This is a genomic window from Brevundimonas sp. 2YAF1 (assembly GCF_052114745.1).
Lineage (GTDB): Bacteria > Pseudomonadota > Alphaproteobacteria > Caulobacterales > Caulobacteraceae > Brevundimonas.
Window position 1 is genome coordinate 332,442 of the sequence record NZ_JBFRFI010000002.1, and the last position, 113,429, is coordinate 445,870.

A 113,429-nucleotide genomic window follows, 5' to 3' on the forward strand; every position below is an offset into this window, starting at 1 on the left:
TGCCCCGACTGTGGCGCCGATACCTCCACTATCTCAAGACCGCGAAGCATCGGCAGGGTGTCCGCAAACCTGGCGGCCACGGACTCCAGTTCCGCCAGATTATCCGCGTCGCTCTGGATCGGCGCGCCATCTCTGAGAAGCTTCTGACCTTGACTATTCACAAGCGCCCACGCGTCCGCCGCCCATTCCTTGGGCGTGCGCCGGCCGGCGCGGATGGAGGCCAGGAAAATCTGCTCGAACCGCGCCAACGGCACGCCGCCCCCCGTCACAGGCGAAGCCAGGTAGCCGATAGCCTCGCCGGAGCGCGACTGTTCGATCAACGCCGCGTTCAACTTGCGCGCCGCAGGACGTGCAGCGGCGATCGCCTTGTCGGGTTGAGGGAAGTTGATCGAGTTGATCCCGCCCAGCAGCATGACCGCCTGGAGAACCTGAACCAGGGCGATGCCCTTCAAGGCCAGCGCCTGCTCGATCTCGCCGATCGTGTGCGGCTTGTGGTCCGCCAGGACGTCGAGGAAGGGATCATAGATCGCCTCCTGGAGGGAGACCTGGCCCAGCGTGGTGGAAATCGCCTTGGGCACGCCCTCGCGCGGGACCGACAGGATGACGCGGGTGGCGCGGATGGCCTCGAACCGCTCCGCCTGGCTCATGGTTCGCGAACCCTTGATCCAGTAATCGCGACGGAACTGCGTATTGCAAAGGTAGTCGCGGGCCATCTCGCGGAAATCTTCGTTCTCAATACCGGCCAGGAATTCGCGCTGCTCCGCCGTGAGGTGCGCCTCCTCGACGGCGTCGGACAGGCCGGCCGTACAGGCGAAATCGAGCTTGGCCTCATGCAACTGAGCCGCGATCTCCGTGAAGTACATCGGCTTCCAGTCGCGGTTCAGATATTCGTGCGCCAGATAGGCCTTTTGCATGCCTTTCAACGCCTCGAACCGCTCCATCATCCCGGCGTTGGCGCGCATGTAGACAGGGTTCAGAGCGAAGAACTGGTCGGCGAAGCCCATGGCAGCCTCAAGCTTGGTCAGGCTGGATTGACCGTTCGACCCCATGATCTGGCCATGGCGGGCCATCAGGTCGCGCAGCGGCATGGCGGCCGCCCAACCGGGCAGGACATTGTAGCTGATGTAGGCGACGCCGCCCACGCGCAGCTTGCGTCGCAGGAAGTCGACGATCAGGGCGCGGTTCTCTTCCGAGATCCAGCTCCAGATGCCGTGCAGCCCGATGAAATCGAAGTCGGGCAGGTCGTCGCGGTTGCAGAACTCCGCAAAGCTCTCGTCCGTCAGGACCGCCTTGGCGCCGGCGGCGTCGGCCATCCAGTTGGCCGCGGCGGCGTGGCTGGGATTGAAGTCATCGCCGAACCAGTTGACGCCCGGTTGCGCGGCGGCGTGCATGGCGATGGAGACGCCCTGGCCAAAGCCCAGCTCGCAGGCGTTCTCGATCTTCGGCGGCGCATAGCCGGCGTTCAGCAAGGCCAGCGGCAGGCGCGCCGGATTCAGCTCGTTGAAATAGCCGGCCGTATAGGCGACATCGGCTACGTAGCCGGAAGTCCAGTCCATTTGAGTATCCCCGAAGCGCGTTTGCATCCTAGCCGTTACCCGCTAAGGCAGCGGTTGAAAATAGCAGCGGCCCCGCCGGGGATGGAAAACCGATGAACGTGCGCGACTTCAGCAATGAGCAAGCCCTGGAACTGGCGGCGGGCGCGGGCCACTATCGCAGCTTCGTCGGGCCGGCCTATCGCTATGACCTGCTCGGCGGGTCGCAGTTCTCGCTGCTGTTCATGCTGGGGTTGCGCGAGCACCATCGGCTGCTGGACTTCGGCTGCGGCTCGCTGCGACTGGGGCGGATGGCTATTCCCTACCTGGCCGAGGGCAAATACTTCGGCATCGAGCCCGAGGCCTGGCTGATCGCCGACGGCCTGGCGCGCGAGATCGGCGGCGACATCCAGGGGATCAAGCGGCCGCGCTTCGACCACAACGCCGACTATCGCACGGACGTCTTCGGCGAGACCTTCGACTTTATCATCGCCCAGTCCATCTTCTCGCACACCGGCGAGGAGGCGACGGCGACGGCGCTGAAATCCTTCGCCGGCTCGCTGAGCGAGACCGGGCTGCTGGTCGCCAACTGGCTGATCGGCGAGGAGACGGCCGAACTGGCGCCCGAGAACTGCGGCTGGGTCTATCCGGAATGCGTGCCCTTCGCCCGCGCGCGCGTCGAACGGCTGGCGGCGGAGGCCGGGCTGGCGGTGCGGTTCTGCCCCTGGCCGCACGGCGGCGGCCTGAGCTGGTTCGTGCTGGCGCGCTCGGCCGAGATGCTGCCGACGGAAGAAGAGCTGGCGCGTCTGGCCGTGCCGCCGCTGGAACGGCCCTGAGGCCTCGAAGTCCTGAGCGGGCGGTCGCCTAGCGGCCGTCCTGCGTCAGGCCGCGCAGATAGCGGCCGTAGTCATTGCCCCCCATCGCCGCCGCCAGCCGCTCCAACTGCGCGGCGTCGATGAAGCCCATGCGCCAGGCGATCTCTTCGGGGCAGGCGATCTTGACGCCCTGGCGCTGCTCCAGGGTGCGCACGAACTGGGCCGCGTCGATCAGGCTGTCGGGCGTGCCGGTGTCCAGCCAGGCGTAGCCCCGGCCCATGCGCTCGACCGACAGCTGGCCGCGCTCCAGATAGGCGCGGTTGACGTCGGTGATCTCCAACTCGCCGCGCGCCGAGGGCGTCAGGTTGGCCGCGATGTCGACCACCTGCGCGTCATAGACATAGAGGCCCGTGACCGCCCAGTTCGAGCGCGGATGAGCCGGCTTCTCTTCGAGGGAGCGCGCCCGGCCCTCGGCGTCGAACTCGACCACGCCGTAACGACCCGGATCATTGACGTGATAGGCGAAGACGGTCGCGCCCGATGGCCGGGCGAAGGCGGCGCCGAACAGGTCGGTCGCTCCGTGGCCGTAGAAGATGTTGTCGCCCAGAATCAGCGCCGACGGCCCGCCCGCCACGAAATCGGCCCCGATGACATAGGCCTGAGCCAACCCCTCGGGGCGCGGCTGCTCGGCGTAGGCGATCGAGACGCCCCACTGGCCGCCGTCGCCCAGCAGGGTCTCGAACGCGGGCCGGTCGTGCGGCGTGACAATCACCAGGATGTCGCGCACCCCCGCCAGCATCAGCGTCGTCAGCGGATAATAGATCAGCGGCTTGTCATAGACCGGCATCAGTTGCTTCGAGACCGCGACGGTCATCGGATGCAGCCGCGAGCCCGTGCCCCCCGCCAGGATGATCCCCTTCATCGCTTAAGCCCCCGCGCTCTCGACCGCCCAGCCGGCGACCCGGTCCCGCCAGCCCGGCAGGACGACGCCAAGGTCGCGCGCGAAGGCTCCGCTATCAAGCCGCGAATCTGCGGAACGTCGCGCGGGCGACGGCCAGTCGGCGCTGGCGATAGCCGCCACCTGCGGGGCGGCGCGTCCGGCGTGACGCGCCCAGGCCTCGACCGCCGCCGCGGCGATCTCGTGCCAGGTCGCCGGCTCCGATCCCGCTAGATGATAAAGCCGTTGCGGCGCCGGCCCCCGCGCCAGACGCTCCGCCGCGACGACGATGGCCCGCGCCAGGTCGTCCACGTCGGTCGGGCTGCCGGTCTGGTCGGAGACGACCCGCAGATCCTGACCCGTGGCCGCCCGTCGCAGGATCGCGTCGATAAAGGAGTTGCCCTCCCCGCCCAGCAGCCAGGCCGTGCGCAGCACCAGGGCTTGGGGGTGGCGCTCCAGCACCAGGCGTTCGCCCGCCAGCTTGCTGGCCCCATAGAGGTTCAGCGGCGCAGTCGCGTCGCTCTCGACATAGGGCCGGCCCAAGAGGCCGTCGAACACGAAGTCGGTCGAGATATGAATCAGCGCCGAACCGGCTTCAGCCGCCGCCTGCGCCAGGTTCCCCGCCCCGGCGGCGTTGACGGCGAAACAGGCCTCCGCCTCGCGCTCCGCCAGGTCGACGCCGGTGAAGGCGGCGGCGTTGATGATCAAGGCGGGCCGGTGACGCTGAACCCAGGCCGCGACCTCGTCGGCCCGCGAGACGTCCAGTTCGGCGCGGCCGACCGCCATCGGTCGCCAGCCCTGGGGCCAGGCCGCCGCCGTCAGGGCGCGCGCCAGACGCCCCCGTCCGCCCGTGATCAGGACCGTCCGCTCGCTCGAGATCACGGCAGAGGCCTGAGCCGGGTGAAGGGACGCGCCTCGCGATCGAAGCGGGGGTTGTAGAAGGGGTCGCGATGGAAACGCTCGCCCCAGCGGGCCCAGAGCAGCCGTCCGGACGCCTCGGCGACCTCCCGCTTCTCGCCCTCGCGGCTGAAGCCCCGGGTCTTGGACTCAAGGTGATAGAGGGTGGCGTAGGGATCATAGAGGACCTTCAATCCTTCCGCCTGCGCTCTCATGCACAGGTCGACGTCATTGCCCTCGACCGGGAAGTGAGCGGCGTCGAAGCCGCCGAGGCGCTTGAACGTCTCCGTCGCGATGGCGATGCAGGCGCCGGTCACGGCCACGGTCTGACGCAACAGGGCGTAGCGGCCCATATAGCCCGCCTCGTTTCCGGGCGCGCCGACGCCGTCGTGGATCAGGAAGTTCTCGCGCCGGTCGCGGGCGACGAAGCCGCCGTGCTGGATGGTGTCGTCGCCGTACAGCAGCCGCGCGCCGACCGCGCCGACCTCCGGCCGCTCGGCCTGGCTGGTCAGCTCGTCCAGCCAGTCGGGGCTGACGACCATCGTGTCGTTGTTCAGGAAGATCAGAACCTCGCCGCGCGCCTGCTCGACGGCCATATTGTTCATCAGGGCCCAGTTGAAGGCGCCGCTGTAGGGCATGACGCGAGCGTCGCCGCGCGCGGCCAGTTCATCCAGATAGCGCCGCGTTTCCGGGTCGTCGCTTTCATGGTCGATGATCAGCAGGTCCAGCGCGACCGTATTATGCCCGACCATTCCCAGGATGCTGTCCACGCAGGGCCGGAGCAGGTCCAGACCGTTCTTGGTCGGGATGATCACCGTCGCCGTCTTCGCGCGGGGGGCGCGCTTCAGCCGGATCGCGCCGGGAACCCGGGCGCCCAGGACGTCGTCGTGCGGCGCGAGCTCCACGGCCGCGTCGGCGCCCAACACCACCCGAACGTCGGCCGCCCAGTCGCCCGTCTCGGCCGCGCCAACCGACTTCGAGAACAGGATGGAAGGGGCGTGAGCGATCCGGCCTCCGGCGATCGCCAGCCGCAACACCGCCGCCGCCGCGCGTCCATCGTACGTCGGAGCCCAGGCCGAGGTCCGGAAGGCGGCGCAATCCCCGATGTAGGGCGTCTGGCACAACAGGTCGACGTCGAGCGTCGGCTTCAGAAGCGGATCGCGACGACGCGCCCGACCGAAATCGCCGTCCACGTCCAGATGATCCTCGTCGGCATAGGCCGCAGCGATTTCGGGATCGACCAGGACGCCGGCGAATACCGCCAGAGCCTCCGGCGCCAGAACGCCGCTTGCGGGCAGATCGAGCCAGAGCTCCTCGCCCTCCAGCACCGTCCCGATGTCGTCGGGGGCGCTGACCCGCGCCGTCGCCGTTTCGCCGCGCCATTGCAGGCGGGTCAGCAGGGACTGCAGGTGCTGGCGGCCGTCGTGATCCAGGCCGACGACGGCGAGCCGCCAGTCGGTCCAGGTCTGGGCCATCACCGCCGTCACCGCGTCCTCGACCGCCTGCGCGTCGGCGCCCTCGGCGCGCAGAACGACGCAGAAGGCGGGGCGCCAACCCTGCGGCAGGACGGCGGCGTCGCCGATCCGGCCATAGGTCTCGGCGTAGCGGTCGTATTCCTCCAGCGGGAAGCCCAGGCGGCTGACCGTCGGCGGCAGCGTGCGCTCCAGACGCGTCAGCGCCTCGCGCAGGGAGCGCAACTCCTCGACCATCGCCTCATAGGGCTGGGCCGTGCGCGGGGGGGCCTGATAGCGGAGCTCCGCCAACCGCATGGCCGTTTCGCTGTCACGAATTTCGACATGGTGTTCGCCGTCAGCCAGCCGATCGCCGGCGTCGATGCGGAACCCGAACGTCCCCTCGCCGCCGAAACGATCCTGAAGTTCGCGGCGGAAGATGTCCGCCGGCGCGGCGGCTACACACTCGCCGTCGATCCAGAGCTCGACGTTCAAGGGTCGCGTCGGCGTCGCCCGGTCCGCTGCCCAGCCCGAGACGATCGCCCCCCGGACGTCCTCAATCTCGCCGCCGCGCCGCACCGCGCCCCAATAGGACAGGGCCTCCCAGGCGGCGGGCGAGAAGGGACGCGACGGGCCGACGCCGACCCCCTGCTGGAAAGCCGGGTCGGAGAACAGGGCCAGATAGAGCCCCGACCAGGTCTCGGCCTCGACCACCGCCTGACGGCCAGCGTCGTTCAGCGGCGCACGCTCGATGAGCCAAGCCTTGAGGGTTTCGGGCACGTCATCCGAAAAAGCGCCGCCTGCCGGGGGCAGGCGGCGGTCCAACCCGGACAGCACCTTGTCGCCGAACTCCGGGCTTTCAAAGAAGACACCCAGAAGGAACGGCAGCGGCTGGCCGACGAAATCCTTCATCGCAGGTTCGTCGAAGGCCCGCCCCAGCGCCAGCAGGTACAGGAACTCGACGTCGCTGCGCTCAGCCTGAACGGATTCGCTCTCGGTCATATTGTCTTCCATCGCGCCGCCGCCGAAATATCCTTCCCCAGCCTCTAGCTCCCTCTGACGAAAATGTCCCGCTACGCTCGAGGCCCCGCCCGCGTTTCACGGCATTTGACAGGCCCCTTGGCGTCACCGTAGTCGGGAAGGAGCGGCTATTCGTCTCGCCCAACATGGATCTGGTCCGGCCTATGAATCTGATGTCCATCGTCCGCACCTCCCGGAAGTCCCAAATCAAGGGGCAGGTGCGGAGCCTGATCGCGGCCGGCGACGCGGCACGGAACGAGCGCAGCTGGATGGCGGCGGCCGCCGCCTATGGCAAGGCGCTCGAACTGGATCCCGCGCGCATGGGCATCTGGGTCCAACTGGGCCACGCCCGCAAGGAATCGGGCGACCTGAACGGCGCCGAAGCCGCCTATCTGAAAGCCCTGTCCCTGTCGCCGGAGGCGGCGGACACCCACCTTCAGCTGGGCTTTCTGCGCAAACTTCAGGGCCGGCTGGATCAGGCGGCTGAAAGCTTCCTGCGCGCCGCCGAGCTTGATCCCGACCTGCCCTTCGCCTTGGACGAACTGACGTCGCTCGGCGGTCAGGGCGTCGCGTTCGACACGGCGCGCGCCTCGGCGGTCGCCCGCCGCACCGTCGCCGTGCCGGCCCTGCCCCTTCGCTCAAGCTCCGCCGGCGACCTGACCGCCCTGATGGACGATCTGCTTCGCCGGCTCGAGGCCAAGACGCGCGAAGACAACCAGGCCCTGATCGCGACGCTGCAGCGGGGCGTGGAAGCCGCCCAAACGCTGACGCGGGGCGCGGCCGAGACGACGTCCGGCGCGGGCCGGACCCATCTGGTCTTCGATATCTCCGACCTGGTCGGCTACTTCGGCGCCGCGCGGCTGCCGACCGGCATCCAGCGGGTGCAGATCGAGGTCATTTCCGCCCTGCTGGTCACGCCGCGCGACGACGTGGACGTGGCGGTCTGCAGCTTCTCGCGCGACCGCGACCACTGGGTCGGGGTGCCGCCGGAGCTGTTCTTGCATCTGTGCGACCTGTCGCTGCAGAGCGGGGACGTCACCGACGCCGCCTGGACCCGAGCGGTGCGCGACCTGAAGGTGCTCGGCGACCTTTCGCCCGCCTTCGCCTTCCCCCAGGGGGCCTGCCTGATCAATCTGGGCACGTCCTGGTGGCTGCAGAACTATTTCCTGCACGTCCGCCAGGCCAAGGACCTCTACGGCATCCAGTACGTCCCGTTCGTGCACGACATGATTCCGATCATGACGCCCGAACATTGCGTCAAGGAACTGACCCAGGACTTCATCAGCTGGGCGCTGGGCGTCTTCGCCCATGCCGATCATTTCTTCACCAACTCGGAAGCGTCCAAGAAGGACCTGCTGGCCGTGGCGGAGCGCCTGGGCCACGCGGTCGCGCCGGAAGCCGTCCATGTCGTCCGCCTAGACGCCGACTTCCGCAAGCCCGTCGCCGCCGCGCCGATGCGCCAGACCATGAGCCGCTACGGCCTGGTCGAGGGCGAATACGTCCTGTTCGTCTCGACCATCGAGTCGCGCAAGAACCACCTGAGCGTCTTCAAGGCCTGGCAGGAGCTGATCCAGAAGCACGGCGCCGCCCGCGTGCCGCGGCTGATCTGCGTCGGCAATCGCGGCTGGCTGAACGACGCCGTCTTCGCCAAGCTGGAGGCCAGCGCCGAACTGCGCGCCCGGATTTCGATCGTCTCGGGCGTTTCCGACCCCGATCTCGCCAACCTGTATCGCGGCTCGGCCTTCACCCTCTATCCCAGCACCTATGAGGGCTGGGGCCTGCCGGTCACGGAATCCTTCTGCTACGGCAAGGCGGCCCTGCTGTCGGACGCCTCCTCCCTGCCCGAGGCCGGGGGCGAGTTCGCCGTCTATTTCCGCACCGGCGATCAAGCCGACTTCGTCCAGAAGCTGGACCGGCTGATGTTCGACCTGCCCTATCGACAGGCGCTGGAGGCCCGCATCGCCAGCGACTTCGCCCCTCGCCCCTGGCGCGACCTGGGCGAGGAGATGACCCGCCAGCTCATCGCGTGGTTCCCAGCCGACCGCGCCGAAGCCGCCTTCGTCGCCCCGGCCCCGACGCTGGGACGCTACTACTGGCTGCGGCGCGTCAACGAAACGGCCATCCATCGCGGCATGGAGGCCAACGAGCGCTTCCGCAGCGGCGACGGCTGGTGGCAACCGGACGACTGGGGCAACTGGACCAAGCTCAAGGGCGCCCAACTCAAGCTGAACCTTGGCCAGGCCGATGGAACGCTGAAATTCTACATCGGCCTGCAGGGGCTCAGCCAGGCCGAGCAGACCTATCAGATCACCTTCGGCGGCGTGGTCGTCCGTCGGGGCGTCCTGCGCGCCAAGGAGGAGCGCTGGCTCTCCATCGACATCCGCACTGACCAGTATGCGGCAGGCGAGATCGTCATTGGCCTGAAGGGCCAGGCCAAGGAGGACTTCGCCCTCAATACCAACGGGGTCGACCGCCGGGTCGCCGGCCTGGGCGTCTTCGGCTTCATGATCTGCCAAGCAGACGACCTGAAGTCCCGCGCGGACTTCATGGAGGCCCTGACCCTGCAACAGCTGCCTGAGCTGGCGGAGGCGTCCGGCGCGGCCTGACGACGGCGGGCGGCGAGCGCCGCCCTCGCCGCCTCAGTCCGGACGCTTCTCGGCGACGTAGACGGTGGCGTAGTGGAAGCCCGGCAGTTCGTGCTTGCTCACGTCGAAGCCCGCCTCGGCGAACACCTTCAGCAGATAGTCCTCGCGGAAGCCCAGCTCCATCCAGCCTCTCTGGCGCATGACGGAGACGCATTCACCGTCTAGCCGCAGTCCCCACGGATAGGGCAAGAGCGGATGATCGTGCGGCAGGACCGGCTCGCCGCCCAATAGGATGCGCCCGCCGTCCTTCAGCATGTCGCGCAGGCGCGGCAGGACCTCGCGGAACTGCAGGCAGTGGTGGAAGCTCTCGTAAAAATAGATCAGGTCGTAGCTGCCCGGCGCCCCGGCCGGATTGAAGCCGAAGGCGTCGACGTGGGCCGTCAGGTCGACCTGGAAATGCGCGGCCACCTTGTTCACCGCGCCCGAGAAATGGCGGTTGATGTCGACCGTATCGACCTTGAACCCCAGACGCGCGAAGGCCAGGGCGATCTGGCCGAAGCCAGCGCCATACTCCAGCGCCCGCCCCCCAGGCTTCAGGCCGCTGAGCTTCACCATATGGCCCAGGGCGACAAGGTGCTCGCCGGCGACCAGAGGATCCTGGGTGCTGTAAAAGGCCGGACGATAGATGGCGTCCAGAGCGCCGACCTCGGGCGTGTCCTCGTCGACCTCGGGATCATAGGCGGACCGCTGGGTGACGACGCGCCACAAGGCCAGCTGCTGAGCGGTGTACTCCGGCGAATCCGGCGACAAGGTCGCATCGAAGTCATCCGGCAGCATGAAGGCGCCGGCCGTCACGCGATCTCGGAACCCCTCGACCTGCAGGGCTGCGGTGACGGACTCGATCTCGTCGAGCGCGAACCGCAGCGGATCGCCGGGCCAGACCGAGGCCAGGGCCGCCGTCTTCGCCTCCGGCGGGCGCGCATGAAACTCGCTGCTGCCGATGAAGCGGCCCCGCAGTTCGTCGAAGGACAGGCCCTCTGCGACGGTGGACGACCAGCTCTCCAGCCCCGCGGCGTCGGGCTCGCGGCCCAGAAACCGGTTGTAGCAGTCGAAGATGTCCTTTCGGACAGCCTCGCGCCCGGCGCCGCTCGAGGCCGCCGCCGCCTCGACTTCGGCGCCCTGACGGCGGCGGGACAGGAGGTTCCGCAACATATCCGCGCCCCTAGGCCGCGCGGCGGGCGAACAGTCGCACGCCGTGGCAACCACCGTGGTTGGTGTGCTCCAGGAACATCTGCTCGACGCCGTTGGCCACCAACAGGGCGATGATCCGGTTCAGGTCGTAGTCGAACATCATCATGGTGCCCGGCCCCGCCTCCTCCTGCTTCATGACGCGCAGGGTATCGCCGTCCCAGATCGCCGCCTGAACCCCCGACAGGGCATGGGCGATGAAGGCCTGGTCCTTGAACAGGGTGAACTGCGCCGAGACGACGCCGCCAGGCTCCAGCCGCTGCAGCAGATCCTCGAACAGGCCATAGCCGCGCTGCGGCGGGATGTGCTGGAAGACGATGATGGTGTTGATCCAGTCGAAGGTCTGATCCTTCAACTCCATGACGAAGTCGACGTTGGCCAGATCATGCCGGCGCGCCTCGGCCAGCATCCCGGCGGAAATGTCCACGCCCGTCACATGCGCGGCCCGGTGCGACAGGGCCCGCGTCAGCCGACCGACGCCGCAACCGAAGTCCAGCGCCCGCTTCGAGGCGAAGGCGCCGAAATGCTGTTCCAGCACCCGCGCCAGATAGGCGATCTCCTCCTCGCCCGTGGCCCAGAACTCCTCGAGGATCTCGGGCGTCAGGTTGCGGCGCAGGAATTTCTCCTGCGACAGCACGCCGTGATAGGGCTCGTCCTCGCCCAGAACGATCCAGTCGGCGTCGGTTTCGCGCAGACTCATGACAAGCCCTCCGGCAACAGTATTCAGTATCCGCACGCGCCCGATCGGTCCGCGCGCCTAATCGATAAGTCAGACGCCGCCCTATCTGTCGAAGAATGACAGATCAAGCCGCGAGTCGCCGCGCCTTTAAGCCAGATCCAGTCGCGGTGGATGGTCCCGCTCGATCACTCCAAGACTGTCCTTCAGCTGCGAGAAGGCGGCCAGGACGTGATACATCGAGCTCGCCGGCGCGGGTTCGTCGATGAATTTTCCGTTGGGCAGCCGCTTGTCGCGCCACAGCCCTTCCGGCGTCAGATAAAGCCACAGGGCGCGCTGGGCCGCCGCCGCCTCGCGCAGCCGCGCCGCCCGCTCGCCGCCGACTTCGTGCTCCGACAGGATCAGGGCAGCCTTGAGCCATTCCGTCTGCGGCCACAGGCGGGCGCGGCGGCTGCGCCGGGTGCCGTCGTCGTTCAAGGCGTCGATCGCCACCTGGGCGCGGCTTTCCACCCCCTTCAGGCCGAAGGCGTAGAGCCGGCGCGCCGCCTGCAGGCCGGCGCCGGCGCCGCGCACGCGCGCATGACGGGCCAGAAGCCAGGCCCATTCGAACTGGTGCCCCGGTTCGACCAGGGCGCCGTCCTCCCCGGCCGCGGGCGACCAGTCGGCTCTGTAGAATTCACGAAGGCAGCCCGCCTTGGCGTCCACGAACACGTCCAGCGTCAGCTTGACCAGACAGTCCGCTGTCGTCGCCCAGCCAGCGTCCTGGCCCACCGCCGCCCAAGCCAGGCAGGCCTCCAGCAGATGCATATGAGCATTGGCCTGATGGGGATGCAGGCCCGCTTCGACCAAGGCGCCGTTGGCCTGGACCGACGCTAGCAGCGCCTCACGCAGGGCGACCGCCCGGGCCTCGAGATCGTCGCGAACGCCGGCGGCGTGGGCCGACGCCCAAGCCAGAAGCAGAAAGGCCTGATCATAGACCATCGCCGTTTCATCGAGCGGCGCGCTGTCCGCCGTCAGGATGGTGCGCATCCGGCCGTCCGGGCGAAGATAGACCGCGTCCAGACGGTCCAGTCCCCGCTCGACCGCCTGACGCCAGGGGCCCTGCCAGCCGAGCAGCCCGGCCTCGGCGAAGACATGAACCTGACGCGTCTGCACGCGGGCGCGACGCGGCGCCGCCACCGGCCGGCCATCCAGCGCCAGGGCTTCGGCGAAGCCGCCGTCCGACGCCTGACCGACCGTTCCCCACACCGGCAGAGCGCGAAGCCGCAGCCAGTCGCCCAGCCGCCGCGCGCCGGCGGCCAGACCTTCGGGTTCGGCGCCGTGGAAATCGAGATGGGCCGGCGAGGCGCCGCGCACCCGATCCACCACCCGTTTCACCTCCTGGGCGCGGCCGAGCGAGCAGACCAGGATGGCGTCCTTCTCGGCGATGATCGCCAGGTTGCGCACGCCGAGCGCCGCCACCAGCACCCCTTCAGGGGCGCGCACCAGACAGCCTTCGGCGTCTTCCAGAATATGCTGCCCGTATTCGCCTTCGCCGGTGGCGGCGATGGAATCCCAGGCACCCAGGTCAGACCAGCGGAAGTCCACCGCCAGAACCGCCGCGCGAAGGGTCTTCTCCATGACGGCATAGTCGATGGAGATCTTCGGCGCCGAAGAGAACGCCGGTCCCAGCACCTCGACCGCCGTCCCGCCGACGTCCGCCAGCGCCCGGCGCGCCGCCTGCTCCACCGCCGGCGCGAGGGCTCGGAGCTCCTCGATCAGAGTGCGCGCCGAGACGATGAAGTTGCCGCTGTTCCACAGGTAGCCCGAGCGGATGTAGGCCTCGGCGGTCCCTCGGTCCGGCTTCTCGCGGAAGGCTTCGACCGCCGACAGCCCCACGCCCGCCGGCTTGATATAACCGTAGGCCGAGGACGGTTCGTCCGGCTTGACCCCCAGGGTGACGATACGGCCGTCCGCCGCCCCGTCCGCCGCCGCCAGCACAGCCTCTCGAAAGGCCTCCTGATCGGGGATGTGATGATCGGAGGCGACAAAGGCCAGCATGCCGTCGGGATCGCGCTTCTCGGTCCAGGCGGCGGCGGCGGCCATGGCGGCCGCCGAATCGCGCGGCTCCGGCTCGAGCAGCAGTTGGGCCTCCAGGCCCGCCTCTTCCAACTGATCCAGAATCCACTCGCGATGGGCCACGCCGGCCACGATGATCAGTTGTCCGCCCTGATCCGCCAGGGGCGCCACGCGCAGGGCGGTCTCCTGAAACAGCGACCGGTTCCCGGCCAGCGGGATGAACTGTTTCGGGCGCGACGGCCTCGAGGCGGGCCAGAGCCGGGTGCCGGCGCCGCCGCACATGATCACAGGATAGAGAGCCATCGAGGCTGTCTAACGCGTCACGCGCCGTTCGCGAAGGGTATGATGATCGTGACGCGCCCGTTACAGACCGACAAGGCCGCGAGGGGATTCAGACAGATGCAAGCGAACAAGACCGCTCTGGTCGTGCTGGGGATGCACCGCAGCGGCACCTCGTCGGTGGCCGGCGCCCTCGCCCTGCTGGGCGCCAGCGCGCCGCAGACCCTGATGCGGCCCGCCGAGGACAATCCCAAGGGCTTCTGGGAGAGCGAGGTCCTGGCGGGGCTGAACGACCGTCTGCTGCAGGCCGGCGGCTCATCCTGGCATGACTGGCGCCGTTTCGACCTTGCGGCCGTCGCCAACGCCCTGCCGGCCTTCCGCGCCGAGGCGGCGGACAAGCTGGCGTCCGAGTTCGGCGGCGCCGAACTGATCGTGCTCAAGGATCCACGCATCTGCCGCCTGTTCGGTTTCTGGCGGGGCGTGCTGGAGGACAGCGGCTATCGCGTCGTTGTGGTCAGCCCGCTTCGCCCCCCGGCCGAGGTGGCGGCGTCGCTGATGGCGCGCAACGCCATGTCGCGCAGCCATGCCCTGCGGCTGTGGCTGCGCCACGTGTCCGACGCCGAGCGGGCCAGCCGCTACCAGCCGCGCCGCTTCCTGGCCTGGTCGGACTTCATCGCCGACTGGCGCGGGCAGGCGAATCGGATGAGCCGCGAGCTCGGCGTCGCCTTTGACCGCAGCCCGGAAGCCGAGGCGCGGGTCGACGACTTCCTGTCCGCCGAGCTGAAACGTCAGAACGCAGACGAGCGCGTGCCTGACCCGATCCGGCGCGCCCACCAACTGCTGCTGCTGACCGCGCGCGACGGCGATCATCCCGACCTTCAGCGCGACCTCGACGGGGTCCGGCAGGCGTTCGAGCAGGCTTGCGACCTGTTCGCCGACGCGCCGCGCTGAAATTTCAGCCTCCGCCCGTGCGGCCGACCGCCTTGCCGGTGCCTTCGCAGACCGGACAAGTCTCGCCTGAGGGCAGAACGCCGACGCCCTGACATTCGGGACAGAGGGTGGCGTCCGGGTGCTGCAGCGCAGCCGGATCGGTCGGATCGACCGGACCCAGGTCGCGGTCGTCGATCTCGGTGGGGTCAATGGAAGCGCTCATGACGGCCAAACGCCCCAGCGGCGCCCCGGTTTCGTCGTGACTCGCGCGCCCTTCGCCGCTATCGAGCGGCCATCATGAAAGAGACTGAACGGCAATCCGAGGAACGCAGCTGGGAGACGGCGAAGACGCTCGCCGAAGCGCTGCCCTATATCCAGGTTTACGATCGCGAGACCGTGGTCATCAAATACGGCGGCCACGCCATGGGCGAGAGCGCCGTGGCCAAGCAATTCGCCGCCGACGTGGTTCTGCTGAAGCTGATGGGCGTGAACCCCGTGGTGGTCCACGGCGGCGGCCCGCAGATCAGCGCCATGCTGGACAAGGCGGGCGTCAAATCGGCCTTCGTCGACGGCCTGCGCGTGACCGACAAGGACACCATGCAGGTGGCCGAGATGGTCCTGTCGGGCGCCGTCAACAAAGAGATCGCCCACTGGATCACCGTCGCCGGCAAGGAAGCCGACGTGCGCGGCGTCGGCCTGTCGGGCAAGGACGCCGGCCTGCTGACGGTCGAGAAGACCCTGCGCACCAAGCGCGATCCCGACAGCATGATCGAGCACGAGGTCGACCTGGGCTTCGTCGGCGAACCGACCAAGGTCGATCCCAAGCTGATCAAGGGGCTGATCGCCTCCGAGACCGAGGACTGGGTCCCGGTCATCGCCCCCATCGGGGTCGCGGAAGACGGCATGACCTTTAACGTCAACGCTGACACAGTCGCGGGCGCCATCGCGGGATCGCTGGGCGCCAAGCGGATGCTGCTGCTGACCGACGTGGCCGGGGTCAAGGGCGCCAACGGCGAGATCATCCGCCAGATGACGCTGGAAGAGGCGCAAGACCTGATCGACACGGGCGTCGCCACCGGCGGCATGATCCCCAAGCTGGAGACGGCCATGGCCGCCGTCCGTGCCGGCGTCGAGGCCGTGGTCATCCTGGACGGGCGCCGCCCCCACGCCATGCTGGTCGAACTGTTCACCGAGTTCGGGGCCGGCACCCTGGTGAAGGCCCAGTGATGTCAGGTGCGACGGCTTCGCCGCTGGCGGCGACGACCGAGATCGGGGCCGACCTGCGTCACGTCCGGTCCTGGGTGTTCGACCTCGACAACACCCTCTATCCGCCGGAAAGCCAGTTCCTGAAACAGGTCGAACTGCGCATCAACGCCTATGTGGTGCGCACCTCGGGCCTGCCCGCGCACGAGGCGCTGACGATGCAGAAGGGCTATCTGCACGACTACGGCACGTCCCTGGCCGGGCTGATGCAGCATTATCAGATCGACCCGCACGACTTCCTGGCCGAGGTTCACGACGTGCCGCTGGACGTGCTGACGCCCGATCCGGGCCTGCACGCCGCGCTGGAGCGGCTGAGCGGCCCGCGCCTGATATTCACCAATGGCTCGATCGGCCACGCCCGGCGGGTGATGGAACGGCTGGAGCTGACGCGCTTCTTCGACGGCGTCTTCGCCCTCGAAGACGCCGACCTGATCCCCAAGCCCGACCCGCGCACCTTCGACAGGATGCTGACCCGGTTCGGCGTCGACCCGACCACCGCCTGCTTCTTCGAGGACACGCCCAAGAACCTGGAGCCGGCCCACGCCATCGGCATGACCACAGTTCTGGTCGGCCCCAAGGCCTTCACGGCCGAGGGCGAGCACATCCACCATCGGGCCGCCACCGTCGGCCCCTTCCTGACCACCGCCTCGCTGGCCGGAGACCCGCAATGACCGACCTGACCCATCTCGAAGCCGTGATCGAAGCCGCCTGGGATGGCCGCGCCGAAATCTCGGCCGCCACGCGTGGCGAGGCGCGTGACGCCGTCGACACCGCCCTGGCCCTGCTCGACTCCGGCCAGGCCCGCGTCGCCACGCGCGGCGAGGACGGCGTCTGGACCACGCATCAGTGGCTGAAGAAGGCCGTGCTGCTGTCCTTCCGCCTCAACGACAACCAGATCATGCGTGCGGGGCACGCCCCGACCCTTCCGCTGTCGGCGGACCATCCGGCGGCCATCGGCCCCTTCTGGGACAAGGTGCCCAACAAGTTCGGCGACTGGAGCGCCGCCGACTATCAGGCCGCCGGCTTCCGCTCGGTGCCCGGCGCCGTCGTCCGCCGCGGCGCGCACATCGCCAAGAACGTGGTGCTGATGCCCTCCTTCGTGAACATCGGCGCCTTCGTCGATGAAGGCTCGATGGTCGACGCCTGGGCCACGGTCGGCTCCTGCGCTCAGATCGGCAAGAACGTCCACCTGTCGGGCGGCGCCGGCATCGGCGGCGTGCTGGAGCCGCTGCAGGCCAACCCGACCATCATCGAGGACGGCTGCTTCATCGGCGCCCGCGCCGAGGTGGCCGAGGGCGTCATCGTCCGCGAGGGCGCGGTCCTGGCCATGGGCGTCTATCTGTCGGGCTCGACCAAGATCGTCGACCGCGCCACCGGCGAGATTTTCCGCGGCGAGGTTCCGGCCTATTCCGTCGTGGTGCCAGGCGCCCTGCCCGATCCGAACGGCGGCCCGTCGCTGTATTGCGCCGTGATCGTCAAGCGTGTGGACGCCCAGACCCGGGCCAAGACCGGCGTGAACGAACTGCTGCGCGACTAGCACCGAAAAAGGCGATTCTGCTCCAGCCAAGCTCGGAAACGGGCTCGCCAAGGCCGCGAACTATGGCCTAATGGCGCCCTCAGTGGGGGAGAGATCTGTGGCTTACCAGCGCCTGCGCAGAGTAGCGGTTTCGATCGGCGTTCTCGGCCTTCTAGCCTTCCCCCTCGCCGCCTGCGGCGGGGGCGGAGGCGGTGGAGGAACGGGGGGCGGCGTCGTGACACCACCTCCTCCCCCCCCGCCACCTCCTCCTCCCCCGCCGCCTCCGCCGCCTCCGCCGCCTCCAGCCATTCCGTCCGCGAACTCGTCGGAATATCTGCGCAACTACGGCGTGGCGAACACGGGGGCGATCGCCGCCTGGCAGACGGGCGCAACCGGCAGGGGCGTCACCGTCGGCGTGGTCGACAGCGGCATCAAACTGGATCACCAGGATCTGGCGGTGAACATCTCTCCGCGCTCCACCGACGTCGTCGGCGGGCGCAACCAGCCCCAGGGGACCGACGCCCACGGCACGCGCGTCTCCAGCGTGATCGCGGCTCCGTTCAACAATTTCGGCACGGTCGGCATCGCCTTCAACGCGACCATCCTGTCGATCCGCGCCGACATCAGTGAATGCACCAAGCCCGAAAACACCGTCTGTTTCCGGGGGGCCGATCTGGCCAATGCGCTGGATTACGCCGTCGCCAACGGCGCCCGGGTCATCAACCTGTCGCTCGGCGGCGAGGGCACGCTGGGCTTTGCCTTCGAGGCGGCGTTGCAACGCGCCATCAATGCGGGGGCCATCTTCGCCATCGCCTCGGGCAACGAGGCCGGCGCCAATCCGGAATGGCCGGGCCGCTACGCCAGCGACCCACGCTTCGCCGGCGGCATCATCGTCACGGGCGCGCATGATTCAAACAATCTGATCGCCGACTTCTCTAACCGCGCCGGCGTGTCCCAATCCTGGTTCCTGTCCGCCCCCGGCGTCGGCGTCGTCGTCGACTGCGAGGACACCGGCTGTTGGCGCGTCAACGGCACCTCCTTCGCCTCGCCGGCCGTGGCGGGGGCGCTGGCCCTGCTGCTGGAGGCCTTTCCCAATCTGAGCGGACGCCAGGCGGCCGACATCCTGCTGCGCACCGCGCTCGACGCGGGCGATGCGGGAACCGACGTGGTCTATGGCCGCGGCCTGCTGGACATCGCCAAGGCCTTCCAGCCGGTGGGCGCCACCTCTTCACCTCAGGCGGTGGGCGCGGCCGTCCGGGTCGCCATCGAACCGGGCGCCTATGTCGGCGGACCGTTCGGCGACGCCATGGGGCGCACCGGCGCCTTGAGCACCATCGCCTACGACGAGTACGAGCGGCTGTTCCGCATCGACATGGGGGCCGCCTATCGCATCGCCCCGCGGCGCAGCTATCAGCCCGAAAACCCGACGCCCATGCGCCGGTCGCAGGTGTCGATGGCTGGTCCGGGCGGGGCGCGCCTGTCGCTGGTCGCCGCCGTGCCGGCCGAGACGCCCGAGCCGATCCTGAACCGCTACACCCCCTTCGACGCCCCTTGGCTGGGCGACGAGGTGAGGCAGGAGGCGCTGTTCGACGTCACCGCCGGACGGATGTCGTTTGCCGCCTGGCAGGGCAAGGGCGGGGCGCGCTCGCCCTTCCGCACCGGTTCGGGCGACGGTTTCGCCGCCCTGGCCCAGGCCGACCACGCGGTGCGCGGCGCCATGGTCTTCGAGGGCCTCGGCTTCGGTCCGCTGACCGTCAGCGCCGAAACCGGCGCCGGCGACCGCCGCGCGCCGCTGCGCTCGATCGAGCAGGACGTGTCGTCCTACGCCCGCGCCGCTCTGGACTGGCGCGGCGAAGGTGGCGGCCTGTCGTTCAGCATGGGTTCGCTGGACGAGAAGATGGGACCTCTGGGCGCCTATATGCCAACGCGATCCGACTTCGCCCTGCCGTCGCGCACCCGGTTCGCGGCCTTCGGCGGCGACCTGCTGCTGGGTCGCGGTCTGGTGTTGAGCGGCGAGGCCGGCTTTGGCCGCACAGAAATCGAAGGTCGGTTCCTGAACCTGTCCAGCGCCGCCGTCAGCTCGACCTGGCGACTGGCGTTGCAGTCCGACTGCCCGTCCTGGGCCTTAGGATGCAGCCGCCTGACCTGGGAGATCTCCCAGCCGCTGCGGATCGAGAGCGGGACCTTCAGGGCCTTCCTGGCCGATGTGCCGCTGGAGTATTTCGACCCCGTCACCTTCTCGGAGCGCCACTTCTCGGCCAGCCCGTCGGGGCGTCAGATCGACGTCTCGGTGCGCAGCCTCCACCCCCTGCCGGGCGGGTCAGTGCTCCAGCTGGAAGCCGTGGCCAGCCGCGACGAGCAGCACCGCGCGGGCGCGCCGACCGGTTACGCCCTGCTGGGCAGCTGGCGACGCGGCTTCTGATCGGCTGATCCAGACATGAGAAAGGCCGGTGGATCGCTCCGCCGGCCTTTCCTGTTCTCAGCCCTTGAAGGGGGACGTTAGCGCTCGACGCAGAGGGCCACGCCCATGCCGCCGCCGATGCACAGGGTGGCCAGACCCTTCTTGGCGCCCGAGCGCTTCATCTCGTGTAGCAGGGTGGTCAGGATGCGCGCGCCCGAGGCGCCGATGGGGTGGCCGATGGCGATAGCGCCGCCGTTGACGTTCACCTTGGCCGTGTCGAGACCCAGTTCCTTGACCACACACAGCGACTGGGCGGCGAAGGCTTCGTTGGATTCGATCAGGTCCAGGTCAGCGACGGTCCAGCCGGCCTTCTCCAGCGCCTTCTTCGCGGCCGGGATCGGGCCAGTGCCCATGATCGACGGATCGACGCCCGCCGTGGCCCAGGACGCGATGCGGGCCAGCGGCTCCAGACCGCGCGTCTTGGCTTCATCGGCCGACATCAGCACCAGCGCGGCGGCGCCGTCGTTCAGGCCCGAGGCGTTGGCCGCCGTCACCGAACCGTCCTTGACGAAGGCGGGGCGCAGCTTCTCCATCGCCTCAATGGTGGCGCCATGGCGGATGTATTCGTCCTGATCCACGACCACGTCGCCCTTGCGGGTGGCGATGGTCACGGGCGCGATCTCATCGACGAACTTGCCGGCCTTCTGGGCGGCCTCGGCCTTGTTCTGCGAGGCGACGGCGAAGGCGTCCTGCGACGCGCGGTCGATCGACCACGTGTTGGCGATGTTCTCGGCCGTCTGGCCCATGTGGTAGCCGTGGAAGGCGTCGGTCAGGCCGTCCTTGATCATGGTGTCGACGAAGGCGAGGTCGCCCATCTTCTGACCGGCGCGCAGCTGCTGGGCGTGCGGCGCCTGGCTCATGCTTTCCTGACCGCCGGCGACGACGATCTTGGCGTCGCCCTCGCGGATCTGCTGATAGGCCAGGGCCACGGCGCGCAGGCCCGAGCCGCACAGCTGGTTCAGGCTCCAGGCCGGGGTTTCGACCGGCAGGCCGGCGCCGATGGCGGCCTGACGCGCCGGGCCCTGGCCCGCGCCCGCCTGCAGCACCTGGCCCAGGATGACTTCGTCCACGTCGGCAGGGGCCACGCCCGCGCGTTCCAGCGCCGCCTGGATAGCAATCTCGCCCAGCTTGGACGCGGGCAGGCTGGACAGGGCGCCGAGGAAAGAGCCGACCGGCGTGCGGGCGGCGGAAACGATCACTACGTCAGTCATGATATTCACTCCGGGGAGAATTCTGGGCGAGGTTGTGCCGTATTCCGCACCCCTCGTCACGTCTCGCAAGTGCGAAGTTCAGCACTTCGTCATCATCCCGGCGCAATCTGACGGGAACGATAGCCGCGACGGATGGTTTTTCAGGAGTGATGCTGGTGCGGCTGAAATCCTTGGCGAGACGGGTCTGGACGCCCGACGATCTTGATATGATCGAGCACTACCAGACGCGCGCCGAACGTCTGGCCGACCTGTGGGTCCACGCGGTGGGCCTGGGTCTGGCAGCGGTCGGCGGCGTCGTGCTGGCGGTGCTGGCCGGGCTCTACAGCGGCGTCGGGGCCGTGGTGTCCACCGCCGTCTACGCCTTGTGCCTGATCGCCATGCTGACGGCCTCGACCGTCTATAATCTGACCCACCCCTGCGCGGCGCGGCCGGTGCTTAGGCGGCTGGACGAGGCGGCCATCTTCCTGATGATCGCCGGCAGCTACACCCCCTTCACCACCCAGAGATTCGAGGGCGGCTGGTCGATCGGCTTCACGATCGGCGTCTGGGCCATGGCCTTGGCCGGCGTGGGGGTGAAGATGTTCGCCCCACGCATCTCCGACGCCTTCTGGAGCGGCGTCTATGTCCTGTTCGGCTGGGTGGCGGTCTTCGCCTTGAAGCCGATGATCGAGACGGTCCATCCGCTGGCCCTCGGCCTGCTGGTCGCGGGGGGGCTGATCTACACCTCGGGCGTCTTCGTCTTCATCAGCCAGAAGGTGAAATTTCGCCGCGCCATCTGGCACGGCTTTGTCGTCGCCGGCGCCGGCGTGCACTGGGCCGCCATCCTGGTCGGCGTGGTGCTGGCGCCGGGCGCGACCTGAGACAATTCAGGGCTCTGGCGTTCGCGCTCGCAACGCGTGATAGTGCGGCGTTGCAACAACGCGAGAACAAGCGTGGCCGACAAGAAATCCGAGGGCGGAAAAACCCGTGACGGCGTCGTCGTCATCAAGAAATACGCGAACCGACGGCTCTATAACACCGCCACCAGCGCCTATGTGACGCTGGAAGATTTGGCGCAAATGGTGCGCGAGGGCGTCGAATTCGTCGTCTATGACGCCAAGACCAATGACGAGCTGACGCGTCAGATCCTGACGCAGATCATCTTCGAGGAAGAAAGCCGGGGCGAAGCCCTGCTGCCGGTGCAGTTCCTGCGCCAGCTGATCGGCTTTTACGGCAACTCGATGCAGGCGGTCCTGCCCTCCTATCTGGAGATGTCGCTGGACAGCTTCAGCCGCCAGCAAGAGCAGCTGCGCAGCCAGTTCACCCGCACCTTCGCCGGCACGCCGGGCGGCGGGCTGATGGAGGAGGCGGTGCGCCAGAACATGGCCATGTTCGAACGCGCCATGAAAATCTTTCCCGGAATGACCGGCTATGGCCGTCCTGACGCCGAGGCGGAAACCGCAACCCCCGAGCCCTCGTCCCAGCCCGCCCATAAAGCCGCGCCCGCTGACACGGCCCTCGACGAGATGCGCCGCCAGATGGACGAGATGCGCGCCCAGATCGACCGCCTGGCCGGTTCCGGAAAATGACCGACGGCATGCGCCCGGTCGGCCCCCTTGAGGACCCGGCGCAGGAGCGCCGCGAAGGCGACCGGCGCGGGCGCGACCGGCGGGCGGCCGAAGCCCGGGCCGAAGCGGCCTCGCGCGCCCTGATTCTGACCGGCGAGCGGGTCGAACATGCCGCCTCCCCGGCAAAGCCTGCCGTGGCGCCGCCCAATCCCTTGGCGCCCCCTGCCCTGTTCGCCGCCCAGGTGATCGGCCAGACGGGCCAGAAGCGCGGGTTAAAGGGCGGCCCGCCGGTGCTGGACGCCGCCCGCTCGACCTATCTGGGCGCGGAATACTCGGGCCAGCGCGACCGGCGGCCGCGCGTGGGCAAGGCGGCGCGGACCGAGGTCTGATCCTGACGGGATGATGGCATGCGGCTTGCGATGCGTCCGGCGTCTTTCGCTGGAACCTCGTCCATGCCCGCCGTTTTCAACCTCGCCGCCCGCCTGTTCGACGTGACCGTTGTCGCCTTGGTCTTCGTCGCCTTCAGCTAAGGCCCCGGAGCCTGGGACTCTCAGCGCGGGTTCAGGTCGAAATCGCGCCGCGAGGCGATGATGGTGACGATGAAGCCCGCCAGCACGTCCAGCAGCACCATGGTCAGGATCAGGAAGAAGACCGATCCGGCAAAGCCCGGCAGCAGCAGGAACTCGACCAGGCAGACCACGAACAGCACCATCGACAGGGCGTGATTGACGATGGCGACCCGCTGGCTAGAGGTCGATTTCAGCAGCTCCACGAACAGCAGGATCAGCGACAGGAACAGGATCAGGTCGCCGACACTGACGCTCCAGACCGCACCCGAGGTCATCGGCACGCGGAACAGTTCTTCGCTCAGCACCGAGGCCGGGCCCAGAACAGACTCCGCGCCGCCCCCGCCGAGTAGAATGACCAGATTGTAGATCACGACCGGCACGATCAGCAGCGGTATGGCGATCAGCATGGGCGGCCCCTCCAGATGCCCCTGCTTAACCCCGTTTCCGGTACACCGCCATATGGGCGCAACCGCCTCAGAACTCGCTGATCGGGCCTGGACGGCGTGAACGCGACTTCAGCCACATCACGCCCAGCAGGTCCGAGAAGGACGCCCGCAGCCGGCCCCAGTTGGTGTATTTCGAGCGGCCCGTCTCGCGGTGACGGTGATCCACCTCGAGGTAGCGGTTCTCGTAGCCCTCGCGGATCGTCAGCGCCGGCAGATAGCGGTGGATGTGATCGAAGTAGGGCAGACGCAGGAAGACGTCGCGACGGAAGGCCTTGAGCCCGCAGCCGGTGTCGTCGGCGTCGTCGGACAGCAGTTTGCGGCGGATGCGGTTGGCCCAGATCGAGGCCTGGCGCTTGGCCTCGCTGTCCTGACGCTTGGCGCGAACGCCGCCGACAAGGGCGACGCTGGGCGGCGCGGCCATCAGGGCGTCGGCCAGACGCGGGGCGTCGGCGGGCGGGTTCTGGCCATCGCCGTCCAGGGTCACGACGACGCCGCCGCGCGCGGCCAGGACGCCGGTGCGCACGGCCCGGCTCTGGCCCGCATTGGTCGCATGGGCCAGCACCCGCAGGGTCGGCAGTTCGGCCATGGCGGCCTTCAACTCGGCCAGGGTCGAATCGCGGCTGGCGTCGTCGACGAAGATCATTTCATAGGACCGACCGGCGAAGGCCTCGGCGATCTCACGCGCCAGAGGCACGGCGGCGCCGGATTCGTCGTGAACGGGCACGACGACGGAGATGTCGGGAACGGAAGCAAGGCTGTCGGTCATCCGTCGCTCTGTAGCGCATCGTCGGGTCCGAGGAAAACGGGCGCCGCGCCGTCGGTGAAAGCTGAAGCTTCCGGGGGGCGTCGTCGGCGTGATACGACAGCCTCATGAACCGCCCGAACCTGGATCATTTCATCGTCGGCTGGCGCGGCCCCGTTCTGGCGGCCCTGCTCACCCTACTCGCCGGCCTGCCCAGTCTCCTACTGCTGCCGCCGCTGGACCGCGACGAGAGCCGCTTCGCCCAGGCGACGGCGCAGATGCTGGAAAGCGGCGACTATGTCGATATCCGCTTCCAGGACGAACCGCGCTGGAAAAAGCCGGTCGGCATCTACTGGATGCAAGCCGCCGCCGTGGCGCTGACCTCGGATGTCGAGGACCGTAGTATCCAGCCCTATCGCCTGCCGTCGCTGTTCGGCGCCATGCTGGCCGCCTGGGCCGTGGCCTGGGCCGGCGCCGCCCTGTTCGGCAACCGAGCGGGCTTCCTGGCGGGCGCCATGCTGGGCGCGACCTTCCTGTTGTCGACCGAGGCAGGCATCGCCAAGACCGACGCCATGCTGTGCGGCCTGACGACCTTGGCGATGGCGGCCCTGGCGCGGATCTACATGGCGACACGGGCGGGCGATAAGCCGGTGCGATGGCACAAGCTGCTGTTCTGGCTCGGCATCGGCCTGTCGATCCTGATCAAGGGACCGATCGGCCTGCTGGTCGTCGCGCTGTCGATCATCGCCCTGTCGGCCTGGGATCGAAACATCAAGTGGCTGGGCAAGCTCGGCTGGGGCTGGGGCCTGCCTCTGGTGGCCCTGCTGGTCGGGCCCTGGGCCATCGCCATCACCATCGCCACCGACGGCGGCTTCTGGCGTGAAGCCATCGGCGGCGATCTAGCCCCGAAACTAGCGGGCGCCCATGAAAGCCACGGCGGCTTCATCGGCATGTACGCCCTGTTGTCGCCCCTGCTGCTCTTCCCCGTCACCCTGATGCTGCCCGCCGCCCTGTCGACGGGCTGGCATCGTCGCGCCGAGCCGGCCATCCGCTTCGCCGTCTGCTGGCTGGTCCCGGCCTGGCTGATGTTCGAGATCGCCCCAACCAAGCTGTGGCACTACACCCTGCCCACCTTCGGCGCGATCGCGCTGCTGGCGGCGGCCGCCCTGACCCAGCCGATCGGCAAGGTCTCGCGCATTTCGGGTGCCCTGCTGGGCCTCTTCGCCGCCGTCGTCATCTGCGCCATCACCGTCTACGGCCTGACCGAATATGGCCGCTCGACCGCCCAGACCTGGGCCACCGTCACCATCGTCTTCGCCGTCATGGCGGCGGCGGTCGGCGGCTTCCTGCTGCTCAACCGGGCGGCGATCACCGGGGTCCTGGCCGCCATCCTCTGCGGCGTCATCGCCCATGCAGGCCTGGCCGGGACCATCCGCCAGCTGCGCCCCCTGTCCATCGCCCCGCGCCTGGTGAAGACGCTGGAATCGGCCGAACTGAGCCCGCGTCAGGGCCGCTATCCGGGACCGGTGGCCATCACCACCTATCATGAGCCCAGCTTCGTCTTCCTGACCGGGCGCGACACCCAATTGACCGACGGTCCCGGCGCCGCCCGCGCCCTGGCCGAGGGCCGTCCCGCCATCGTCGAGGCCCATGACGACGAGGCCTTCCGCCGCGCCCTGGCCGACCTGGGCGCCGCTGGACGCGCCGTGGGCGTGGTCAGCGGCCACAACTACTCCTCGGGCGACGACGTGCGCCTGACCGTCTATGCGCCCGCTGGCGCAGGCGAGCGGAGCGCGCGCTGATGGGCCGGTTCATCCAGATCGTCGAGGTCGGGCCGCGCGACGGCCTGCAGAACGAAAAGGCGGTGCTGGCGCCCGCCGTCCGCGCCGACTTCGTGCGCCGCCTCGAAGCCGCCGGGGCCAAGCGGATCGAGGCCGTCAGCTTCGTCCATCCCAAATACGTGCCGCAGATGGCCGGCGCCGAAGAGGTCATGGCCGCCCTGCCCCATGAGCCGGGCCGCAGCCGCATCGGCCTGGCGCTGAACGACAAGGGCTATGACCGGGCGCTCGGCACGGCGGTGGACGAGGTCAACGTCGCCATGTCCGCCACCGACGGCTTCGGCCTGAAGAACCAGGGGCTAAACGTCGACCAGCAGGTGCAGATGCTGTCCGACATCATGGCGGGCCGCGCCAATGCCCCAAGCGGCGTAGAGGGCGCGCCGGGCGCGACGCCGAAGCTGTCGGCCACCCTGTCCTGCGTCTGGGGCTGCCCCTTCGACGGCGAAGTCTCGGTCGAACAGGTCAGCGATCTGGTCGCCCGCATCGCCGCCCTGGGCGTCGAGGAGATCGCCCTGGCCGACACCATCGGCGTCGGCGACCCGTGGAGCGTGACGAAGAAGGTCGAGGCCGCCCGCAAGGCCGCGCCCGACGCGACCCTGCGCCTGCATTTCCACGACACCCGCAACACCGGCCTGGCCAACGCCTATGCCGGGGTCGAGGCCGGGGTCAATATTCTGGACGCCTCGGCCGGCGGCATCGGCGGCTGCCCCTTCGCGCCCGGCGCGACGGGCAACGTCGCTACCGAAGATCTGGTCTACATGCTGGAACGCGCCGGCTTCTCGACAGGCTACGACCTCGACGCCCTCATCAACGCCGCCCGCTGGATCGGCGAAAAGATCGACAAGCCTCGCCTCAGCGCCTTGAGCCGGGCCGGCGGGTGGCCGAAAATCGGCCTGAACGGCTAATTTTCTTCAACCGCTTTCCCGGCATCCTGCATTTCCTATAGGACCGTGGTCGACGAGGCTCCGGCCTTTCCCGACGTATTGACGCGAGACCGCCTTGGCCAAACCGTTCAAGACCTGGATCAAAGACCTGCAGCGGGCCCAACTGCTGCTGGAGCGGCTGCAAAAGGCGCCTTCGCAACTCGATCAGCTGAGCAAGGCGCTTGAGGAGCATCGCCGCGAGGTGCGGCTGCTGCACAGCGTCCAGACCCTGCCGGAGCGCCGCCTGTGGGACGGCCAGCCGCCGATGATTCCGGGCCGCCCCGGCGGCCACGTCTTCCCTCATGGAACGGTCTGCCGTCAGGACAGCTTCGAGACTCCGTGGTTCTCCTACTGGACCAAGCGGCTGAACGAAGGTCTACGCTATCACCGCAAGCTGTGGGAGTTTGTCTTCATCTGTCAGGCCCTGTGGGAACGCGGGGCGATTGTGTCGGGCGCACGCGGCCTCGGCTTCGGCGTGGGTTCAGAACCGCTCAGCGCCTTCTTCGCTTCGCAGAACTGCCGGATCACCGCGACCGACATGGACCTGAGCAGCGCCGAGGAAATGGGCTGGACCCTGACCAACCAACACGCCACCGGCAAGGAGGCGCTGCGCAAATCCATCGTCTGCCCGGATGCCCTGTTTAACGAGAACGTCTCGTTCCAGACCTGCGACATGAACCACATCCCCGACGATCTGGCCGGCTTCGACTTCTGCTGGTCGGCCTGCGCGCTTGAGCATCTGGGCTCCATCGAAAAGGGCCTCGCCTTCGTCGAACGCTCGGTGCAATGCCTCAAGCCCGGCGGCTGGGCGGTGCACACGACGGAATACAACTACGGCTCCAACGTCGAGACGATCGACAACATGGACACCGTCCTGTTCCGCCGACAGGATCTGGAGCGGCTGGCGCAGCGCCTAACCGAGCAGGGCCACAAGGTCGCGACCTTCGATCTGGAAATGGGCGACGGCCCCATCGACCAGTATCTCGACGTCATGCCCTATCGCGAACAGCCCCATCTGCGGATGGCGCTATGGGGCTACGCAACCACCTCGGTCGGCATCATCGTCCAACGCGGCTAACGCGGATATCCATCAGCGAACCTTCTAGATGACTATCCGCAGGACGATCGCTCGAACCGTTCGAAGGCTGACGGGACGCCCCGCCTCAGGGGTCGCTCACGTCTTGTCGCCCGGCGCCTAGCGAGCCCGTCGTCGCGATCGGGCCGTCGCGAGCGGACCGTCGACCGCGATGCGGCGGCGGACAAAGCGCAGGATCCGCGCCAGCTTTCTGACTTCGACGGTCGGCTCGAGGTTGGTGCGGCAGGTGTCCAGCAGTTCCCGGTAGGACGGTGGGTGCGGGTCGAGAAGCACCGCCATCTCCAGCGCCGCGACCGCCGCCTCTGTCTTCCCGGCGCGCCAGAGGATCAAGCCGTGCCAGTAGCGCAGGTGCGCGGCGGTCGGCAGCTTGTCCACCGCCTCCTCGACCAGAGGCAGAGCCTCCTCAACCCGACCGGCGGCGATCAGGCCGTTGGCGTGCGGCACCAGATGGTTGGCCGCGCGCAGGCCCAGTTCGGTGGCGCGTTCGTGCAGGGCGACGGCCTCGTCGTGTTCGCCAGCGAGGCCGAGGCAGGCCGCCAGCGCCGTCAACGCCATCGGACTGTGCGGCGCGCGTTCCACCGCGAGGGTCGCCAGCGCCCGGGCGGTGCGGGCCCGGCAGACGGGCTGAAGCTCGGCGAGCCGGCTGAGATAGATCGAACTGTCGCGACGGCGCGCCTTGGCCTCGGCCCGAAACGCCTCCACGTCCAGATCGCCCGCGAGGACGTCGAACACCAACGGCCCCAGCAGCGCCATCTCCTGCAGAAACGTCGTCGCCGGATGGTGAATGTAGCGCAGGCCGATCAGATCAGCCTTGATCTCGGCGGCGATCAGCCGGACCTGGCGTTCATCGTCGCCGGTCGCGTCATAGACGATCACCGGACGGCAGGCACAGCTCAGGCGCCCCTCTATCTCGGGCCGGAAGGCGATGCTGCGGCCGTCCTGAAGCCAGCGCGTCTCGAACGGGACCTTGGCCGGGTCGACCGAATACTGAGGCGAGATGGCCAGCACGGCGTCCGCCCCCGCCGCATCCGCGAAGCGCAGCGCCGCATAGGCGCCCATGCTGGAGCCATAGGTCATGACCCGGTCGGCGCCCGCTGTCGCCCGGCGCACGGCGGCCATGGCCTCGGCCATCTCGGGATACTGATACCAGTCCTCGCGACGCCCCATGACATGGATGGCCGAAACGCCGGACTGACGCAGGAAGGCCTCGCCGAACCCGGGACGATTGAAGCCCGGCCCCAGGCCGTAGTTGTCGAAGGTCACGACCCAGCGGCCAGCATCCCCGACGGGGACGCTGCGCACGACGACGTTGTTGCTGCGGAAGAGTTCGATCATCACTTAGCCGCTCGCCTTAGACCGATTTGCGGCGGGACGCGAAGCCTTCGGCGCATCGACCAGGGTCGCATCGATGCGCCTCCCGGGCCTCGTTCAGAGGTTCAGCAGGGCCGGATCGCCGCCTTGCGCCGCGATGTTGACGCTGATGGCCTTTTCCGCGGCGTAGCGGATGAGGCTGTTGGGGCCGCCGGCCTTGGGGCCGGTGCCGGAGAGGCCTTCGCCGCCGAAGGGCTGGACGCCGACGACGGCGCCGATGATTGAGCGGTTCACATAGACGTTGCCCGCCGGGACCAGACGCACGACCTCGTCGGCGAAGGCTTCGATGCGGCTGTGGACGCCGAGCGTCAGGCCGTAGCCGCGCGCGGCCAGCTTGGCGGCGACCGATTTCAGGTCCTTCGAGTCATAGCGATAGACGTGCAGGATGGGGCCGAAGACTTCGCGCTCCAGGAAGTCGGGCGTGGGGATTTCGGCGATGGTCGGGGCGAACAGGTCGCCCTTGCCAGAACCTTGGGCGTAGCCGGCCGGCAGTTCGGCGCGGGCGACGATCTTGGCGTCTTTCGACAGGCGCTCGACGTGGGCTTCCAGGTTCTTGCGGCTCTCTGCGTCGATGACCGGGCCGATGTCGCTCTTGGGATCGGTCGGATCGCCCAGCACCTGGGTCGCCAGCGCGCCCTTCAGGCCCTCGATCAGGGCGTCGGCGGCTTCCCTAGGCGCATAGAGAATGCGCAGGGCCGAGCAGCGCTGCCCGGCCGAACCGAAGGTCGACAGGATAACGTCGTCGATGACCTGTTCCTTCAGCGCCGTGGTGTCGACGAACATGGCGTTCAGGCCGCCGGTCTCGGCGATGAAGGGGATGATGGCGCCGGGGCGCGCGGCCAGGCCGCGGTTGATGGCGGATGCGGTGTCGGTGCCGCCGGTGAAGGCCACGCCGTCGATGCCCGGATGGGCCGTCAGGGCCGCGCCGACAATCTCGCCGCGACCGGGGACCAAGGCCAGCAGGTCGGGGTTCAGGCCAGCCTTGTAGAAGAGGCGGACGGCCTCGGCGGCGATCAGCGGGGTCTGTTCGGCGGGCTTGGCCACCACGGCGTTGCCGGCGGCCAAAGCCGCGGCGATCTGGCCGGCGAAGATGGCCAGGGGGAAGTTCCACGGGCTGATGGCGGCGAAGACGCCGCGGCCGTGCAGCACCAGTTGGTTGGTCTCGCCGGTCGGCCCCTTCAGCGTCTGGGCGCCGCCGAAGTCGCGCTCGGCCAGCAGGGCGTAGTAGCGGCAGAAGTCGGCGGCTTCGCGCACCTCGGCCACGCCGTCGTTCAGCGTCTTGCCCGCTTCACGCGACAGCAGGGCGACCAGACGGTCCATCTCGGCTTCCAGGCCGTCGGCCATGGCGCGCAGGACCGGGGCGCGGCCCGCGCCGCCGATGCGGTCCCAGGCGACCTGGGCGTTCCCGGCGGCGATCACGGCGGCGTCCACGTCGTCAGCCGAGGCTTCCGAGACGTGGCCCAGCACCTGCGAACGGTCGAAGGGATTGGTCACGTCCTGGGCGTTGACCCCGGCGCGCAGCTTGCCGCCGATGATGGGGCCGGACGTCAGCTTCTCGCTGTCGACGCGCTCCAGAGCCTGGGCGTGGCGGTCACGGTCGGCGGCCTGCGAATAGTCGCGGCCGAGGGAGTTCTGGCGATCGCCGTAGATGTTCATGGGAACCGGAATCCTGGGGTGACGGTCGGGCTGGGCCTCGACGGCGGTGATGGGGTCGGCGGCGACGGCGGCCGCCGGAACGCGTTCGTCCAGCAGGGCGTGGACGAAGGAGGAGTTGGCGCCGTTTTCCAGCAGGCGGCGCACCAGATAAGGCAGCAGTTCTTCGTGGCCGCCGACGGGGGCGTAGGCGCGGACGATGACGTCCTCGTCGGCCCAGGCCTCGTGCGCGGCGTCATAGAGGGCCTCGCCCATGCCGTGCAGGCGCTGATGTTCGATGACCACGTCGCGGTCACGCGCCATACGACGCACGGCGGCCAGCGTATGGGCGTTGTGGGTGGCGAACTGGGCGTAGATGTGGGGCGAGGCTTCGATCAGGGCCTTGGCGCAGACCAGATAGTTCAGATCGGTCGCCGGCTTGGTGGTGAAGACCGGATAGTCGGTGCGGCCCATGACCTGGGCGCGCTTGATCTCGGTGTCCCAGTAGGCGCCCTTGACCAGACGCACCATCAGGCGACGGCCCGAGGACCTGGCCAGGTCGGCCAGCTTTTGCACCGTCTCGGTCGTGCGCTTCTGATAGGCCTGAACGGCCAGGCCGAGGCCCTGCCAGTCGCCCAGCGCCGGTTCGCGTGCCAGCCGCTCCAGCAGCTTCAGCGACAGGGCCAGACGGTCGGCCTCTTCGGCGTCGATGGTGTAGTTGATGTCGTATTTGGCGGCGATCAGGGCCAGACGCAGGATGCGGGGATAGAGCTCCTCCCACACGCGATCTTCCTGCGTCGCCTCATAGCGGGGCGACAGGGCCGACAGCTTGACCGAGACGCCGTGGCCGGCCTCGGGTCCCTGCCCCTTGTTGGTCTTGCCCACCGCCTCGATGGCGTCGGCATAAATCTTTTCATAGCGCTCGGCGTCGGCGACGGTGCGGGCGCCCTCGCCCAGCATGTCGAAGCTGCACAGCCAGCCTTCGCGGTCCGACCGTTTAAGCGCGCCCTCGATGGTGCGGCCGACGACGAACTGCTCGCCCATGATCTTGACCGCCGTGGCCACGGCCTGACGGATGACCGGCTCGCCCAGACGCCCGGCGATGCGCTTGAGGAAGCCCGACAGGTCGGTCCTGGCCTCTTCGTCCACATCGACCAGCTTGCCGGTCAGCATCAGACCCCAGGTGGAGGCGTTGACGAACAGGCTGTCGGACTGGCCCATGTGCGAGGCCCAGTCGGCGGAACCGATCTTCTCGGCGATCAGACGGTCGCGGGTGCCGGCGTCGGGCGTGCGCAGCAGGGCCTCGGCCAGGCACATCAGGGCCAGACCCTCGCGGGTGCCCAAGCTGAACTCCTGCAGGAAGCTCTCGACCACGCCCTGCTTCTTCTGGCTGGCGCGGGCGTGATCGACCAGGGCCACGGCGTCGCGCAACACGTCAGCGCGCTCGTCGAGATCCATCGGCAGATGGGCCAGCAGTTCGGCCACGGTCTCGCGTTCGTCGCGGAACTTGTTCCGGTCCAGGTCGTCCCAGTGTTGGAGGTCGGTCGGCGTCATGAAACTCACCCTGGGATCAAACCCTGCGATTTCCGGCGTATATGGCGGACTTGGCCGAATGTGCATTGTATGATGACCGTCTGAACCAGCGATTCTTCGGCAAATAGGCTGATCCACCATGCAAATTCTGGACGATACCGACCGCCGACTGCTGCGCGTGCTGCAGACCGACGGCCGCATCTCCAACGCGGAACTGGCGCGAAGGTGCAATCTGTCGCCCGCCGCCTGCTTCGAGCGGGTCAAGCGGCTGAAGGACAAGAAGGTCATCACCGGCTACGCCGCCCTGATCGACCCCGCCAGCGCCGAGCGGGCGCTGCTGATCTTCATCGAGGTCTTGCTGGACCGCACCACGGGCGACGTCTTCGACGCCTTCGCCGACGTGGTGCGCCGCCAGCCCGAGGTGCTGGAGTGCCATATGGTGGCTGGCGGCTTCGACTATCTGATCAAGGCGCGGGTGGCCGACATGGACGCCTATCGCGTCTTCCTCGGCGACATCCTGGTGCGAATGCCGGGCGTGCGCGAGACGCGAACCTACGCCGTTCTCGAAGAGGTGAAGTCGACGACGGTGCTGCCGCTGTAAACCCGTCTCGCCTTCGTCATTTTAACCGTCTAGAACTTTTGGCTCAGCGAAACGGCCCGGGGCCCACTCGATTTCAATGCGTATCGTCCTGGTCACCGACGCCTGGGAGCCTCAGGTCAACGGCGTCGTCCGCACCCTGACTCGAACCGTGGCCGAATGCCGCGCCATGGGTCATGAGGTCGAGGTCATTGAACCCAGCCAGTTCAAGACCATCCCCTGCCCGACCTATCCCGAGATCCGGCTGGCCCTGGGCGCCGAAGAAGAGATTCGCGAGCGCCTGCGCGCCTTCGAGCCCGAGGCCGTCCATATCGCCACCGAAGGCCCGCTGGGCATCGCCACGCGCCGCATCTGCGTGGAATGGAAGCTGCCATTCACCACCAGCTATCACACCAAGTTCCCGGAATACGTCTCGGCCCGTTTCCCGATCCCGGTGCAGGTCGGCTACGCCTACATGAAATGGTTCCACAAGCCGTCGGGCCGGCTGATGGTGGCGACCCCGACCCTGCGCGACGAGCTGGTCGAGCACGGCTTCCGCAACGTCTCGCCGTGGACGCGCGGCGTGGACACCGACCTGTTCCGACCGGATCTGGAGCCGATCTATAAGGAAATGGGCGGCGACGCGTGGCCCCGACCCTTCTTCCTCAACGTCGGCCGCGTCGCCGTCGAGAAGAATATCGAGGCCTTCCTCGAACTGGACCTGCCCGGCACCAAGATCGTCGTCGGCGACGGCCCGGCCCGTGCCGAACTGGAAGTGAAATACCCCGAGGCGAAATTCCTCGGCGCCCGCTTCGGCGAGGAACTGGCGCGCTGCTTCGCCGACGCCGACGTCTTCGTCTTCCCCAGTTGGACCGACACCTTCGGCCTGGTGATCCTCGAGGCCATGGGCGCCGGCACGCCGGTCGCCGCCTATCCGGCGCACGGGCCCATCGACATCATCCCGGGCTCCAACGCCGGGGCTATCGACGACGACCTGAAGACCGCCTGCCTGAAGTGCCTGGAACTGGATCGCGGGGACGTGCGCGCCTACGCCGAGAAGTTCAGCTGGCGCGCCTCGGCGGAACAGTTCGTGGAAAACCTGCAGCCCTATCCCGACCCCGAGCGCGGTCGTTTCTGGCGCCGCCTGCGCCGCATCGCCCGCCTGAGGCGCAAGGCGGCGGCCTGACCGGGAGGGTGCATGGCGAGCGAAGATCACAATCCCTATCGTTCGCAACCTGACCATGCCTTCTGGTCCCGCGCCGTGGCCCGAATCGCGGCGGAAGACGTGGACCCCGTCGCGGCCCCGCGCTTCCGCATCGACCGGGAAGACCGGATCGTCACCGCCGGAAGCTGTTTCGCCCAGCACATGTCGAGGGCGCTGCAAGCCCAGGATTACCGCTACCTGGTCACGGAGCCGGGACCGGAAGATCGCAACTATGGCGTCTATCCCGCCCGGTTCGGCAACATCTACACCGCTCGCCAACTGCTGCAGTTGTTCCAACGCGCCTTCGGCCTGTTTGACCCCGCAGAGCCGGCCTGGCGTATAGGCGCGCGCTTCGTCGATCCCTTCCGGCCACAGGTCGAACCCGGCGGTTTCGACAGCGCCGAGGCCATGCTGGCTAATCGAGACCGGCATCTGGACGCCGTACGAAAAATGTTCGAGCAAGCGGACGTCCTCGTCTTCACCCTGGGGCTTACGGAAGGCTGGGTTTCGCAGGCAGACGGGGCCGTCTTTCCCCTGGCCCCAGGGGTCGCAGGCGAGGCGCCGCGGCCCGACCTGATTCAGCCTCGGCATTTCACGGTTCAGGAGGTTGTGGACGACCTCAACGCCGTCCTGAAACTGGCGCGCATCCTCAATCCCGACCTTCGGGTGCTGCTCACCGTATCGCCCGTCGCGCTGGTGGCGACGGTCAGCGACCGACACGTGCTGACAGCCACCACCTATAGCAAGGCGGTGCTGCGCGTGGCCGTGGAGGCCGTCGTCCGCGAGAACTCTGACGTCGACTACTTCCCCAGCTACGAAATCATCACCGGCCCCCACACCCGGGGGCGCTACTTCGCCGAAGACCTGCGCAGCGTGCGCCCCGAGGGGGTGGACCAGGTCATGAAAATCTTCGGCCGCCACTACTTGATCGAGACGGACGCCCGCCCCGCCTCTCCGGATAGCCCCGTTTCGCAAGCGCCGTCGGCGGCGGCCGTCGACGCCGCGCTTCAGGGCGTGATCTGCGACGAAGAAGCGATCGATCGGCCATGAAGATCGGGGTCCTGGGCAATTGTCAGGCGCAAGGGGTCGCCCGATGCATCCGCCTGCTCGCCCCCCAGGCCGAGGTGACGACGCGCAGCGTGTCCCTGGCCGACGGAGACGACCCTGAGGTCGTTGCCGCGATCGCCGCCGAGATGGCGGCCTGCGATATCGCCATGATCCAGACGCTGGAGGAGGTGCAACCTCGCCTCGCCGGGCTTTTCGCGGCCGCCCTGGCGAGCAGCGAGCGGCCCGCGCTGCGCTGGCCGCCGATCATCTTTCGCGGCTTTCACCCCGACTGCGTCTATGTGCTGCGCGAGGGTCGAGCGGCGGACGGGATCGTCGGCCCCTATCACTCCGCCCTGCTGTGCGCCGCCTGGTGCGAAGGTCTTTCCCCCGACTGCGCCGCGCGCCTGTTCAACGGCTTCAGCTACGCCGCGCTGGGCTATTTCAAAGCCTTCGAGGAAGCCGCCGCCCTGTTTGCCGCCCAAGCCGCGCAACTCGGCTTTGAATTTTCGGCCTTCCTGACGGCGCCGGCCGCGCCGTTCATGCATACCGTCAACCATCCAAGGGTGGAGATCCTGCAGTCGGTCGCGCGCCAGGCGCTCGACCTGACTGCGGTTCCCCGCAGCCCGACCGCGCCCCTGCCGCATGACGATCTCGCTTTGGGCCCCATCTGGCCCGCCTATCCCGAACTCGCGCAACGCGGCGGATGGGCGCCTCCCTCCGCCTCATGGGATCCGCGCGACATGGAGGCCGTGGCCAGGCGCGCCTATGACGCGCTCGACCGATTAGGCGACCGCTCGCTGGGTCGTCCGGACACACCGGGCGAACAGATCATCCTGCGGGCGCGCGAGTTCATCCGGACCCACGTCGTTCACGACTGAGAATTCCGCCGCACCCTCGACCGAAGAAGGCGATAATCGAGCCATCCCGCGCGCCGCCGCCGATTGGATAGAGTCACGCATCTCTGCCATAAGCGGTAGTAGATTCCGGGTGGGGAAACTCATTGGAACCCTGTCCGAACGCACCCTGTCCGCCTCCAGCGCAAAGAGTCCGATGCCCGATTCCGCCACGCCCCTCGCCGGTCACAGCCCCGCCTCATCGACCCTCGCCTCAGCCGGAAATCCTCCGACCGAGGCCATGAAGGATATCGCCTTCTGGCGCGATACCTTCCCGGAACTTTCGATCGGCGCCCTGTTCGAAGGCCAGTTCGCGCTCAACGCCCTGAGCCCGGAGGCAGGCGAGCGCGCGAGCCAGCGCCTGATCACCGAGGGCTATTTCCAGGAAGCTGATCCGGAGCTGCCCCGACTCGCCGGGCAACTGGCGGCGGGCATCGCCCGCTGCGTCGCCATGGGCATTCCGCCGGTCTTCGCCTTCGTCTTCGACGAGGCCTGGGCCGTCTTCCACCGCCAGCACCAGACCATCGCCGCCTTCCTAGGCGCCTCCTATCAGGTGTTGCCGGACTTCTGGGCCTGGCACGTCGATCCCAAGGCGGGGCAGGCGGGCTGGCGGCCCCACCGGGACAAGGGGTTCCAGGCCCTGGCGCCGGACGGCACGCCACTGTCCCTCACCGTCTGGGTGCCGCTGACGGAAGCGTCGCCGCTCAACGGCTGCATGTATATGCTGCCGGCCAGCCGCGACCCGGTTTACGGCACCTCCGAGGACCGGACCTGGCAAATTGACTACCCCTCCATTCGCGCCCTGCCCGGCAAGCCGGGCGACTGGTTCTGCTGGAATCAGGCGGTGCTGCATTGGGGCGGCCAGTCCAGCCCGTTCGCCGAAGGCCCGCGCATGAGCATGGCGCTGGAGTTCCAGCGCAGCGATATCGCGCCCTACAACACCCCGCTGCTGGGCACCCTGCCGGTCCTCAGCTTCGAGAACCGGATGAAGCTGATCGCCAAGCAGATCCTGCAATACGCGCACATGTATCCCCTGCCGCAACCGATGCAGGCTCTGGCCCAGGACCTTCTGGCCTAGGCACTCTCTCGCTGGGAATTCGGGCCGCCACGCAGACAAAGAAAAACGCCCCGGACGATCTCGTCCGGGGCGTTTCCGTTTAAGGGGCGAACCCTGCCTAGTTCGGGCGGGCCATCGCGGTCATGGCGGCGGCCTTGGCGCGTTCGGCGGCCAGTTGGTCGGCGGGCAGCGGCACCAGGCCGCGGTCCTGGAGATAGCCGCCGCGGCCAGCGGAGCCTTCGGACACGAACTCCTGGACGAACTGCTCCAGGCCCGGGGTCACGCCGATGTGGGCCTTCTTGACGTAGATGTAGAGGCTGCGGGCCAGCGGATAGCTGCCGTCGGCGATGGTTTCAGCGGAAGGGGCGACGCCGTCGATGGTCTCGGCTTTCACCGTGTCCATGTTCTGCTCCAGGAAGGAGAAGCCGAACACACCCAGCGAACCCGGGGTGCGGGTCAGGGTCTGGACGATGGCGTTGTCGTTCTCGCCCGAGTCGACCCAGGCGCCGTCCTCACGCAGGGTATGGGTCAGGGTCTCGAACTTGGTCTTGTCGTCCTTGAACGCGGCGACGGCGGGGATCAGCTTGCCGCCCGGCGCCATGCCCAGTTCCAGGAAGGCGTCGCGCGTGCCCGAGGTGGGCGGCGGGCCGTAGACCTGGATGCGCTGGTTCGGCAGGCCCTTGTTGACCTCGTTCCAGGTCTTGGCCGGGTTGGCGATGAAGGTCCCGTTCGGGCCAGGAACCTCCTTGGCCAGACCTTCATACAGGTCGTTCAGCTCGAAGTTGAAGCTATTGCCCGTGCGGGCCGTGGCGATGACGATGCCGTCGAAGCCGATCTTGATCTCGACGATGTCGGTGACGCCGTTGGCGACGCAGCGGTCGAACTCGCCCTGCTTCATCGGGCGCGAGGCGTTGGCGATGTCGGGGGTCGAGGGGCCGACGCCGGCGCAGAAGGCCTGGATTCCGCCGCCGGTGCCGAGCGATTCAACGCGCGGCGCCGAACCGCCCGAAGTGCGGGCGAAATTCTCGGCCACGCGGGTGGCGAAGGGGAAGACGGTCGAGGAGCCGGCGGCCCAGATGCCCGCGCGGGCCTTCTGGTTGCCGGGGGCGGCGCCCTCGTTATTGCCGCAAGCCGCCAGAGCGATCAGAGCGGCGGCGCAAACGCCGAACTTGGCGGTGAACTTCAGGGGACGGATCATTGGCCGGACCTCTCCAGACGTCAGTTGATGACGCTTAGAGCAGCGGAATGTGACGGTCCGGCCAGACCTTTGTGACAGTCAGAGCAAACGTTTGCGCATCGCCTGGGACAGGACGTCGATCAGGGTCACGGCGACCACGACGATGATGACGATGGCCGAGACCTGATTGTAGTTGAACGCGCCCATGCTCTCGAACAGCACCTGACCGATGCCGCCCGCGCCGATCAGGCCCAGAACAGTGGCCGAACGGCTGTTCGACTCGAAACGATAGAGGGCGAACGAGGTCCACAGCGGGGCCACCTGAGGGAAGACGCCCCAGACGATCTCGTGCAGCTTGGCCGCGCCCGTGGCGCGCACGCCCTCGACCGGACCCTTGTCGATCGATTCGACCGCTTCGGAGAACAGCTTGGCCAGAACGCCCGCAGTGTTCAGCGCAATGGCCAGGACGCCGGCCAGCGGGCCCAGGCCCACGGCGACGATGAACAGCAGGCCGATCACCAGGTCGGGGATCGAACGCAGCAGGTCCATGACGCGACGCACCGGCCAGACCAGCCAGGCGGGCGAGATGTTTCGCGCGGCCATCAGGCTGAGCGGAACCGCCAGGAAGATGGCCAGGAAGGTGCCCCACAGGGCGATCTGGATGGTCTGCCACATCTGGGCGACCAGCATCTTCCAGTTCGCGAAGTCAGGATGAAGCAGGTCCTTGGCGAAGACGCCGATGTCGCTGGACCGCGTCACCAGAAGCTTCAGGTTCGGCAGGTCGACGGCCTTGAAGCTGACCAGCAGGAGAGCCGCGATGCCGCCCCACAGGACGACGTCGAAGATCCAGGCGGACAGCGGCTTGGTCGGCGCGGCGGGAATGGCCGCCGTGGTCACGGGTGCGGTCACGGCTGGACCTCGCGCTTGGCGCGCAGAGCGGCCAGTTCACGTTCGGCCGTGGCGACGCCGACCTTGTCGTTCTTGGCGCGAGCCTCGGTCAGCTTCTGATCGGCGACCATTTCGCGCACCGGATCCAGATAGCTGTCGTCGGCGGCGCGGAACATGGAATAGTTCAGGCCCAGCAGCACCTTGCGCTGACGCTCGGCCTCGGCGCCTTCGCCCTGACCATAGGTCAGGAAGAAGCTGCGGATCTTCTCCTTCAGCGCCGGGTCCAGGTCCTCGCGGATGACGATGCCCGATTCCGGGATCGGCGGAGAGTGCCAGATTTCCTCAAGCTGGGCGGCCGTTTGCGGGCTCTCGCGCTTCATGAAGATGGTGTTGACGCTGTTCGAGGTGGCCACGTCCACGACGCCGGCGGCGACGCCGAAGGCGTTGTTCTGATGGCTGGCCGACTTCACGACCTTGAAGCACTGCGACGGGACGACGCCGCGCGGATTGAACAGGAAGGTCATGGGCGCCAGCGTGCCCGAGGTCGACTGGGCGTCGCCGATGCCGAAAGTCAGCGTCTTGTCGCAGGCCAGGACCTTGTCCAGCGTGATGCCGGAGCCCTTCTTGACGATCAGGGTCGACTGGTAGCTGTCGCGGCCTTCCGGATCGACGATGCGGGCCACGACTTCGCCGTTGGCGCGGTCGATGGCTTCCAGCGCCGGCTTGGCCGAAAACCAGCCGACCTGCGACTGGTTGAAGCGCATGGCTTCGATCAGGACATTATAGTTGGAGCCGAAGCGGGGGATGACCTTGACGCCCAGCGACTTGGACATGTCGTCCAGCAGCGGCTGCCAGATCGGGCCCGACGAGGCCTGGCCCTCGGCCGACAGGATGGAGAAGGTGATCTCGGTCGGGGCGGCGCCCGACTTGGTCTCCTCGCCCTTGCCGCAGGACGTCAGTCCCACGGCCAGGGTCGCGGCGGCGGCGACGCCCAGCAGGCGGCGAGTGATGGCGGTGCGGGTCATGCCTTGGCTTCCCAGAACGCGTCCTCATACTCAGGACCGTAAATTTCAATCAGGCGCTTGGAATCGAGACCAGTCGAGGGGCCGTCATAGACCACCTTGCCCTTTTGCAGGGCGACGACGCGGTCGCAGTAGCGAATGGCGTAGTCGACCTGGTGCAGAGTGACGATCACGCCCAGACCGTCGCGCTTGTTCAGCTCGACCAACAGTTCCATGACCTTGCGGGCCGAAACCGGGTCCAGCGAGGCGACGGGTTCGTCGGCCAGAATGGCTTGTGCGCCCTGGACGATGGCGCGGGCGATGGCGCCGCGCTGCTGCTGGCCGCCCGACAGGGTGTTGGCGCGCTGGGCGGCGTATTCCGACACGCCGACGCGGTGCAGGGCCGCCATGGCGCGATCCTGGTCGGCCTTGGGCCAGACGCCGAAGACGCCACGCCAGTCCGGCAGGCGCCCCAGGGCGCCCAGCATGACGTTGGAATAGAGCGACAGACGCCCCACCAGATTGAACTGCTGGAAGATCATGCCCATACGACCGCGCGCCTTGCGCACGGCGCCGGTGATGCGGCCGTTCTGCTGAACGGTTTCGCCGAACACCTGGATCGTCCCCTTGCCGGGGTCGATCGGGTGCAGTCCGGTGATGGAGCGCAGGAGCGTGGACTTGCCCGAACCGGACGGACCGATCAGGGCGACCATCTCGCCGGCGGCCACTTCGACGGACACGCCGTCGAGCGCCTTTCTGGCTCCGTAGGTCTTTGACACATCCCGTACGGACGCGACGGCGGCGGTTGAAGGATTCATGAACCCGTAGGTGACGGTTGCAACAGGGGGGCGCCGCATGACGCGCCACGCGCGTTTCGACAAGTCTTAATGGCACGTCTGCGTCGTTTTCGTCCAGTGCGAGGGATGAAGCCTCCCGCTTCTCCGGTGGATCGAGTCATGAAATTACCGCTTTACATGACGGTCCGCCGACCCTACATCGCGCGTTCCGGCGGACCCCGTGGTCTAACCGTTAAGCGCTGCTAACGCCGGTCTGGGTTAACAATTAGCAGGGGGTTACGTGAATTGCGCACGTACCAATTTCCCCTGGACCTGGTCCGTGAGCGGTCCCCTGAACGTCCCGTCGCCCTCGTGCGGCCGCGTTCGGTTTCCGTAGCGGCGCGCTGGTTCCAGGATAATCTAAAAGCCGACGTCTTCTATGCAGTGAAGGCCAACCCTTCCCGCTGGGTCATCGAGACCCTGGTGGAACAGGGCGTCAACGCCTTCGACGTCGCGTCTCTGGCCGAGATCGAACTGGTTCGCTCGGTCAGCCCTGACGCGCGCCTGGCCTTCATGCACCCGGTCAAGAGCCGGGGCGCGATCCGTGCGGCCTACGCCGAACACGGCGTGCGCACCTTCGTGCTCGACAGCCAGGACGAGCTGCAAAAGATCCTCGACGTCACTGACAACGCCGACGATCTGAACCTAATCGTTCGCATGTCCGTCTCGGCGGACGGTGCGGCCTATTCCCTGTCGGGCAAGTTCGGCGTTACGCCGGATGCAGCCCCTGCCCTGCTGCTGGCCGTGCGCCAGGCTGTGCAGGAAGGCCTGATGGGCGTGTCGTTCCATGTCGGGTCGCAGTGCATGCGCCCCAGCGCCTATGAAGCCGCCATGACCCAGGTCGGTCGCGCCATCAAGAAGGCGGGCGTCTTCGTCGACATCGTCGATGTCGGCGGCGGCTTCCCTTCGGTCTATCCGGGCATGGTCCCGCCGGATCTGAGCGAATACGCCGACGCCATCCACCGCGGCTTCAACGAGATGCCCGTGTCCGAAACGACCGAGCTGTGGTGCGAACCCGGCCGGGCGCTGGTGGCCGAGTCGTCGTCGGTGCTGTGCCGCGTGGACCTGCGCAAGGGCGACGCTCTCTATCTCAACGACGGGTCGTACGGCTCGCTGTTCGACGCCACCCACTCGCGCTGGCCCTTCCCGACCAAGCTGGTTCGGAACGGCGAGGCCTCGTCGGACCTGAAGCCCTTCCGCTTCTACGGCCCGACCTGCGACAGCATCGACCATATGCCGGGTCCGTTCTGGCTGCCGGCGGATGTTCAGGAAGGCGACTTCATCGAGATCGGCATGCTCGGCGCCTATGGCGTGGCCATGACGACCGGCTTCAACGGCTATGGCGAGCACGACATCGCCGTGGTCGAGGACGCCCCGATGGCCTCGATGTACGGCTTGGCGCCGCGCTCCATCCCGACCGTGCGCACCACGGCCGAAGAGACCGCCCGCAAGGTCGTCCGCCTGTCGCGCCCCAAGGGCAAGGCCGGCGTCCGCAAGCGCAAGCGCTGATCGACTGAGCGAAAATCGTCTTCGGACATTGATACAAGCAGCGGCCCGTCGCTCCGTCCGGGCCGCTGCTCTTTTTTGACGACGGGCGCTCAAATCCAAGGGAAACCTCCGAAATGAACGCTCCCGTTCAGGCCAACACCAAGGCCCAGTTGCTGCAGAACGTCGTCGAACACGTCGACATCACCAGCTTCGACGCGCGCCCGATCATCGATTCCATGCGCAAGATGTCCTTCAGCTCGCGCGACACCGCCCGCGCCGCCGACATCTTCTCCATGGCCATCGAGGACAAGGAGTGCTCGCCGTGGCTGATCCTGGCCGGTTCGACCTCGGCCGGCGGCTGCATGCACGTCTACCGCGACATGGTGAAGTTCGGCATGGTCGACGCCGTGGTCGCCACCGGCGCCTCGATCGTCGACATGGATTTCTTCGAGGCCCTGGGCTTCAAGCATTATCAGGCCGCTGGCGAGGTGGACGACAACGTCCTGCGCGAAAACTACATCGACCGGATCTACGACACCTATATCGACGAGGAAGAGCTCCAGGCCTGCGACCACACCATCCTGGAGATCGCCAACCGCCTAGAGCCGCGCGGCTATTCCAGCCGCGAGTTCATCTGGGAGATGGGCAAGTGGCTGTCGGAGGGCAACGCCAAGAAGCCCGGCTCGCTGATCCAGACCGCCTATGAAGAAGGCGTGCCGATCTTCTGCCCCGCCTTCGTCGACAGCTCGGCCGGCTTCGGCCTGGTCAAGCATCAGAAGGAGCGCGCGGCCGCTGGCCTGCCCTACCTGATGCTCGACGCCATCGCCGACTTCCGCGAACTGACCGACATCAAGATCGCCGCCGGCGTCACCGGCCTGTTCATGGTCGGCGGCGGCGTGCCCAAGAACTTCGCCCAGGACACCGTGGTCTGCGCCGAAATCCTGGGCGTGGAAGCCGAGATGCACCGCTATGCGGTCCAGATCACCGTGGCCGACGTCCGCGACGGAGCCTGTTCGTCCTCGACGCTGAAAGAGGCCGCCTCCTGGGGCAAGGTCCAGACCACGCACGAACAGATGGTTTTCGCCGAAGCCACGACCGTCGTGCCGCTGATCGGCTCGGACGCCTATCACCGCGGCGCCTGGAAGAACCGCGAGAAGCGCCGCTGGAACAAGCTGTTCGGCAAGTAAGAACTTCTTGTTGGGCCGCGGTCCAGCGCTTCAAGCAGCGCGAAGCGCGTCAGGCGCACAAGGCATTAAGGCCGGCGGAGCGATCCGCCGGCCTTTTCTTTTATGGAACCCTCTGCCCGTCCCTCTGCGTTGTCTCTGCAACAGGAGAAAAAGATGGCCGACCCCAAAACCGATGCCGAAGATGCCCGCGAAGCCGCCGTCATGGGCGAGAAGCCCGATCTAGGCCATACCGCCGACGCGCTGAAGACGGCCCTGGAAGGCACGGATTCGGGCTCCGACACGCGGGCGGGGTCGCTGCGCGGCGGCTCGGCCTCGGGCTCGGACATCGATCCGGATCAGGACGTCATCAACGCGGCCCTGGCGGCCGAAGGGCGGCGCGTCAAGGACGACGGCCCCCACCCGGCCGGGGGCCCCGCCGAAGCCCGCAAGTCGACCGGCCAGCCCGGCGACGACGTGGACGCCCCAACCGGTTGAACCGCCTTGCTGCCGCCGCACGGATAGGCCACGGTGTCATCAAGTTGAACAGTCTCAAGGACGTAGGCGGAATGAAGCGTAGCGTGGCAGCCGTCGCCGTGGCCTTCACGGTCGGTCTCACCGGATGCGACGGGCGCAGCGAGGCTGCGCCCGAGACCAGCTTGCCGCCCATCGCCGAGGCTCCGCCCGCCCAACCTGCCGCGAGCGTCGCGACGGCCGCCGCCGAGCCCGCCGCTGACGGCGCGCCGGTCTTCGCCGCCCTGTATCCCGGCGCCCAGGTCGATGCGCCCGCCACCGTCGCGGCCGGCCCGACCGGCCCCGGCGGTCTGATCACCTTCACGACCGACGCCGCGCCCGAGGCCGTCATCGCCTTCTATCGCCAGCGCGCCGAAGCCGCCGGCCTGGCTCCCATCATGGCCATGAACCAGGGCGAGGCTCGCGCCTACGGGGCCGGCGCCCGCACCGCCAACGGCGCCACGCTTCAGGTCGTCGCCTCGCCGGGCGAAGGCGGCCGAACCTCCGTCCAGTTGACCTGGAGCGCCGGGGCCTGATGCATCGCCGGGGGGCCTTCATCGTCGCCGCCGCCGCCCTGCTCTCGGCCTGTGCGGCGGGCACCCCCGCCGCACTCCGCCCCGAAGCGGCCCAGTCGTCCAAGGCCGCCGAGGCCAAGGGCTATCTGAACAGCCCCTTGATCCAGGCCCTGGCCGACGCGACCCCGCCGCCCCCCGCCGCCGGCTCAGCAACCGATCTGGCCGACAGGGCGCGCTCGGAGCGGTTCGAGGCGCTGGAGGACAGCGACCGCTGGCTGCTGGCCACCGCCCACGCCGAACTGCGCCCGCCGCTAGCGCTGCAGCATTTCGACTGCGCCCTGGGCGTACGACTGGGTTCGGCCTCGACGCCCCACCTGAACCGGCTAATGCAGCGGCTGTTCGACGATTCCGACGCCGCCGCCGAACTGGTCAAGGCGCGCGGCTTCCGCGCCCGCCCCATCGGCGACGACCCCGAGCGCCGCCCCTGCCAGCGCGTCAGCGAAGCGGGCCGGAAAAGCGCCTCCTACCCCTCCGGCAGTTCGACCGTTGCCACCGTCTATGGCGAGGCCTTCGCCGCCCTGGAGCCGCAGCGCGCCGCCGAGGCGCGCCGCATCGCCCATGAGATGGGCCTCAGCCGTCTGGTCTGCGGCATGCACTATCCGAGCGACGTCGCCGCCGGCGAGGTTCTGGGCAGGGCTGTGTTCGACGCCGCCGCCGCGACGCCCGGGTTCGACGGCGATCTGGCCGCCGCTCGTACTGAGCTAGCCGCCGCCCGCGCCACCGGCCTGACCAGTCCCGGCTGCGCGGCCGAGCGTCTGGCTCTGGCCACGCCCCTGCCCTGATGACGGCGCTGCTGGCGGCCTTGCTGCTGAGCGCCGCGCCAGACGCCTGGACCCTGCCTGCCGCCCGGCCCTGCTCTGCCGGCGAACTGCGCGACCTGACGGCCGACGCGGATACGCCCTATCGCCTGACCTGCGGCGCCGTGCTGGCGCCGGGCCAGACCATCCGCCGCCCCCTGCTGATCGAAGGCGCCGAGGCCTCGGGCGCCGGGCTGGACTGCAACGGCGGCGCGGTCGGACAGCCGGGCGTCGCGACCACCACCCAGACGCCCACGATCGCCGTCTGGTCGCGCCGCATCTCGGCCCAGCACTGGAGCCGCCCCACCGACGTCCGCATCGAGGACTGCACCGTCCACGGCGCGGTGCGCGTCTGGGGCATGGGGGCGGACGGCGGCTATGACGACCTGCGCGCCTCGTCGCGCACCGCCGACCATACAGCGACCACGCAGGGCGCGGCGCCCAGCCATGTGGAACTGGAGCGGGTGGCGATCGTCGGGACCGGCTCCATTCCCCTCTATGTCGGACCGGGCGTCACCCGCCTCAGCCTGACCAACTCGACGCTGACGGGCAGTAGCGTCGCCACCGCCGTCTATCTGGACGCCGAGAGCGCCGACAACCGGATCGAGAACAACACCATCGCCGTCACGACCAGGCGCGAGGCCATCGCGGTGGACGGTTCGGCTCGCAATCGGATCGTCGACAACCGGTTCTTGCTGGGCGGGCGCGGCGGAGTCTTCCTCTATCGCAACTGCGGCGAGCGCGGGGTGATCCGTCATCAGACGCCGTCGGACAATGCGATCACGGACAATGTCTTCAGCGGCGCGGCGCGCCTGCGCCCTCAACTGGTCGTCGTCGGTTCGCGCGAAGGCCGTCGCGCCTATTGCGGCGCCGATCGCGGCTATCCCTGGGGCAGCAGCGCCGACGACGGCGACCACGCCACGGGCAATGTGGTGGCGCGGAACCAGCGCCGCTGACAAGCTTGCCGTCATCCCGGGGCCGCGCAGCGGAACCCGGGGCCCAGGCGGCGGGTCTCACCCGGCCATTCCCTGACGGGAGCAAACGTCTGGGTCCCGGATCGGCCTGACGGCCGTCCGGGATGACAGAACGGGTTAGGCCGGACGCCCTGTCGCCAGCGCGCCGTACAGTTCCGGGCGACGGTCGCGGAAGAAGCCCCAGGCGGCGCGGTAGCGGTCGAGGAAGTCCAGGTCGAAGGTGTGGACCAGCACGCCCTCCTCGCCCGTCAGGCTCTCGACCAGATCGCCGCGATGGTCGGCGATGAAGGAGTGGCCGTAGAAGGTCTGGCCCGCCTCCGTCACCGTCTCATGGCCGATGCGGTTGGCGGCCACGACGGGCGTGACGTTGGACACGGCGTGGCCCTGCATGGCGCGCTGCCAGGGCGCTGCGGTGTCCAGGGTATCGTCATGCGGCTCCGAGCCGATGGCGGTCGGGTACATCAGGATGTCGGCGCCCTGCAGCGCCATGGCGCGGGCGGCCTCGGGGTACCACTGGTCCCAGCAGATGCCGACGCCGATGCGGCCGAAGCGGGTGCTCCAGACCTTGAAGCCGGTGTCGCCGGGACGGAAGTAGTACTTCTCCTGATAGCCGGGGCCATCGGGGATATGGCTCTTGCGATAGACGCCCAGGGCCTCCCCGTCGGCGTCCAGCATGACCATCGAGTTGAAATAGTGCGGCCCCTCCTTCTCAAAGATCGAGACGGGGATGACGACGCCCAGTTCCTTCGCCACCGGCTGCAGTTGCACCACGGCCGGATGCTCGCGCCACGGATAGGCGGTCGCGAACCAGTGCTCTTCCTGTGTCACGCAGAAGTAGGGGCCCTGGAACAGCTCCGACGGCAGGATGACCTGCGCGCCCTTGGCCGCCGCCTGACGGATCAGGGCGATGGTCTTGTCGATGTTGGCCTGCATGTCCTCGCCGTAGGAGGTCTGCAGGGCGGCGACCGTAACCGTGCGGGCCATTTACGCGGGCTCCTGTTGCGAGATGCAGTGGAAGGAACCGCCGCCGGTCAGGACGGCGTTCGACGGCGACAACACGATCTCGCGGTCGGTAAAGACCGTGGCCAGGGCCTCGCCCGCCAGACGGGCGGCGACATCATCGCCATAGGTCGGCACCACGATGGCGCCGTCGGCGATCAGGAAGTTCATGTGGCTGGCCGGGATGGGGCGCTCGTCGGCGTCCAGCACCAGACCCGGCGACGGAATGCGCAGCACCTTGAGCTTGCGGCCCATGGCGTCGGTCGTTTCCATCAGGGTGCGGGCGGTCTCGTCATAGACCTCGGCGTTCGGGTCCTTGCGGCCGAAGGCGATGGGGCAGGCCACCACGCCCGGCGCGACGAAGCGGGCCAGGTTGTCGACATGGCCGTCGGTGTGGTCGTTCAGCAGGCCGTCGCCCAGCCAGACCACGACCTTGGCGCCCACGGCCTCGGCGAGAGCCGCCTCGGCGGCCTCGGCGGTCCAGCCCTTGTTGCGGTTCTTGTTCAGCAGGCACTGGCGGGTGGTCAGGACCGTGCCCTCGCCGTCGTGGTCCAGGGCGCCGCCTTCCAGGATGAAGTCGTGACGCGCCACCGGCGCGCCCGAGAAGTCCGCGATCTGGTCGGCGACCTCGTCGTCGTGCGGATAGTCGTACTTGCCGCCCCAGCCGTTGAAGCTGAAGGCGTTGGCCACGGTCGAACCCTTGCTGAAGATCGGGCCCGTGTCGCGCAGCCAAATGTCGCCGAAGCGACCGGCCACGATCTCGACGCCCTCCACGCCGTCCAGACGCGCGCGGGCGCCGGCCAGCGACTCTTCATTGCCGACCATCAGCTTGACCTGCTCGCGGCCCGGACCGGCCAGGGCGCGGACCAGGGCCTCGACCTCGGTCTGAGCCTGTTCGAAGTCCTCGCCCCACAGCTCGGCATGGCTGGGCCAGCCGACCCACATCGCACGGTGCGGCGACCATTCGGCGGGGATGGGATGGGTCATGGGCGAAGTCGATCCGAATGGGAAGAAGGCTAGCCGCGCCAGATAGGCCGAGACGCCCCCCGGTTCAATGTTTGGGGGCAAGCCGCCGCACCCTGGCCTCAAGTAGCGCGAAGCGCGGTAGGCCCAACAAAAAAAGGGCGGCCCGTTTCCGGACCGCCCTTCCCTGTCGGTATCGAAGCTAGAGCTTAGAAGCTGTAGCGGATCGAAGCCATGACCGTGCGCGGAGCGCCGACGCCCGCGAACGAGCGGCTGTAGCCCAGTTGGCCCGGCGTGCCCGAAGCGCGGGTGCCCAGCGTGCTGTAGTACTGCTCGTCAAACAGGTTGATGACGTTCAGCTGCAGGTAGGTGTCCTTCAGACCCAGCGTCGAGAAGTCGAAGCGGGCGTCCAGATCGACGACGGTATAGGCGTCGACCTTCAGGTCGTTGACGTCGGTCACCCAACGCTCGCCGGTGTACTTGCCCTGGACGCCGGCCGAGAAGACGTCGTTGAACTTGTACGACGCGCGCAGCGAGAACATTTGTTCCGGCGTTTCGACCTGCTTCTTGCCCTTGGTGGGCAGGCGGGCGCCGGCCTTGTCATAGACGTAGTCGTCCTGCAGTTCGCTGTTGAGCAGCGAAACCGTGCCGTACAGGTTCAGCTTCTCGATCGGCTGCCAGCCCAGCGAAGCCTCGAAACCGACGCTCTTCACCGAACCCACGTTGCGATCGACGAACTGATCGAGATCGGGGTCGAAGGTGCTGACGATGCGGTTGTCGAACTGGTTCTGGAACACCGAGGCCTGAGCCACGATGGTCGAGGAGCTGAAGCGGTAGCCCAGGTCGATGTTCTTCGAGGTTTCCGGCATCACGGTCGGGTTGCCGAGCGAGCCGTCCGCCAGGCGGGTGGTGCTGTAGAGGCTGTCCGTGCGGGGAGCCGACAGGGATTCGCTGTAGCTGCCGAAGACCGACTGGCCTTCACCGAAGCGATAGGTGGCGCCGATGTTGGGCAGGATGTCGTCGAACTTCACCGTGCGCTGGAACGGCTTGATGTACGGGGTCGCGCCCTTCGAAGCGAAGGTCACGTTGCCGTTGGCCAGGGTCGCGTTCGGCGCCTCAGTGGTGCAGAGCACGTTCGACGAGGCGTTCTGCGTGTAGCAGTTCTGGTTCAGTTCACGCTCGAAGAAGGGCGCGCGAACACCCAGATTGACCGTCAGGGCTTCATGCAGGAAGCGGCCGCGGTATTCCGCCGAGAACTGGTTCAGCTGGGCGATCGACTTGCGGTCGCGCGCCTGCAGGGCATAACCGTCCAGGTTGACGACGCGGTTGCCTTCCTTGTTGCGACCGCCGAAATCATCAACGAAGTGCGGGTTGGTCGGATCCGAGAAGTCGATGAAGCCGTAGTTGCCGGTCTGACGGTGACGACCCCAGTCCAACGCATAGGCGGCGCGCAGGCGGTGGTTGTCGTTCAGCTCCCAGATCAGCGAGCTGTTCAGGCCGTAGCGGTGCGTATTGGTCACCGACGGCGTGTGCACGCGAACCTTGTCCAGGGTGTCGCCGTCGCCGTTCAGGTCGACGCCGCCCGTGGTCTTGGTGCCGCGCAGCAGCGGATCGGTTTCCGACAGGACCACCTGGCCCGTGCCGCCGTTGGCCAGGGTGTACTGGAACGACGGGTCAACGGTCAGGGTCAGGCCGTCACGCAGGGTGAAGCGCGAGTTGCCGCGGATGTTGCCCGTGTTCGACGGGTTGATGCGCAGACCCCAGTAGTTGGCGGCGTTGGAGTCGTTGTCGGCCGTGCCCTTGCGGAACGTCGGCGCGGTGTAGGTGCGGTCGAAATCGACGCCCCAGCCGAACGGGTTGGTCGGATCGCTGACCTGAGGGCCGCAGGCGATCTTCTGGGCGACGTCGCAGAAGCCGGTGGCGGTGCCCAGGTTCGGGCCGTTGTAGTTGTTGTTCTTGTTGACGTTGTAGTGACCCGACAGGGCCACGAAGTCGCCGTTGTCGCCCAGCGGCTGCCAGATGCGGCCGTTGTACTGGGTCTTCTCGAGGGTGCCGATGCCCTTGAACTTGTCGTAGTCCTGAGCCGAGACGGCGAACCAGGCCGAGGTGCCCCAGGGGCCGATCTCGCCGGTGTCGACCAGGCCCATGATGCGGCGATAGTTGAAGTCGCCCAGCGAACCTTGAACCCAGCCGCCGAAGTCCTTCGCCGGACGGCGCGTGACATAGTTGATGGTGCCGCCGGTGGCCGAGGCCGTCGGGCTGTCGACGTCGGTTGAACCGGTGTTGACCGAGGCGCGCTCGATCAGTTCCGGGTCCATCTGCTGGTTGGTGTAGGTGGCGTAGTTGCCGGTGTCGTTCAGCGGAATGCCGTCAAAGGTCAGCGAGACGCGGTTGCCATCGAAGCCGCGCAGACGGATGTTGCCGCCCGACGAACCGTAGGGATCGGCGTTGGTGAAGCTGAGGCCCGGCGTCAGGTTCAGGGTCTGCAGGATCGTTTGACCCGCGGCCTGAGTGGCGATGAATTCTTGGTTGACCGTGTTGCGGGTCTTAGCGACCGTTTCGGCGACAGCCAGACCTTCGAGATTGCGCGGGCCGCGCTGGCCGGTGACGACGACGTCGCTGACTTCGGTGGCCTCGGTGCCGGTCGACTGGGCCGAAGCGGCGCCGGCCATAATAAGGCCGCTCATCAGGGCGGTGGTGGCCCAGAACAGCTGTTTGCGGTTAGTCATCTGTCGTATCCCCAGTGATGAAGGCGTAGCGCCATGCGCGGCAGGCCGTGGCGCCTGTCGAGATGGGCTGGGGCTTAAGGCCGCTGCGGGAAGTTTGGACGACAGTCGTGTGACAGTGATATGACAGGGCTCTGGGGTGGCCATAACGCCACACCCCTGTGGACGATTCTCGTCACCCGTCGGGGCGGCCGGTCAGTCGGCGCGCAGGGCGAAGGCGTCGGCGATCAGGCCTGCGGTCGACCGCATGGCGCGCGGTTCGTGATAATTGCCGTTGATCTGGCTGCGGGCGATCACATGCGCCCGGAAGGCCGTGAACAGCGTGGGATCGGCGGCGACCGGCGCGCCCCAGAAGCCGTCCAGCGGCTGCTGGTCGGTCAGTCCCTCGAAATCGAAGAAGGCGTCGCCCAGCACCTTGACCGGGGTGCGGAACCCCAGGGCCGACAGGGCGGCGCTGGAATTGTTGACCACCATGCCCTGCGAGGCGCGGCACAGCTGAGCCAGATTGCCGCCGTCGATGAAATCGACTCGATCGGCCAGACCGCGCTCCACCGCCAGACAGCGGGTCATATGCTCCAGATCCGACAGACCCGGATCCAGCGGATGGTTCTTGACCACCAGTCGGCAATCCTTGGGCGCATGGCGGGCGAAACTGCCCATGACCTCGGCCAGGAAGGCGGTGTTGTCGGCGTAGGAGGAATAGCGCAGCAGTTGCGCGTCGCCCTCCCGCTGCAGGCAGGCGATGAAGAACGGCCCGCGCGCCCGAATCGCATCGGCGTCGCAGGACTGTTTGGGACGCGTCGCCAAGCCGAAATAGCGGCGGATGTGGCCGAAGAACTGCCGCCACGGCGAGACCGTATAAGGATGGCGATAGCGGGGGAAGGCCGCCCACCCCAGCGGTTGGACCGCGTGATAGAAGCTGATGTTGAAGACATGGTGCGGCAGGATCTTGCCGACAGGACGGGTCACCGGCAACTCGGGCCCCGGCACGGCGTAGTCGGCGGCGTTGCGGGGCAGGCCGCTGGAACCATTGACGCCGTTTCTCTCCAGCGTGATCCAGTCGGGACGGAAATAGCCGTTCTCGAGCACCCAGACGCGGGCGTTCAGGGATTCGGCCTGGGCCAGGACACCCTGATTATAGGGACCGCCCTCGCCGAAAACGACGATGTCGGTGAACTCGGCCGCCAGTTCCCTCACCCGGGCCGGCCAGCGCCGCACGTCCTCGCGGAACACGACACCGCCGCCGCGTCGCCAGGTCACCAGGTCGCCTGCGTTGAAGATCATACGCAAGGCCTCGCCGCCGCGCGCGGCGACGGCTTGGGCCAGCAGCCGCCCGAACCCGCCGAAGGGGGCCGTGACGATCAAAAACCGGCGACCGCACAAATCCGCCTGCACGAGCGGTATTGCGTTCGGTTGATCAGGATTAAATGGCGCGAGCAACCGCTGAGTATCTTTCCAAGGAACAGTCCCTTCCTAGTGCCAAGCCCCCTCCGATGACAAGGCGGGTGCAGGTCTAAGGATGCGGTTCGGCTTCGCGGCAAAGAGAAGGCCGCCGGCTCTGGGCGAGTCCGGCGGCCGGGTCTTTTGACATCTCGGGACGCCAGGCTCCGGAGCGTGACCCTGCGGTCGCTCCGGAGCCCAGGGCCTTAGAAGTTGATGTCGACGGTGGCGCGACGGTTGAGCGGTTCGCGCACGCCGTCGGCCGTCGGCTTGGCCAGGCCGGTTTCACCCTTGCCGTCGAGGGCGATGACGCCGCCGTTGACGCCTTGAGCGACCAGGGCGTCCGCGACGGTGCGCGAACGACGGTTGGACAGGCCGAGGTTATAGGCGGCCGAACCCGAGGTGTCGGTGTAGCCGACGATCAGGACGCGGGTCGGAGCGCCCGACTTGGCGTAGTTGGCGGCTTGCGTCACCACCGAGCGGGCTTCCGCCGTCAGGTCCGAGCGATCCCAGTCGAAGTAGACCACGAACTGACGCGCAGCCGGCTTGGCCGGAGGCGGCGGAGGTGGCGGCGGCGGCGGCGGCGGGGGGGGAGGCGGCGGCGGAGGCGGCGGAGGCGGCGGCGGCGGCGGGGCCGGCTCGGCGCCGAAGGCGTAGCGCAGGCCCAGGGTCACGGTGTGCGACTGATAGTTGTCGCCCGACCATTCGCCCAAGGCTGGACCGCTGCTCGTCCTCGAGTCGAACGACATGTCACTGTTAAGATAGCGATAGGTCAGATCGATGTTGGCCCGGTCGCCGACGGCCCAGGCCACCCCGGCGATCGCCTGGGCCGCGAACTTGGTCGAACTGTCTTTAGCCGTGAAGCCCACCGCCGGCGTCGCGCGCAGACGGCCGTCGGCGCGAGTCTTGACGTAGTTGGCGCCGATGCCGACCCCCACGAACGGACGCAGACGCCAATCGGGCGAGCCGATGTCGTAGATGACGTTGGCCATCAAGGTGGTGGACTCGATATCGCCGTGAGGCGAAAAGCAAGGCCCGGTCGCCGGCGTGGAGTTGCACAGACCCTGCGTGCCCGAGACCGCCCGCACCTTGCCGATATCGCCCGAGCGGTAGCCGCCCTCGAGTTCAGCGCGCCAGTTCGGATTGAAGCGGTAGCCGAGGCGGGCGAACGCGGCCCAGCCGGGGTTCACCTCCCATTTCCACTCCTCATTCGTCGTGGACGACTTCAGGTCGAATTTGTCTTTGAAATGATAGCCGGCGTCGACCGCGCCGTACCAGCCATCCGGTTCGGCCGACGCCGCGCCAGCTGCGAACAGCCCCGCGGCGGCGACACTGGCGAGAAGTTTGAGCTTCATGGTGTCCTCACAGTCAAGTTGATCTGAATGCCGACGCACGGGCGAAGGCGATCGAAGGCCGAACGACACGGGATCGCTCAGGTTCCGCCGCTTTTCGAAGGATTGCGGCGGAGTGTGGCGCCATTCCAACACAAATGGTCATTTTGCCCCTCATTCCTGCCTGCTAGGACAGTCTTGAAACAAGACGGAGACGCAGGATGAGCATCAGGTTCGACGGTCAGGTGGCGATCGTGACGGGCGCGGGCGGCGGTCTGGGTCGCTCTCACGCCCTGGCCCTGGCGGCGCGAGGCGCCAAGGTCGTGGTCAATGATCTGGGGTCAGCCCGCGACGGTTCCGGCGGGTCGGCCACGGCGGCCGAGGCCGTGGTGGCCGAAATCACAGCGGCGGGCGGCGAAGCCATAGCTAATGTGGCCTCGGTCACGGACGCCGCAGCGGTCGAATCCATGGCGGCCGAGGTCATGGCGCGCTGGGGCCGGATCGACATTCTGGTCAACAACGCCGGCATCCTGCGAGACAAGAGTTTCGCCAAGATGGACCTGGCCGATTTCAGCCTGGTCATGGACGTTCACCTGATGGGCGCGGTCCACTGCACCAAGGCGGTGTGGGAGATCATGCGGGCTCAGAACTATGGCCGCATCGTCATGACCACCTCGTCGTCGGGTCTGTTCGGCAATTTCGGCCAGGCCAACTATGGCGCGGCCAAGATGGCCCTGGTCGGCCTGATGCAGACCCTGGCGATCGAGGGGGCCAAGAACGACATTCGCGTCAACGCCCTGGCCCCGACCGCCCACACCCGCATGACCGAGGACCTCCAGGGCCTGCCGCTTGAGGCCCTGGGGCCGGAGCTGGTGACGCCGGGCCTGCTGCACCTGGTCAGCCGCGACGCCCCGACCCGCGCCATCCTGGCCGCCGGCGCCGGAGGTTTCGAACGCGCCTTTGTCACCCTGACCCAAGGCGACTTCGCTATCGGCCCCGACGCCCCGGAACAGGTCGCCGCCCGCTTCGACGCCATCTCGGACCGCACCAACGAGATCGTGCCGGACATGGGCGCAGCGCAAGGCATGATCGAACTGACCAAGGCCCAGAAGCATCATGGTTCTTAAGGGGCCCGCAGCGCTTCGCGCTGCTTGAGGGCATTTGAGGAGCCTACCGCGCTTCGCGCTACTTGAGGCCGCTCCGCCCCATGCCGAAAAGGCGCCTTGCGTTGACGTGACGTGAGGCGCCTATCCTCTCCCCGTTAGGCAGGAAACGCGCTCACGCAGCGCGCGCCCGCGTCGCGAGCGATAGCGCACCTTCACGCGCTCAAGCAGCGAGGTGCCGCGCGCCGAGCGATAGCGCACAAAACAGAGAGAACTTCTCTATGCGTGAAGCCGTCATCGTCTCCACCGCCCGCACCCCGATCGGCCGGGCCTATCGCGGTGCCTTCAACGACACCCAGGCGCAAGCCCTCGGCGCCCACGCGGTGCGCCATGCGGTGGCGCGCGCTGGCGTCGATCCGGCCGAGATCGAAGACGTCATCATGGGCGCGGCCCTGCAGCAGGGCTCGACCGGCACGAACGTGGCGCGCCAGGTGGCCCTGGCCGCCGGCCTCCCCTCTTCCGTGCCCGGCATGAGCCTGGATCGCCAGTGCGCCTCGGGCCTGATGGGCATCGCCACGGCGGCCAAGCAGGTGATCTTCGACCAGCAGAAGATGGCGGTCGGCGGCGGTCTGGAGAGCATCTCCCTGGTCCAGAACCAGCACATGAACCTCTACCGGATGAAGGACGAGGCGCTGCTGAAGCTGTCGCCCCACATCTATATGTCGATGCTGGAGACCGCCGAGGTCGTCAGCCGCCGCTATGGCATCAGCCGCGACGCCCAGGACGAGTACGCCCTGCAGTCGCAGCAGCGCACCGCCGAGGCGCAAGCCGCCGGTCGGTTCGACGCCGAGATCGTGCCGATGACCACCTCCATGCTGGTGATGGACAAGGCGACCGGGCAGACCTCCTCCAAGGAAGTCACCCTGGCCAAGGACGAAGGCAACCGCCCCGACACCACCCTGGAAGGGCTGAAGGCGCTGAAACCCGTCTTCGGCGGCGGCGAGGAGATTCAGCAGGGCGAGTTCATCACCGCCGGCAACGCGTCCCAGTTGTCGGACGGCGCCGCGGCCTGCGTCGTCATGGAAGCGGGCGAAGCGGTGAAGCGCAACCTGCAGCCGCTCGGCGCCTATCGCGGCATGGCGGTGGCGGGCTGCGAGCCGGACGAGATGGGCATCGGCCCCGTCTTCGCCGTGCCCAAGCTGCTGAAGCGCCACGGCCTGACCGTGGACGACATCGGCATCTGGGAGCTGAACGAGGCCTTCGCCGTCCAGGTGCTCTATTGCCGTGACACCCTGGGCATCCCCAACGACCGGCTGAACGTCTCGGGCGGCGCCGTCTCCATCGGCCACCCCTACGGCATGTCGGGCGCGCGGATGACCGGCCACGTCCTGATCGAGGGCAGGCGTCGCGGGGCCAAATACGGCGTCGTCACCATGTGCATCGGCGGCGGCATGGGCGCGGCGGGTCTGTTCGAAATTTACTGAGCCGGCCAGCCGCCTCCATCATCCGTGGGGGGGACGCGCTTCAGTGGGCGTGCGCGTCCGCAGGCGCCGTCGACAGCAGTGCCTTCACATAGCTGTCGCGCCAGATGGACACGTCCGAGTCGCGCACCACCTGCATCAGCGCCTTCCATTTGCGGATGCGTTCGTCCAGCGGCATGGTCAGGGCCTTCTTGATCGCCTCCGACAGTTCCTCGCGGCTGAAGGGATTGACCAGCAGAGCCTCGCCCATCTGTTCGGCGGCGCCAGCGAAGCGCGACAGGATCAGCACGCCGGGGTCTTCCGGATTCTGGGCCGCGACATATTCCTTGGCCACCAGGTTCATGCCGTCGCGCAGCGGCGTGACCAGACCGACCCTGGCGGCACGATAGATGCCCGCTAGCTGATCCCGGCGGAAGGTGCGGTTCAGGTAGCGGATCGGCTGCCAGTCCATGTCGGCATAGGCGCCGTTGATGCGCCCGGCCAGGGCGTCAAGTCGCGCCCGGATGTCCTGATAGGTGTCCACGTCGTCGCGCGAGATCGGCGTCACCTGCAACAGGAAGACCTCGCTGCGCAGGGCCGGGTTGTCCTCAAGGAACTGCTCATAGCCCAGCATCCGCTGCTCCAGCCCTTTGGAGTAGTCGAGCCGGTCGACCCCGACGATCATGGACCGGAAGGCCGCCGAGGCCGCCATCCGGTCGTAGGTCTTGCGTCCCAGCACCGAACCGCGAGCACTCAGGAAACCTTCCACGTCGATGCCGATGGGGAAGACCCCGCCCTGCACGCGGCGCCCGAAGGCCTCGATCACGTGGTCGGGCGAGACCCGGCCCCGCGCCTCGACCTCGACGTAGCGTTCGAACAGGCCGAGCCATTCATGGGTTTGGAAGCCGATCAGGTCGAAATAGAACATCGACTCCACCAGCCGCCGATGATGCGGCAAGGTGACCAGCAGCTGACGCGCCGGCCAGGGCGTGTGCAGGAAGAAGCCGATCCGGTTCTTCACCCCCAGGCGGCGCAGGTCCCGCGCCATGGGGATCATGTGATAGTCGTGGATCCAGATAATGTCCTCGGGCTGGATCAGCGGCCGCAGCACCTCGGCGAAGCGGCGATTGGTGCGCTCATAGCCCTCGCCGAACGACCGCTCATAGGCGGTCAGGTCCACCCGGTGATGGAACAGCGGCCACAGGGTCTTGTTGGCGTAGCCGTTGTAATATTCGTCGACGTCCTGCGGCTCCAGATCCACCGTGGCGACGGTGACGCCCGCCCTATCCTCGAAGTTCAGTTCGCCGGTGAACTGCTCGACCGTTTCGCCGGACCAGCCGAACCACAGGCCGTCGTATTTGCGCAGCGCCGCCGACAGGGCCATGGCCAGTCCGCCCGCCGATCCGGCGGCCGGGTCGCGCGGCGCCGAAACGCGGTTGGAAACGACGATCAGCCGGCTCATCGCGCGTCCTGCCAAGAACGACTGAGCAGCACGGCGCAGTTGATGATGCCGACCAGGGAGTAGGTCTGCGGGTAGTTGCCCCACAGTTCGCCGTCCTGAATGGCGATGTCCTCGCTGAGCAGGCCGGCATGGGTTCGGCGGCTGAGCATCTCGTCGAAGATGGCCCTCGCCTCTTCCGTCCGCCCATTCAGATGCAGGGCCTCGATAAACCAGAAGGTGCAGAAGTTGAACGCCGTCTCCGGCTCGCCGAAGTCGTCGGGATGGATATAGCGGAACAGATAGCCGCCCTTCTTGAGGTCGCGCTCGATGGCCTCGAAGGTCTTCACCTGACGCGGGTCGCGGGCGTCGAGGAAGCCCAGATCGGTCATCTGCAGCAGGGAGGCGTCCAGTTCGGTTCCGCCGAAGCTGGCGGCGAACCGGCCTTCGTCAGGCAGGTAGGCCTCGGCCTCGATCCGGGCCCGGATCAGCCGCGCCCGCTCGTCCCAGATTTCCGCCCGTTCCGGCAACCCCAGATGTCGCGCCGCCTTGGCCAGGCGGTCGCAGGCGGCCCAGCACATGACCGAGGAATAGGTGTGCACCCGGGCGATGGTGCGGAACTCCCACAGGCCGGCGTCGGTCTGGTCATGCATGGAGAAGGCGCGGTCGCCGACCTTTTCAAGGGCGTGAAAATCCTCGATCGAGCCGGGCCGCAGCAGGCGTTCGTCGAAGAAGGCCTGGACCAGGGGCAGGACGATCTGGCCATAGACGTCGTGCTGCAGATGCTCGTGCGCCTGGTTCCCGACGCGCACCGGCTTCATGCCGCGATAGCCCTCGACGCTGTCGACGATGCGTTCGCCGATACCCGCCTCCAGCCCCACGCCATAGACGGGCTGCACATGCCCCCCCTTGGACGCGTCCACCAGATTACGCAGATAGCCGAGGTAGTTCTCGAGAATGTCGACCGCGCCCAGCCGGTTCAGCGCCCGCACCGTGTAATAAGCGTCGCGCATCCAACAGAAGCGATAGTCCCAGTTACGCCCGCTCTCGGGAAATTCCGGCACCGAGGTCGTCATGGCGGCGACAATGGCGCCGGTCTCTTCATAGACGCACAGCTTCAGGGTGATGGCGGCGCGGATCACCGCCTCCTGCCAGTCCAGCGGCACATAGAGGGTCCGCGCCCACAGTTTCCAATTTAGGATGGTCAGGTCGAGGGCGGCGATGACGCCGGCCGTGACCGACTGATCATAGCCTTCGTCCGGGCCGAGGAAGAAGGCCATCTCGCTTTCCAGCCGGAAGGTCCGTTCGTCCAGCACGTGGGTGACGGGGCAGTTGGTGGTCAGCCTCAAGGTCACGTCGGTGCAGAGGTAGCGGATATGGTTGGAGCCCGACGTGCGCTCGGCCCGGCGCGCGCCCCAGTCGGCCGAGGGCCGCAGCCGGATCGTGATGCGCGGCGCGCCCGACAACGGCCGCACCACCCGCGCGAACGCGATCGGCCGATAGATGCGCGAGTGCTTCAGATGACGCGGAGCGAAGTCGATGATCTCGACCGAGGCCCCGCGCTCGTCGGTCATCACGGTGCGCAGCACGGCCGTGTTGCGGACATAGGCCTGCTCGACGAACTTCACACCCTCCAGTTCGATGGACCAAAATCCGTGCTGGGGATCGTTCCCGTCCATGAGGGCCGAGAACACCGGATCGCCGTCGACGCGCGGTGCGCAAGCCCAGACAAAGCGAGCCCGTCGGTCGACCAGGGCGCTGACCGAGCAGTTGCCGATGGGGGCGAGGTCGAGGTTAGGACGGCTCATGCAGGGACCTCCGCTATCCCGTCCAGCCAGTCCAGCACGGCGTTCACGCCCTCCAGCCGATAGCGCGCCGCCGTCGCCCGCTCGGGGCCGACCAGAACGCCGAAACCGCCCAGCCTCTCGGCCGCCTCGAACCCGTGCTCGTCGGTCAGGTCGTCGCCCACCATGACCGGCACGCCGCCCTGAAAGGGCGCCTCGGCCATGAAGGCGGAAAGCGCCGCGCCCTTGTCCGCGCCCGGCGTCTTGAGCTCCAGCACCATGGCGCCGGGTTGCAGGGCCAAGCCGGTCTCCTCGGCCAGGGACGCCGCCAGGATGAGCGCCTCCCCGGACACGTCCGGCGCCTGGCGATAATGCAGACCCGCCGACAATTCCTTATCCTCGACCAGCACGCCGGGCCGGGCGGCGGCGAAGGCGTCGAAGGCGGCGACGGCGCGGCGCACCGCGGGATCGGGCGTGCGCTGGACCAGGGAGCCGTCCTCGCGGCGGCGTTGCAGCCCGTGAACGCCGGAAGCCGCCCGCGCGGCGCCGTCGCTGATCCGGTCGATCTCGCGCAGCGTCCGGCCGCTGACGATGGCGACCCGCCCCTGCAAACGTTCGGTCAGCCGCGTCAGCACGTCCGTCCGCCGGACGTCCGGCCCCACCGCATCCGGCGTCGGGGCCAGCGGCGCCAGGACGCCGTCCAGATCCAGAAACAGGGCGGCTTTGCGAAGGGCCACGGGCGGCTTGGGCAAGCGTGGGGCGATGGCCCCGGATGCTGACGGCATAAGGTCCGAACTCGTGTTCTGCGGAGGTTGAGACTGCTGAGAACGCATGGAGTCCGGGAAGGTTGTCCCTCAAGCGACAATTCCGCGGCCGCATCGCCATTGTGCGAACAATCCAGATGGGGCAATTCGCGAGGCGCCATGAAGAACCGCGGCAGCGGTCCGGCGTTCAGGAGCCGATGCCCATGACCGATTCAGTTCACTCGTCGCCCGAGCAGATCGCCGCGATGACGGACCGGGCGCGCGAGGTGGTCCGCCTGAACATCCAGGCGCTGGACGCGCTGGAGCGGTCGATCGACGTCTCGATCGCACGCGCCTGCGACATCATCCTGTCGCGGCCGGGCTATCTGGTCGTGACCGGCATGGGCAAGTCGGGCCATATCGGCGGCAAGATCGCCGCGACCCTGGCCTCGACCGGCACCAATTCCTTCTTCGTCCACCCCGCCGAGATGAGCCACGGCGACCTGGGCATGCTGCGTCCGGACACCACCCTGCTGGCCATCTCCAACTCGGGCGAGAGCCGCGAACTGCGCGATCCCCTGATCTACTGCCAGCGCAACGACATTCCGGTCATCGGCATCACCCAGAGGGCGGGCAGCTTCCTCGGCCGTCACTCCGCCGTCTGCCTGACCATGCCCCACGTGGCCGAGGCCTGCCCCAACGGCCTGGCGCCGACCACCTCGACCCTGATGACCCTGGCCATGGGCGACGCCCTGGCCATGGTGCTGATGGACCGCCGCGGCTTCACCCGCGAGGATTTCGGCCTGCATCACCCCGGCGGCGCCCTGGGCATGAGCCTGCAGAGCGTCCGCGAATGGATGGGCGACAACGCCGCCACCCCGGCCGGCGTGCCGCTGGACGCCAGCTTCAGCGCCGTGGTCTCCGCCATCAGCGCGGGTCGCAAGGGCGCGGTCGCGGTCCTGCATTCCGACGGGACCCTGGCGGGCATGATCACCGACGGCGACATCCGCCGCGCCTTCGCCAGCGACATCTCGGTCATCCGCGCCGAAGACATCATGAGCCGCGCGCCGATCACCGTCGATCCCGACGCCCGGATGAGCGATGTGGTCGATCTGCTGAGCGCCAACAAGATCGCCAATCTGTTCGTCGTCGATGACCAGAGGCCGGTCGCCATCATTCACGTCGCCGAACTGATGCAGGCCGGCTACGTTTCCTGATGAGCCAGGACATCCTCTTCGACGCCAGCCGCCTGCTGAGCCGCACCGATCGGAGCGCCCCGACCGGCGTTGATCGCGTTTGCCTGGCCTACGCCGAATGGCTGGTCGACCATCCCGACTATCGAATGGTGCCGGTCCGGTCGCGTCACGACCAACTGGCTATGGTGGACGACGCCTGGTTCCGCGACTGCATCCTCGACCTGCGTCGTCGATGGTCCGGCGCGGCGACCAGCCGCGCGTTGAACGACGCCGAGCGCCGCCTGTTCGCCGCGCTGCAGGCCGACAAGCCGACCGCTTCGGTCATGAGCGAAGCGCCCGAGCCCGGCCAATCGAAGCGCAAGAAGGCGCGCGCCTGGAAGCAGTATTTCCGGGCCAAACGGGTCGCCGCCGCACCGCCCGCCCGCCTTTATTTCAACGTCGGGCACACCAGCCTGAACACGCCGGACATCCTTACCGGCCTGAGAGCCCAGGGGATTGATCGCGTCGTGATGCTGCACGACCTGATCCCCATCACCCATCCCGAGTTCTGCCGACCGGGCGACGGCGCCAAACATCGCCGCCGGGTGATCACGGCGCTGCGCCACGCCTCACGGATCGTGGTCAACTCGCACTATACGGCCCATGAACTGCTGGCCTTCGCCGAGCGCGAGAGGCTGCCGGCCCCGCCCGTCGACGTCGCCCACCTGGGCCTGGAGCCGATCTTCCTCAAGGCCGAGCCCAGCCCCTCGCGCCGTCCCTATTTCGTCCATGTCGGCACCATAGAGGCGCGCAAGAACCTCGCCTTCCTGCTGACAATCTGGCGCCGGCTGCAGGAACGGATGGGCGACCAGGCCCCGCGTCTGGTCCTGATCGGCCGTTACGGCTGGGAGAACGAGGCCGTGCTCGACCACCTGCAGCGCTCGCCCAATCTTCAGGGTCTGGTGCATCAGGCCGAGAACCTGCCCGACACGGCGCTGGCCGATCTGATGCAGGGCGCCCAGGCCGTCCTGGCGCCCTCCTCCGTCGAGGGGTTCGACCTGCCGGCGGTCGAGGCCTGCGCCCTCGGCGTCCCCCTGATCGCTTCCGACATTCCCGCGCACCGCGAACTGGTGCCGCAGGCGACGTTGATCGATCCACTGGATGGCCTGGGCTGGCTGACGGCCCTCGAGGCCGCGACCCGGCGACGCCCGGCGGTGACAGCCTATTCGCCGCCGACCTGGCCCCGACATTTCGCCACGGTCGAGGCGCGGCTGGGCCTCGACCGCAACGTCGACGCCCGCCTCGTCGGCTCGGCATGAGGCCGTGTCGGGGATCGGCGCCCATGCCTCTGGTCCGACGCGGCAAAGCCAAGTAATCACGGTCATGAACCGCCAGATCCCCGGAGCCGCCATGAAGCGATCCCTTCTGCCCCTGATCGCCCTCGCCCTTGTGGGCGGCTGCTCGACCCTGCCCGGAGACGGTCCGTCGGGCCGCGCCGTCGTCGACGGGGCCGCCGGCGCCCAACAGGCCGGCAACTACGCCATGGTCGATCTGGACTACGCCGTCGGCGAAACGATCAAGGCCATCGCCCCCCGCTTCGGCGGCAGTCTGGCTGCGGGCGGCGCCGACGCGCCGGTGGACGTGCTCGGCATCGGCGACACTCTGGCGGTGTCGATCTACGAACCCAGCGGCGCCCTGTTCGGCACCCGCAACATGTCGCGCGACATCCAGACTGGCAGCCAGGCCCTGCCGCCGCTGGTGGTCGACCGCACCGGCGCCGTCAACGTTCCCTTCGCCGGTCGGGTCCATGTCGACGGCCTGACCGGCCCGGAAGCGGCCGACGCCATCAAGCGCGCCCTGCGCGGCAAGGTCGGCGATCCTCAGGTCATCGCCGCCATCACGCAGAACCCCTCGAACGCGATCACGGTGCTGGGCGATGTCCGCAGCCCCGGCCGCGCCGCCCTGTCGGTCAACACCGACCGGATTCTGGACGTCATCGCCGCCGCCGGCGGCCCGAGCCGTCCGGCTGAAGACCTGATCGTCAACGTGCGTCGCGGCGACCAGACCTATTCGGCGCCCCTGACCCTGGTCGCCACCACGTTCGGCGAGAACGTGCGTCTGCGTCGCGGCGACCAGGTCAGCCTGACCTACAAGCCGCGTCGCTTCACCGCCTTCGGCGCCGTCGGCGCCGTCAGCGAGCAGGATCTGGGACAGGGAAGCCTCAGCCTGACGGCCGCGCTGGCGCGCCTGCGCGGGCTGGACACCCAGTCGGCCAACCCCCGCTCGGTCATGGTGTTCCGCTTCGAACGGCCCGAGGTCGCCCAGGCCCTGGGCCTGACCCAGGCCGCCACGCCCCGCGGCGTGCCCGTGGTCTATCGGCTGAACCTGGCCGAGGGTCAGGGCTTCTTCATCGGCAATAATTTCATGATCCAGCCGGAGGACGTGGTCTATGCGCCGCGTTCGGATTCGGCCGAGGCGCGCAAATTCTTCGAGTTCGTGCAGTCGATCACCCGCGTGATCTACGACGTCTCGGTCACGAGCGCGCTGAACGTCAACTAGGGCGATGTTCGGTCGCCTCGGACGCCGCCGTTTCGAAACCCCGTCCTCGGGGCTGAAGGGTGATCGGCCCGAGGTGCCGACGTCGACCGACGACCTGCTGTCCCTGCTGCAGGTGATCGAGACGGCGGCCGGCGAGGTCTATGGACGCCATGGCCTGCCACAGCAGCGGGGACACTACCGGCGCCCCACCGACGGCGACGTCTGGGAGCCCCTGGGCGACGCCCTGTCCCCCGCCGAGAAATGGGCGCTGGTCGACAGTTCGCCCGAGGGCGGTCGCTGGCGCTACGCCGCCTATGAGGCCCTGGGGGCGGGCTCGGACGTCCCTGCGGTCCGCCGGGCCTCGGCCCTTCTGGCCGCCTGTCAGGGCCTGCGTCAGCGCCTCGCGGATCGCGCGACCATCTCGGCTCAGGATCTGGCGGACTCCATCCGCCTGGGCGAGGCCTGGTCCCGCCTCGCCACGGACACCTCGATCCCGAAATTCCTGCCGCCGGACGAGGCGGGCTGACCTCAGCCCTGCCCGACGGCCCCCGCGAGGAGTTCCAACGACCGCACCCGTGCGGCGGGATCCCAGATCTGGCTGGTGACCATCAGTTCGTCGGCCCCGGTCTGGGCGACGAAGGCCTCCATCCGGGCGCGAACGGTCTCGGGCGATCCAACCGCCGAACAGGCCAGGGCCGCGTCGATCATGCCCCGCGCGGCGCCGTCCAGCCGCTCGTAATAGCCCTCGACCGGCGCCGGCAGCTTGCCGGGACGCCCGGTCCTCAGGTTGACGAAGGCCTGCTGGACCGAGGTGAACAACAGGCGCGCGGCCGCATCCGTCTCGGCGGCGAAGACATTGTAGCCCAGCATGGCATAGGGCTCAGCCAGGTGTTCGGACGGTCGGAAGGTCTGACGATAGACGTCCAGCGCCCGCATCATGTCGCCGGGCGCGAAATGGCTGGCGAAGGCGTAGGGCAGGCCCAGATGCGCCGCCAGCTGCGCCCCGTAGGTCGAGGAACCCAGGATCCAGATCGGCACGTCCTGACCCTCGCCGGGGTTGGCGATGATGCGCTGATCCGGCGCCGCCGGCGCGAACCACTGCATCAACTCCATCACGTCCTGCGGGAAGGCGTCCACGTCGCCCTGAAGAGTCCGCCTCAAGGCCCGCGCCGTCGCCTGATCCGAGCCGGGCGCTCGACCCAGACCCAGGTCGATGCGGCCGGGATAAAGCGCGGCCAGGGTGCCGAACTGTTCGGCGATGACCAGCGGCGCGTGGTTGGGCAGCATGACGCCGCCGGCGCCCACGCGGATGGTCTTGGTCGCCGCCGCCACCGCGCCGATGACGACCGAGGTCGCGGCGCTGGCGATGCCCGGCATATTGTGGTGCTCGGCCAGCCAGAAGCGGCGATAGCCCAGCCGCTCGGCGTGGCGAGCCAGGTCGAGGGTGTTGGCCAGCGACTGCGAGACATCCGAGCCCTCGGGCACCGGGGCGAGATCGAGAATGGAAAGCGGGGTCATCCGTCCGATATGGGGCCGCGCGTCAGCGGCGCCATATCAACCGATGCATCCGACGATGATTTACGTCAGGTCGACGCCCGTGGTGCGCATGATCTCGGCGCGCAGCTCTGGCATGCCCGTACCCTTTTCGGACGAGGTGACCAGAACTGCGGGGAAGGCGGCCGGGCGTTTGGAGATGGCCTTCAGTGTCTCCGCCTGGACCTTTTCAGCCTCGCCCTTCTTCAGCTTGTCGGCCTTGGTCAGGACGATCTGATAACTGACGGCGGCCAGGTCCAGGGCCTTCAGCGCCTCGTCGTCGACCTTCTTGAGGCCGTGGCGGGCGTCGATCAGCAGATAGACCCGCTTCAGCGTCACCCGGCCGCGCAGATAGTCGCGGCCCAGGTCCTGGAACTTCTTCACCGTCGTCTTGGACGCCTTGGCCCAGCCGTAGCCGGGCAGATCGACCAGCCGCAAACGGCCGTCCAGATCGAAGAAATTGACCTCGCGCGTGCGGCCCGGCTCGTTCGAGGCTCTAGCCAGCTTGTGCATCCCGACCAGGGCGTTGATCAGGCTGGACTTGCCGACATTGGAACGGCCGGCAAAGGCGATTTCCGGCAAGTCGGGGTCAGGAAGTTGCTCGATCTTGGCGCAGCCCAGGACGAAGGTGGCCTGGCGCGAGAACAGCACGCGCGCGGCCTCAATCTCGGTGTCCGAGTATTCTCCGACCTTGGGCTCTGCCGATGGTTCGTCCAATGAATCAGGCCTTCTTGAAGCGGGCGATAAAGCTGTCGATCGGGTTCTCGGCCTTGAAGCGATGCATGATCACATACTGCTGCAGGATCGAGAGGATGTTGTTCCACGCCCAGTAGATCAGCAGGCCGGCCGCAAACGGGGCCATGATGAAGGTGAAGACGAAGGGCAGGAAGGCGAAGATCTGACGCTGCATCGGGTCCTGGGCGGGCGGGTTCATCGACTGCTGCAGCCACATGGTCAGACCATAGATGATCGGCAGGACGCCGAGATGCAGAGGGCCGCTCAGCAGGCTGCCGACCAGGGGCAGGGTCGCCGGATCCCACGGAATGGCGCCGAACAGGTTCCAGATCGTCGACGGGTCACGCGCCGACAGGTCGCGAATCCAGCCGAAGAAGGGCGCGTGGCGCATTTCGATGGTGACGAACAGCACCTTGTACAGGGCGAAGAAGACCGGGATCTGCACCACGATGGGCAGGCAGCCCGCCAGCGGATTGATCTTCTCCCGCTGATACAGGGCCATCGTCTCCTGCTGCTGCTTCTGCGGGTCGTCCTTAAATTTCTTTTTAATCTCCTCCATCTTGGGCTGGAGGGTCCGCATCTTGGACAGGCTCTCGTAGGACTTGTTGGCCAGCGGGAACATGATCAGCTTGACCACGACGGTCAGGGCCAGGATGGCCAGGCCGAAGTTGCCGAGGACGCCGTAGAAGAACTCCACGATCATGAAGATCGGGCGCGTCAGGAAGAACAGGTGGCCCCAGTCGATGGCGTAGACGAAGCGCGGCAGGTCCAGGCTCTTCTCATAGCCGGCCAGGATCTCGTTACGCTTGACGCCGGCGAACAGACGCTGGGTCTCTTCGATCTGGCGCCCCGGCTGGATGGTGCGGGTGGCGCCCAGCATGGCGGCTTCGTGGACGTTCAGACCCTCGGCGTCGCGGACGGCGAACCGGCCCTCGATCGTTTCCTTCTGGTCCGGGATGAGGGCGGCCATCCAGTACTTGTCGGTGATGCCCAGCCAGCCGCCGGTCGATTGGTTCTCGATGCGCGGCTTCTTGGCCCAGTCCTTGTACTTGACCTGTTCCGTCGTGAACTTGCCGTCCGCGCCGAAGGTGCCGATGGCGCCCTCGTGCAGGATCATCTGCTTGCCCAGATCCGTCGGCACGCCCTGGCGCTCGACGCGGCCATAGGGGGCGATGGTGATCGGCTGGCCGCTCAGGTTGGCGACGGTGTCGGTGACGGTGAAGACGTATTGCGCGTCGATGGCGATGACGCGGGTGAAGCGCAGGCCCTGGCCGTTGTCCCAGGTCAGTTCGACCGGGGTGGTCGGGGTCAGGGTCGCGCCCTTGGTCAGTTGCCAGACCGTGTTCGGACCGGGCACGCCGCCGAGGACGTTGGGGCCGCTCCAGCCGAACTGGGCGAAATAGGCGTGCTCCATCCCCTGCGGGCGGAACAGCTCGACCGGGGGCGAATTCTTGTCCAGCGTCTCGCGGTAGCGGGTCAGATACAGGTCGTCGATGCGCGCGCCCTGCAGCGACAGCGAACCCTTCAGCGTATCCGTCTGGATCGGCACGCGGGCGGCGGCGCCCAGGGCCTGGGCGCGGTCGGTCACGAAGGCTTCAGGACGCGAGGCCGTGCTGGCCCCGGCGTCGCTGACAGCCAGCTTCTGCTCGGCGGCGACGACCTGCGCCTGACGGCGCATCTCGGCCTGCGGGCGCATCACCATGAAGTAGTACACGCCCATGATCAGGGCCGCGCACACGAAGAAGATGATGGTGTTGCGCGAATTCTCGTTCTGCATCGGGGTCAGCGGTCCTGGCCGGAGGGGCGCGAATCGTCAGAGGCGCGGGCGGGCGATTTCGCCTCGTCTCCCATATCGGGAGCCGCACGCGGGGTTGCGAGCCTTGTAAGGGCCGATTTCACATCGTCAAGCAAGCGGTCCCAGTCGCGATCCGCCGTGCCCATGCGGGCGATGAACACATAGTCGCAGCCGGGGCGCCCGTGCAGGGGCGCCAGAAGCCGTGCGGCCTCGCGCAGGCGGCGTTTGCAACGGTTGCGCACCACTGCTCCGCCGACCTTGCGGGTGGCGGTGAATCCCAGGCGGATCGCGGTCTGTCCGTCCTGACGGTCCAGTTGCTGGACCACCACGGCGCCGCGGGCCTGAGAAACACCTTTGGCGGCCGCCAGAAACTGGGGCCGCCGTGTCAGGCGATCGATTTTCATCGGATCGGTCATGCGCCCGCCCTGAAGGGTAATGGGCGCGTGACGTCAGGCCGTCAGGCGCTTACGGCCTTTGGCGCGGCGACGCATAACGATCTTCTGTCCGTTCTTGGTGGCCATCCGCGAACGGAAGCCGTGACGGCGCTTGCGCACGAGTCGCGACGGCTGATAGGTCCGCTTCACGTTCGGCTCCAGGGCTACAGGGTTTCACAACGGACAACAGTCATCCGCTGCAGGAGGCGGGCGTATAAGCGGCGGCGACGGACGAGTCAACGCCGACAAGCGATCCAGAACGTTGCACCAGCCTGAATCCTCTAGGGAAGCCGGACAGCGTCGGTTACGGAGCAGGGATGAACCGGGTCAAACGATTTCTGCCCCTCGCCATCCTGCTGGCGGCGATCGCGCTGATCTTCGGCATGGGGTGGAACCGCTACCTGTCGCTGGACACGCTGCGCGAGCACGGCGCGGCGTTTCAGGCCCTGGCGAACGAACATTACCTGCTGACGCTGCTGGCGCTGATGCTGCTGTTCGCCCTGCTGACGGCCAGCGTGGTCCCGGGCGTGGTCTTCATCACCGTGACCGCCGGCTATCTGTTCGGCCCCTGGGTCGGCGGCGTGGCCACGGCCTTCGCCGCCACCGCCGGCGCCCTGGCCATCTATTATGTCGGTCGCACCGCGCTCGGCGAATCCCTGCGTCGTCGCGCGGCCCAGGACACGGGGCTGTTGAAGAAGGTCTGCGAGGGCGTGGACCGCAATACATTTTGGTATGTGCTGGTGGCCCGCCTGGTCGTGACCGTGCCCTTCCACCTTATCAATGTCGCCGCCGGGGTCATGGCCGCGCCGCTGCGGCCCTATCTGATCGCCACCTTCATCGGTCTGTTGCCGGCCCACATCATCTATTGCTGGATCGGGTCGGGGCTGAACGAAATCCTGATCCGCGATCCGAACCCGGACCTGCAGAGCCTGTTCGCCCAATTCATGTGGCCCTTGATGGGCGTCGGTTTCCTGTCCTTGCTTCTGCCCCTCGCGCTCAAATTAGTGCAGAAATGGCGGGCTCGACACGGCATGGACGCCGCATGACGGAACGCAAGGCGATCGAGACCCGGCTGCAACCGCGCCCCCACGCTGCGACGGGCCTGATCGCGCGCCTGCAGGCCGTGCGTCTGCCCGAGGTCTGGCGCGAGCGGCTGACGCCCCGCGCGCCGGACGGCCTGTCCAGCCGCCTGCTGCTGCTGACCGTGGCCTTCACCCTGGCGGTGGCCGCCCTGATCATCGTGCCCAGCGCCGCCTCCTTCCAGGAGCGGTGGCTGATGGACCGGCTGCAGGCCGCCGAATTGGCCTCGGTCGGGGTCGAGGCCCTGCCCTACTCAGCCGTCGAGGACTCCACCGCCGAGCAACTTCTGAGCATCGGCGGGGTCCAGTCGGTCGTGGTCGGCGAGCAGGGCGTGCGACGCCTGCTGCTGCAGGCTCCCAACCTGCCCCGCGCGCCCGACCTGATCGACCTGCGCCAGCGCAACATCGGCGCCCGCCTGCTGGACCCGTGGAAGACCCTGTTCGGCCACCCTGACCGATCGATCCGGGTTCAGGCCAAGCCGCGCTATCGCTCAGGCGACTTCATCGAAATCCTGGCCCCCGCCCAGCCGCTGAAGGTCGAGCTGAAGACCTTCCTGCTCAACAGCCTGACCATGTCCCTGCTGATCGCCATGGTCGCGGGGGCCTTGCTCTACGTCTCCCTGTCCTTCCTGGTGCTGACGCCCCTGCGCCGGGTGACGCGCGCCATCGAACGGTTCGCCGCCGACCCCGAAAGCGCGGGCGAGGCGCCCTCGGACCGCCATGACGAGATCGGCCGGGTCGAACGCGAACTGGCGCGGATGCAGGAAGAGGTGCGTCAGTCGCTGCGCGCGCGCGCGCGTCTGGTGGCGCTGGGCGAAGCGGTGGCCAAGATCAACCACGACCTGCGCAACATGCTGACCTCGGCCCAGATGGCGTCGGAGCGGCTGTCCAGTTCGTCCGACCCGCTGGTGGCCAAGGCCCTGCCTCGGCTGGAGCGCGCCCTGAGCCGCGCCGCCGCCCTGGCCCGCAATGTGCTGGAATACGGCAAGTCCGAAGAAGCCCCGCCCCAGCTTCAGAAGATGCTGCTGGCCCGCGTCGTGGCCGTCGCCGCCGAGGATGCGGGCCTCGAGGAAGACGGCGTGCGTCTGGTCCGAGCCCTGCCCGCCCGCTTCACCGTCAACGCCGACGCCGACCAGTTGCATCGCATTCTGGTCAACCTGATGCGCAACGCCCGTCAGGCCATCGAGAGCGATCCCGCGCGGAACAAGAAGGGCCGGATCACCGTCCGGGCCGAAACCCGCGACGGCGTCGCCGTCATCAGCATCACCGACGACGGACCGGGCATTCCCCAACGTCTGGCCGGGCGGCTGTTCGAACCTTTCGTCAGCGGCCGCGCCTCGGAAGGCACCGGTCTGGGCCTGACCATTTCGCGCGAGTTGGCGGCCAACCACGGCGGCGAGCTGCGGCTGCTGGACACGGGGCCGCAAGGCACGACCTTCGAACTGCGCCTGCCGGCCTGAAGCGACGTGCAGCCATTTGTCCCATTCGGGCGTTGTTTCTGTCTAAAGTCGGAAAAGCCAAGCTTCGATCCGCCCCCCTTCGTTCGGCAAGGATATCCTCCATGATCTACGCCCCCCGCCCGCACCGCGCCGCCCTTCTCGCGGCGGCCGTGAGCGTCCTTCTGGCCGCGCCCGCCCTGGCCCAGACGTCGATGCCGCCCAGGCCCGCCCAGACCGCGCCCAGCGACCCCGTAGGCGACCTGCTGCGCAGCAAGGGCGAGCGCTACCACCGCGCCCCGGATTCCGCTCAGGACCCCGACGAACTGCGCCGGACCCAGGCCCTGAACGAAGAGATCGTCGCCCAGAATAATCTGGCCGAGAACGAGGACCGCGCCAACGCCGCCGCCCATGCTCAGGCGCTGGCCCGCTATCAAGCCGGAATGGAAGCCGCGGAGGCCGATCGCCAGCGTTATGACGCCGAAGCGCGCGCCGCCGCCGAAGGGCAGGCGCGCTATGAGCAACAGATGGCCGACTGGCGCGCCACGGTCGCGGCCTGCGAACGCGGCGACCGCGCGCGCTGCAACGCCGGAAGTCAGGCGCCCGGACCGTATAGGCCCTACTAGATCGAACGAGCGCGCGCTCTCGATCACGACGCCCGGCAGGCCTTCCGGCCGCCGGGCTCGGAATGGAGGGATCAGCCCTCGGCGGTCTCGCGGCGCTTCATCATGGCGTCGAAGCTGTCCCAGACGCCGTCGGCGCCGTGCCAGGCGCCCTGCGTCGCCGCCTTGGAGTATTCGGTGGCGCGCGCCTCGAAGAAGTTGGCGTGCTCCACGCCGCTGAGCAGCGACTGCAGCCAGGGCAGCGGGTTTTCGGTAACGCCATACACTTCCGGCAGCTTCAGCTGGCGCAGGCGCCAGTCGGCGATGAAGCGAATGTACGACTTGATGTCGTCCGGCGTCATGCCGTGCACCGGGCCCATTTCGAAGGCCAGGTCGATGAACTTGTCTTCCATGTCGACCACCGTCTTGCAGCAGTCGACGATGTCGTCGGCCACGGCCTTGGTGACGGCGCCCGTCTCCTTGTTGAAGGCGTGGTACAGCTTGATGATGCCTTCGCAGTGCAGGCTCTCGTCACGCACCGACCAGCTGACGATCTGACCCATGCCCTTCATCTTCGACTGGCGCGGGAAGTTCATCAGCATGGCGAAGCTGGCGAACAGCTGCAGCCCCTCGGAAAAGCCGCCGAACATGGCCAGGGTCCGACAGATGTCGGCGTCCGTCTCGACCCCGAACTGGCCCATGAAGTCATGCTTGTCGCGCATGGCCTCGTATTCCATGAAGGCGCCGAACTCGCTCTCGGGCATGCCGATGGTTTCGAGCAGCAGGGCGTAGGCCGCGATATGGATCGTCTCCATATTGGCGAACGACGCCAGCATCATCTTCACTTCGGTCGGTTTGAACACCCGGCCGTAGCGCTCCATGTAGTTGTCCTGGACCTCGATGTCGGCCTGGGTGAAGAATCGGAAGATCTGCGTCAGCAGGTTGCGCTCGCTGTCGGTCAGGTTGGCGGCCCAGTCCTTGACGTCCTCGCCCAGCGGCACCTCTTCGGGCATCCAGTGGACCTGCTGCTGCGTCTTCCACATGTCGAAAGCCCACGGATAGCGGAACGGCTTGTAGGCCGCCGAGGGCGTCAGCAGTCCGGCCGTTCCGGGGCGGATGATCGAGGTGTGGGCGTTCATCGAAATGACCTGAGGCGAATCCGGAGGAGGGACCCAACATGCGTCCGCGCCGCCTCGGCGCCAAGCTGAAACGCGCTTATTTTGCGATCACATTTTTTCGGACCGCTAGATATGGTGGTCACGGACAATCACACGGGGAGAAGCCTGGGGATGACCTATACGCTCTACGGCGCCGCCGGCTCGGGTTCGGTCCCGGTCGAGGCGGCCATGACCCTGATCGGCCTGAACTATCGCGTCATCGAGGCCCCGACCTGGGAAGGCGAGACCGAGCGCGACAAGGTCGCCGTCGCCAATCCCATGCGCCAGATCCCAGCCCTGATCACCCCGGACGGAGAGATCATCACCGAAAGCGCCGCCCTCCTGATCTGGCTGGCTGATAGCTATCCCGAAGCGCGCCTGGGTCCGAGGCTCGACGATCCACGTCGGGCGCAGTTCCTGCGCTGGATGACCTTCATCCCCGCCGCCGTCTATTCGATGTTCTGGGTGCGGGACGAACCCTCGCGGCTGGTCGGTGATGACGTGGCGGCGCAGGAACAGGTGAAGCAGCGCACTGCCGAGCGCATCGCCGAATGCTGGCGCGTCATGGACAGCCAGATCGAACCGGGCCGCTTCCTGCTGGGCGACGAGTTGAGCGTGCTCGATCTCTATGTCGCCGTCGCCAGCCGCTGGACGCCGCGTCGGACGCGTTTTTACGCCGAGGCGCCGCGCATGGCCGAGGCGGTGCGCCGGGTGGACGCCCTGCCCGCGCTGCAGGCCTTTTGGGCCGAGCGCTTCCCGTTTGAAGACGGCACGATCTAGGCCGCCGCCCGCTCCAGACGAGCCGCCGCCGCCTGCATGGCCTGATCGATCGCGGCATAGAGGCGGACATGGGTGATCGGCTTGGCCAGATGCCCGTCCATGCCCGCGTCTCGGCACCGGTCGGCGTCCTCGGGCATGGCGTCGGCGGTCACCGCCAGGATCGGCGCCGCAGCCGCAGGAGAGGCCAGGGCGCGAATCTGTCGCGTGGCGGCCAGGCCGTCCAGGCGCGGCATCCGCACATCCATAAGGATCAGATCGAACGCCCCTTCACCCGCGCGCTCGACCGCCTCCATTCCGTCGACCGCCTCGACCGTCTCGCAGTCGGCGGCGGCCAGCATCAGCCGCATCATCTCGCGGTTCACGGGATGATCGTCGACGATCAGAACGCGCAAGGCGCGATCCGCCTCGCCGACCGCAGCGACGGGCTCCTCCGACAGCCGGGGCATAGGCACGGTCAGGACGAAGGTCGCTCCCTCCCCCACCACGCTGCGCGTCTCGATCCGTCCGCCCATCCGCTGCGCCAGAGCCTGGACCAGCGGCAGCCCCACCCCAGCCCCCATGTGGCGCCGTTGCAGGGAATCATCGCCCTGAACGAAGGCCTCGAACAGATGCGGCATCAGATCCGGCGCTATGCCGACGCCCGTATCGGCCACGATGATGGAGACGGCGCCGCTGTCGTAGCCGGCCGTCACGCGCACCTCGCCGCAATCCGTGAATTTGACGGCGTTGGAGATCAGGTGATGCAGCGCCTGACGCAGCCGGCGCCGCTCGCCGAAGAAGGTCCCCTGCGCCCCGGGCTCGACAGCCAGCGTCACCGGCAGCCCCTTGGCCCGGGCGTTCGCCATGGCTGGAGCGGCGGCCTCCTGCAGCAGATCGGCCAGGCTCAGGTTCTCGGCGGAGACCTCTTCGCCCCCGCGCGAGAAGTCCAGCACGTCCTCGACCAGCATCAGCATGGCGTCGCCGGAGCGGCGGACGGCTTCCACCTGAGTCGCGGCTTCGGCAGGCAGGTCGGTTCGACGCGACAGCAGGTCGGCGTAGCCGACGACGCCGTTCAGCGGCGTGCGCATCTCGTGGCTCATCAGGGCGAGGAACCGCGACTTGGCCGCATCGGCCGCCTCTGCCGCCGCGCGCGCCTTGAGCGCGGCCGCCGTCCGCCGCTGCAGACGCGCCGTCAGCTGACGGCGCTCGCTCATCAATGTGCTGACCGGCAGGGCGGTGATCACCGTGACCAGAAGGAAGACATAATAGGCGCCCATCTGCCGCATTCGCAGCGGCACTGCCGCCAGGTCCGCAACATCGGGAACCGGCGTCAGCATCACCGGGCCGTGGCCGGTCAGCGTCGCCATTCCGCTGATCGCCGTGGTCAGGATCAGAGCCGCCGCGGTCCAAGGCGGCGACAGGCGGAAGGCGACCAGCAGCAGGGGCGGCAGAACCAGATAGGCCATGGCTTCCGGGCGGCTGAAGACCCAGGCCGTCGTCGCGGCCAGCAGCAGAAGAAGACCGACCGCCTCAGACGGACGGGCCGTCCCTTCCTCTCGGAAGCGATGAGCGCGCGCGAGCAGCAACAAGGACGGCGTCACGATCAGCAACCCCAGAAGCTCCATGCCGAACATGTGCCGCCAGACGAAGGCCGCATAGACGGGCGAATAGCCCCGCAGCCACAGGCCCGCCGCGATCGACAGGCTCGTGCTGAGCGCCACCGTCGGCGCGATGGCCATCAGGCCGAAGGCGATCAGACGCCGGGGCCGCCGCATGTCCAGGGCCGCGCCGCCGACGCGCCGCGCGAGCAAAGCCGCGACCAGCACCTGCGCCATGTTCAGCACGGCGTTGATCAACAGCAGCGGCATGGTGTCGCCACGCAGGACGTTGCTGGCCAGATTCAGCGCGAAACAGACGAGCAGGACCGCCACGGCCTTGCGTCGGTGCAGTTGCAGCAGCGCGGCGAGCATGACGCCGTTGGCGGGCCAGACGATGATGGCCTGAAAGGTCGCGGCGCTCCATTGGCCCAGCACCAGGCAGGCGACGAACAGCACGACATAGGCGAGCGGCGGGGGCCCTGCCTCTCGCCCCGCATCATGGCGAAATAACCGCCAGCGTCCGGTCATGCCTATTCCCCGCCTCACCTAAGGCCAAACTTGCGGGCGAAACGTAAAAAATTCTTGCGAACGCCTATGCGAGGTTATGCGTAGCGACGTTCGTCTATCGGCGCTCTAAATCAGCCCCATGACCCGGGCTTCATCTTCCAAGCCGTCGCGGAACTGCGGCGCGGCCAGACCGATCAGGGCGCGGGCGCGCTGATCCGTGGCCAGGCCGCGCAGATTGACCCAGCCGTGTTCGGTCACCACGAACTGGGTGTCGTTGCGCGGCGTCGTCACCGGCCCGTCCAGTCTGGCGACGATGCGCGAGGCCGTTCCCCGCGCCGCCGTCGAATGGCAGGCGATGATCGACTTGCCCCCCTCCGAGGCCGAAGCGCCGCGCACGAAGTCCAATTGCCCGCCCGAGGCCGTATATTGCCGCCCGTTCAGATACTCCGAACAACAGGCGCCGAAGAGGTCGATCTGCAGCGTGGCGTTGACCGACACCATTCGGTCGTTCCGCGCGATCACCGCCGGATCGTTGACGTAGTCGACGGGCCGCGCCTCCAGCGCCGGGTTCTCGTTCAGGAATTCATAGGTCGAACGATCGCCCATGGAGAAGGTGAAGACCGTCTTGCCCGGATGCAGGGTCTTCTTCGCATTGGTCACGACCCCGGCCCGCATCAGCTCGACCAGCCCCGGCGTCAGCATCTCGGTATGGATGCCCAGATCGACATGGTCGTGCAGGGCGGCGCAGACCGCGTCCGGCAGGGCGCCGATGCCCATCTGCAGCGTCGATCCGTTCTCGACCAGACCGGCGATGATGCCGCCGATGGCCAGGTCCTGCGGCTGCTGCGGGGCCTTGCCGGCCTCCAACAAGGGGGCTGAGTGTTCGACCAGGGCCGTGGCCCTGGACACATGAACCGTGCAGTCGCCGAAGACGCGCGGCATATGCGGATTGACCTCCAGGATCACCCGCTTGGCCGACCTGGACGCCGTCAGCGCATAGTCGGTGTTGGTGCCGAAGCTGAAGTTGCCGTCCGCGTCCATCGGCGAGACCGTGGCCAGCAGGGTGTCCACCCCGACCTCGTGCGTCAGGACGTGAGGGGCCTGCTGGAAGCCGGTGGGAATGAACCACACGGCGCGCCGCCCTTCCTCGATCCCGCGCGCCTCCAGCTTCCGCTCGATGGCGCCATGGAACAGGCTGTAGGGGCGGATGCGGTCGGTCAGTTCGTAGCGGAGCACCGTCTCGCCCGCGATGGCGGTGGACAGCAGGTAGTAGAGGTTGACGTCGCCGACCTCGTTCGCCTCGGCCCGATCGGCCAGGGCCTTCAGCAGGGCCGGCGGCTGACCGACGCCCAGGGCCATGGCCACCCTGGCCCCCGACGGGATCAGGGCGGCGGCGGCGGCGGGCGACATCAGGCGCTCGGCGTACTGGGCGCCATAAGGGGTGATGGAGTCGGTCATGGGGCGTCATCCTCGAACGGCCGTTGGGCTCTTCGGTCCGTTATCGAGCCTCCCGCCCTTTGCGACCGCTAGACATTGGTCGAAGACGCGTCCTGAAGCGGGGCCCCGTGCAACCTTTGACGCCGCTCGACCGCATAGGCGATCAGCCACAGAACCATGGCCCAGGCCGCGCCGACGCTCCACCCGGCGAAGACGTCCGAGGCCCAGTGGGCGCCGAGATAGATGCGCGTCAGCCCCGTCAGCAGGGCGATCAGCACGCCGACGCCGAGGACATAGGCCTTCAGTCTTTTGCGAGGGAAGGCGCGCGTCAGCATGACGCCGAGCGTCAGATAGAAGACGGTCGACAGCAGGGCATGGCCCGAGGGGAAGCTGGCGTTCAGCGTCTGGACCGCCTGATACTCCAGCGGCGGCCGCTCGCGCTCGAACAGGGCCTTCAACCCCTCGCTAAGGGCGACGCCGCCGGCCAGGCCGCAGACCAGCAGCAAGGCCGACAGTCGCTTGCCCTGAATCAGCAGGAAGCCCAGGGCGATCAGGGCGAACAGGGCCAAGACCGAAATTCCGCCCAGCGAGGTCAGGTCGGCCGCCGCCTCTTGCAGCCACCACGGTCCCCAGGGCCGGGCCGGATCGTCGACGTAGGGCCGGACTGCATGCAGCACCGCCACGTCGAACGCCTGGCCGCCCGGCTCGCGCAGGTCGTCGGCCAGTTCGACGAAAGTCAGCGTCCCCAAGGCCGCCACCAGCAGGGCGGCGACGGCGGCGATTTCGCTGCGGGCGACCCTCAGGGCGCGGGTCAGGAAGGCGGTCGGATGCGGAGCCATGAGCCGCTAACGGCTACGCTGTCTGCGCGTTCCCGCGCCCGCCTCATCACGCCGTCGTGATGGGCGCTGCGAGCAGGAGAGAAAAATGATCGCCCCCAATTTCCGAGGCATTTCCACAGGGTGGCGGAGGCCGCCCACCGATTCGTCGGAAAAGCGCGCGTCAAGAGCTTTACGAGCGGTTAGGGATGTGCGCCCATATATGTAGCCGAGCGCGGGAACAGAAACACCATATCTAGTGTTTCAATACGGCACGGTCTTCTAACGGATTTGATCGGGGCAGTGATCAATATGGCTGGCGGCGAAGCTTTGCAGACCACGGATTTCATGGCGGTTTCCTCCGCGCCGCCCGAAGGCAAGCCGCAGTTGAAGGTCGTCACCGGCCTGCAACTGGACCGCAGCCGCGACGCGCTGCTGACCGACTTCGGCAAGAAGACGCTGGAAGACCGCTACCTCCTGCCCGGCGAAAGCTATCAGGACATGTTCGCCCGCGTCTCGACGGCCTATGCCGACGACGCCGAACACGCCCAGCGCATCTACGACTACATGTCCAAGCTGTGGTTCATGCCGGCCACCCCGGTCCTGTCGAACGGCGGCGCCGGTCGCGGCCTGCCGATCAGCTGTTTCCTGAACGCCGTGGGCGATTCGCTGGACGGCATCCAGAGCGTGTGGAACGAGAACGTCGCCCTGGCCTCGAACGGCGGCGGCATCGGCACCTATTGGGGCGGCGTCCGCTCCATCGGCGAGAAGGTCAAGGGCGCCGGCCAGACCTCGGGCATCATCCCTTTCATCCGCGTGATGGATTCGCTGACCCTGGCGATCAGCCAAGGTTCGCTGCGTCGCGGTTCGGCCGCCGTCTATCTGGACGTTCACCACCCCGAGATCGAGGAGTTCCTCGAGATCCGCAAACCCTCGGGCGACTTCAACCGCAAGTCGCTGAACCTGCACCACGGCATCAGCATCACCGATGAGTTCATGGAGGCGGTGCGCGACGGTCGCCCCTTCCACCTGCTCTCGCCCAAGTCCGGCGAAGTGATGAAGACGGTCGACGCCCGCAACCTGTGGCAGAAGATTCTTGAGATCCGCCTGCAGACCGGCGAGCCCTACCTGATCTTCTCCGACACCGTGAACCGGTCGATGCCGCAGCACCAGAAGGACCTGGGGCTGAAGGTCAAGCAGTCGAACCTGTGCTCGGAAATCATGCTGCACACCGGCAAGGACCACCTGGGCGTGGACCGCACCGCCGTCTGCTGCCTGTCCTCGGTCAACGCCGAGGCCTTCCTGGAATGGCGCGAAGAACCCAAGTTCATCGAGGATGTCATGCGCTTCCTCGACAACGTGCTGGAAAGCTTCATCCAGACGGCGCCGGCCGACATGAAGGCCGCCGTCTATTCCGCCAAGCGCGAGCGTTCGGTGGGTCTCGGCCTGATGGGCTTCCACTCCTTCCTGCAGGCGCAGGGCGTGGCCTTTGAATCGGCCATGGCCAAGTCGTGGAACATGCGTCTGTTCAAGCACCTGCGCCGCGAGGCCGACAAGGCTTCCAAGCTTCTGGCCGAGGAAAAGGGCGCCTGCCTGGACGCCGCCGAACGCGGCGTGATGGAGCGGTTCAGCCACAAGCTGGCCATCGCCCCGACCGCCTCGATCTCGATCATTTGCGGCGGCACGTCCGCCGGCATCGAGCCGATCCCGGCCAACATCTATACGCACAAGACCCTGTCGGGCTCGTTCGCGGTCAAGAACCCCTACCTGCAGAAGCTCCTGGGCGAGAAGGGCATCGACACCGAGGCCGTGTGGAACTCGATCCTCGAACACGAAGGGTCGGTCCAGCACCTGGAGACCCTGTCGGACGACGAGAAGGGCATCTTCAAGACCGCCTTCGAACTGGACCAGCGCTGGATCGTCGAACTGTCGGCCGATCGCTCGCCGGAAATCTGCCAGGCTCAGTCGATCAACCTCTTCATCCCCGGCGACGTGAACAAGTGGGACCTGCACATGCTGCACTGGTCCGCCTGGGAACGCGGCGTGAAGTCGCTTTATTATCTGCGCTCGAAATCGGTGCAGCGCGCCGCCTTCGCCGGCGCCGACGACAAGGCCGAAGCCGAGATCGATCCGAACCAGCCGGACCTCTTCTCCGCCGCGCGCACCGACTACGACGAGTGCCTGGCCTGCCAGTAGGCTCCGCCCTCTCATCACCTTCGCCTGATCACGCCGCCCGGAGGAACCGTCCTCCGGGCGGCTTCGTTTCGTCGGGACAGGATTGTGGCGCTAAAGAGTCCGTTGCGGTTCTCCACCGTTAGTGCACAGTGGAGTCGTTGACGGATCGGGAGGGCCGTTGTGCGCGTAGAGGCTTGCCTGATTGGTCTGCTGGTTGTCGTGGCTCTGCCCGCGACGGCGGACGCACAGGCGAGCGTTGCCCGCAGTTCAACGCCGCCCGCCATCGCCGCCCGCGGAGGCGACGCCGTCCGATTCGAGGACGCCGCCGCCCTGCTGAACCGCGAAACCGCCTTCACCGCCGCAGACACGCCCTTCGGCGCCCCGATCGCCATGGTCGACGCCCTGGTTGGCGCCCTGCTCGACGCCCCCCTGGGCGGCACAGCCTTCACCGCCGCCCAGACCGAGGCCTGGTTCGCCGGTGACGGCTTCACCGACCGACTGCGCCTGACCACCATAGGCGAATTGCGCCGGGCCGACGGCGCGCCGGTGCCGCCGCGACCTCTGGACGCCCGCGCCTTTGACGCCGAGGGCTATGACGTCACCTATACGCGCGGCTGGGTCGCCGCGCGGGGCCGCACGCCTTCGGGTCTGGAGGTGTCGCTGACGCCGCACGCCGGCGTGGGCTTCGGCAGCGAAGGCACGTCGGCGGAAGCCGGCGCCACGCTCAAGATCGGCGAGGGACTCGACCGCCTCGCGCCCAATGGCGAGGAAGCCTTCGGAGAACGCGCCCGATGGTACCTTTACGCCGCCGGTTCGAAACGCGCCGTCGGCTATAATTTCGCCCGCACCCGCGACGGCGACTTCGCCCGCTCGGGCATGAGCCACGACTCCGGTTCCTATCTGGGCGACGCCTCCATCGGCGTGGCCTATCGCCGGGGCGACATGCAGAGTTCGTTCGGCATCGTCTATCGCGAGATCGAGGCCAAGGGCATCAGGGCCTACAACGGCATCAACACCGACGTGTCGGAAGGCCTGGTGGCCTTCCAACTGACGATCCGACCTCACGAATAGGGGCGAGCGCCTACTGGGTGCGCGCCACGCCTTCGCGACGGCTGTCCGCCCCGCCGTCCCAGCGCCCGTTGCGCCACAAGGCGCCGTGCAGGCCCGAGTTCTCCGACGTATGGGGCCGCAGCACGATCCCCCGCGCCGCCATGCCCGCCTGGATCTCGGCCGTAAAGCCTTCGGTGTCGGCGCCGAACCCGTCGCCCTTGGCCACCAGATTGGGCAGGTCGAAGGCCGCCTGCACCGGCAGGTCCCAGCTCAGGGTCGCGATCAGCGCCTTGGCGTTATAGGCCAGGATGGAGGATCCGCCCGGCGACCCCATGGCCCCTAGCAGCCGCCCCTGACGGTCCAGCACGATGACCGGCGACATGGACGAGCGCGGCCGCTTGCCTGCCGCCACGGCATTGGCCGCCGGCGTGCCGTCGGCCGCCGTCGGGACCATCGAGAAGTCGGTCAGTTGATTATTCAGGAAGAAGCCGCCGGCCATCCGACCCGAGCCGAACAGGCTCTCGACCGTGGTGGTCATGCTGACGGCGTTGCCCTTGGCGTCGACGACCACGAAGTGGGAGGTGCCGGCGGGCTCGCGCGTCGCGTCGGCGCCGACCTTGGGCGCGCCGGGCGGCGTGCCGAACGGCGCGGCCCCGCGCAAGGCCGGGGCCAGGGCCGCACGCTCGGCCACATAGGCGGGGTCCAGCAGGCCCGCGACCGGCACGGCCACGAAGCCCGGGTCGCCGAAATAGCGGTCGCGGTCGGCGTACATCAACCGCTGCAACTGGGCGAAGGCGGCCCAGGCCGCGGGGCTTTGCGGCCCCTTGTCGAGATCGGGCGTCCGCTCGCCCATGGCCAGCAGTTGCAGGATCGACGCCCCGCTGGACGGCGGCGGCGGCACGCAGACGACATAGACCTTGTAGGGACCGCAGACGGCCTCGCGCACGATGGGCTTATAGGCGGCGATGTCGGCGGTGGTCAGCCCGCCCGGACGCGGCCCCTCGGCCACCGCGGCGGCGATGGCCTCGGCCAGCCGCCCCTGCTGCAGGCCCGCCGCGCCCTCGCGCGCGATCGTCCGCACCGTCTCGGCGTAGGCGGGGTTCTTCAGCACGTCCCCGGCGACATAGCGGGCGCCGTCCGGCTTGGTGAAATAGGCGGTGGCCCAGCGCGTCTTGGCCTGGGGCGCGTCCGACGCGATCATCCCGGCCAGACGCGGGCTGACGACAAAGCCGTCCTGCGCCAGTTTCTCGGCGTCGCCGAACAGCTCCGACCACGCCAGCGTCCCGTGCTGCTTCTGCGCCAGGTCCAGCATGGGCACGGCGCCCGGCGCGCCGGTCGAGCGCCCGCTCAGCACCGCATCGACGAAGGCCAGCGGCCGCCCGTTCTCATAGAAGAGCTCGGGCGTGGCCGAGGCCGGCGCCGTCTCGCGCCCGTCATAGACGGTGATCGCCTCGCTCTCGGCGTCGTAGAACATCATGAAGGCGCCGCCGCCCAGGCCCGACGATTGCGGCTCGACCAGACCCAACACCGCCTGGACGGCCACGGCGGCGTCCACCGCCGACCCGCCGCGCGCCAGAACCTTCATCCCGGCCTCGACCGCCAGAGGATTGGCCGCCGACACGAAGGGCCCCCGCGCGGGCGCCTCCGCCGTCGCCGCGACCGGCCCAACCGCCGCAGCATCCACGACCGGCGCCGTGGCGCATCCCGCCAGCATAAATGCGCCGACGGCCGCTCCCGTCAGAATGAGCGAAATTTTGCGCCGACGGTTCGACGAGGGGTTGGAATAGGCGCGCACTAAACGGCTCCTGCAGGGTTCAGGGAGAGGTTCATGCCTAGTGTCACAGGCCCCAAAGTCCAAGCCTGCATTTTCTATCGAGATTTCCAGAAAAGCCGCTTGCCAGCCTCCGACCCGCCCGCTAGATACCCGGCCTGCCCGCAAGGCAGTGCGCGCCCGTAGCTCAGCTGGATAGAGCATCAGACTACGAATCTGAGGGTCGGACGTTCGAATCGTTCCGGGCGCGCCATTTACTTTCAAGGACTTAGCGGCGTTTTTCGCTGCAGCCTTGGAACTCTGTTACAGCCTTTTTACAGCTTCTGTTACAGCCGCCGTTCAGGCCTTTTCCCGCCTCACATTCTGAAGCCGCACTGCCTCGTCGATACGGTCTTGCGCGGAATCCGCCATCCGCACCCGCTCGGCCTGTCGGCGGTAGATTTTCGCCGCTCGGTCCGTCGCGTGTTCAAGCTGCGCCATGATCTCGGCATCGGACGCACCCGCGTGCGCCAATTCGATGCCCCGCGCGTGGCGCAGACCATGAATGGTCAAGTTCGGTCGAACCAGACCCGCTTCCGCCAGCTTCGCAACCAAACGATCGAACGCCTGATTCAACTGGCGCTCCTTCCACCGCTCTCCCCGCTGGTTGTAGGCGATCGTCGATGCGGGGCTAGGCGTTTTACTCAGCAACGCCGTCAGGCGGGCGTCTTCGCGCTTGTCACACTGCACTCGGCGCTTCTCCGTCATCCACTTGAGCCGCCACTGCGTCCGCCCCTCGTCAAGCGGTGAGCGCGCGCTCACAGGCAGCGCGCATATCGTGCCCCGCCGGAAACCGCCCCAGCGCCCCAAGGCGGCGGCCCTGGCCAGACCGGGCATCTTGCGCGTCATCGCCAACTCGATGAACGCCTCCACTTCCACGTTCTCCCAGGCCGGGTGCGCCTCCTCCCTACCGTGGGGCGGGGCGATTTTCTCCAGTCCCGCAAAGGGGTCCGCGCCGATCCTCTTGTCCCGCACGGCGGGCTTGAACGCATTCTTCAGCATCTGAACGCGGTCGTTGGCCGCCTTATGACCGCGCGGCGCCCACGTATCGCGGAGATCGCGTACCCAGCCCGCGTCAACGTCACGCAGCAGCACATCACCGACATCGGCCTCGATCTCATCGATGAGCCGCTCGTACTCCTTCTTGGTGGAGACCGCCCGGCTGATGAATTCGGCTGACTTCTTGTAGCGACGCATGAGCCCCCCGATCGTCCCGACTTGCGGCGTCTGCGCGGCCTCGGCCCGCGCAAGACGATTCAAGATGGCATCGACTTCCGCCTTCAGTTCGGGCGTGTCGTCGGGAGAGCGCAACGGCCCCTCACGATAATCGCCCTTGCGGAAATACAGGGCCACGCGCCCATCTGGCCGCTTCACCCTCTGAACGTAGGGAACCTTCACCGCGACCGACTCGCTCGTTTAGCGCGTGCCGCAACCCTGCTCAGCGCATCGTGACGCCGATCGCGCGTCGCCTCGTCGGTCGCCGGCTCCGTCCGCTGCAGGACGTCTTGCCGGCCATTGCCCCCCCGCGCCGGCAAGGTGGCGACCCACTCGTCGATCTGCGTACGGCTGTAACGAACCAGGTTGGCGCCCACATCGATCGGGGCCACCGGGCAGATTTTGGCGAGGGTCGATCCGGACATCCCGAGATAGCTGGCCAGTTGCTGTTTGTTCAACAGCAGAGGCCAGGCCATCGGCGTGACAGCCGCCTCGCACGGCGCCGCGGGGAAATATGAGGCCATCTCCTCCGGACGCAGCAGACGGATCGCGACCTTCTGCAGGACGCTGCCCGTCAAAACAGGCGAGGACGCATCACGCTCATAAGCATGGGCTGGTCGAGGCGTGTCGACGGAAGGAGGGCGGGAGGTGTCAAAGGGCATGAAGACGACTTGGAATCAGACACGGTCCGCCTAGGTCATCCTAGGCGAGCACCGCCGCTTCTGCTGTCGTCACTACAGAGGCGGCTGGTTAGCACGCGGACCCTAGCCGAACACAGTTCTGAATGCAAGCCGTCTTCGCTATAGGCGTTTGATTTGTAAAGGAATGTTGCGCATCGCCCGCGCGCGATCAACGCTTCCAGTCAGCCTTCACGAAGGCCTGATCCAGAAATTCGGCCACCTTCGCCCATTCCTCCGCGGCCGCACCGCCCTGAGCTGCCTTCCCGCGCACCTCCGCCAAAAGCAGTTCACGTTCCACATAGGCGGCGAGACAGATGAAATCCGTGCGGCGAGACCCGCGCGCCGTTCCGACACCGGCGTAGAGGTCAGGGAGTGCCTTCGCGCCCTTCAACCGGTTGGCCTGATCGCTGATGACCCGGATATTGCCCCGGACATACCCCAGGGCGGGCTGGATGCGGTCGAGCGATGGCGAGTGAGGCGTGCGGCCCACGCCCAAGGTGATCGGGACCCCTAGCGCCGGGCAGATCGACGGCACGACAATGTCGGACCGACGAAGGTCGAACGGCAACCCCCGTCGCGCGGCGCGCTGACGAGCCCGCTGCAGAAGGCTCATGGCCGGATCGCCGCGGCGGCGCTGTCGCAGATAGTTGCTCATATAGATGGCGTTGCATCGCTGGCACCGCGCCCGCTTGAGCTGGGCGCCATGAACAGGACAACGTCGTGTGGGCGGATCGTAAACGTTCATGTAAGACTCCTTCCTCAGAATGAGTCCACAAATTCAAACTTAGCCTTAAGAGTCAAATTTAATTGTTATGTCAGAACGCCGTCGACTGGACCAGCATCCCACGGGTGCCCAACTGAGGGCAGCGCGCGGGCTATTGAACATGTCCCTGCTGGACCTGTCCGAGCGGACAGGGCTGGCGCTCAACACCATCAAGCGCGCTGAATCGACCAACGACTTCGCTCCGATCAACAGGGCGAACGCCAAGCTGCTTCTGACCACCTTGGAAGCGGCAGGCGTGGTCTTCATTCCAGCAGACGCCGTGCTAGGCGCTGGCGCGCGGCTCGCCAGCGTCGATCAAGCCCCATTGGCGCGCCGGCGAGCACTATCTAAGCCGGCTGCCGAATAGCTGTTAACGCACGCCTCACATAACGCCGGCAGCGGACGGTCAGAGCGGCGAACTGCAAGCGCGCGTTCGCAAGTGCGCCGTGGCCGTAAACAGCGGCACAACGCCGATCTGACGCCTGATTGGTCGGTCGTCGTGCTCGACTAGCGGTCACAGTCTCAGTCGAACAAGCCGCACTGGCTTGCGAGCTTGCAGACGGTTTCAAGCCGGTCCTCTGTCGCATAGGGCCGCGCATTCCTTGAGCCCACGCGCGTCAGCCGCCAGCCGCCCTCGTCAAGCGCGACCCTCAGGCGAAGAATGGCGCTGCGCTTGGCGCGGACCTCCGCCATGCCCCGGCCGGCGGACCAGTAGGCATGCTGGGCAAAAAGCCAGGTGTGAAGCATGTGGGCGAGGAAATCGGGAGGCGTCGCCGCGCTCCAGCCCCTCGCTTCCAGGCGCGCCCGCCGCAACGGCAGGCGATCGGCCCGCTCGGGCGCGGCATCGCCTTCGGGATCCGTCTCCGTGAAGCAGAAGGCCAAGGTGCGTGCAACCTCGCCGGGCACGCGGTCGAGGTTCGACCTCAAGGCGACGCCCAGTCTCTCCTGCAGTTCGACCGGACAACGACTGCGGGGCGCCTTCAGCCAGCTGCCCGGCCGATCCGAGGCCGCCCAACCGTCGCACTTGCTCCGGAACCGCGCGACCAGCTCACTGGTCGGCAGTGGGCCGGCCTCGAGCTGACACAGACACCACCAGAACCAGGCTTCCAGCGCCAACCGGAACGCCTGCCGCACCTGCAGACGTCGCCAATCCTTTCTTGCGGGGTCATCGCCATCAAGCTCCGACATGGCGGCGCGAAGTTCACTCAGGGACCGGTCAGGCTTTGCCTCGATCAGGCTGCTGACGAGAGCCATGGTTCGGCGCCGGCTTGGTCTGGCGCCATCCCCGGCGAGCGTCTGGGCGAAGGCGGCCTGTTCGGCGGCAGTCGGATCGTCCAGTGACCAGAGCCGCCCCCAGGCCACGACGTCAGAGCGAGCGACCGTGACCGTTCCGAACCGTGAGAAGGCCGGGTGATTCAGAACCGAGGCGATGCTAGCCTCGAAAGCGTCAAGCGCCGCTTGCACTCTCGGGCTTGGGCCCCAAGCCGGAGGCCTGCTCGGCCCCGCCCAGTCCAAAGCTTTGATGGATGGGCCGTAGGTGATGGCGGCGGTGAAGGCGGTCGAGCCGGTGCGGGTCTTTCGGAATGCCTCCCACGTCTCGCCGCCGAACCTGTAAGTTTTCCGGGACAGATGGTTCTTGGAGAGCACGCGACGCCCGGGCAAACCCTCGATGGCCTCGCCGTCAGCAAGTGCGAACTGGGACCAAGCATAGAGGACCTCGATCCGATCGATGAAGTCCCGGATCATCGGCGGCGTCGCCGGCACCTTTCCCTCGTCGGACAGTTGGCCGGCTCGTCTCGCAGCCCAAGCGACCACGACATAGGGCCTGAGCAGGCGCACGACGTTGTTCACCCCGGGAAGCGCCGCGTCCATGAGTTCGAAATTGAGCTGTCGGAGTCCGAGGGGATCGACCCCGCCCGGACGCGGCAGACCATCGGCCGACGGTATTGACGGCGCGACCGCTTGGCGCGCGGCCTTGATGAGTTCGTCTAATGCCAACCCCATCAGCCTGCTCCACCGAAGATAATCACCCCGTGACCGCAATTGCCTGCGGTGGTGATCATTGTGCGCCGGAACATCTGCTTCTCGCTCAGCGACAGGGCCATGCTGCACCGGGGGCAGACCTCCTGACGCCGCGCTCCATACTGGATCCCGCTGCGCGCTCTCGGATCGGTCAGGGCCCGCTTTAGGTCCGGCCATGCCGAGGCATTGAGATCGCTGATCGGCGAGGTGGCGAGGGCCGCGAGCCGAACCGGGTCCGCCGACCGAAGGCCGTCGGCGAACTCCAGTACATCCTCCTCGATGCACCGCACGGCTGCGACCTGCGCCCAAGCCTCTGCCGGAGACAGATCAGTCGCCTCTGCGAACAGTGGAAAGGCTTCGGGATCGAGTAGGCTGGCGTCAAACGGAAGCTTCAGCCGCAGGAAGACGGCCCTGACCCGCGCGGCGCCTGCCGACTCCACTGAGGCTAGAAGGACGTTCCAGGCGAAAGCGAGTGCGTCCCCCGTGATCGAGGCCGGGGTCAGTTTCCCCGATAGCTGGGCCAAGCCCGCGGCCAAACGGCCCCTCGACCATTCCAGTCGCTGGGCCATGTGAACGAACAGGCCAAGCGCCATGACGCCGGCCCGATCCACTTCCTCCGGGCTGAGTGCCCATTCCAGATAGCGGTTCGTGGCGTACTCGACCTCGAAAAGCGCCTCTTCATGACGGTTCTGTCGCCGCTCCGCCCGTTTGGCTGCCGCTGCGTCGCCTTCATCCTCTCCGTCCGGACCGTCCGGCTTCTCGAACCCAGGCTTTCGGGATTTCAGCACAGCAAGGAACTGCTGGATCAGGCTTCGGGATGCGCCTTCTCCCCCGTCATGAGCGTCATCGGCCTCTGGTTGAAGCCAGAGAAGGTCTTCGGACCTGACCGGCGTCTGGTCATCCTCCAACAGGTCTTCGGCTCCGTCTCTACCCGTGAACTCGGCCGTGGCTTGGCCCTGCGCCGCATAGAGGTAGTCGAGCAGAAAGATCAGGTCCTCCGGCGTGTCGCAGCCTCCCAAGACGGCGAACAGGCGCGGTGCCGCATCTCCGAACCGCCGGGCGGCCGCATTCACGGCCGCGAAGGTCACATAGCCTTCCGCCGTCCCCTCAGCGCTTTCGACACGCAGCACCATCCGGCTGGACGTCCAGGCCTGCTGTTCGAGTTCGGGAATCGTCAGATCGAATCGGCCATCCGCGTCGATCTGAATGTCGTCCAGATCGCGTCGGCCGGTTGCGGTGACCTGGGCGAGCAAGGCCCGCCCCGTCATGGACGGGGAAAGCACCCAGCCTCTCAGGCGGGCGCCATCGAGCTGGGCCCTGAGCACCCCGACATCGACGTCCTCCGCCTCGACGGCGTCCGATGTCCAGGTTACGAACTCCGGAGCCTCGGTCTCGGTCCACCCCCAGATCGGGGTGCGGGACGGCTGAAGGCGCACGACGACCGCCTCCACATTTCCGGCCTGACCTAATCCTTTGCCTAGCCCCTCAAGCAGTCCGGCCCTGGTCGCATTGGCGCTGCCCGATACCAGGATGCGGCCCCTGCGGCAGACGAGCTCATAGGCCTTGGCGTGGAGCGGCCTGGGCCTGCCCTGACGTCCACCCGAATCCGCGAAGGCGTCCAGCTGTACGGCCCGGATTGGCAGTTCCCCCCCCCAGGGCCAGGGCGGTGCCGAGCCCGTGACCGTAGACCCGCTCCAGTGAAGGTGCACGGCGTCTACGCCGAGGTCGCGCGCCATTGCGGCGACCGCTGAACCGTTAGCGTCGAAGAAGGGCGAAGCCGCACTCAGTCGCGTGCAGCCGCCGAGTTCGTCGGCCAGCTCCACCACCTGCGGTCCGATCCCGCTTCCGAGACTGTGAAGGACGCGTAGTCCACCGCGATCGGCTCCTCCCCGCGCAACCGAGGACAGGTCCGAAGAGAGGTCGCCGCAGACGTCCGCCGCGGCGTGGCGGATATGGGGATGATCCGCCAGCCCTGCGAACAGACCGGCGACGTCCTCGAAGGCCCGGGACGCGAAGCCGGGATGGAGCACTTCCACGGTTTCGAGGTTAGACGCCCAGCCTCCGAAGGTCAGGTTTCCCGATCCCAAAGTGATGAGGGCCTCATCGTCCCCGATGAAGGCGCCGATCTTGGGGTGAAAGGCCAGGCCGTTCGAGACGGCGACCGGTTCCAGGCGATACTCCCTGCCGACGCCTCTCACGCCCGTCTCGGCGAGTGAGGTGCGGACGCCATGCAGATCGCAAAGAAGACTGATGTCTCGCCCGCCGGCCCGCGCCAACGCGTCCATCACCACCGTTTCGAAAAAGGCCAGGCTTAGCGCGTAGGTGGTGAAGACCACGCGCTTCCATTCCGCGCCCCCGGCGATGTCCAGCTGACTCATTCACACCCCCCGACGTCTGATTAACCGACAATCTATCCGGGTGTCGAGCGACCACGATCGTCGAAGGATCGCCCATGTACGGCAAGGTTGTGCTCAACCTGCGCGCTCTTCCGGACTGTTCACCGGACTACGCAAGACGCATCTTTAACCGCGCGCGGCCGGCCAGGCATGCGAGGGAGGCGTGCCGGACCCGGGTGTCAAACCCGAACCTCTGACGACGACGTCACCAGGCACTTCGGGCGGCGTAGCCTTCCATCCGTTTATGAGCGAGCGCGATATAGTCCGGGTCGCCAGCCGCGAACCCAACCTTCGCCAGTTCGGATTGAGTCTCCGTTGATCCGAGCCGCTCCAGCAGACGCGGCCCCATGGTGGAGCTGTAAGCGATACGGCCCATGGGCACGTAGGAAGTGCCCCCGGCCGTCTCGACGGCTGACTTCAGGCTATCCTTGTCCCATCGGTCCGTCAGGAACTCCACTCCCAAGAGCAGCTCCGTCCAGCCCCAGGCCAGTTCGAACCCGTCCGAGGTAACGAACTCGTCCGCAAGCCACTCGGCGAACATCGGCTGCAAGACATCGCAGGCCGGCAGGTAGTGACGCTCCATGCCCTCGAAGGATTCCAGAGGCTGGCGGCGGGTGATGACCATGCCTCGATGTTGAGACGCAACGCTGCCTTCGTCGGCTTTGACCGGCTGCTGTCATGCAGAGGCGTCTGGAAGAGCCGTGCCATGACCTCAGGCCGATCGGCCTTGGCGGCGCCGAGCGCATAACCCCAGGCCACAAGGATGCCGGGCAAGGTGGCGAGATCGAGCAGGACCGTGGAGCCGGATTCCAAGGGTCGCTCTAGAAGCGTGGTCGCCATGTCCCGGGCCAGTCCGTACTCCGTCCCGTCGCCCCAGCGCCCGAGGGTGAAGGCGGCCCGGACCAAAGGCTCGGGCCGCGCTTCATTGCCAGATTCCCCGCGCGGCCTCCCGTGCCTGACGCTCCTCGCGCCGGTAGGGATCGCCGTAGTTGGTTTCGGAGATCGCAAGCCCCTCACGGACGAGGGTGCCACCCAGGTCGCGCCCCCTGACGGTGCAGACGGCGACGTTGCGGCGATAGCGGTCCGTGTCGGTGATGGTGCATCGGGCGCCGTTCGCGGCGAGCTGACGGGCGCGAGCCTTTGCGGCGTCAGCGGTGGAGCGGGCGGCAGGCGAGCAGGCCCAGATATTCGGAGATTGGCGGCAGCGGGTGAACGGAGCGACCTCCCCTGCATCGATCCCGGCGAGGCGGACTCGGTGGCGTACTCCGTCATCGGTCACGCAGCGACCGGAGTCTCCGTCAGACATGACAAGGGCTGCGCAGGTGAGGACGACGCCGATCATGGCCACGCTCCGTGTTGAACCGTAGCGCAGCTAGCGCGATTCCCAGCCAGCAGGACCTCAGAAGATTCGCCTGGGCCAAGGCAGCGCGGGCGTTCAGCGATCGTTCGCAGCCCCAGGTCGCCGGGCCAGCGCGAATAGTCCAACCGCCACCAGAGCGACGCCAGCGACGATCATCATGGCTGGGCCGATGGGGTGAAGGACGACGCCGCCCGCGCCGAGGAGTACGCCAGTGACCGTTAGCGCAGCGCCCAATGTCGCACCCGCAATCGCTTTCATACTGACGGCGCATGGTAGATGCCGACGAAAGACCTCGCTGAGGGGCATCCTTTTCATCGCCGAAGCGTAGCCATGCGCGGGATAGGCGTCGAGCCCTAGGCTTCGCCATCAAGGCCCGCTGCGGCTCGCGAGGCGGGATGAACAATGGCTCGGCAAGCGCTGTCCGTACTACCGTTAGCGGAGCCCCTCACCTCGCTGGCAGGGGCTTCATTCCGGCCAGACCCGCGTGACATTGAGCTGGCCCGACGCGGAGGGCGTGAGAATCAAGGCCTCGGACGCCGACAGATCCAGCCAGTGGACGCCCGCCCCCGGCGGGAGGATGACGATCTGCCGGTCGTGATAGGGGGCAACGTCTGGCCCCGGCGCGGTCGTCAGCATGGCGAAGGCGCCGTCCCTGACGACGCCGGCGATCCAGAACCAGGGCTGGTCCGCCATGGTGAAAAGCCATTTGGTTTTCTTGCCCTGAACCTTGGGCTCAGTGAACTCGTAGAAGCCGTCAGCCGGGATCAGGCAGCGCGTCGAACCGGCGAAGGAGCGGCCGTCGGATCGGAAGTTGAAGACGGGCTTTCCGGTCGCACCCTTCCAGGCCCAGGGCGTCATAGCCAACTGGGGCACGCCGTTGACCAGGGTAACGACGGGGGCGCTGTCGCCGATGCGGTAGTCGGCGGGCGCGAGGTTCGGCAGGCCGCCGGGGAAGGTCAGGGAGCGGCCGGCGTCGCGGAACGGCGCGGCTAGTTGATTGGTCGGAACGTGCAGGCGGTAGTTGTTGCACACGGACCAAGCTCCGAGGTCAGTTTTCCAGAACGCCCTTCTCGATCAGCCCCAGAACGATGGGGTCTTCAAGAGATGCAGCCAACTCCTGGGCGTAAGCCCGTTCCGCCTCGGCCTCGTCGAGAATGAACTTGGGCGACACGCTGCGGTGCGTTGTCAGTCGAAACGAAACCGAAGCCTGCCTTTTCTCGGTCTTCTCTGTCCGAACAAGCCTTACCCCGGCCTGCGCGTGAATCACGGCGTTCCGGATGGGCATGAAGAGCTCCTGATCAGACGGATTCAGGCCGGATCAGGGGTTTTGGTTCCGGGTGGCGGCCGATCATCGAGATCGAACCGATACATGTACGTTTTCTCAGCCGCCTTGCCCGAGCGGTCAGCATTTGGCGCGAGCCCGTCGCTGGGGATTGCAGTAGTGGGATAGGTCCAAGCCGCGCTTATCGATGCGCCGCTTAGTTCAGCCCAGCAGGCTTTCAGAGTGGCGGACGCGGCCATGAGAGGGAGAATATGGTGAGAGACGGGGTTTAGGCCCGCGTGGATACTGAGGATGCGCCGATAACAATCGGCCACCTCGCGCAGATCGTTCGCGTCGACAACGCTCTTGGTGGATCTTCCTTTGTACCGGCTCATCGCGAGGACCTCCCGATGTGCGTCATGCCGGCGATCAGGCCAGCGACCAAATCCAGGGTCTGCGCCGGCATCTCCGGCTCGCTGCGTGCCTCCAGCTCCCGGTCCAGTTCGGCCAGATCGCTGACGATCGCCTCGTCCGGCCTGCAAGGTTGCGTGTCCATAGTCATCCTCCGAGTTGCGGACCCGGGGCGGACTCCTACGGCGCTGGCCGGTAAACGTGCAACCCAAATGTTCTCCTTATGTTCCGAGACCTGTGGGCGATTAATGCTGAGGCCGCCTGACTCGACTTCCGCTTCAATGGCGGGCTAGCTCCGCTGGCACCTGGGGAGGGTCGAATGAAGGGTTTGATCATCGCAGCGTCGGCCGCAATCTTGGCCATGCCGGTAGCTGCCTCAGCACATCCCGGCGGCCTGAATGCCGAAGGCTGCCACAACAATCGGAAGACGGGTGACTACCATTGCCATGGCGGAGGTCGGAGCAGTTCCTCTCCGGCACGCCCCCAGGGCCTGCTCGGGAGCGCGCCTTTAAAGCGAGACGGCGGCGCATATGCGAACTGCGCCGAGGCCAGGGCGGCGGGGGCCACACCGATCAGGCGCGGCCAGCCCGGCTATGGCCCTCACCTGGATCGTGACGGCGACGGAGTGGGGTGTGAGCGGGGATAGCCCAGCGGCCCTGCGGTGACTTCGCCAATGCGCCAAAAGCAGAAATCGGGTCACCGCCGCAAAGCAGACCTTTTTTACGATGGTGGCTCCTAAGACATGCACGACTCAGATCTCCAGGGACAGTCTGGGCTTACTCATAAAACCCCGTTATGATGTAGCGGGGCAATCATTGGGGAGGCACCCATGAAGACTAAGGCTTTGATCGCGCGTGCTTTTGGCGCAGCAATGGCTGGTGCGGCTTGCGTGAGTTCGGGGACTAACTTCTCGTTCGCTGCCGTCGATGCTCTGCAACCAGGCGTGAGTACCCGTGCCGACGCTGAGAGGACGCTGGGCCGTCCCAACAGCATAAGCAACATGCCGGACGGAACGGTCCTACTCCAATGGATTCACACGCAAGCCGTGCTGGTTAGCGCAGAGTCCAAGCATGTCGCCCTGCTCTTCGACGCTAATGGCAAGTTCATTCGCGTTCAGCACCAAACCCAAACGAGCATGTAATCGTGCGGGAGATGCTGTCGTCCTAGTCATCACTGTCGCGGCAGCATTCATCATGATGACATTTTTCATCGTGGACGACAATAATCCCAGGGCTCTTGGCAAGCCGTGAGAATGGTATCTCATCATCGCTTTGCTGCTAGGGTCCGGGCCGTTTCAACTCAGACGAGTCTTCATCACCACGACGTGGGGAGAAGACGTGACGCAGACCTGATCGATCCCCGGACGCTTGGTCGGCGAGCCGACCATCACCCAGCCTCGCAGGCCGCGGCCCGCCCGCGCGCTCTCATTCCCATGTCATGATCTGAAAGGGGTCCAGCCGATGGCGGCCCACACCTGGACCAGCGCGCGCGCGGCAAAACGCATCGCCGCACGTCTGAAAGAAGTCGAAACCGTTGAAATCAAGGACTACGTCCGCGAAACCGACCTGTCCTCCCTGCCCCGCACCAAGGCCTACCGGGTCAACGGCGTCCACATCTATGTCGACATCAAGAATCTCGACGACATGCTGGGCGCGAGCGAGGCGGAGGGCGTCCTCTGCCACAAACGGACGCTGCGATTCCTGAACCTGCACTACCGGGCGGTTCACCGAATCCTGAGGGCGGTGGGCGCGATCGAGGTCGACTTCCATAACCAGCGCCTGCACGCGGTCGTCGCCAAGCCCTACGGTGACGAGATCGGCCGCATCCACCGGGCGGTCGCCATCGCCCAGCTGATCATCGACGTCCTGGCCCAGACGGGCGAGGAAGGCGACGAGATCATTCCCGCCGCCAAGGTGCGGGTCGGGATCGACAGCGGCGTAGCTCTCGCGGTGTGCAACGGAAGACGCGGTCACGCCGAGCCGCTCTTCCTGGGCGCACCCGCCAATCTGGCGGCGAAACGGGCCGGGGGCGGAACCGTCGGGGGCATCTATCTGACCAACACCGCCCGCGGCGTCATCGGCTTGGCGGACGACATCGTTGAAGATCGCGCGCCCCTCTCGGCGGAAGAGGTGGCGTACAGCCAGGACGACGCCGGGCTCGAGATCAACGCCGATCAGATCGTGAAGGCCTGGCGGGCCGACCTGGAGGCTAATCCGATCGGGAAGTTCGGCTTCTCGGGGCACACCCCGCCGTTCTCGAACCTGGACTTCGAACTTCTGTCGCCCTCCGCGAGCCGGCGCCAGGATGCAATCTCGCTTTACGCCGACATCGATGGCTTCACGGACTTCGTTGCCGCGGGTGCCTGCGACGACGACTCCGCCCGGAACGTCGTCCGCGTCCTGCACGTGCTCCGCAGCGAAATGGACGCTGTCCTCGACAAGGACTTCGAAGGCCGGAAGGTTCGCTTCGTGGGCGACTGCGTGCACGGGGTCCTCGGCGAAGGCACGGCCCAAACCACCGACCTCGAGGAAAGCGTCAGCACCGCCGCCCTGTGCGCCGCCGCCATCCGCAGCAGCTTCGACCAGTCCATCGCGGCCCTGGAAGACGACGACATTCTCTCCGACGGGCACGGCCTCGGCTTGGCCATCGGCTTTGAGCTCGGCCCGATCGCCCTGACCCGTCTCGGGGTAAAGGGCTCCATGATCCGGTGCGCCGTCGGCCGCAACGTGCTGGCGTCCGAGGCGGAGCAGCGTCGCTGCGCCGGGGATCAGACCGCCATCGGGCAGAACGCCTACGACGAAGCGACCAGCGCGGTTCAGACGATGTTCGGTTCGAGCCGCAAGCGGTCGGGCCTCGTCTACGACACTGCGGTGGACGAGTTGGCCGGTCGCCTGGACGAAACCGCCAAGGCGTCGAAGGCTCTCGCCAAGTCCATCGCAGTTGGCGCGACGGTCGGCCTCGTCCAGACTACCGCGGCCCCGGCCGCGGACTACGCCTTCGCCAATCGTCGGACGGAACCGAGCAAGCCCGCGGGCTTTGCGTGACCATCTGGTACCTCAGCGCGCCGTATCGGCTGGCGGAAGAATATGAAGCCCTGCTCGCCCTGAAAAGCAGGACGTCCTGGCTTGAGCTCGGCGCGCTGAGGCCGGACGAAAACGGGCGCCTCTGTATCGATGTCGAGATCGCCGCGGCCGGCAGGATCTATGCCACGCGGCTGCGCTACCCACACACCTTCCCCTTCTCGCCGCCTTCGGTCGTGCCGAAGACGCCAGAAGCATGGAGCGGCCACCAATACGGTTCCGGCGGTGAGTTGTGCCTCGAATGGGGCGCGGACAACTGGACGCCCGAACTAACGGGCGCGGACATGATCGAGAGCGCGGAGCGCCTTTTGTCGGGCGAGGCGACAATCGAAGGGGAACGTCCCGGGCGGGTGCCCAGCCGACATGACACCACCCTTGGTCAGGATCTCCGCTTCAAGTCCTTCCGCTTGGTGGTGACAGAAACCTTCGCCACTCACATGCGGTCCCTTGCACCCGGTTCGACGCGAAACGCCAAACTGCTTTGGACCGACAACGACAAACAGCATGCGCTCGCGCCGGTTCACCTGACGACGGCGGATGGTGAACGATGGACGGACCCATCGACGCCCCAGGCCCTGTGGGCGAACAACACCCTGTACGGGGCCAAGGTCTGGCGCCTTCCTGACGGCGTTGTGACGCCGCCTTCGGCCGACGGTCCGCAACTGCGTGCCTTCATGGCAGCGCATGGATATTGCGCCCCGCCCGACGACGGCCAGCTCGCGCTCGACCTCTTTCTGACCTGGGACGACACCGGCGCGCGGTTGCGGATGTTCAGCAACGATTCGGATGGCGTCTACGATTTCACTGTCGTCGCGGCGCGTCCCGCCAGCCGGTTGCCGCGCGGGTATAGCGTCCTGGCCGGCAAGACGGTCGGCCTCGTCGGCTGCGGTTCGGCCGGGAGCAAGATCGCGGTGAGCCTGGCCCGTGCGGGTGCGGGTCATCTGATCCTCGTCGACGACGATATCCTCCTTCCGGAGAACCTCGTCCGCAACGATCTCGACTGGACGGTCATGGGCGAACACAAGGTGCGCGGAGTCGCCCGGCGCGCCGACCTGGCTGCGCCCGGAGTCCGGATCGACACTCACATCAAGCGCCTCGCCGCGCAGGAGGCGAGCGGTGTCGTCGATGGCGTACTGCACAGCCTGCAACAGTGCGATCTCATCATCGACGCCACCGCGGAACCCGCCGTGTTCAATCTCCTCACCGGCGTGGTAAGCGCGGCGCGGAAGCCCCTGATCTGGCTAGAAGTCTTCGCCGGCGGCATAGGCGGGCTCGTCGCCCGGTCGCGGCCTGGGCAAGACCCGTCGCCCCAAACGGCGCGCGCCAAGATCGAAGCCTGGTGCGCTTCGAGCGGCGCCAAGCCGCCGCGTGCGGATCGGCCTTATGAGGCTAATGGGGAAGCCGAGCCGATGATCGCGGACGACGCGGACGTGACGGTTATCGCGGCCCACGCAGCGCGGATGGCTCTCGACCTGCTGACGGAGACGTCGCCCTCGGCGTTCCCGCAGTCCGCATATATGATCGGCCTGCGCGAAGGATGGCTCTTCACCCAGCCGTTCGACACGCGCGCGATCGATCTCGGCGAAACCGAAGTCCCCGCCGCCTCGCCCTCCGCCGACGCGTCAGCCGGCGGCTCCGCCCTGCTGGTTCAAATAATCAAGGAGCTCCAGGGTGAAGCTGCTGATCCATCCTGACACGGTCAAACGGCTGGCTAGGGAGCTGGCCCAGGCGGGCCGCCGGGAAATCGGCGGCGTGCTGGTCGGCGAACATCTCGACCGCAACACCTTCCGCATCGCCGACATGTCGATCCAGCGTCAGGGGGGCGACACCGCCTGTTTCGTGCGCCGGCCGGGAGACCACAAAGCCTTTCTTGACCGCTTCTTCTCCAGCACGGGGGACGCCTATGACCGCTTCAACTATCTCGGCGAGTGGCACTCCCATCCGTCCTTTTCGACGGAGCCCAGCGGGACCGACCTTCTGCAGATGCACGAGATCGTCAATGATGGACCGTCGGCTCCGCCCTTCGCAGTCCTGATGATCGTCCGGCTCGACGTCGACCGTCGCCTGGCGCTGCAGGCTATGGCGTTCCGTGGAGACACGGTCGAAGAAGCGGCGCTCGTCGTATCGGATAGACCCGAAAGCGACCCCGCGCGGCCGCGTAGCTGGGCGTCCCGCTGGTTCGGCCGCCCGGCGACCAAACCCGTCATTCGCTTCATCTGATCGGAACCCTGATGTCCCTGAAATCGCGTTTTGAACAATCCGACGATCTGATTGACGCCCTGATGGGTCAGCGGATCGTCGAAGACCGGGAGATCGCCGCGTCCCTGGCGTCGGAAGGCCAGTTGGTCGAGTTCGCACCCGGAAAGATGATTATCGAACAGGGCGGATCCGATCGGGGGATCTACTTCCTGCTGGCTGGCAAGACTCACGTCGTCGTCAACCAGGTCCGGCTGTACCCGCGCGAGAAGGGCGGCACCGTCGGCGAAATGTCGGCGATCAACCCGCACATCAGCCGCTCGGCGACAATCGAAGCCACGGAGCCGACCGTGGCGTGGAAGGTCACGCACAAGCGTCTGGCGGAGGTGGGCACCGAACATCCGCTGATCTGGCGGAGCATCGCCCAGGTGCTGGCCGAGCGGCTCGAGCAACGCAATCAGTTCGTCAATCGGGTCAACGCCCGTCCCCGCGTCTTCATCATCTGCTCGGCCGAAGCTCTGGCCATCGGAAAGGCGATCCGGGTCGGCCTCGAGCACGACGCCGAGGTGGTGATCTGGAGCGACGACAAGATCTTCGCGCCTGGCTCCTATCCGATCGAGGCGCTGGAGGAGCAGGTCGGACTGGCGGATTTCGGCATCGCGCTCGCCGAACCGGACGACCTGGTGCTCTTGCGGGACCGCCTGTCGACCACGCCGCGGGACAATGTGATTTTCGAGCTCGGCTTCTTCATGTCGCGCCTGGGCCGTCACCGCACCCTGCTGCTCGTCCCCCAGGCTGAGGACGTACGACTTCCGTCGGATTTCAAGGGGCTGACGCCCCTGCCTTACCGTACCGGCCAGACGTCGCGCGAGCTTCCGATCGCGCTCGGCCCGGTTATCGACAAGATCAGCGGCCTGATCGCCGACCTCGGTGTGCGTTCGTCTCTGGCAGAAGCGAAATGACGGGTCCATGACAAAGCAGGTCACCAAACGCTGTCACTGGGTGTCACAGTCCTACCTCCGGTCCTTCGCGGCCGACGCGGCGGGGCAGAAAATTTGGCGCTTCAGTAAGAACGATGGTGATCCCGAACTGAAGCCTATCGAGAAAGTCGCCGTGAGGTTCCACCTGTACTCGCCGCAAGGCGCAGATGGCACGCGCGACGACCGAGTGGAACGCAAACTTGGTGAGCTCGAGCGATGGTTCGGTCATCCGATCTGGAAGCTGCTGTGCACCTCGGAGGCTGACCTCACCTGGGAGCCCCTACGAAAGATGCTCGCCCTGATCGTGGCGACCACCTACGTCCGAAATCCGGCACAGTTTGAAAGCTGGAAACGCATCCATCGCCGAATGGTCGATGAGGTCTCGAGGCTCGAAAGCATGCCCACGCATGTCAGGATCGCCGGTGTCGACCGTAAGTTCGATCCGTCCGACTGGCCGGAGTTCCGAGACGCCGACGAGGAACAGATGAAGGTCGCGTGGAATGACTATGTCGCCGCCGCGGGCGACATCGCTCCTAGCCTGCTCAAAATGCGGATGGTGATATTGGCAGCAAACAAGCCGGTCTTCGTCACCTCGGACAACCCCGTAACCATAACCCACCCTTCTCTGGAGTTCCGAGGCTTAGGCGATCCCGAAACGACGATCTCATTTCCGATCAGCCCGACGCGTATGTTGGTAATGGACAACCGCCACAATGAACCAAACGGCGTTTACTACTCGCTGGCCGACGATTCCGCAGCGTCGCAGAACTTGCTGGTCTGGCGCAATGCGATTGAGCACATGTTCAGCCACCGCCACACCGACGAGGTCTGCGCGGAGCTCCTCAACGCCGAGGACCGGCTGCTAGTCGAGCAATAATCACGGTTGGGTAGGCGTTCGCGTGCCCTAGCCTTCCGGCTGATGTTTCGCACCGAAAGCGGCCGGACCTCAAAGTCCGCTATGATTCAGATGCGGCGATTTAGTGATGTCAGAATGCGCCAAAACCGGACTTTGGAGAAGTGCCCCAAAGCCGACATTCAGTCCTCGAAGGTTTCGTAGGTCTTCTTATCCACTGAACTCGGCGGCTAGACGCCTTCCCGCACAATTCGCGGCGCGACCAGCCACGTTGCGACCGAACATGACGCAACGCCATGCTAGAACACACGCGGCGGTGGCAAAGCGAGACAGGCGGAACTAGGTTCACGCGAAGGGGGGCCAGAACATGAAATTGGTCTTTGGACTCGGAGCGGACGGTCGCGTCTGGCCCGAAACGTCTAGCGTCGCAGGGGACCTCGACGACGGCGTCGTGGGACCGCAAGGGCTCGCGAGCCTCATTGAGACGCAGCTTGGCCTGAGCGGTCCGACCGTGTCGCGTCCCGCCCGCGTCGCCTCCTGGGTCACCAAGCTGCGCGCCGCCGGCCCGGGACGTTTCTGGGACCGGTCGTTCGAGAAGGACGCCTGGTCCACCGCCGGAACCCTGCTGGATTGGCGGGACGCCCTCGTCGCTGGCGGATGGGCCGGACAGAGGATCGGATCGCCCCGCGTGGACGATCTGGCGGACGCCGATCAGGCCGGCGCGCCGCTTTCGTCGGGCCTGTCCGACCGGCTCGCGCTTGCGGCCCGCAGCCTCGCGACCCGGCCCGGACTTCGCATCGTCTCGATCACGCTTGTCGAGCCCCGGCCCCTGTTGCCGCCCGTCGTCGCCCGCCTGGTGGATGCGCTTGAGAGGGCCGGGGTTGAGATTAGCGCGACGCCGGATCCGGTGCCTGCCGCGAAGGGGTCGGACCTGTGGCGCGTCCAAGAGGCCCTGCGCGGCGGTGCCGGGGAGCCGCTGACTGGCGACGGCTCCCTCGTCCTGATTGAGGCCGACACTGCGCTGATGGCCGCGGAAACCGTGGCGGACTGGCTTGCGGCCGGGCCCGCGGACGCCGTGATCGTGGCCCCCGACGGAGACACCGCCCTTTTGGACCGGGCGCTGAATGCGCGCGGCCTCCCGGCGCTGGGTCTATCCGGCGCCTCCCCCTGGCGCGGGGCGCTTCAGGTCCTGCCTCTCGCCTTCGCGGCGGCTTGGCGGCCGTTCAACGCCCGCGCCCTGCTCGACCTGCTGATGCTGCCGCGCCCGCCGATCTCTCGGTGGGCAGCCCGCCGCCTAGCCCGAACGCTCGCCGAGCAGCCCGGCGTGGGGGGGGCCGCCTGGCTTCAGGCCTGGACGGACATCGAGACGAAGCTGCTCAAGCTGCACGCGGACGACGGAGATCCCCAGGGGCGGACCGACCGGACGCTGGGCGAATGGCGGCTCTGGGTCGAGGTCGGCCTTCACGACCGGTCCGCCGGTATGCCCCTTGAGGCCATCCGCGAGGTCGCAGGCCGCGTCGCCGCCTGGGCCATCCGCACCGATGCCGGCGGACAGGATCCGCTGCTGCTCGGCGTCGCCTCCGCCGCCGGGGCCCTGGTCGACGCCGCCACCCGTCTTGAGCTTCCAAGGATCCCGGCCCTGCTGCTCGAGCGCATGGTCGGACAGGTTCTGGCCGATGGCGTCTCCAATCCCGCGCACGTCGCCGAAACGGGTGCCCTTCGTGCCGTCCGGACACCTGGTGCCCTCTGGGGGCCGGCGCCGCGGGTGATCTGGTGGGGCTTCGCCGGGCCCGGTGAAAAGGTCGCGGGCGAGCGCTGGGACCGTGCCGAGCGCGAGGCGCTCGCGGCGGCCGGCGTATCGCTGGAGAGCGCCGTCGGGGCCTCGACCCGAATCGGCGCCGGCTACGTCCGCGCCATGATGAACTCCGGCGAGCAGATGCTGCTGGTGCGTCCGGCCCTCTCCGGCGGCGAACAGACGACCGCACATCCGCTGGCGCACCAGTTGCGCCCCATCCTGCAGGGCGCGGCGGAGGGCGTGTTTTTCCGGGCCGAGCGACTGCTGGCGGAGCCCGCCGTCGACCTGGCGCGGCGGACCATCCACCGCACGCCGGTCGACACCCTTGATACGCCCCAGGCCGTTGCGCAGTGGACGCTCGAGGCCGATCTCTCGGCGACCCTCGACCGCCGGGTCGAGAGCGCCACCTCTCTGGAACGGCTGTTCAACTGCCAGATGGGCTGGTTCGCCCAGGACGTCCTCGGGCTGCGCCGCGGACGTCACGCCGAACTGCCCAAGGCCAGCCAGCTGTTCGGCAGTCTTGCCCACGAGATCGCCCGCCAGCTTCTGCCGCCCGGAGCGCCTCCGCCTCTGGCCGGCGTCCGCGCCTCCGCCTCGGCCCTCTTCGACGCGCTTCTGCCGGCCATGGCGGCCCCTCTGGCCCAGCCGGAGTACGCCGGCGAACTGGCGGCCGCCCGCGAACAGGTGCCGGCCGCGATGGAAGCGCTCGTCCGCCTGCTGCACGAGCGAGGGCTTGAGGTGGTCGGAGCGGAAGTCCAGCGGGACGGGGTGTTCGGCGACTTGCCGCTTACCGGCCGCATCGACCTGCTGGTCCGGCACGGGGCCGAGGTCGCCGTCCTCGACCTGAAATGGACCCGTTCCGAAAGGCGCTACGTGTCCATGGTCGCTGAGGGCGCGGCGATCCAACTCGCGGTCTACCACGGCCTGTCCCGGGCCGACGGCGCCGTCGCGCCTGGCGGCTACTTCCTTCTGCGCCAGAGGCGGATGATCGCCGGAACGGGCTCCTTCCTCACCGCAGATCCGGTCGAGGCGGTGCGCCCGGACGGCGACACCCTGCGGCTCGTGGCCCAGGACTGGGCCGCATGGAAGGATCTCGCGGGGCGCGGCGTCCTCGTCGCGGCCGGACTCCCGGCGTCGGCGGCGGCGCGACCGGACGACCTCGGTTTCGAAACCCCCGACGAACCCTGCCGCTACTGTGATCTCACCGGCCTGTGCCGCATCAACGTGGAGGCCCTGTGATGACTAGGCTGACCGCCGTCACCGCCTCCGCAGGCGCGGGCAAGACCACCCGGATCGTCGGCGACATCGCCGGCGAGGTCGCCGCGCGACCGCCCGAGGAGATCGTCGCGACGACCTTCACCATCAAGGCCGCCGACGAGTTGGTCGAGCGCGCTAGGGCCCGCCTCTTCGGCGACGGCCAGGCCGAGGCCGCCGCCCGGCTGCTGGGCGCCCGGTTCGGGACGGTCAACGCCGTGTGCGGCCAGATCGTCTCAGAGTTCGCCCTGGACTTGGGGCGCTCGCCGTCCACCATCGTGATCGGTGCCGAGAACGAGTCCACCGTCTTTTCGATGGCCGCTGACCGGGCCATCGCCGCCCATGCGCCAGTCCTGAACGCGCTGGCCGACCGCTTCGGACATAACGATCCGCGCCCGCCCACCGGCGGTGAGGGCCCAGACTGGCGTAGGACCGTCCGCCAGATCGTGGCCCTGGCGCGTTCCAACGGTCTTGACGCCGATGGCGTGCGGACCTCCGCCGACCGGTCGATCGAGGCTTATCGGGAGCTGCCGCCGGCGGCCGCTCCGGAAGGGGCCGCGCTGGACACGGCGCTGACCGACGCCCTCGCAGCAGTGATGGCCGCGCGGCCCGCCGAGCTCAGCGCGAAGGCGAAGAAGCCCATGGAGGTTATCCGGGCGGCTCACCAGCGCGCGGGCCGCGGCGAGACCCTTTCCTGGCCGACCTGGGCCAGGCTGGCCAAGGCCGAATGCGCGCCGACCAAGGACGGTCCCGCCTTCGCCGCGGCCATCACCACCCTGGCCGCCGCAGCAGGACGGCACGCCGATCATCCCCGCCTGCGGGAGGATACGGAGACCTTCATCCGCTCGACCTTCGCCTGCGCGGCCGAGGCGCTGGCCGCCTACCAGGACTGGAAGGCCCAACGGGGCCTGCTGGATTTCACCGACCAAGAAGCTTTGGCCCTCGACGTCCTGCGCGACCCCGGGATGGCCGCACGGCTGAGGGAGCGGGTCAGCCGCGTCTTCGTCGATGAGTTCCAAGACTCCAGCCCGCTCCAGTTGGCCGTCTTCACGGCGCTTTCGGATCTGGTCGAGGAGAGCACCTGGGTCGGTGATCCCAAGCAGGCCATCTACGGCTTCCGCGGTGCCGACACAGACCTGACCCAGGCGGCCTTCGCGGGAGCTGCCGCCGGCGGGGACCCGGCCGATGTCCTCGCCATGTCCTGGCGCAGCCGGCAGGGCATCGTCGATCTGTCCAACGCACTGTTCACCCCGGCCTTCGAACGAATGGGACTGCCGGCGGCGAGCCACGCCTTCACGGGAACTCACCGATCCGACACCGGCTTCGACCGGACCGCCCTGGGGTGGTGGACCCTCACCGGCAAGGTGGACGAGCAGGCTCGGGCCCTCGCGGCCCAGATCGCCGCCTGTCTCGCGGACGGGGCAGAATGGTTGGTGGAGGACAGGAGGCCAGGAGAGCACCGGCCCCTCTCGATCGGCGACATCGCGGTGCTCTGCCGCACCAACACGGACGTGGCGCGCTTCGCCCGGGCCCTCAGCCAGGCCGGCCTACCGGTCGCGGTGGAACGCAGCGGACTGGCACAGACCCCGCATGTCGAGCTGGTCCTGGCCGCCTGCCGGTGGATCGCCGACGCCTCGGATCGCCTGGCCCTCGCCGAGCTCGTCCGGTTCTTTTCGGACGATCCGGAGTCAGACGAGTGGCTCGTCGCAGCCGCCGGGGAGAACTCCGAGGCCGCCCTGTCCGCCCTCGTGCCCGTGGCGGAGCCTTTGGCCGCCTTGCGGGCGCAGACGCTGGGTCTGACCCCCGCCGAACTCGTCGACGCCGTCCTGGCGCTCCCCGAGGTCATGGCGCGCATCGAACGGTGGGGGGACACAGCGATCCGCCTCGACGACCTCGAGGCGCTGCGCGGCTTTGCCCGGACCTATGAAGAGGAATGCGCGTCCTCTAGCGCCCCGGCCACCCTGCCTGGTCTGATCCTCGCCCTCGACGGCGCCGACCCGGAGCGGCCGCCGAGCCTCGCCACTGACGCCATTCAGGTGATGACCTATCACGGCGCCAAGGGTCTGGAGTGGCCGATGACGGTTCTCACCGGACTGGGCTGGGAGCCGAAGGCCCGCCTGTTCGAGCCCGCGACGGAGGTCGACGGGGAGATGGACTGGCGCGATCCGCTGGCCAGCCGCTGGATCCGGTTCTGGCCCTGGCCCTACGACCTCGCGGGTGGCGGCAGTGCGCTTGAGGCCGCCGCTACGAATTCCCCGTTCGGACAGGCCGCCTGGCGGCGCGCCGCGCAGGAGGACACGCGCCTGCTCTACGTCGGCGTCACCCGGGCCCGCGACTATCTCGTCTTCGCTCCACCGCCGAAGACCCCTGTCTGGTTCAAGGTTCTGGATGAGGCCGATGGAGCCTCCCACGTCGTGCCGCCAGCCGCTGACGACAATCTCATCACCGTGGGCGGCGAGACCTTTATCGCCGATGTCCGCGTCCTGGCCGCAGACGACGGAGCAACGCCCCGCTACCCGCAGCCGCCGCATGTCACTGCGCGAGCCGCCGCGACGCCGGTCGCGCCCCTGTTCGTGAAGCCGAGCAGCGCGACCGGCGACGGCTGGAGGGTGACCGAACGCGTCGATCTCGGGGCGAGGCTCAGAATCGACGGTGCCAGCGACATGGCCGCCCTTGGCGAGGCCCTGCACGCCATCCTTGCCTACGACGACCCGATGAGAAGTCCAGACCAACGGCTCGCTGACGCGGACGCCATCCTCCGCCGCTGGAACGTCCCGGCGCTGTCCGCCGCAGATGCGATCGAGGCCTCGACCCGTCTTCAGAACTGGCTGGCCGACCGTTGGCCTGACGGCGAGGTTCTGCGCGAGGTGCCGGTCCGGGCCCGGATCGGGGACCAGATTGTCCAGGGCCGTATCGACCTGCTGGTCCGGCATGCCGCCGGGGCAGCCATCTTCGATCACAAGAGCTTCCCCGGCGCCCTCGACCGATGGGACGACCAAGCGGTGGGACACGCGCCCCAAGTGGGGCTCTACGCCGAGGCCGTCGCGGCCGCGTCCGGCGCCGCCTGCGACGAGCTGTTCATCCACATGCCTGTCGTGGGCGCGATCCTCAGGGTGGCGAGGACGTCCGAACTGGCGTGAGGACGGCAGGGACGACGACCATGATCACCGTCGATCCGGAATGGTGGGAAACCGTTTCCGCGCGGGGCGGCTGTCGACGTCTTCGGCCTGGATTAATGAAGACTACCGGAGACACTTCACCCGGATACGATGCGACGGGAAAGCGATCTCGCTGGGCGGGGTCGGCCCTTTAGAATATTCGAGCAACGCTCCCCAGGCCACAAGCATGTCGCGTTCATCGAACAGGCTAAGAGCGACGCACTCCGCCAAGCACGGGACGGCGAAGCTTATGGCATACGGAATGGCCCATTCGCTTGCGCTCCAGCGCTCCAGTCGGACCGCCTCCGGTGAACGCCCAGGGGCCGCAAAGCGTTCTCCGCCGCAGCCATCAACATCTGGCCGGCGAATGAGAAAGTCGAGGAAGAGGCGCTCAGGATAAGAGCCGGCGAGTTGAACCTGCAGGGTTGGACGCAAGGTCGCCCCAAAGGGCCCTTGCGGAAAACTAGGAAGGCGCGTGTGCGGAGGGCTTAGCGGATTGCGCGGCAGGCCCGCGCGGCCGATGAGGGAGTGCATAGATTGATCGCTGCATAACAAGAAGCCTTTAACTGATCCAGTTCATCAATAAAAAAGCTGATGTCAGAAATTCTATCATTTTAATTCAAAATGTCAAGAATTTAAGCCCATCGAAAACAGATGACTCCAAGTAGTACGCCCCAATTTACCATAGTTTTGCCGCCAAAGGGGCGCCAGCACTCCGGGTAGCCGTGCCCACCGACTCGCCACAGCGACACGGCCTGGGCCTGGCCGATCTCGCTCGACTTCGAAACCGGGCGCGGAACCACTGCCACCAGCCGAAGCATTGTCGAGCTTCCGACTAGTTGCCGGAACACTTAACCAACGTGAAGTTTTGCTGAAGTTCCGGCCGATGCGCCGTGTAAAGGAACGCCTGCTCGTCAGGCGGGGCCTGGAAAAACGAGTCACGAATCCGCTGATCTGTGACTCAACGTGCGGGGCGGGATAGACGGGATTCCTGGGCTGAATTCTGCGGATTTGGTGACTCGGAGGGTTGCTTGACGGAATTCGGGGCGAGTCACGAAAAACGAAGGATTCGCGGGTCGGATTTCGTGACTCGGGCGGCGGGTGTTGATTTCATTGAGGTTTTTCCGGCGGGAAATTCGTCCCAGAACGGGATTCCGGGCGATTTGGGGGCTTTTGCGACGGATTCGCAGTCACTTTAGCCGTAAGAGGCTGAATTATATGAGGAAAAATGTGTGAGTCACGAAACCTACGAAGCGTGACTCGGTCAGGCCTCGTCGGGGGGTGCGGCTGGGGCTGGGGGGTTCACCCCCAGCCGCACCCCCCCGCGCTCTGCGCGGCGCCCTTCTTGCTTAACGAACATCGTTAGCAGAAGGGAGACGAAAATGGACTATGAGACCTGTCCCGCCGGCATCACCCTGCGGGGAATCCGCCGCGCGTTTCGCGATGAACTGAACCGAAATCCGGCGATCCGCGCGTGCTTCGACAAGGCCTGCGGCGGCGGAATGATCCAGGCCTTCGACAGCGCCGTCATGAAGAACCAAGGCGACGACTTCAGGTTCACCACGCGCACGGAGCGCGGGAGCCCCGGTCTCGTCCTCCTCAATGTACAGCTCGATCGGGTACTGGTCCGGCGCGACTTCTCACTCTACTGACCCGCGGCAGTCGGTCCGCGACTCTCGCGCCGATCAATGCCCCAGCAAAAGGCCCGACAGCGCGTCCATCTGACGAGTGGACGGCGCAAAGACAACGAAGTTGCGCTGGATCTCGATCGTTACCTGCCTGAGGCCGTCCCAGTCCTGCCGACGGATGCAGGCGCGCCCGACCTCCACCAGCTTGTCATGGAGATTCTTGTCCGACGCCACGGCGCGATCCGGCACGAGATCCTCGAACCGGCCGAGCACGAAGTCCGGAACACTCATCAAGGAGCGATACACCAGCGCACGCATTTGCTCTATCGGCGCCTCGGCGTCCTTCGGCGCGCTGGCGTCGAGCGCCTGCCGCGCGGAATGCGCCAACTGATCGAAGCGCGCGGCGTCCTCGGCGTCCATCTGTGGCCGGAGCGTCCCCTCCACCAGCTCCTCGAGTGTGGCCAGGTCTCGATTGAGAACCGCGACCCGATGCTCGTCAGCATGCGTCAGGCGGTGCAAATCCTCCCGAACCGCGTGCATTTCCTCCGCCGCCTGACGCCTCACTTCCGGATCGACACTCTGGGAGAGGCGGACTTCCTGACGTGAGACGCGGTCCTTGAGCGCGTCCACCTCGAGCCAGGCAGTGTGGCTCAGGGCCTTTTGGGCGGACTCGATCGCCCCGGAGGCGTCGGTCACGAGGGCGCTCACGTAAAGGCCGCCGTCGTCTCCGGCGAAGTTCCGATGTCCCGCGGCCGAGCTGTAAAATTTCTGGCTGTCGAACGACACGCCGATGTCCGGAAGAGCGATGGCCGCAAGGACGATGCCGTTCTCGTCGATTTGCCATTGGACTTCGATCCTCTCGCCGGTTCGGAGGACCTGGCCGGTCTCGAGATGATTGTCGGCCCGCAGCTGGAAGGCGCCGACCGATCGAGCAAGGTCGAGTTCGAGGATTCCGGGAGATGTTTCGAAGAAGCCGATGTCGATCCGGTCGTCCGCGCCACCGACCAGCGTCCGCCCGGCCCGGAAGGTCTTGATCCCGGCCAGCGGCAAGATCGCGCCTTTCTCCGCGATCGGTTCCAGACGATCGCGCCGACCGCCAGCCGCATCGTCCTCGACCGCGATCGCCAGCGTGTGCGTCAGGGGCACCCCGGCCGCCGAAGCCGCCGTTTGGGTGATCCGGAGCTCGATCGTCTCCGTGGACGAGCCCAGCCTACTGACGTGCGCGCGGAAGAGGTTCTCGCCCAGCCGGGACAGCGGCAAGGACATGCGGTGATCGTCCGCTATCTCGATCTCCCCCGAAGACCAGCCGTCGACGGCGTCCACTCGGACGCGGTGTCCCCCGCATCCCGAGATGCGTAGGCGCGCGCTGTCCTCAGATGTTCGCGCCGGGTAATCGAAGCGAACGCCGGCCCCGGCGACCTCGCTCGCCCTGGACGCCTTGCGGGTGCTGCGCGTGTCGCCCCACTCCCGGCTCTCGGCATAAACGGCCGCACCGCGCGCGACCGCGGTCATGGGGTCTGTCGAGAGATCGACGGCGACGCCAAGCGCCTCCGGAACCCGGGAGCGCACGATCGGCATCTTGGACGGCCCGCCGATCAGGACCACACGATCGATGTCCTCGGCCCGATAGCCGTTGTCGCGGATCATCCTGCCGCAGAGGTCGATCGACCGGTCGATGTCTGCAGAAACCAGTGTCTCTAGCTGTCCACGGGTAATTTCGACATCGACATAGATGTCTGCCCCGGACCGGTCCTGAACCCGGAGTTCGTCGTCGCCGATGAATAGCTGCGTAAATTCTCGGCTCGTCAGTTCGATCTTGGCGTCCTCCAGTCGAAGCTGGATGCGGCGGAGCATTTTCGCGAAGGTCGGATCGAGCTGGTACTCGCCGCTGAGGTCGAAAGTGCTTTCCAGCCACGGCACGACGATCTGCGCGAGCAGGGCCCGATCGTGATCCCGGCCGCCGAGCATGTTGATGCCCTCGTTGGCCACCACGTTCACGACGCCGCCCGAGCTCTGCACCAGGGCCGCGTCGAACGTGCCGCCGCCGAGATCGTAGACGAGGAACTGGCCGTCACGAACCTTGGAGCTCGCCATCGACCCCATGGCCGCGGCGATCGGTTCGTGCAGAAGCGCGACTGGCCGCACGCCGGCGAGTTCGGCGGCCCGCAAGGTCGCCTCGGTCTGCATCTGGTTGAAGGCGGCGGGCATGGTGATCACCGTGCCGCTCACCGCTTCGCCGCCTGCTTCGAGATCAGCCTGAGCCAAGAGGGTGCGCAGAATCTCCGCGCTCGCCTCCTCCGGGGTGAGCGTGGTCGCGGCGGCGGCGAAGCCCAGGGGGGTGCTTGTCCCCATCATGCGCTTGAAGGCCAGGGCTACGTTGTCCGGACTGAGCGCGGCTTGCTCATAGGCGCGCTTGCCCACGAACCGCCGCCCTTGGGCGTTGATGAAGAGCGCGCTGGGCAGAACGTCAGCGCCCTCGGCGGTCTTGAACACCCGCAGCATTTCGCCGTCGTATCCGACGACCGCCGAATTGGAGGTTCCCAAGTCGATACCCAGATACATCAAACGTCTCCTGAAACGACAAGGTTGACCCGGCCGGCGTGGACGACACGTCCTCGCCAGAGAACCGTGGGCTCTATGGTGTCGCCGACCCGCATCGCGGTCTCCGGCGGAAATTCGTCGGCGTTCTGGCCGGTCGCGGGAAGGGTTCCGTCGAACACCCTGCCCTCATAGGTCGCGAGCGTGAGGGCCAGATCGTCCAGGACCGCGTTCAGCCGCCCCTGCTGGAATCGGACCTGGCCCGCCGTCCGCGCACCAGCGCCTTCGGGAAGCTGATCGACGAGCCGCTCGAGCGATCGCAGCAGACGCCAGTGGTCGACGACGAGCGCTACCACTGCCTTGGGCAATTCATCCGCCTCACTCATAGGCCCAAGCCTCCGCTAGTCTGCGCGCCTCCGCGGCGGTCTCGGCTCGCCGGCCCGCAACCGCGGTCTGCGCCCGCGCCATGTCGGTTTGGCGATATTGGAACTCGCCGCACTGTGTATTGTAGGCGTCGACTCGCAGATTGAATCGGGCGATGGCGCCGTCGCTCGGGGTCAGGGTCCGCAGTTGATCGAGGATGTCCTGTTCGATCAGACAGTTCTCGATCTCCATCTGCGTCAGCACGCGTGTCGCGCCGCCTTCGTCGGGAAGAGGCGGGATGTCCACGGTCGGCGCGGCGATGTCAGGCTCGGCCTGCACACCGTAATCCTGGCTTGAGGCGTTCGTGGCCGCCTGGGCGGCATCCGCAGCCGGCTGGGCGCCGGAGCCTTCACCATAGCCGTCATGAGCGTCATACGAGGGCCGCGGGGTGTACGCTGGCGTCCGATTGCCCTGGGCCACGGCGACGATTCCCAGAACAATCGCCCCTGTGACGACCCAGCCCGTGATCTGGCTGCGCCGCGCCTCGCGCCGCTTTTGAACCCCGGTACAGATTTGGTGGAGGGTCTGGCGCACGTCGTCATCCCGCTCGTAGCTCAGCATACGCATCGCGATGTCGCCCGCTTCACTGAACCGACGGTCTTCCAAGGCGCGATTCAGATCCTTGTGGTCCGCGTTGCTTCTGAGGATGAGAAGGTCACGCTCGACCTGCGCTCTCGCCTCCCCCGTGACGGCGGATGCCCTGGCCAAGTACCGATCCATGAGGATGAGGGCAGCTCGGGGAAAGCCGTCGGTGTTGAGCTTTAACGAAAAGGCGCGAATGACCGCGAACGCAAGGTCGTCGCCGCTGCCTGCCGCCCGGACAGAATCGAACGTCTGATCGAGTTTGGCGAGCTCGGCCCCGTGCCATGCCTGGCTCTCGATCATCACCGCCGACTGCCGCGACCGCGTCGAAAGCTCTCCGACACAGACTTCCAGCGGCTGAACGATCTCATTCTGCGCGACGTCGCGCTGCATGCGGCGCAGTGCCTCGAGATCCTCGGGAAGCTGACGTCTCGCGGAAGGCAGGCTCCCGAACACTTCAGACAGAACTTCGGTGAGTTCGTGGGCGGCGTCATAGAGCCCATGATCGTTGGCGAGGGCAATCGCGGCGTTTCGCGCGGCGATGTAGAGTTTAAGGGAGCGCGGCTCATCCAGCCCACGCGCGTCGTTCTGCAACTGTAGCGGCGCACTGATGTCGCTCCAGGTCCGAAGTTCGCGGGCGACCTCGCGGATCAGGCCTTCGCCGGTCACCTCGATCCCTTCCAGCTTGGCCTTTGTCGCCGTCTCGATCTCACGCAACTGCGGTGCGGCCCAGCGGCCGTAGGCCTCGGCGACCTGATCCTCGAAAGCCCCAGCACGCCCCTCAAGGAGTCGGGCGACGCGCGCGCCCGGCGAGCCCCCACCCGCCGCGGCCTCGACCAGGGCCGACGCATGTTCTGATCGGACGCCGACTAGGGCTTGTTCGATCTGCGGCACATCGACCGCACCAAATCCTGATGCGGCGCGGACCGCATTGATCTCCTGGGCCACCTCCGCGACGGACAAGTCGGCGTGGGCTGCCATTAGGCGCTCTGCAAAGAGATCGACCGAAAAACGGCCGCAGGCGTCTGCCGCGATGTTGGCGGCGGAGATTGGCGACGAATCGTATCGCAACAGCCGGAGCGTCTCCTGGGCATCGCCGGATCTGAGCGCGGCCATCACCTGTTCGGCCTTCGCCGGGGAGATATCCGGAAGCCACCGGATCTCGTTTTCGAGCCTGGGCTTGGGGAAGGTGAGCGCCTGCTTCATCTTGAGGAGCGCCGTCTCTTCGTGCGGGTGATCGATCACCGCGTCTTCGAAGGCGTCTTCGATCCTGGCAGCACGCGCCCTCACCGACACCGCGAGGCGCGCAAACGGATTGTCCGCTAACGAAAAAGCCAAATCAGTCCCCCCACGTCACCTGGACGCGACACCTTACTCTAGATTTCGCGCGCCCCCTTCGCGTCAAGTTTGCACGCCAAAAATCTTGGAATCGAGCATCGCATTAGC

The 113,429-nt window shown here is 67.3% G+C and carries 97 protein-coding genes and 1 tRNA gene (1 of these 98 only partly in view); 49 read left to right on the forward strand and 49 right to left on the reverse strand.

What is annotated here, in order from left to right; all coding sequences use genetic code 11:
- Nucleotides 1-1,556, reverse strand: the 5' portion of a protein-coding gene (locus AB4Y68_RS04265; RefSeq protein ID WP_441454268.1) for a class I SAM-dependent methyltransferase. It extends 13 nt beyond the left edge of the window; the window shows 1,556 of its 1,569 coding nt (coding positions 1-1,556); its start codon is at nt 1,554-1,556; its stop codon lies off the left edge, out of view.
- 92 nt (nt 1,557-1,648) lie between these two features.
- Between AB4Y68_RS04265 and AB4Y68_RS04270 the strand changes: the two genes are divergently transcribed.
- Nucleotides 1,649-2,368 carry an SAM-dependent methyltransferase gene (locus tag AB4Y68_RS04270; RefSeq protein WP_441454269.1) on the forward strand — a complete coding sequence of 240 codons (720 nt, stop codon included), beginning with the start codon at nt 1,649-1,651 and terminating at the stop codon, nt 2,366-2,368.
- A 28-nt stretch (nt 2,369-2,396) separates the two neighbouring features.
- Here the strand turns inward: AB4Y68_RS04270 and rfbA are convergent, their stop codons facing one another.
- From rfbA to AB4Y68_RS04285, 3 genes are read right to left on the reverse strand one after another with little or no spacing between them, the layout of a single operon-like run.
- Complete coding sequence (gene rfbA, locus AB4Y68_RS04275; RefSeq protein ID WP_441454270.1) at nt 2,397-3,269, reverse strand: glucose-1-phosphate thymidylyltransferase RfbA; 873 nt, start codon at nt 3,267-3,269, stop codon at nt 2,397-2,399.
- Nucleotides 3,270-3,272: 3 nt separating this feature from the next.
- A complete protein-coding gene (rfbD, locus tag AB4Y68_RS04280; RefSeq protein WP_441454271.1) occupies nt 3,273-4,166 on the reverse strand; it encodes a dTDP-4-dehydrorhamnose reductase in 894 nt (297 codons plus the stop codon).
- Entirely contained in the window at nt 4,163-6,634 is a 2,472-nt protein-coding gene (locus tag AB4Y68_RS04285) for a glycosyltransferase (RefSeq protein ID WP_441454272.1), read from the reverse strand. The genes rfbD and AB4Y68_RS04285 overlap by 4 nt, the downstream gene beginning before the upstream one ends.
- Nucleotides 6,635-6,816: 182 nt before the next feature.
- Here AB4Y68_RS04285 and AB4Y68_RS04290 point away from each other — a divergent pair, with 182 nt between their 5' ends.
- The gene (locus AB4Y68_RS04290) at nt 6,817-9,258 is read left to right on the forward strand and encodes a glycosyltransferase (RefSeq protein ID WP_441454273.1); all 2,442 of its coding nucleotides are present in this window, start codon (nt 6,817-6,819) and stop codon (nt 9,256-9,258) included.
- Between the two features lie 33 nt (nt 9,259-9,291).
- On the opposite strand, the gene AB4Y68_RS04295 is transcribed toward AB4Y68_RS04290, so the two are convergent.
- The 3 genes from AB4Y68_RS04295 to AB4Y68_RS04305 form a co-directional block, all read right to left on the reverse strand.
- Nucleotides 9,292-10,449: a methyltransferase domain-containing protein gene (locus AB4Y68_RS04295; protein ID WP_441454274.1), complete on the reverse strand. Its 1,158-nt coding sequence runs from the start codon at nt 10,447-10,449 to the stop codon at nt 9,292-9,294.
- A gap of 10 nt (nt 10,450-10,459) precedes the next feature.
- Entirely contained in the window at nt 10,460-11,185 is a 726-nt protein-coding gene (locus AB4Y68_RS04300) for a class I SAM-dependent methyltransferase (protein ID WP_441454275.1), read from the reverse strand.
- 126 nt (nt 11,186-11,311) lie between these two features.
- Nucleotides 11,312-13,522 carry an AGE family epimerase/isomerase gene (locus AB4Y68_RS04305; protein WP_441454276.1) on the reverse strand — a complete coding sequence of 737 codons (2,211 nt, stop codon included), beginning with the start codon at nt 13,520-13,522 and terminating at the stop codon, nt 11,312-11,314.
- Between the two features lie 96 nt (nt 13,523-13,618).
- On the opposite strand from AB4Y68_RS04305, the gene AB4Y68_RS04310 reads away from it, so the two are divergent.
- A complete protein-coding gene (locus AB4Y68_RS04310) occupies nt 13,619-14,449 on the forward strand; it encodes a sulfotransferase family protein (protein ID WP_441454277.1) in 831 nt (276 codons plus the stop codon).
- A 4-nt stretch (nt 14,450-14,453) separates the two neighbouring features.
- On the opposite strand, the gene AB4Y68_RS04315 is transcribed toward AB4Y68_RS04310, so the two are convergent.
- Complete coding sequence (locus AB4Y68_RS04315; RefSeq protein WP_441454278.1) at nt 14,454-14,651, reverse strand: hypothetical protein; 198 nt, start codon at nt 14,649-14,651, stop codon at nt 14,454-14,456.
- 74 nt (nt 14,652-14,725) lie between these two features.
- Here AB4Y68_RS04315 and argB point away from each other — a divergent pair, with 74 nt between their 5' ends.
- The 4 genes from argB (at nt 14,726) to AB4Y68_RS04335 (ending at nt 19,629) form a co-directional block, all read left to right on the forward strand.
- Nucleotides 14,726-15,655, forward strand: a complete 930-nt coding sequence (gene argB / locus AB4Y68_RS04320; protein WP_441454279.1) for an acetylglutamate kinase — start codon at nt 14,726-14,728, stop codon at nt 15,653-15,655.
- Nucleotides 15,655-16,362: a pyrimidine 5'-nucleotidase gene (locus AB4Y68_RS04325; protein WP_441454280.1), complete on the forward strand. Its 708-nt coding sequence runs from the start codon at nt 15,655-15,657 to the stop codon at nt 16,360-16,362. The genes argB and AB4Y68_RS04325 overlap by 1 nt, the downstream gene beginning before the upstream one ends.
- Entirely contained in the window at nt 16,359-17,228 is an 870-nt protein-coding gene (gene dapD, locus AB4Y68_RS04330; protein ID WP_441454281.1) for a 2,3,4,5-tetrahydropyridine-2,6-dicarboxylate N-succinyltransferase, read from the forward strand. Before AB4Y68_RS04325 ends, dapD begins: the two co-directional genes overlap by 4 nt.
- A gap of 328 nt (nt 17,229-17,556) precedes the next feature.
- The gene (locus AB4Y68_RS04335; protein ID WP_441454282.1) at nt 17,557-19,629 is read left to right on the forward strand and encodes a S8 family peptidase; all 2,073 of its coding nucleotides are present in this window, start codon (nt 17,557-17,559) and stop codon (nt 19,627-19,629) included.
- Between the two features lie 77 nt (nt 19,630-19,706).
- Here AB4Y68_RS04335 and AB4Y68_RS04340 read toward each other — a convergent pair whose 3' ends face one another.
- The gene (locus AB4Y68_RS04340) at nt 19,707-20,879 is read right to left on the reverse strand and encodes an acetyl-CoA C-acetyltransferase (protein WP_441454283.1); all 1,173 of its coding nucleotides are present in this window, start codon (nt 20,877-20,879) and stop codon (nt 19,707-19,709) included.
- Between the two features lie 149 nt (nt 20,880-21,028).
- On the opposite strand from AB4Y68_RS04340, the gene trhA reads away from it, so the two are divergent.
- The 4 genes from trhA to AB4Y68_RS04360 all read left to right on the forward strand — a co-directional run bounded on the left by trhA (nt 21,029) and on the right by AB4Y68_RS04360 (nt 22,956).
- Nucleotides 21,029-21,739: a PAQR family membrane homeostasis protein TrhA gene (gene trhA / locus AB4Y68_RS04345; protein WP_441454284.1), complete on the forward strand. Its 711-nt coding sequence runs from the start codon at nt 21,029-21,031 to the stop codon at nt 21,737-21,739.
- 72 nt (nt 21,740-21,811) lie between these two features.
- The gene (phaR, locus tag AB4Y68_RS04350; protein WP_441454285.1) at nt 21,812-22,447 is read left to right on the forward strand and encodes a polyhydroxyalkanoate synthesis repressor PhaR; all 636 of its coding nucleotides are present in this window, start codon (nt 21,812-21,814) and stop codon (nt 22,445-22,447) included.
- Nucleotides 22,444-22,815, forward strand: a complete 372-nt coding sequence (locus AB4Y68_RS04355; RefSeq protein WP_441454286.1) for a hypothetical protein — start codon at nt 22,444-22,446, stop codon at nt 22,813-22,815. The genes phaR and AB4Y68_RS04355 overlap by 4 nt, the downstream gene beginning before the upstream one ends.
- 18 nt (nt 22,816-22,833) lie before the next feature.
- Nucleotides 22,834-22,956: a hypothetical protein gene (locus AB4Y68_RS04360; RefSeq protein ID WP_441454287.1), complete on the forward strand. Its 123-nt coding sequence runs from the start codon at nt 22,834-22,836 to the stop codon at nt 22,954-22,956.
- A 20-nt stretch (nt 22,957-22,976) separates the two neighbouring features.
- Here AB4Y68_RS04360 and AB4Y68_RS04365 read toward each other — a convergent pair whose 3' ends face one another.
- Nucleotides 22,977-23,402, reverse strand: a complete 426-nt coding sequence (locus AB4Y68_RS04365) for a hypothetical protein (RefSeq protein ID WP_441454288.1) — start codon at nt 23,400-23,402, stop codon at nt 22,977-22,979.
- Nucleotides 23,403-23,469: 67 nt separating this feature from the next.
- Nucleotides 23,470-24,207: a glycosyltransferase family 2 protein gene (locus tag AB4Y68_RS04370; protein WP_441454289.1), complete on the reverse strand. Its 738-nt coding sequence runs from the start codon at nt 24,205-24,207 to the stop codon at nt 23,470-23,472.
- Nucleotides 24,208-24,311: 104 nt separating this feature from the next.
- On the opposite strand from AB4Y68_RS04370, the gene AB4Y68_RS04375 reads away from it, so the two are divergent.
- The 3 genes from AB4Y68_RS04375 (at nt 24,312) to AB4Y68_RS04385 (ending at nt 28,022) form a co-directional block, all read left to right on the forward strand.
- Nucleotides 24,312-25,985, forward strand: coding sequence for an ArnT family glycosyltransferase (locus tag AB4Y68_RS04375; protein WP_441454290.1), 1,674 nt, complete (start codon nt 24,312-24,314; stop codon nt 25,983-25,985).
- Nucleotides 25,985-26,926 (forward strand): hydroxymethylglutaryl-CoA lyase, encoded by a 942-nt coding sequence (locus tag AB4Y68_RS04380; protein ID WP_441454291.1) that lies wholly within the window; start codon nt 25,985-25,987, stop codon nt 26,924-26,926. The genes AB4Y68_RS04375 and AB4Y68_RS04380 overlap by 1 nt, the downstream gene beginning before the upstream one ends.
- Nucleotides 26,927-27,020: 94 nt before the next feature.
- On the forward strand, nt 27,021-28,022 hold the full coding sequence (locus tag AB4Y68_RS04385) for a class I SAM-dependent methyltransferase (RefSeq protein WP_441454292.1): 1,002 nt from the start codon (nt 27,021-27,023) through the stop codon (nt 28,020-28,022).
- A 117-nt stretch (nt 28,023-28,139) separates the two neighbouring features.
- Here the strand turns inward: AB4Y68_RS04385 and AB4Y68_RS04390 are convergent, their stop codons facing one another.
- Together AB4Y68_RS04390 and putA are read right to left on the reverse strand one after the other, a co-directional pair.
- Nucleotides 28,140-29,375, reverse strand: a complete 1,236-nt coding sequence (locus AB4Y68_RS04390; protein ID WP_441454293.1) for a tetratricopeptide repeat protein — start codon at nt 29,373-29,375, stop codon at nt 28,140-28,142.
- Between the two features lie 93 nt (nt 29,376-29,468).
- Nucleotides 29,469-32,597 (reverse strand): bifunctional proline dehydrogenase/L-glutamate gamma-semialdehyde dehydrogenase PutA, encoded by a 3,129-nt coding sequence (gene putA, locus AB4Y68_RS04395; RefSeq protein WP_441454294.1) that lies wholly within the window; start codon nt 32,595-32,597, stop codon nt 29,469-29,471.
- A 118-nt stretch (nt 32,598-32,715) separates the two neighbouring features.
- On the opposite strand from putA, the gene AB4Y68_RS04400 reads away from it, so the two are divergent.
- The 5 genes from AB4Y68_RS04400 (at nt 32,716) to AB4Y68_RS04420 (ending at nt 37,375) form a co-directional block, all read left to right on the forward strand.
- Nucleotides 32,716-33,177: an Lrp/AsnC ligand binding domain-containing protein gene (locus AB4Y68_RS04400; protein ID WP_441454295.1), complete on the forward strand. Its 462-nt coding sequence runs from the start codon at nt 32,716-32,718 to the stop codon at nt 33,175-33,177.
- A 76-nt stretch (nt 33,178-33,253) separates the two neighbouring features.
- Entirely contained in the window at nt 33,254-34,339 is a 1,086-nt protein-coding gene (locus tag AB4Y68_RS04405; RefSeq protein WP_441454296.1) for a glycosyltransferase family 4 protein, read from the forward strand.
- Nucleotides 34,340-34,351: 12 nt separating this feature from the next.
- On the forward strand, nt 34,352-35,407 hold the full coding sequence (locus AB4Y68_RS04410; protein WP_441454297.1) for a GSCFA domain-containing protein: 1,056 nt from the start codon (nt 34,352-34,354) through the stop codon (nt 35,405-35,407).
- A complete protein-coding gene (locus AB4Y68_RS04415; RefSeq protein ID WP_441454298.1) occupies nt 35,404-36,282 on the forward strand; it encodes a WcbI family polysaccharide biosynthesis putative acetyltransferase in 879 nt (292 codons plus the stop codon). Before AB4Y68_RS04410 ends, AB4Y68_RS04415 begins: the two co-directional genes overlap by 4 nt.
- A gap of 172 nt (nt 36,283-36,454) precedes the next feature.
- The gene (locus AB4Y68_RS04420) at nt 36,455-37,375 is read left to right on the forward strand and encodes a phytanoyl-CoA dioxygenase family protein (protein ID WP_441454299.1); all 921 of its coding nucleotides are present in this window, start codon (nt 36,455-36,457) and stop codon (nt 37,373-37,375) included.
- 97 nt (nt 37,376-37,472) lie between these two features.
- Here the strand turns inward: AB4Y68_RS04420 and AB4Y68_RS04425 are convergent, their stop codons facing one another.
- The 4 genes from AB4Y68_RS04425 to phnC form a co-directional block, all read right to left on the reverse strand.
- A complete protein-coding gene (locus AB4Y68_RS04425) occupies nt 37,473-38,552 on the reverse strand; it encodes a substrate-binding domain-containing protein (RefSeq protein ID WP_441454300.1) in 1,080 nt (359 codons plus the stop codon).
- A 78-nt stretch (nt 38,553-38,630) separates the two neighbouring features.
- Nucleotides 38,631-39,440, reverse strand: coding sequence for a phosphonate ABC transporter, permease protein PhnE (phnE, locus tag AB4Y68_RS04430; RefSeq protein ID WP_441454301.1), 810 nt, complete (start codon nt 39,438-39,440; stop codon nt 38,631-38,633).
- Nucleotides 39,437-40,444, reverse strand: coding sequence for a phosphate/phosphite/phosphonate ABC transporter substrate-binding protein (gene phnD / locus AB4Y68_RS04435; protein ID WP_441454302.1), 1,008 nt, complete (start codon nt 40,442-40,444; stop codon nt 39,437-39,439). Before phnD ends, phnE begins: the two co-directional genes overlap by 4 nt.
- Nucleotides 40,441-41,238: a phosphonate ABC transporter ATP-binding protein gene (gene phnC / locus AB4Y68_RS04440; protein WP_441454303.1), complete on the reverse strand. Its 798-nt coding sequence runs from the start codon at nt 41,236-41,238 to the stop codon at nt 40,441-40,443. The genes phnD and phnC overlap by 4 nt, the downstream gene beginning before the upstream one ends.
- Before the next feature lie 264 nt (nt 41,239-41,502).
- On the opposite strand from phnC, the gene AB4Y68_RS04445 reads away from it, so the two are divergent.
- The 6 genes from AB4Y68_RS04445 to AB4Y68_RS04470 all read left to right on the forward strand — a co-directional run bounded on the left by AB4Y68_RS04445 (nt 41,503) and on the right by AB4Y68_RS04470 (nt 46,748).
- Nucleotides 41,503-42,765 (forward strand): type III PLP-dependent enzyme, encoded by a 1,263-nt coding sequence (locus tag AB4Y68_RS04445; protein ID WP_441454304.1) that lies wholly within the window; start codon nt 41,503-41,505, stop codon nt 42,763-42,765.
- 113 nt (nt 42,766-42,878) lie between these two features.
- On the forward strand, nt 42,879-43,931 hold the full coding sequence (locus AB4Y68_RS04450) for a 1,9-bis(guanidino)-5-aza-nonane synthase (RefSeq protein ID WP_441454305.1): 1,053 nt from the start codon (nt 42,879-42,881) through the stop codon (nt 43,929-43,931).
- Between the two features lie 153 nt (nt 43,932-44,084).
- Complete coding sequence (locus AB4Y68_RS04455) at nt 44,085-44,405, forward strand: ribonuclease (RefSeq protein ID WP_441454306.1); 321 nt, start codon at nt 44,085-44,087, stop codon at nt 44,403-44,405.
- 71 nt (nt 44,406-44,476) lie between these two features.
- On the forward strand, nt 44,477-44,956 hold the full coding sequence (locus AB4Y68_RS04460; protein WP_441454307.1) for a hypothetical protein: 480 nt from the start codon (nt 44,477-44,479) through the stop codon (nt 44,954-44,956).
- Nucleotides 44,956-45,777: a phosphatase PAP2 family protein gene (locus tag AB4Y68_RS04465; RefSeq protein ID WP_441454308.1), complete on the forward strand. Its 822-nt coding sequence runs from the start codon at nt 44,956-44,958 to the stop codon at nt 45,775-45,777. Before AB4Y68_RS04460 ends, AB4Y68_RS04465 begins: the two co-directional genes overlap by 1 nt.
- Nucleotides 45,777-46,748: a right-handed parallel beta-helix repeat-containing protein gene (locus AB4Y68_RS04470; RefSeq protein ID WP_441454309.1), complete on the forward strand. Its 972-nt coding sequence runs from the start codon at nt 45,777-45,779 to the stop codon at nt 46,746-46,748. The genes AB4Y68_RS04465 and AB4Y68_RS04470 overlap by 1 nt, the downstream gene beginning before the upstream one ends.
- 135 nt (nt 46,749-46,883) lie before the next feature.
- On the opposite strand, the gene aguB is transcribed toward AB4Y68_RS04470, so the two are convergent.
- From aguB to AB4Y68_RS04495, 5 genes are all read right to left on the reverse strand, one after another.
- Nucleotides 46,884-47,750: an N-carbamoylputrescine amidase gene (gene aguB, locus AB4Y68_RS04475; RefSeq protein ID WP_441454310.1), complete on the reverse strand. Its 867-nt coding sequence runs from the start codon at nt 47,748-47,750 to the stop codon at nt 46,884-46,886.
- Nucleotides 47,751-48,752, reverse strand: coding sequence for an agmatine deiminase family protein (locus tag AB4Y68_RS04480; RefSeq protein WP_441454311.1), 1,002 nt, complete (start codon nt 48,750-48,752; stop codon nt 47,751-47,753).
- 185 nt (nt 48,753-48,937) lie between these two features.
- Entirely contained in the window at nt 48,938-51,457 is a 2,520-nt protein-coding gene (locus AB4Y68_RS04485) for a TonB-dependent receptor (protein ID WP_441454312.1), read from the reverse strand.
- Between the two features lie 192 nt (nt 51,458-51,649).
- Complete coding sequence (locus AB4Y68_RS04490; RefSeq protein ID WP_441454313.1) at nt 51,650-52,819, reverse strand: capsular polysaccharide export protein, LipB/KpsS family; 1,170 nt, start codon at nt 52,817-52,819, stop codon at nt 51,650-51,652.
- Between the two features lie 281 nt (nt 52,820-53,100).
- Nucleotides 53,101-54,249 (reverse strand): OmpA family protein, encoded by a 1,149-nt coding sequence (locus AB4Y68_RS04495; RefSeq protein ID WP_441454314.1) that lies wholly within the window; start codon nt 54,247-54,249, stop codon nt 53,101-53,103.
- Between the two features lie 197 nt (nt 54,250-54,446).
- On the opposite strand from AB4Y68_RS04495, the gene AB4Y68_RS04500 reads away from it, so the two are divergent.
- Nucleotides 54,447-55,352 (forward strand): SDR family NAD(P)-dependent oxidoreductase, encoded by a 906-nt coding sequence (locus tag AB4Y68_RS04500; protein ID WP_441454315.1) that lies wholly within the window; start codon nt 54,447-54,449, stop codon nt 55,350-55,352.
- A 257-nt stretch (nt 55,353-55,609) separates the two neighbouring features.
- Nucleotides 55,610-56,812 carry an acetyl-CoA C-acyltransferase gene (locus AB4Y68_RS04505; RefSeq protein WP_441454316.1) on the forward strand — a complete coding sequence of 401 codons (1,203 nt, stop codon included), beginning with the start codon at nt 55,610-55,612 and terminating at the stop codon, nt 56,810-56,812.
- Nucleotides 56,813-56,852: 40 nt separating this feature from the next.
- Here the strand turns inward: AB4Y68_RS04505 and AB4Y68_RS04510 are convergent, their stop codons facing one another.
- From AB4Y68_RS04510 to otsB, 3 genes are read right to left on the reverse strand one after another with little or no spacing between them, the layout of a single operon-like run.
- Complete coding sequence (locus tag AB4Y68_RS04510; RefSeq protein ID WP_441454317.1) at nt 56,853-58,250, reverse strand: alpha,alpha-trehalose-phosphate synthase (UDP-forming); 1,398 nt, start codon at nt 58,248-58,250, stop codon at nt 56,853-56,855.
- Nucleotides 58,247-60,034: a glycoside hydrolase family 15 protein gene (locus AB4Y68_RS04515; protein WP_441454318.1), complete on the reverse strand. Its 1,788-nt coding sequence runs from the start codon at nt 60,032-60,034 to the stop codon at nt 58,247-58,249. The genes AB4Y68_RS04510 and AB4Y68_RS04515 overlap by 4 nt, the downstream gene beginning before the upstream one ends.
- Nucleotides 60,031-60,795 (reverse strand): trehalose-phosphatase, encoded by a 765-nt coding sequence (gene otsB / locus AB4Y68_RS04520; RefSeq protein ID WP_441454319.1) that lies wholly within the window; start codon nt 60,793-60,795, stop codon nt 60,031-60,033. The genes AB4Y68_RS04515 and otsB overlap by 4 nt, the downstream gene beginning before the upstream one ends.
- 182 nt (nt 60,796-60,977) lie before the next feature.
- Here otsB and AB4Y68_RS04525 point away from each other — a divergent pair, with 182 nt between their 5' ends.
- From AB4Y68_RS04525 to AB4Y68_RS04540, 4 genes are all read left to right on the forward strand, one after another.
- A complete protein-coding gene (locus AB4Y68_RS04525; RefSeq protein ID WP_441454320.1) occupies nt 60,978-61,970 on the forward strand; it encodes a KpsF/GutQ family sugar-phosphate isomerase in 993 nt (330 codons plus the stop codon).
- The gene (locus AB4Y68_RS04530) at nt 61,970-63,247 is read left to right on the forward strand and encodes a glycosyltransferase family 4 protein (RefSeq protein WP_441454321.1); all 1,278 of its coding nucleotides are present in this window, start codon (nt 61,970-61,972) and stop codon (nt 63,245-63,247) included. The genes AB4Y68_RS04525 and AB4Y68_RS04530 overlap by 1 nt, the downstream gene beginning before the upstream one ends.
- 91 nt (nt 63,248-63,338) lie before the next feature.
- Complete coding sequence (locus AB4Y68_RS04535; protein WP_441454322.1) at nt 63,339-64,487, forward strand: polysaccharide biosynthesis/export family protein; 1,149 nt, start codon at nt 63,339-63,341, stop codon at nt 64,485-64,487.
- A 4-nt stretch (nt 64,488-64,491) separates the two neighbouring features.
- Nucleotides 64,492-64,992: a hypothetical protein gene (locus AB4Y68_RS04540; protein WP_441454323.1), complete on the forward strand. Its 501-nt coding sequence runs from the start codon at nt 64,492-64,494 to the stop codon at nt 64,990-64,992.
- A 2-nt stretch (nt 64,993-64,994) separates the two neighbouring features.
- Here the strand turns inward: AB4Y68_RS04540 and AB4Y68_RS04545 are convergent, their stop codons facing one another.
- Genes AB4Y68_RS04545 through rpmH form a run of 5 tightly spaced genes read right to left on the reverse strand, consistent with a single transcriptional unit; the run spans nt 64,995 to nt 69,113 of the window.
- Nucleotides 64,995-65,984, reverse strand: coding sequence for an LLM class flavin-dependent oxidoreductase (locus tag AB4Y68_RS04545; protein WP_441454324.1), 990 nt, complete (start codon nt 65,982-65,984; stop codon nt 64,995-64,997).
- Between the two features lie 60 nt (nt 65,985-66,044).
- Nucleotides 66,045-66,716, reverse strand: coding sequence for a ribosome biogenesis GTP-binding protein YihA/YsxC (gene yihA, locus AB4Y68_RS04550; RefSeq protein ID WP_441454325.1), 672 nt, complete (start codon nt 66,714-66,716; stop codon nt 66,045-66,047).
- A 4-nt stretch (nt 66,717-66,720) separates the two neighbouring features.
- Nucleotides 66,721-68,511 carry a membrane protein insertase YidC gene (gene yidC / locus AB4Y68_RS04555; RefSeq protein WP_441454326.1) on the reverse strand — a complete coding sequence of 597 codons (1,791 nt, stop codon included), beginning with the start codon at nt 68,509-68,511 and terminating at the stop codon, nt 66,721-66,723.
- A gap of 5 nt (nt 68,512-68,516) precedes the next feature.
- Entirely contained in the window at nt 68,517-68,945 is a 429-nt protein-coding gene (gene rnpA / locus AB4Y68_RS04560; RefSeq protein ID WP_441454327.1) for a ribonuclease P protein component, read from the reverse strand.
- Between the two features lie 33 nt (nt 68,946-68,978).
- Nucleotides 68,979-69,113 carry a 50S ribosomal protein L34 gene (gene rpmH, locus AB4Y68_RS04565; RefSeq protein ID WP_114818479.1) on the reverse strand — a complete coding sequence of 45 codons (135 nt, stop codon included), beginning with the start codon at nt 69,111-69,113 and terminating at the stop codon, nt 68,979-68,981.
- 167 nt (nt 69,114-69,280) lie between these two features.
- Between rpmH and AB4Y68_RS04570 the strand changes: the two genes are divergently transcribed.
- The 3 genes from AB4Y68_RS04570 to AB4Y68_RS04580 all read left to right on the forward strand — a co-directional run bounded on the left by AB4Y68_RS04570 (nt 69,281) and on the right by AB4Y68_RS04580 (nt 72,104).
- Nucleotides 69,281-70,009 (forward strand): TVP38/TMEM64 family protein, encoded by a 729-nt coding sequence (locus AB4Y68_RS04570; RefSeq protein ID WP_441454328.1) that lies wholly within the window; start codon nt 69,281-69,283, stop codon nt 70,007-70,009.
- Entirely contained in the window at nt 70,006-71,502 is a 1,497-nt protein-coding gene (locus AB4Y68_RS04575) for a sensor histidine kinase (RefSeq protein ID WP_441454329.1), read from the forward strand. Before AB4Y68_RS04570 ends, AB4Y68_RS04575 begins: the two co-directional genes overlap by 4 nt.
- A gap of 101 nt (nt 71,503-71,603) precedes the next feature.
- Nucleotides 71,604-72,104: a cell wall hydrolase gene (locus tag AB4Y68_RS04580; RefSeq protein WP_441454330.1), complete on the forward strand. Its 501-nt coding sequence runs from the start codon at nt 71,604-71,606 to the stop codon at nt 72,102-72,104.
- A gap of 71 nt (nt 72,105-72,175) precedes the next feature.
- Here the strand turns inward: AB4Y68_RS04580 and AB4Y68_RS04585 are convergent, their stop codons facing one another.
- Nucleotides 72,176-73,219, reverse strand: a complete 1,044-nt coding sequence (locus AB4Y68_RS04585) for a ribonucleotide-diphosphate reductase subunit beta (protein WP_441454331.1) — start codon at nt 73,217-73,219, stop codon at nt 72,176-72,178.
- A gap of 150 nt (nt 73,220-73,369) precedes the next feature.
- Between AB4Y68_RS04585 and AB4Y68_RS04590 the strand changes: the two genes are divergently transcribed.
- Nucleotides 73,370-74,017, forward strand: coding sequence for a glutathione S-transferase family protein (locus AB4Y68_RS04590; RefSeq protein ID WP_441454332.1), 648 nt, complete (start codon nt 73,370-73,372; stop codon nt 74,015-74,017).
- Here AB4Y68_RS04590 and AB4Y68_RS04595 read toward each other — a convergent pair.
- The 3 genes from AB4Y68_RS04595 to AB4Y68_RS04605 all read right to left on the reverse strand — a co-directional run bounded on the left by AB4Y68_RS04595 (nt 74,014) and on the right by AB4Y68_RS04605 (nt 78,377).
- Nucleotides 74,014-76,122, reverse strand: coding sequence for a response regulator (locus AB4Y68_RS04595; protein WP_441454333.1), 2,109 nt, complete (start codon nt 76,120-76,122; stop codon nt 74,014-74,016). The genes AB4Y68_RS04590 and AB4Y68_RS04595 overlap by 4 nt on opposite strands.
- A gap of 105 nt (nt 76,123-76,227) precedes the next feature.
- On the reverse strand, nt 76,228-77,559 hold the full coding sequence (locus AB4Y68_RS04600) for an acetyl-CoA hydrolase/transferase family protein (protein ID WP_441454334.1): 1,332 nt from the start codon (nt 77,557-77,559) through the stop codon (nt 76,228-76,230).
- A gap of 68 nt (nt 77,560-77,627) precedes the next feature.
- Nucleotides 77,628-78,377, reverse strand: coding sequence for a phosphatase PAP2 family protein (locus AB4Y68_RS04605; protein WP_441454335.1), 750 nt, complete (start codon nt 78,375-78,377; stop codon nt 77,628-77,630).
- Between the two features lie 282 nt (nt 78,378-78,659).
- Here AB4Y68_RS04605 and AB4Y68_RS04610 point away from each other — a divergent pair, with 282 nt between their 5' ends.
- Both AB4Y68_RS04610 and AB4Y68_RS04615 read left to right on the forward strand, forming a co-directional pair.
- Complete coding sequence (locus AB4Y68_RS04610; RefSeq protein WP_441454436.1) at nt 78,660-80,549, forward strand: ribonucleoside-diphosphate reductase subunit alpha; 1,890 nt, start codon at nt 78,660-78,662, stop codon at nt 80,547-80,549.
- Nucleotides 80,550-80,708: 159 nt separating this feature from the next.
- The gene (locus AB4Y68_RS04615; RefSeq protein WP_441454336.1) at nt 80,709-81,599 is read left to right on the forward strand and encodes a lipid A-modifier LpxR family protein; all 891 of its coding nucleotides are present in this window, start codon (nt 80,709-80,711) and stop codon (nt 81,597-81,599) included.
- A 10-nt stretch (nt 81,600-81,609) separates the two neighbouring features.
- On the opposite strand, the gene AB4Y68_RS04620 is transcribed toward AB4Y68_RS04615, so the two are convergent.
- A complete protein-coding gene (locus AB4Y68_RS04620) occupies nt 81,610-83,292 on the reverse strand; it encodes a gamma-glutamyltransferase family protein (protein WP_441454337.1) in 1,683 nt (560 codons plus the stop codon).
- Nucleotides 83,293-83,525: 233 nt separating this feature from the next.
- On the opposite strand from AB4Y68_RS04620, the gene AB4Y68_RS04625 reads away from it, so the two are divergent.
- Nucleotides 83,526-83,602, forward strand: a tRNA-Arg gene (locus tag AB4Y68_RS04625).
- Nucleotides 83,603-83,688: 86 nt separating this feature from the next.
- On the opposite strand, the gene AB4Y68_RS04630 is transcribed toward AB4Y68_RS04625, so the two are convergent.
- The 3 genes from AB4Y68_RS04630 to AB4Y68_RS04640 form a co-directional block, all read right to left on the reverse strand.
- Nucleotides 83,689-84,741, reverse strand: coding sequence for a tyrosine-type recombinase/integrase (locus AB4Y68_RS04630; protein WP_441454338.1), 1,053 nt, complete (start codon nt 84,739-84,741; stop codon nt 83,689-83,691).
- A gap of 41 nt (nt 84,742-84,782) precedes the next feature.
- On the reverse strand, nt 84,783-85,265 hold the full coding sequence (locus AB4Y68_RS04635; protein ID WP_441454339.1) for a helix-turn-helix transcriptional regulator: 483 nt from the start codon (nt 85,263-85,265) through the stop codon (nt 84,783-84,785).
- 187 nt (nt 85,266-85,452) lie between these two features.
- Nucleotides 85,453-86,028: a hypothetical protein gene (locus tag AB4Y68_RS04640; protein WP_441454340.1), complete on the reverse strand. Its 576-nt coding sequence runs from the start codon at nt 86,026-86,028 to the stop codon at nt 85,453-85,455.
- Nucleotides 86,029-86,167: 139 nt separating this feature from the next.
- Between AB4Y68_RS04640 and AB4Y68_RS04645 the strand changes: the two genes are divergently transcribed.
- A complete protein-coding gene (locus tag AB4Y68_RS04645; RefSeq protein ID WP_441454341.1) occupies nt 86,168-86,413 on the forward strand; it encodes an XRE family transcriptional regulator in 246 nt (81 codons plus the stop codon).
- A 155-nt stretch (nt 86,414-86,568) separates the two neighbouring features.
- Here the strand turns inward: AB4Y68_RS04645 and AB4Y68_RS04650 are convergent, their stop codons facing one another.
- The 8 genes from AB4Y68_RS04650 to AB4Y68_RS04685 all read right to left on the reverse strand — a co-directional run bounded on the left by AB4Y68_RS04650 (nt 86,569) and on the right by AB4Y68_RS04685 (nt 93,641).
- Nucleotides 86,569-88,050, reverse strand: a complete 1,482-nt coding sequence (locus AB4Y68_RS04650) for a hypothetical protein (RefSeq protein ID WP_441454342.1) — start codon at nt 88,048-88,050, stop codon at nt 86,569-86,571.
- Nucleotides 88,050-90,446 (reverse strand): hypothetical protein, encoded by a 2,397-nt coding sequence (locus AB4Y68_RS04655; RefSeq protein ID WP_441454343.1) that lies wholly within the window; start codon nt 90,444-90,446, stop codon nt 88,050-88,052. The genes AB4Y68_RS04650 and AB4Y68_RS04655 overlap by 1 nt, the downstream gene beginning before the upstream one ends.
- Nucleotides 90,447-90,669: 223 nt before the next feature.
- Entirely contained in the window at nt 90,670-91,089 is a 420-nt protein-coding gene (locus AB4Y68_RS04660; RefSeq protein WP_441454344.1) for a hypothetical protein, read from the reverse strand.
- 297 nt (nt 91,090-91,386) lie between these two features.
- Nucleotides 91,387-91,806: a thermonuclease family protein gene (locus tag AB4Y68_RS04665; protein ID WP_441454345.1), complete on the reverse strand. Its 420-nt coding sequence runs from the start codon at nt 91,804-91,806 to the stop codon at nt 91,387-91,389.
- Nucleotides 91,807-92,289: 483 nt separating this feature from the next.
- On the reverse strand, nt 92,290-92,856 hold the full coding sequence (locus AB4Y68_RS04670) for an SOS response-associated peptidase family protein (RefSeq protein WP_441454346.1): 567 nt from the start codon (nt 92,854-92,856) through the stop codon (nt 92,290-92,292).
- 16 nt (nt 92,857-92,872) lie between these two features.
- Nucleotides 92,873-93,109: a hypothetical protein gene (locus AB4Y68_RS04675; RefSeq protein WP_441454347.1), complete on the reverse strand. Its 237-nt coding sequence runs from the start codon at nt 93,107-93,109 to the stop codon at nt 92,873-92,875.
- A gap of 23 nt (nt 93,110-93,132) precedes the next feature.
- Complete coding sequence (locus AB4Y68_RS04680) at nt 93,133-93,480, reverse strand: hypothetical protein (RefSeq protein ID WP_441454348.1); 348 nt, start codon at nt 93,478-93,480, stop codon at nt 93,133-93,135.
- Nucleotides 93,477-93,641 carry a hypothetical protein gene (locus AB4Y68_RS04685; protein ID WP_441454349.1) on the reverse strand — a complete coding sequence of 55 codons (165 nt, stop codon included), beginning with the start codon at nt 93,639-93,641 and terminating at the stop codon, nt 93,477-93,479. Before AB4Y68_RS04685 ends, AB4Y68_RS04680 begins: the two co-directional genes overlap by 4 nt.
- A 216-nt stretch (nt 93,642-93,857) precedes the next feature.
- On the opposite strand from AB4Y68_RS04685, the gene AB4Y68_RS04690 reads away from it, so the two are divergent.
- The 10 genes from AB4Y68_RS04690 (at nt 93,858) to AB4Y68_RS04735 (ending at nt 108,464) form a co-directional block, all read left to right on the forward strand.
- Nucleotides 93,858-94,142 (forward strand): excalibur calcium-binding domain-containing protein, encoded by a 285-nt coding sequence (locus AB4Y68_RS04690; protein ID WP_441454437.1) that lies wholly within the window; start codon nt 93,858-93,860, stop codon nt 94,140-94,142.
- Between the two features lie 183 nt (nt 94,143-94,325).
- Nucleotides 94,326-94,637 carry a hypothetical protein gene (locus AB4Y68_RS04695; protein ID WP_441454350.1) on the forward strand — a complete coding sequence of 104 codons (312 nt, stop codon included), beginning with the start codon at nt 94,326-94,328 and terminating at the stop codon, nt 94,635-94,637.
- A gap of 319 nt (nt 94,638-94,956) precedes the next feature.
- The gene (locus AB4Y68_RS04700) at nt 94,957-96,540 is read left to right on the forward strand and encodes an adenylate/guanylate cyclase domain-containing protein (protein ID WP_441454351.1); all 1,584 of its coding nucleotides are present in this window, start codon (nt 94,957-94,959) and stop codon (nt 96,538-96,540) included.
- A complete protein-coding gene (locus tag AB4Y68_RS04705; protein WP_441454352.1) occupies nt 96,537-98,270 on the forward strand; it encodes a ThiF family adenylyltransferase in 1,734 nt (577 codons plus the stop codon). Before AB4Y68_RS04700 ends, AB4Y68_RS04705 begins: the two co-directional genes overlap by 4 nt.
- Complete coding sequence (locus tag AB4Y68_RS04710; RefSeq protein ID WP_441454353.1) at nt 98,248-98,796, forward strand: Mov34/MPN/PAD-1 family protein; 549 nt, start codon at nt 98,248-98,250, stop codon at nt 98,794-98,796. The genes AB4Y68_RS04705 and AB4Y68_RS04710 overlap by 23 nt, the downstream gene beginning before the upstream one ends.
- Nucleotides 98,797-98,807: 11 nt before the next feature.
- The gene (locus AB4Y68_RS04715; protein ID WP_441454354.1) at nt 98,808-99,734 is read left to right on the forward strand and encodes a TIR domain-containing protein; all 927 of its coding nucleotides are present in this window, start codon (nt 98,808-98,810) and stop codon (nt 99,732-99,734) included.
- A gap of 7 nt (nt 99,735-99,741) precedes the next feature.
- Nucleotides 99,742-100,629: a DUF4238 domain-containing protein gene (locus tag AB4Y68_RS04720; protein WP_441454355.1), complete on the forward strand. Its 888-nt coding sequence runs from the start codon at nt 99,742-99,744 to the stop codon at nt 100,627-100,629.
- 487 nt (nt 100,630-101,116) lie between these two features.
- A complete protein-coding gene (locus tag AB4Y68_RS04725; protein WP_441454356.1) occupies nt 101,117-103,639 on the forward strand; it encodes a RecB family exonuclease in 2,523 nt (840 codons plus the stop codon).
- Nucleotides 103,639-106,794 (forward strand): UvrD-helicase domain-containing protein, encoded by a 3,156-nt coding sequence (locus AB4Y68_RS04730; protein ID WP_441454357.1) that lies wholly within the window; start codon nt 103,639-103,641, stop codon nt 106,792-106,794. The genes AB4Y68_RS04725 and AB4Y68_RS04730 overlap by 1 nt, the downstream gene beginning before the upstream one ends.
- Before the next feature lie 1,400 nt (nt 106,795-108,194).
- Nucleotides 108,195-108,464 carry a hypothetical protein gene (locus AB4Y68_RS04735; RefSeq protein ID WP_441454358.1) on the forward strand — a complete coding sequence of 90 codons (270 nt, stop codon included), beginning with the start codon at nt 108,195-108,197 and terminating at the stop codon, nt 108,462-108,464.
- 33 nt (nt 108,465-108,497) lie between these two features.
- Here the strand turns inward: AB4Y68_RS04735 and AB4Y68_RS04740 are convergent, their stop codons facing one another.
- Genes AB4Y68_RS04740 through AB4Y68_RS04750 form a run of 3 tightly spaced genes read right to left on the reverse strand, consistent with a single transcriptional unit; the run spans nt 108,498 to nt 113,321 of the window.
- Nucleotides 108,498-111,002 carry an Hsp70 family protein gene (locus AB4Y68_RS04740; RefSeq protein ID WP_441454359.1) on the reverse strand — a complete coding sequence of 835 codons (2,505 nt, stop codon included), beginning with the start codon at nt 111,000-111,002 and terminating at the stop codon, nt 108,498-108,500.
- Nucleotides 111,002-111,364 (reverse strand): hypothetical protein, encoded by a 363-nt coding sequence (locus AB4Y68_RS04745; RefSeq protein ID WP_441454360.1) that lies wholly within the window; start codon nt 111,362-111,364, stop codon nt 111,002-111,004. Before AB4Y68_RS04745 ends, AB4Y68_RS04740 begins: the two co-directional genes overlap by 1 nt.
- Nucleotides 111,357-113,321, reverse strand: a complete 1,965-nt coding sequence (locus AB4Y68_RS04750) for a hypothetical protein (RefSeq protein ID WP_441454361.1) — start codon at nt 113,319-113,321, stop codon at nt 111,357-111,359. The genes AB4Y68_RS04745 and AB4Y68_RS04750 overlap by 8 nt, the downstream gene beginning before the upstream one ends.
- Between the last annotated feature and the right edge of the window lie 108 nt (nt 113,322-113,429).

What these genes read in the sequence shown, in the direction of transcription:
- AB4Y68_RS04270 (WP_441454269.1), top strand. Translation starts at nt 1,649, where the DNA reads ATGAACGTGCGCGACTTCAGCAATGAGCAAGCCCTGGAACTGGCGGCG.
- rfbA (WP_441454270.1), bottom strand. Translation starts at nt 3,269, where the DNA reads ATGAAGGGGATCATCCTGGCGGGGGGCACGGGCTCGCGGCTGCATCCG.
- AB4Y68_RS04285 (WP_441454272.1), bottom strand. Translation starts at nt 6,634, where the DNA reads ATGACCGAGAGCGAATCCGTTCAGGCTGAGCGCAGCGACGTCGAGTTC.
- AB4Y68_RS04290 (WP_441454273.1), top strand. Translation starts at nt 6,817, where the DNA reads ATGAATCTGATGTCCATCGTCCGCACCTCCCGGAAGTCCCAAATCAAG.
- AB4Y68_RS04295 (WP_441454274.1), bottom strand. Translation starts at nt 10,449, where the DNA reads ATGTTGCGGAACCTCCTGTCCCGCCGCCGTCAGGGCGCCGAAGTCGAG.
- AB4Y68_RS04300 (WP_441454275.1), bottom strand. Translation starts at nt 11,185, where the DNA reads ATGAGTCTGCGCGAAACCGACGCCGACTGGATCGTTCTGGGCGAGGAC.
- AB4Y68_RS04305 (WP_441454276.1), bottom strand. Translation starts at nt 13,522, where the DNA reads ATGGCTCTCTATCCTGTGATCATGTGCGGCGGCGCCGGCACCCGGCTC.
- AB4Y68_RS04310 (WP_441454277.1), top strand. Translation starts at nt 13,619, where the DNA reads ATGCAAGCGAACAAGACCGCTCTGGTCGTGCTGGGGATGCACCGCAGC.
- AB4Y68_RS04315 (WP_441454278.1), bottom strand. Translation starts at nt 14,651, where the DNA reads ATGAGCGCTTCCATTGACCCCACCGAGATCGACGACCGCGACCTGGGT.
- argB (WP_441454279.1), top strand. Translation starts at nt 14,726, where the DNA reads ATGAAAGAGACTGAACGGCAATCCGAGGAACGCAGCTGGGAGACGGCG.
- AB4Y68_RS04325 (WP_441454280.1), top strand. Translation starts at nt 15,655, where the DNA reads ATGTCAGGTGCGACGGCTTCGCCGCTGGCGGCGACGACCGAGATCGGG.
- dapD (WP_441454281.1), top strand. Translation starts at nt 16,359, where the DNA reads ATGACCGACCTGACCCATCTCGAAGCCGTGATCGAAGCCGCCTGGGAT.
- AB4Y68_RS04340 (WP_441454283.1), bottom strand. Translation starts at nt 20,879, where the DNA reads ATGACTGACGTAGTGATCGTTTCCGCCGCCCGCACGCCGGTCGGCTCT.
- trhA (WP_441454284.1), top strand. Translation starts at nt 21,029, where the DNA reads ATGCTGGTGCGGCTGAAATCCTTGGCGAGACGGGTCTGGACGCCCGAC.
- AB4Y68_RS04355 (WP_441454286.1), top strand. Translation starts at nt 22,444, where the DNA reads ATGACCGACGGCATGCGCCCGGTCGGCCCCCTTGAGGACCCGGCGCAG.
- AB4Y68_RS04360 (WP_441454287.1), top strand. Translation starts at nt 22,834, where the DNA reads ATGCGGCTTGCGATGCGTCCGGCGTCTTTCGCTGGAACCTCGTCCATG.
- AB4Y68_RS04365 (WP_441454288.1), bottom strand. Translation starts at nt 23,402, where the DNA reads ATGCTGATCGCCATACCGCTGCTGATCGTGCCGGTCGTGATCTACAAT.
- AB4Y68_RS04370 (WP_441454289.1), bottom strand. Translation starts at nt 24,207, where the DNA reads ATGACCGACAGCCTTGCTTCCGTTCCCGACATCTCCGTCGTCGTGCCC.
- AB4Y68_RS04375 (WP_441454290.1), top strand. Translation starts at nt 24,312, where the DNA reads ATGAACCGCCCGAACCTGGATCATTTCATCGTCGGCTGGCGCGGCCCC.
- AB4Y68_RS04380 (WP_441454291.1), top strand. Translation starts at nt 25,985, where the DNA reads ATGGGCCGGTTCATCCAGATCGTCGAGGTCGGGCCGCGCGACGGCCTG.
- AB4Y68_RS04390 (WP_441454293.1), bottom strand. Translation starts at nt 29,375, where the DNA reads ATGATCGAACTCTTCCGCAGCAACAACGTCGTCGTGCGCAGCGTCCCC.
- putA (WP_441454294.1), bottom strand. Translation starts at nt 32,597, where the DNA reads ATGACGCCGACCGACCTCCAACACTGGGACGACCTGGACCGGAACAAG.
- AB4Y68_RS04400 (WP_441454295.1), top strand. Translation starts at nt 32,716, where the DNA reads ATGCAAATTCTGGACGATACCGACCGCCGACTGCTGCGCGTGCTGCAG.
- AB4Y68_RS04405 (WP_441454296.1), top strand. Translation starts at nt 33,254, where the DNA reads ATGCGTATCGTCCTGGTCACCGACGCCTGGGAGCCTCAGGTCAACGGC.
- AB4Y68_RS04410 (WP_441454297.1), top strand. Translation starts at nt 34,352, where the DNA reads ATGGCGAGCGAAGATCACAATCCCTATCGTTCGCAACCTGACCATGCC.
- AB4Y68_RS04415 (WP_441454298.1), top strand. Translation starts at nt 35,404, where the DNA reads ATGAAGATCGGGGTCCTGGGCAATTGTCAGGCGCAAGGGGTCGCCCGA.
- AB4Y68_RS04420 (WP_441454299.1), top strand. Translation starts at nt 36,455, where the DNA reads ATGCCCGATTCCGCCACGCCCCTCGCCGGTCACAGCCCCGCCTCATCG.
- AB4Y68_RS04425 (WP_441454300.1), bottom strand. Translation starts at nt 38,552, where the DNA reads ATGATCCGTCCCCTGAAGTTCACCGCCAAGTTCGGCGTTTGCGCCGCC.
- phnD (WP_441454302.1), bottom strand. Translation starts at nt 40,444, where the DNA reads ATGACCCGCACCGCCATCACTCGCCGCCTGCTGGGCGTCGCCGCCGCC.
- phnC (WP_441454303.1), bottom strand. Translation starts at nt 41,238, where the DNA reads ATGAATCCTTCAACCGCCGCCGTCGCGTCCGTACGGGATGTGTCAAAG.
- AB4Y68_RS04450 (WP_441454305.1), top strand. Translation starts at nt 42,879, where the DNA reads ATGAACGCTCCCGTTCAGGCCAACACCAAGGCCCAGTTGCTGCAGAAC.
- AB4Y68_RS04455 (WP_441454306.1), top strand. Translation starts at nt 44,085, where the DNA reads ATGGCCGACCCCAAAACCGATGCCGAAGATGCCCGCGAAGCCGCCGTC.
- AB4Y68_RS04460 (WP_441454307.1), top strand. Translation starts at nt 44,477, where the DNA reads ATGAAGCGTAGCGTGGCAGCCGTCGCCGTGGCCTTCACGGTCGGTCTC.
- AB4Y68_RS04465 (WP_441454308.1), top strand. Translation starts at nt 44,956, where the DNA reads ATGCATCGCCGGGGGGCCTTCATCGTCGCCGCCGCCGCCCTGCTCTCG.
- AB4Y68_RS04470 (WP_441454309.1), top strand. Translation starts at nt 45,777, where the DNA reads ATGACGGCGCTGCTGGCGGCCTTGCTGCTGAGCGCCGCGCCAGACGCC.
- aguB (WP_441454310.1), bottom strand. Translation starts at nt 47,750, where the DNA reads ATGGCCCGCACGGTTACGGTCGCCGCCCTGCAGACCTCCTACGGCGAG.
- AB4Y68_RS04480 (WP_441454311.1), bottom strand. Translation starts at nt 48,752, where the DNA reads ATGACCCATCCCATCCCCGCCGAATGGTCGCCGCACCGTGCGATGTGG.
- AB4Y68_RS04485 (WP_441454312.1), bottom strand. Translation starts at nt 51,457, where the DNA reads ATGACTAACCGCAAACAGCTGTTCTGGGCCACCACCGCCCTGATGAGC.
- AB4Y68_RS04495 (WP_441454314.1), bottom strand. Translation starts at nt 54,249, where the DNA reads ATGAAGCTCAAACTTCTCGCCAGTGTCGCCGCCGCGGGGCTGTTCGCA.
- AB4Y68_RS04500 (WP_441454315.1), top strand. Translation starts at nt 54,447, where the DNA reads ATGAGCATCAGGTTCGACGGTCAGGTGGCGATCGTGACGGGCGCGGGC.
- AB4Y68_RS04505 (WP_441454316.1), top strand. Translation starts at nt 55,610, where the DNA reads ATGCGTGAAGCCGTCATCGTCTCCACCGCCCGCACCCCGATCGGCCGG.
- AB4Y68_RS04510 (WP_441454317.1), bottom strand. Translation starts at nt 58,250, where the DNA reads ATGAGCCGGCTGATCGTCGTTTCCAACCGCGTTTCGGCGCCGCGCGAC.
- AB4Y68_RS04515 (WP_441454318.1), bottom strand. Translation starts at nt 60,034, where the DNA reads ATGAGCCGTCCTAACCTCGACCTCGCCCCCATCGGCAACTGCTCGGTC.
- otsB (WP_441454319.1), bottom strand. Translation starts at nt 60,795, where the DNA reads ATGCCGTCAGCATCCGGGGCCATCGCCCCACGCTTGCCCAAGCCGCCC.
- AB4Y68_RS04525 (WP_441454320.1), top strand. Translation starts at nt 60,978, where the DNA reads ATGACCGATTCAGTTCACTCGTCGCCCGAGCAGATCGCCGCGATGACG.
- AB4Y68_RS04530 (WP_441454321.1), top strand. Translation starts at nt 61,970, where the DNA reads ATGAGCCAGGACATCCTCTTCGACGCCAGCCGCCTGCTGAGCCGCACC.
- AB4Y68_RS04535 (WP_441454322.1), top strand. Translation starts at nt 63,339, where the DNA reads ATGAAGCGATCCCTTCTGCCCCTGATCGCCCTCGCCCTTGTGGGCGGC.
- AB4Y68_RS04540 (WP_441454323.1), top strand. Translation starts at nt 64,492, where the DNA reads ATGTTCGGTCGCCTCGGACGCCGCCGTTTCGAAACCCCGTCCTCGGGG.
- AB4Y68_RS04545 (WP_441454324.1), bottom strand. Translation starts at nt 65,984, where the DNA reads ATGACCCCGCTTTCCATTCTCGATCTCGCCCCGGTGCCCGAGGGCTCG.
- yidC (WP_441454326.1), bottom strand. Translation starts at nt 68,511, where the DNA reads ATGCAGAACGAGAATTCGCGCAACACCATCATCTTCTTCGTGTGCGCG.
- rnpA (WP_441454327.1), bottom strand. Translation starts at nt 68,945, where the DNA reads ATGACCGATCCGATGAAAATCGATCGCCTGACACGGCGGCCCCAGTTT.
- AB4Y68_RS04570 (WP_441454328.1), top strand. Translation starts at nt 69,281, where the DNA reads ATGAACCGGGTCAAACGATTTCTGCCCCTCGCCATCCTGCTGGCGGCG.
- AB4Y68_RS04575 (WP_441454329.1), top strand. Translation starts at nt 70,006, where the DNA reads ATGACGGAACGCAAGGCGATCGAGACCCGGCTGCAACCGCGCCCCCAC.
- AB4Y68_RS04580 (WP_441454330.1), top strand. Translation starts at nt 71,604, where the DNA reads ATGATCTACGCCCCCCGCCCGCACCGCGCCGCCCTTCTCGCGGCGGCC.
- AB4Y68_RS04585 (WP_441454331.1), bottom strand. Translation starts at nt 73,219, where the DNA reads ATGAACGCCCACACCTCGATCATCCGCCCCGGAACGGCCGGACTGCTG.
- AB4Y68_RS04590 (WP_441454332.1), top strand. Translation starts at nt 73,370, where the DNA reads ATGACCTATACGCTCTACGGCGCCGCCGGCTCGGGTTCGGTCCCGGTC.
- AB4Y68_RS04595 (WP_441454333.1), bottom strand. Translation starts at nt 76,122, where the DNA reads ATGACCGGACGCTGGCGGTTATTTCGCCATGATGCGGGGCGAGAGGCA.
- AB4Y68_RS04600 (WP_441454334.1), bottom strand. Translation starts at nt 77,559, where the DNA reads ATGACCGACTCCATCACCCCTTATGGCGCCCAGTACGCCGAGCGCCTG.
- AB4Y68_RS04605 (WP_441454335.1), bottom strand. Translation starts at nt 78,377, where the DNA reads ATGGCTCCGCATCCGACCGCCTTCCTGACCCGCGCCCTGAGGGTCGCC.
- AB4Y68_RS04620 (WP_441454337.1), bottom strand. Translation starts at nt 83,292, where the DNA reads ATGCTGGCGGGATGCGCCACGGCGCCGGTCGTGGATGCTGCGGCGGTT.
- AB4Y68_RS04635 (WP_441454339.1), bottom strand. Translation starts at nt 85,265, where the DNA reads ATGCCCTTTGACACCTCCCGCCCTCCTTCCGTCGACACGCCTCGACCA.
- AB4Y68_RS04640 (WP_441454340.1), bottom strand. Translation starts at nt 86,028, where the DNA reads ATGAACGTTTACGATCCGCCCACACGACGTTGTCCTGTTCATGGCGCC.
- AB4Y68_RS04645 (WP_441454341.1), top strand. Translation starts at nt 86,168, where the DNA reads ATGTCCCTGCTGGACCTGTCCGAGCGGACAGGGCTGGCGCTCAACACC.
- AB4Y68_RS04650 (WP_441454342.1), bottom strand. Translation starts at nt 88,050, where the DNA reads ATGGGGTTGGCATTAGACGAACTCATCAAGGCCGCGCGCCAAGCGGTC.
- AB4Y68_RS04655 (WP_441454343.1), bottom strand. Translation starts at nt 90,446, where the DNA reads ATGAGTCAGCTGGACATCGCCGGGGGCGCGGAATGGAAGCGCGTGGTC.
- AB4Y68_RS04660 (WP_441454344.1), bottom strand. Translation starts at nt 91,089, where the DNA reads ATGGTCATCACCCGCCGCCAGCCTCTGGAATCCTTCGAGGGCATGGAG.
- AB4Y68_RS04665 (WP_441454345.1), bottom strand. Translation starts at nt 91,806, where the DNA reads ATGATCGGCGTCGTCCTCACCTGCGCAGCCCTTGTCATGTCTGACGGA.
- AB4Y68_RS04675 (WP_441454347.1), bottom strand. Translation starts at nt 93,109, where the DNA reads ATGCCCATCCGGAACGCCGTGATTCACGCGCAGGCCGGGGTAAGGCTT.
- AB4Y68_RS04680 (WP_441454348.1), bottom strand. Translation starts at nt 93,480, where the DNA reads ATGAGCCGGTACAAAGGAAGATCCACCAAGAGCGTTGTCGACGCGAAC.
- AB4Y68_RS04685 (WP_441454349.1), bottom strand. Translation starts at nt 93,641, where the DNA reads ATGGACACGCAACCTTGCAGGCCGGACGAGGCGATCGTCAGCGATCTG.
- AB4Y68_RS04690 (WP_441454437.1), top strand. Translation starts at nt 93,858, where the DNA reads ATGCCGGTAGCTGCCTCAGCACATCCCGGCGGCCTGAATGCCGAAGGC.
- AB4Y68_RS04695 (WP_441454350.1), top strand. Translation starts at nt 94,326, where the DNA reads ATGAAGACTAAGGCTTTGATCGCGCGTGCTTTTGGCGCAGCAATGGCT.
- AB4Y68_RS04700 (WP_441454351.1), top strand. Translation starts at nt 94,957, where the DNA reads ATGGCGGCCCACACCTGGACCAGCGCGCGCGCGGCAAAACGCATCGCC.
- AB4Y68_RS04715 (WP_441454354.1), top strand. Translation starts at nt 98,808, where the DNA reads ATGTCCCTGAAATCGCGTTTTGAACAATCCGACGATCTGATTGACGCC.
- AB4Y68_RS04720 (WP_441454355.1), top strand. Translation starts at nt 99,742, where the DNA reads ATGACAAAGCAGGTCACCAAACGCTGTCACTGGGTGTCACAGTCCTAC.
- AB4Y68_RS04730 (WP_441454357.1), top strand. Translation starts at nt 103,639, where the DNA reads ATGACTAGGCTGACCGCCGTCACCGCCTCCGCAGGCGCGGGCAAGACC.
- AB4Y68_RS04735 (WP_441454358.1), top strand. Translation starts at nt 108,195, where the DNA reads ATGGACTATGAGACCTGTCCCGCCGGCATCACCCTGCGGGGAATCCGC.
- AB4Y68_RS04740 (WP_441454359.1), bottom strand. Translation starts at nt 111,002, where the DNA reads ATGTATCTGGGTATCGACTTGGGAACCTCCAATTCGGCGGTCGTCGGA.
- AB4Y68_RS04745 (WP_441454360.1), bottom strand. Translation starts at nt 111,364, where the DNA reads ATGAGTGAGGCGGATGAATTGCCCAAGGCAGTGGTAGCGCTCGTCGTC.